Source organism: Necropsobacter massiliensis (assembly GCF_000827595.2).
GTDB lineage: Bacteria > Pseudomonadota > Gammaproteobacteria > Enterobacterales > Pasteurellaceae > Necropsobacter > Necropsobacter massiliensis.
On record NZ_LN776178.1, the window covers coordinates 173,015 to 288,357 of the forward strand.

At 47.6% G+C, this 115,343-nt stretch carries 114 protein-coding genes, 2 tRNA genes, 2 pseudogenes and 1 other annotated feature (2 of these 119 running past the window's edge); of the genes and pseudogenes, 70 read left to right on the forward strand and 48 right to left on the reverse strand.

Annotation, left to right across the window (positions count from 1 at the left end):
• The 5 genes in view from BN3349_RS00865 to nanA are tightly spaced (at most 30 nt apart) and all read left to right on the forward strand, a layout consistent with a single transcriptional unit that may run on beyond the window.
• Positions 1–456, forward strand: the 3' portion of a protein-coding gene (locus BN3349_RS00865) for an N-acetylmannosamine-6-phosphate 2-epimerase (protein ID WP_040975419.1). The gene continues 234 nt to the left of window position 1, outside the view; only the last 456 of its 690 coding nucleotides appear in the window; its start codon lies off the left edge, out of view; its stop codon occupies positions 454–456.
• A 12-nt stretch (positions 457–468) separates the two neighbouring features.
• Positions 469–1,356 (forward strand): N-acetylmannosamine kinase, encoded by an 888-nt coding sequence (locus tag BN3349_RS00870; protein WP_040975420.1) that lies wholly within the window; start codon positions 469–471, stop codon positions 1,354–1,356.
• 18 nt (positions 1,357–1,374) lie between these two features.
• Positions 1,375–1,848 (forward strand): N-acetylneuraminate anomerase, encoded by a 474-nt coding sequence (gene nanQ / locus BN3349_RS00875; RefSeq protein WP_032108396.1) that lies wholly within the window; start codon positions 1,375–1,377, stop codon positions 1,846–1,848.
• A gap of 30 nt (positions 1,849–1,878) precedes the next feature.
• Positions 1,879–2,748, forward strand: a complete 870-nt coding sequence (locus BN3349_RS00880; RefSeq protein WP_032108397.1) for a MurR/RpiR family transcriptional regulator — start codon at positions 1,879–1,881, stop codon at positions 2,746–2,748.
• Positions 2,749–2,771: 23 nt separating this feature from the next.
• The gene (gene nanA / locus BN3349_RS00885; protein WP_040975421.1) at positions 2,772–3,650 is read left to right on the forward strand and encodes an N-acetylneuraminate lyase; all 879 of its coding nucleotides are present in this window, start codon (positions 2,772–2,774) and stop codon (positions 3,648–3,650) included.
• A gap of 88 nt (positions 3,651–3,738) precedes the next feature.
• Here the strand turns inward: nanA and gdhA are convergent, their stop codons facing one another.
• The 5 genes from gdhA to BN3349_RS00910 form a co-directional block, all read right to left on the reverse strand.
• Positions 3,739–5,088: an NADP-specific glutamate dehydrogenase gene (gene gdhA / locus BN3349_RS00890; RefSeq protein ID WP_040975422.1), complete on the reverse strand. Its 1,350-nt coding sequence runs from the start codon at positions 5,086–5,088 to the stop codon at positions 3,739–3,741.
• A 317-nt stretch (positions 5,089–5,405) separates the two neighbouring features.
• Positions 5,406–6,032, reverse strand: a complete 627-nt coding sequence (locus tag BN3349_RS00895; RefSeq protein ID WP_040975423.1) for a YchE family NAAT transporter — start codon at positions 6,030–6,032, stop codon at positions 5,406–5,408.
• A gap of 169 nt (positions 6,033–6,201) precedes the next feature.
• Positions 6,202–7,848: a chaperonin GroEL gene (groL, locus tag BN3349_RS00900; protein WP_032108401.1), complete on the reverse strand. Its 1,647-nt coding sequence runs from the start codon at positions 7,846–7,848 to the stop codon at positions 6,202–6,204.
• 38 nt (positions 7,849–7,886) lie between these two features.
• Positions 7,887–8,177 carry a co-chaperone GroES gene (locus BN3349_RS00905; protein WP_032092371.1) on the reverse strand — a complete coding sequence of 97 codons (291 nt, stop codon included), beginning with the start codon at positions 8,175–8,177 and terminating at the stop codon, positions 7,887–7,889.
• Positions 8,178–8,261: 84 nt separating this feature from the next.
• The gene (locus tag BN3349_RS00910; RefSeq protein ID WP_040975424.1) at positions 8,262–8,732 is read right to left on the reverse strand and encodes an FxsA family protein; all 471 of its coding nucleotides are present in this window, start codon (positions 8,730–8,732) and stop codon (positions 8,262–8,264) included.
• Positions 8,733–8,987: 255 nt separating this feature from the next.
• On the opposite strand from BN3349_RS00910, the gene aspA reads away from it, so the two are divergent.
• The 13 genes from aspA to purL all read left to right on the forward strand — a co-directional run bounded on the left by aspA (position 8,988) and on the right by purL (position 23,814).
• Positions 8,988–10,403 (forward strand): aspartate ammonia-lyase, encoded by a 1,416-nt coding sequence (gene aspA, locus BN3349_RS00915; RefSeq protein ID WP_040975425.1) that lies wholly within the window; start codon positions 8,988–8,990, stop codon positions 10,401–10,403.
• Positions 10,404–10,555: 152 nt separating this feature from the next.
• Entirely contained in the window at positions 10,556–11,413 is an 858-nt protein-coding gene (menB, locus tag BN3349_RS00920; RefSeq protein ID WP_040975426.1) for a 1,4-dihydroxy-2-naphthoyl-CoA synthase, read from the forward strand.
• 68 nt (positions 11,414–11,481) lie between these two features.
• On the forward strand, positions 11,482–12,486 hold the full coding sequence (gene menC / locus BN3349_RS00925; RefSeq protein ID WP_040975427.1) for an o-succinylbenzoate synthase: 1,005 nt from the start codon (positions 11,482–11,484) through the stop codon (positions 12,484–12,486).
• A 121-nt stretch (positions 12,487–12,607) separates the two neighbouring features.
• Entirely contained in the window at positions 12,608–13,069 is a 462-nt protein-coding gene (aroQ, locus tag BN3349_RS00930) for a type II 3-dehydroquinate dehydratase (protein WP_040975428.1), read from the forward strand.
• Between the two features lie 152 nt (positions 13,070–13,221).
• Entirely contained in the window at positions 13,222–13,680 is a 459-nt protein-coding gene (gene accB / locus BN3349_RS00935) for an acetyl-CoA carboxylase biotin carboxyl carrier protein (protein ID WP_040975429.1), read from the forward strand.
• 57 nt (positions 13,681–13,737) lie between these two features.
• Complete coding sequence (gene accC / locus BN3349_RS00940) at positions 13,738–15,084, forward strand: acetyl-CoA carboxylase biotin carboxylase subunit (RefSeq protein WP_040975430.1); 1,347 nt, start codon at positions 13,738–13,740, stop codon at positions 15,082–15,084.
• A 43-nt stretch (positions 15,085–15,127) separates the two neighbouring features.
• A complete protein-coding gene (locus BN3349_RS00945) occupies positions 15,128–15,424 on the forward strand; it encodes a YhdT family protein (RefSeq protein ID WP_306456827.1) in 297 nt (98 codons plus the stop codon).
• Positions 15,421–16,863, forward strand: coding sequence for a sodium/pantothenate symporter (gene panF / locus BN3349_RS00950; protein ID WP_040975431.1), 1,443 nt, complete (start codon positions 15,421–15,423; stop codon positions 16,861–16,863). Before BN3349_RS00945 ends, panF begins: the two co-directional genes overlap by 4 nt.
• A complete protein-coding gene (locus BN3349_RS00955; RefSeq protein WP_040975432.1) occupies positions 16,860–17,405 on the forward strand; it encodes an RBBP9/YdeN family alpha/beta hydrolase in 546 nt (181 codons plus the stop codon). Before panF ends, BN3349_RS00955 begins: the two co-directional genes overlap by 4 nt.
• Before the next feature lie 8 nt (positions 17,406–17,413).
• Entirely contained in the window at positions 17,414–18,295 is an 882-nt protein-coding gene (gene prmA, locus BN3349_RS00960) for a 50S ribosomal protein L11 methyltransferase (RefSeq protein WP_040975433.1), read from the forward strand.
• A 207-nt stretch (positions 18,296–18,502) separates the two neighbouring features.
• Positions 18,503–19,486, forward strand: a complete 984-nt coding sequence (gene dusB / locus BN3349_RS00965) for a tRNA dihydrouridine synthase DusB (protein WP_040975625.1) — start codon at positions 18,503–18,505, stop codon at positions 19,484–19,486.
• Positions 19,480–19,779 carry a DNA-binding transcriptional regulator Fis gene (gene fis, locus BN3349_RS00970; protein WP_032092358.1) on the forward strand — a complete coding sequence of 100 codons (300 nt, stop codon included), beginning with the start codon at positions 19,480–19,482 and terminating at the stop codon, positions 19,777–19,779. The genes dusB and fis overlap by 7 nt, the downstream gene beginning before the upstream one ends.
• A gap of 141 nt (positions 19,780–19,920) precedes the next feature.
• Entirely contained in the window at positions 19,921–23,814 is a 3,894-nt protein-coding gene (purL, locus tag BN3349_RS00975; protein WP_040975434.1) for a phosphoribosylformylglycinamidine synthase, read from the forward strand.
• 473 nt (positions 23,815–24,287) lie between these two features.
• Here the strand turns inward: purL and BN3349_RS00980 are convergent, their stop codons facing one another.
• Both BN3349_RS00980 and ppa read right to left on the reverse strand, forming a co-directional pair.
• On the reverse strand, positions 24,288–25,055 hold the full coding sequence (locus BN3349_RS00980) for a M48 family metallopeptidase (RefSeq protein WP_040975435.1): 768 nt from the start codon (positions 25,053–25,055) through the stop codon (positions 24,288–24,290).
• An 80-nt stretch (positions 25,056–25,135) separates the two neighbouring features.
• Positions 25,136–25,663, reverse strand: coding sequence for an inorganic diphosphatase (gene ppa, locus BN3349_RS00985; RefSeq protein WP_032108453.1), 528 nt, complete (start codon positions 25,661–25,663; stop codon positions 25,136–25,138).
• A gap of 191 nt (positions 25,664–25,854) precedes the next feature.
• Here ppa and mtr point away from each other — a divergent pair, with 191 nt between their 5' ends.
• The 15 genes from mtr to hda all read left to right on the forward strand — a co-directional run bounded on the left by mtr (position 25,855) and on the right by hda (position 40,227).
• The gene (gene mtr / locus BN3349_RS00990; RefSeq protein ID WP_040975436.1) at positions 25,855–27,111 is read left to right on the forward strand and encodes a tryptophan permease; all 1,257 of its coding nucleotides are present in this window, start codon (positions 25,855–25,857) and stop codon (positions 27,109–27,111) included.
• A gap of 1 nt (position 27,112) precedes the next feature.
• Positions 27,113–27,868 (forward strand): class I SAM-dependent methyltransferase, encoded by a 756-nt coding sequence (locus BN3349_RS00995; RefSeq protein ID WP_040975437.1) that lies wholly within the window; start codon positions 27,113–27,115, stop codon positions 27,866–27,868.
• Between the two features lie 88 nt (positions 27,869–27,956).
• Positions 27,957–28,081, forward strand: a sequence feature (His leader region).
• Positions 28,082–28,110: 29 nt separating this feature from the next.
• Positions 28,111–29,010, forward strand: a complete 900-nt coding sequence (gene hisG / locus BN3349_RS01000; RefSeq protein WP_040975438.1) for an ATP phosphoribosyltransferase — start codon at positions 28,111–28,113, stop codon at positions 29,008–29,010.
• 27 nt (positions 29,011–29,037) lie between these two features.
• Entirely contained in the window at positions 29,038–30,324 is a 1,287-nt protein-coding gene (gene hisD / locus BN3349_RS01005; protein WP_040975439.1) for a histidinol dehydrogenase, read from the forward strand.
• 298 nt (positions 30,325–30,622) lie between these two features.
• Positions 30,623–31,678, forward strand: a complete 1,056-nt coding sequence (gene hisC / locus BN3349_RS01015) for a histidinol-phosphate transaminase (protein ID WP_040975440.1) — start codon at positions 30,623–30,625, stop codon at positions 31,676–31,678.
• Between the two features lie 38 nt (positions 31,679–31,716).
• A complete protein-coding gene (gene hisB / locus BN3349_RS01020; RefSeq protein ID WP_040975441.1) occupies positions 31,717–32,811 on the forward strand; it encodes a bifunctional histidinol-phosphatase/imidazoleglycerol-phosphate dehydratase HisB in 1,095 nt (364 codons plus the stop codon).
• A 239-nt stretch (positions 32,812–33,050) separates the two neighbouring features.
• Positions 33,051–33,644 carry an imidazole glycerol phosphate synthase subunit HisH gene (gene hisH / locus BN3349_RS01025; RefSeq protein ID WP_040975442.1) on the forward strand — a complete coding sequence of 198 codons (594 nt, stop codon included), beginning with the start codon at positions 33,051–33,053 and terminating at the stop codon, positions 33,642–33,644.
• Between the two features lie 148 nt (positions 33,645–33,792).
• On the forward strand, positions 33,793–34,494 hold the full coding sequence (locus tag BN3349_RS01030; RefSeq protein ID WP_040975443.1) for an MOSC domain-containing protein: 702 nt from the start codon (positions 33,793–33,795) through the stop codon (positions 34,492–34,494).
• A gap of 125 nt (positions 34,495–34,619) precedes the next feature.
• Positions 34,620–35,372 (forward strand): 1-(5-phosphoribosyl)-5-[(5-phosphoribosylamino)methylideneamino]imidazole-4-carboxamide isomerase, encoded by a 753-nt coding sequence (gene hisA / locus BN3349_RS01035; protein WP_040975444.1) that lies wholly within the window; start codon positions 34,620–34,622, stop codon positions 35,370–35,372.
• Positions 35,354–36,127: an imidazole glycerol phosphate synthase subunit HisF gene (hisF, locus tag BN3349_RS01040; protein WP_040975445.1), complete on the forward strand. Its 774-nt coding sequence runs from the start codon at positions 35,354–35,356 to the stop codon at positions 36,125–36,127. Before hisA ends, hisF begins: the two co-directional genes overlap by 19 nt.
• Before the next feature lie 37 nt (positions 36,128–36,164).
• Positions 36,165–36,815, forward strand: coding sequence for a bifunctional phosphoribosyl-AMP cyclohydrolase/phosphoribosyl-ATP diphosphatase HisIE (gene hisIE / locus BN3349_RS01045; RefSeq protein ID WP_040975446.1), 651 nt, complete (start codon positions 36,165–36,167; stop codon positions 36,813–36,815).
• Positions 36,816–36,818: 3 nt separating this feature from the next.
• A complete protein-coding gene (locus tag BN3349_RS01050) occupies positions 36,819–37,346 on the forward strand; it encodes a chorismate--pyruvate lyase family protein (protein ID WP_052461922.1) in 528 nt (175 codons plus the stop codon).
• Between the two features lie 116 nt (positions 37,347–37,462).
• A complete protein-coding gene (upp, locus tag BN3349_RS01055; protein ID WP_032108465.1) occupies positions 37,463–38,089 on the forward strand; it encodes a uracil phosphoribosyltransferase in 627 nt (208 codons plus the stop codon).
• A gap of 100 nt (positions 38,090–38,189) precedes the next feature.
• Positions 38,190–39,437 (forward strand): nucleobase:cation symporter-2 family protein, encoded by a 1,248-nt coding sequence (locus BN3349_RS01060; protein WP_040975447.1) that lies wholly within the window; start codon positions 38,190–38,192, stop codon positions 39,435–39,437.
• Between the two features lie 91 nt (positions 39,438–39,528).
• Positions 39,529–40,227 (forward strand): DnaA inactivator Hda, encoded by a 699-nt coding sequence (hda, locus tag BN3349_RS01065; protein WP_040975448.1) that lies wholly within the window; start codon positions 39,529–39,531, stop codon positions 40,225–40,227.
• A 48-nt stretch (positions 40,228–40,275) separates the two neighbouring features.
• On the opposite strand, the gene BN3349_RS01070 is transcribed toward hda, so the two are convergent.
• From BN3349_RS01070 to ccmA, 12 genes are all read right to left on the reverse strand, one after another.
• Positions 40,276–40,578: a hypothetical protein gene (locus BN3349_RS01070; protein ID WP_048736621.1), complete on the reverse strand. Its 303-nt coding sequence runs from the start codon at positions 40,576–40,578 to the stop codon at positions 40,276–40,278.
• Positions 40,579–40,589: 11 nt separating this feature from the next.
• Entirely contained in the window at positions 40,590–41,126 is a 537-nt protein-coding gene (locus BN3349_RS01075; RefSeq protein ID WP_245853697.1) for a DUF8095 domain-containing protein, read from the reverse strand.
• Positions 41,127–41,220: 94 nt separating this feature from the next.
• Positions 41,221–41,616: an SMU1112c/YaeR family gloxylase I-like metalloprotein gene (gene gloA2 / locus BN3349_RS01080; protein ID WP_040975451.1), complete on the reverse strand. Its 396-nt coding sequence runs from the start codon at positions 41,614–41,616 to the stop codon at positions 41,221–41,223.
• A gap of 143 nt (positions 41,617–41,759) precedes the next feature.
• Positions 41,760–42,659 carry a c-type cytochrome biogenesis protein CcmI gene (gene ccmI, locus BN3349_RS01085; RefSeq protein WP_040975452.1) on the reverse strand — a complete coding sequence of 300 codons (900 nt, stop codon included), beginning with the start codon at positions 42,657–42,659 and terminating at the stop codon, positions 41,760–41,762.
• Positions 42,660–43,145 carry a cytochrome c-type biogenesis protein gene (locus tag BN3349_RS01090; RefSeq protein ID WP_040975453.1) on the reverse strand — a complete coding sequence of 162 codons (486 nt, stop codon included), beginning with the start codon at positions 43,143–43,145 and terminating at the stop codon, positions 42,660–42,662.
• Entirely contained in the window at positions 43,142–43,690 is a 549-nt protein-coding gene (locus tag BN3349_RS01095; protein ID WP_040975454.1) for a DsbE family thiol:disulfide interchange protein, read from the reverse strand. Before BN3349_RS01095 ends, BN3349_RS01090 begins: the two co-directional genes overlap by 4 nt.
• Positions 43,683–45,668, reverse strand: a complete 1,986-nt coding sequence (locus tag BN3349_RS01100; protein WP_048736623.1) for a heme lyase CcmF/NrfE family subunit — start codon at positions 45,666–45,668, stop codon at positions 43,683–43,685. Before BN3349_RS01100 ends, BN3349_RS01095 begins: the two co-directional genes overlap by 8 nt.
• Entirely contained in the window at positions 45,665–46,189 is a 525-nt protein-coding gene (ccmE, locus tag BN3349_RS01105) for a cytochrome c maturation protein CcmE (RefSeq protein WP_040975455.1), read from the reverse strand. The genes BN3349_RS01100 and ccmE overlap by 4 nt, the downstream gene beginning before the upstream one ends.
• On the reverse strand, positions 46,186–46,389 hold the full coding sequence (gene ccmD / locus BN3349_RS01110; RefSeq protein WP_040975456.1) for a heme exporter protein CcmD: 204 nt from the start codon (positions 46,387–46,389) through the stop codon (positions 46,186–46,188). Before ccmD ends, ccmE begins: the two co-directional genes overlap by 4 nt.
• A gap of 96 nt (positions 46,390–46,485) precedes the next feature.
• Positions 46,486–47,217, reverse strand: a complete 732-nt coding sequence (locus BN3349_RS01115; RefSeq protein ID WP_040975457.1) for a heme ABC transporter permease — start codon at positions 47,215–47,217, stop codon at positions 46,486–46,488.
• 116 nt (positions 47,218–47,333) lie between these two features.
• A complete protein-coding gene (gene ccmB, locus BN3349_RS01120; RefSeq protein WP_040975458.1) occupies positions 47,334–47,999 on the reverse strand; it encodes a heme exporter protein CcmB in 666 nt (221 codons plus the stop codon).
• Complete coding sequence (gene ccmA / locus BN3349_RS01125; RefSeq protein ID WP_040975459.1) at positions 47,996–48,646, reverse strand: cytochrome c biogenesis heme-transporting ATPase CcmA; 651 nt, start codon at positions 48,644–48,646, stop codon at positions 47,996–47,998. The genes ccmB and ccmA overlap by 4 nt, the downstream gene beginning before the upstream one ends.
• Before the next feature lie 575 nt (positions 48,647–49,221).
• On the opposite strand from ccmA, the gene leuA reads away from it, so the two are divergent.
• From leuA to leuD, 4 genes are all read left to right on the forward strand, one after another.
• Positions 49,222–50,772, forward strand: coding sequence for a 2-isopropylmalate synthase (gene leuA, locus BN3349_RS01130; RefSeq protein ID WP_040975460.1), 1,551 nt, complete (start codon positions 49,222–49,224; stop codon positions 50,770–50,772).
• 18 nt (positions 50,773–50,790) lie between these two features.
• The gene (gene leuB / locus BN3349_RS01135; protein ID WP_040975461.1) at positions 50,791–51,867 is read left to right on the forward strand and encodes a 3-isopropylmalate dehydrogenase; all 1,077 of its coding nucleotides are present in this window, start codon (positions 50,791–50,793) and stop codon (positions 51,865–51,867) included.
• Positions 51,868–51,957: 90 nt separating this feature from the next.
• Complete coding sequence (gene leuC / locus BN3349_RS01140; RefSeq protein WP_040975462.1) at positions 51,958–53,367, forward strand: 3-isopropylmalate dehydratase large subunit; 1,410 nt, start codon at positions 51,958–51,960, stop codon at positions 53,365–53,367.
• 10 nt (positions 53,368–53,377) lie between these two features.
• Positions 53,378–53,980 carry a 3-isopropylmalate dehydratase small subunit gene (leuD, locus tag BN3349_RS01145; protein WP_040975463.1) on the forward strand — a complete coding sequence of 201 codons (603 nt, stop codon included), beginning with the start codon at positions 53,378–53,380 and terminating at the stop codon, positions 53,978–53,980.
• Positions 53,981–54,019: 39 nt separating this feature from the next.
• Here leuD and mreD read toward each other — a convergent pair whose 3' ends face one another.
• The 4 genes from mreD to uvrA all read right to left on the reverse strand — a co-directional run bounded on the left by mreD (position 54,020) and on the right by uvrA (position 59,704).
• Entirely contained in the window at positions 54,020–54,508 is a 489-nt protein-coding gene (mreD, locus tag BN3349_RS01150; RefSeq protein ID WP_040975464.1) for a rod shape-determining protein MreD, read from the reverse strand.
• Positions 54,508–55,560, reverse strand: a complete 1,053-nt coding sequence (gene mreC, locus BN3349_RS01155; protein WP_040975465.1) for a rod shape-determining protein MreC — start codon at positions 55,558–55,560, stop codon at positions 54,508–54,510. The genes mreD and mreC overlap by 1 nt, the downstream gene beginning before the upstream one ends.
• Before the next feature lie 62 nt (positions 55,561–55,622).
• A complete protein-coding gene (locus BN3349_RS01160) occupies positions 55,623–56,678 on the reverse strand; it encodes a rod shape-determining protein (protein WP_032108488.1) in 1,056 nt (351 codons plus the stop codon).
• Positions 56,679–56,872: 194 nt separating this feature from the next.
• Positions 56,873–59,704, reverse strand: a complete 2,832-nt coding sequence (gene uvrA / locus BN3349_RS01165; RefSeq protein ID WP_040975466.1) for an excinuclease ABC subunit UvrA — start codon at positions 59,702–59,704, stop codon at positions 56,873–56,875.
• Between the two features lie 178 nt (positions 59,705–59,882).
• Between uvrA and ssb the strand changes: the two are divergent.
• Positions 59,883–60,292, forward strand: a pseudogene (gene ssb, locus BN3349_RS01170) (single-stranded DNA-binding protein).
• Positions 60,293–60,590: 298 nt separating this feature from the next.
• Here ssb and BN3349_RS01175 read toward each other — a convergent pair.
• Positions 60,591–61,739, reverse strand: a complete 1,149-nt coding sequence (locus BN3349_RS01175; protein WP_040975467.1) for an iron-containing alcohol dehydrogenase — start codon at positions 61,737–61,739, stop codon at positions 60,591–60,593.
• 27 nt (positions 61,740–61,766) lie between these two features.
• Positions 61,767–62,723 (reverse strand): carboxymuconolactone decarboxylase family protein, encoded by a 957-nt coding sequence (locus BN3349_RS01180; RefSeq protein WP_040975468.1) that lies wholly within the window; start codon positions 62,721–62,723, stop codon positions 61,767–61,769.
• A 208-nt stretch (positions 62,724–62,931) separates the two neighbouring features.
• Here BN3349_RS01180 and BN3349_RS01185 point away from each other — a divergent pair, with 208 nt between their 5' ends.
• From BN3349_RS01185 to BN3349_RS01215, 7 genes are all read left to right on the forward strand, one after another.
• Complete coding sequence (locus tag BN3349_RS01185) at positions 62,932–63,828, forward strand: LysR family transcriptional regulator (RefSeq protein WP_040975469.1); 897 nt, start codon at positions 62,932–62,934, stop codon at positions 63,826–63,828.
• Positions 63,829–63,937: 109 nt separating this feature from the next.
• Positions 63,938–64,258: a DUF1328 domain-containing protein gene (locus BN3349_RS12340; protein WP_442412727.1), complete on the forward strand. Its 321-nt coding sequence runs from the start codon at positions 63,938–63,940 to the stop codon at positions 64,256–64,258.
• 290 nt (positions 64,259–64,548) lie between these two features.
• Positions 64,549–65,589, forward strand: coding sequence for an ABC transporter substrate-binding protein (locus BN3349_RS01195; protein WP_040975470.1), 1,041 nt, complete (start codon positions 64,549–64,551; stop codon positions 65,587–65,589).
• A 10-nt stretch (positions 65,590–65,599) separates the two neighbouring features.
• On the forward strand, positions 65,600–66,607 hold the full coding sequence (locus BN3349_RS01200) for a FecCD family ABC transporter permease (protein ID WP_040975471.1): 1,008 nt from the start codon (positions 65,600–65,602) through the stop codon (positions 66,605–66,607).
• On the forward strand, positions 66,600–67,388 hold the full coding sequence (locus BN3349_RS01205) for an ABC transporter ATP-binding protein (RefSeq protein ID WP_040975472.1): 789 nt from the start codon (positions 66,600–66,602) through the stop codon (positions 67,386–67,388). Before BN3349_RS01200 ends, BN3349_RS01205 begins: the two co-directional genes overlap by 8 nt.
• A gap of 220 nt (positions 67,389–67,608) precedes the next feature.
• Complete coding sequence (locus BN3349_RS01210; RefSeq protein WP_040975473.1) at positions 67,609–68,778, forward strand: MFS transporter; 1,170 nt, start codon at positions 67,609–67,611, stop codon at positions 68,776–68,778.
• Between the two features lie 161 nt (positions 68,779–68,939).
• Positions 68,940–69,827, forward strand: a complete 888-nt coding sequence (locus BN3349_RS01215; protein WP_040975474.1) for a LysR family transcriptional regulator — start codon at positions 68,940–68,942, stop codon at positions 69,825–69,827.
• Between the two features lie 122 nt (positions 69,828–69,949).
• Here the strand turns inward: BN3349_RS01215 and BN3349_RS01220 are convergent, their stop codons facing one another.
• A complete protein-coding gene (locus BN3349_RS01220) occupies positions 69,950–70,801 on the reverse strand; it encodes an MBL fold metallo-hydrolase (protein ID WP_040975475.1) in 852 nt (283 codons plus the stop codon).
• Positions 70,802–70,948: 147 nt separating this feature from the next.
• Here BN3349_RS01220 and BN3349_RS01225 point away from each other — a divergent pair, with 147 nt between their 5' ends.
• From BN3349_RS01225 to modD, 5 genes are all read left to right on the forward strand, one after another.
• Positions 70,949–71,905, forward strand: a complete 957-nt coding sequence (locus tag BN3349_RS01225; protein ID WP_040975476.1) for a GlxA family transcriptional regulator — start codon at positions 70,949–70,951, stop codon at positions 71,903–71,905.
• Positions 71,906–72,151: 246 nt separating this feature from the next.
• On the forward strand, positions 72,152–72,889 hold the full coding sequence (modA, locus tag BN3349_RS01230) for a molybdate ABC transporter substrate-binding protein (RefSeq protein ID WP_040975477.1): 738 nt from the start codon (positions 72,152–72,154) through the stop codon (positions 72,887–72,889).
• Positions 72,864–73,661: an ABC transporter permease gene (locus BN3349_RS01235; RefSeq protein WP_040975478.1), complete on the forward strand. Its 798-nt coding sequence runs from the start codon at positions 72,864–72,866 to the stop codon at positions 73,659–73,661. The genes modA and BN3349_RS01235 overlap by 26 nt, the downstream gene beginning before the upstream one ends.
• Entirely contained in the window at positions 73,662–74,282 is a 621-nt protein-coding gene (locus tag BN3349_RS01240; RefSeq protein WP_040975479.1) for an ATP-binding cassette domain-containing protein, read from the forward strand. It begins immediately after the preceding gene.
• A complete protein-coding gene (gene modD, locus BN3349_RS01245; RefSeq protein ID WP_040975480.1) occupies positions 74,279–75,127 on the forward strand; it encodes a ModD protein in 849 nt (282 codons plus the stop codon). Before BN3349_RS01240 ends, modD begins: the two co-directional genes overlap by 4 nt.
• A gap of 103 nt (positions 75,128–75,230) precedes the next feature.
• Here the strand turns inward: modD and BN3349_RS01250 are convergent, their stop codons facing one another.
• On the reverse strand, positions 75,231–76,202 hold the full coding sequence (locus tag BN3349_RS01250; RefSeq protein ID WP_040975481.1) for a Gfo/Idh/MocA family protein: 972 nt from the start codon (positions 76,200–76,202) through the stop codon (positions 75,231–75,233).
• 190 nt (positions 76,203–76,392) lie between these two features.
• Positions 76,393–77,046 (reverse strand): cation diffusion facilitator family transporter, encoded by a 654-nt coding sequence (locus tag BN3349_RS01255; RefSeq protein WP_040975482.1) that lies wholly within the window; start codon positions 77,044–77,046, stop codon positions 76,393–76,395.
• A 135-nt stretch (positions 77,047–77,181) separates the two neighbouring features.
• Between BN3349_RS01255 and BN3349_RS01260 the strand changes: the two genes are divergently transcribed.
• Complete coding sequence (locus BN3349_RS01260) at positions 77,182–77,592, forward strand: MerR family transcriptional regulator (protein WP_040975483.1); 411 nt, start codon at positions 77,182–77,184, stop codon at positions 77,590–77,592.
• A gap of 29 nt (positions 77,593–77,621) precedes the next feature.
• Here the strand turns inward: BN3349_RS01260 and BN3349_RS01265 are convergent, their stop codons facing one another.
• The 4 genes from BN3349_RS01265 to folD all read right to left on the reverse strand — a co-directional run bounded on the left by BN3349_RS01265 (position 77,622) and on the right by folD (position 84,207).
• Positions 77,622–80,279: a TonB-dependent receptor domain-containing protein gene (locus tag BN3349_RS01265; protein ID WP_040975484.1), complete on the reverse strand. Its 2,658-nt coding sequence runs from the start codon at positions 80,277–80,279 to the stop codon at positions 77,622–77,624.
• 311 nt (positions 80,280–80,590) lie between these two features.
• Positions 80,591–81,862: a M20 family metallo-hydrolase gene (locus BN3349_RS01270; protein ID WP_040975485.1), complete on the reverse strand. Its 1,272-nt coding sequence runs from the start codon at positions 81,860–81,862 to the stop codon at positions 80,591–80,593.
• A 99-nt stretch (positions 81,863–81,961) separates the two neighbouring features.
• On the reverse strand, positions 81,962–83,257 hold the full coding sequence (gene dcuC, locus BN3349_RS01275; RefSeq protein ID WP_040975486.1) for a C4-dicarboxylate transporter DcuC: 1,296 nt from the start codon (positions 83,255–83,257) through the stop codon (positions 81,962–81,964).
• An 80-nt stretch (positions 83,258–83,337) separates the two neighbouring features.
• Positions 83,338–84,207 carry a bifunctional methylenetetrahydrofolate dehydrogenase/methenyltetrahydrofolate cyclohydrolase FolD gene (folD, locus tag BN3349_RS01280; protein WP_040975487.1) on the reverse strand — a complete coding sequence of 290 codons (870 nt, stop codon included), beginning with the start codon at positions 84,205–84,207 and terminating at the stop codon, positions 83,338–83,340.
• A gap of 158 nt (positions 84,208–84,365) precedes the next feature.
• Between folD and BN3349_RS01285 the strand changes: the two genes are divergently transcribed.
• A tRNA-Pro gene (locus tag BN3349_RS01285) sits at positions 84,366–84,442 on the forward strand.
• A 31-nt stretch (positions 84,443–84,473) separates the two neighbouring features.
• A tRNA-Arg gene (locus BN3349_RS01290) sits at positions 84,474–84,550 on the forward strand.
• A gap of 90 nt (positions 84,551–84,640) precedes the next feature.
• Here BN3349_RS01290 and ypfJ read toward each other — a convergent pair.
• Positions 84,641–85,477 (reverse strand): KPN_02809 family neutral zinc metallopeptidase, encoded by an 837-nt coding sequence (gene ypfJ, locus BN3349_RS01295; RefSeq protein ID WP_040975488.1) that lies wholly within the window; start codon positions 85,475–85,477, stop codon positions 84,641–84,643.
• A gap of 191 nt (positions 85,478–85,668) precedes the next feature.
• Between ypfJ and lysM the strand changes: the two genes are divergently transcribed.
• The 4 genes from lysM to clpX all read left to right on the forward strand — a co-directional run bounded on the left by lysM (position 85,669) and on the right by clpX (position 89,575).
• Entirely contained in the window at positions 85,669–86,112 is a 444-nt protein-coding gene (gene lysM, locus BN3349_RS01300; RefSeq protein WP_040975489.1) for a peptidoglycan-binding protein LysM, read from the forward strand.
• 207 nt (positions 86,113–86,319) lie between these two features.
• The gene (gene tig, locus BN3349_RS01305) at positions 86,320–87,618 is read left to right on the forward strand and encodes a trigger factor (RefSeq protein WP_040975490.1); all 1,299 of its coding nucleotides are present in this window, start codon (positions 86,320–86,322) and stop codon (positions 87,616–87,618) included.
• 127 nt (positions 87,619–87,745) lie between these two features.
• The gene (gene clpP, locus BN3349_RS01310) at positions 87,746–88,327 is read left to right on the forward strand and encodes an ATP-dependent Clp endopeptidase proteolytic subunit ClpP (RefSeq protein ID WP_040975491.1); all 582 of its coding nucleotides are present in this window, start codon (positions 87,746–87,748) and stop codon (positions 88,325–88,327) included.
• Positions 88,328–88,339: 12 nt separating this feature from the next.
• Positions 88,340–89,575, forward strand: coding sequence for an ATP-dependent protease ATP-binding subunit ClpX (gene clpX / locus BN3349_RS01315; protein WP_040975492.1), 1,236 nt, complete (start codon positions 88,340–88,342; stop codon positions 89,573–89,575).
• Positions 89,576–90,353: 778 nt separating this feature from the next.
• Here clpX and BN3349_RS01320 read toward each other — a convergent pair.
• The 3 genes and pseudogenes from BN3349_RS01320 to arsC form a co-directional block, all read right to left on the reverse strand.
• Entirely contained in the window at positions 90,354–90,641 is a 288-nt protein-coding gene (locus BN3349_RS01320; protein WP_040975493.1) for a DUF5377 domain-containing protein, read from the reverse strand.
• A pseudogene (locus BN3349_RS01325) lies at positions 90,631–90,929 on the reverse strand (alternative ribosome-rescue factor A). Before BN3349_RS01325 ends, BN3349_RS01320 begins: the two are co-directional and overlap by 11 nt.
• 57 nt (positions 90,930–90,986) lie before the next feature.
• Positions 90,987–91,337, reverse strand: a complete 351-nt coding sequence (arsC, locus tag BN3349_RS01330; RefSeq protein WP_040975494.1) for an arsenate reductase (glutaredoxin) — start codon at positions 91,335–91,337, stop codon at positions 90,987–90,989.
• Positions 91,338–91,415: 78 nt separating this feature from the next.
• Between arsC and BN3349_RS01335 the strand changes: the two genes are divergently transcribed.
• Genes BN3349_RS01335 through BN3349_RS12345 form a run of 3 tightly spaced genes read left to right on the forward strand, consistent with a single transcriptional unit; the run spans position 91,416 to position 94,190 of the window.
• Positions 91,416–92,471 carry an AI-2E family transporter gene (locus BN3349_RS01335; RefSeq protein ID WP_032108517.1) on the forward strand — a complete coding sequence of 352 codons (1,056 nt, stop codon included), beginning with the start codon at positions 91,416–91,418 and terminating at the stop codon, positions 92,469–92,471.
• 46 nt (positions 92,472–92,517) lie between these two features.
• The gene (mltF, locus tag BN3349_RS01340; protein WP_040975495.1) at positions 92,518–94,017 is read left to right on the forward strand and encodes a membrane-bound lytic murein transglycosylase MltF; all 1,500 of its coding nucleotides are present in this window, start codon (positions 92,518–92,520) and stop codon (positions 94,015–94,017) included.
• 14 nt (positions 94,018–94,031) lie between these two features.
• On the forward strand, positions 94,032–94,190 hold the full coding sequence (locus tag BN3349_RS12345; RefSeq protein WP_503102582.1) for a hypothetical protein: 159 nt from the start codon (positions 94,032–94,034) through the stop codon (positions 94,188–94,190).
• A gap of 71 nt (positions 94,191–94,261) precedes the next feature.
• Here BN3349_RS12345 and dsbB read toward each other — a convergent pair whose 3' ends face one another.
• Together dsbB and nhaB are read right to left on the reverse strand one after the other, a co-directional pair.
• On the reverse strand, positions 94,262–94,795 hold the full coding sequence (gene dsbB / locus BN3349_RS01345) for a disulfide bond formation protein DsbB (protein WP_040975496.1): 534 nt from the start codon (positions 94,793–94,795) through the stop codon (positions 94,262–94,264).
• Positions 94,796–94,816: 21 nt separating this feature from the next.
• Entirely contained in the window at positions 94,817–96,358 is a 1,542-nt protein-coding gene (nhaB, locus tag BN3349_RS01350) for a Na(+)/H(+) antiporter NhaB (protein ID WP_040975629.1), read from the reverse strand.
• A gap of 139 nt (positions 96,359–96,497) precedes the next feature.
• Here nhaB and fadR point away from each other — a divergent pair, with 139 nt between their 5' ends.
• The gene (fadR, locus tag BN3349_RS01355; protein ID WP_040975497.1) at positions 96,498–97,223 is read left to right on the forward strand and encodes a fatty acid metabolism transcriptional regulator FadR; all 726 of its coding nucleotides are present in this window, start codon (positions 96,498–96,500) and stop codon (positions 97,221–97,223) included.
• A gap of 54 nt (positions 97,224–97,277) precedes the next feature.
• Here the strand turns inward: fadR and BN3349_RS01360 are convergent, their stop codons facing one another.
• Positions 97,278–98,492, reverse strand: a complete 1,215-nt coding sequence (locus tag BN3349_RS01360) for a pyridoxal phosphate-dependent aminotransferase (protein WP_040975498.1) — start codon at positions 98,490–98,492, stop codon at positions 97,278–97,280.
• Between the two features lie 235 nt (positions 98,493–98,727).
• Between BN3349_RS01360 and BN3349_RS01365 the strand changes: the two genes are divergently transcribed.
• From BN3349_RS01365 to menH, 3 genes are read left to right on the forward strand one after another with little or no spacing between them, the layout of a single operon-like run.
• Positions 98,728–100,002: an isochorismate synthase gene (locus BN3349_RS01365; protein ID WP_040975499.1), complete on the forward strand. Its 1,275-nt coding sequence runs from the start codon at positions 98,728–98,730 to the stop codon at positions 100,000–100,002.
• A gap of 16 nt (positions 100,003–100,018) precedes the next feature.
• Positions 100,019–101,725, forward strand: a complete 1,707-nt coding sequence (gene menD / locus BN3349_RS01370; protein ID WP_040975500.1) for a 2-succinyl-5-enolpyruvyl-6-hydroxy-3-cyclohexene-1-carboxylic-acid synthase — start codon at positions 100,019–100,021, stop codon at positions 101,723–101,725.
• Position 101,726: 1 nt separating this feature from the next.
• Complete coding sequence (gene menH, locus BN3349_RS01375) at positions 101,727–102,467, forward strand: 2-succinyl-6-hydroxy-2,4-cyclohexadiene-1-carboxylate synthase (RefSeq protein WP_040975501.1); 741 nt, start codon at positions 101,727–101,729, stop codon at positions 102,465–102,467.
• A 40-nt stretch (positions 102,468–102,507) separates the two neighbouring features.
• On the opposite strand, the gene era is transcribed toward menH, so the two are convergent.
• The 5 genes from era to grcA form a co-directional block, all read right to left on the reverse strand.
• Positions 102,508–103,428, reverse strand: coding sequence for a GTPase Era (gene era / locus BN3349_RS01380; protein ID WP_040975630.1), 921 nt, complete (start codon positions 103,426–103,428; stop codon positions 102,508–102,510).
• Positions 103,429–103,433: 5 nt separating this feature from the next.
• Positions 103,434–104,108 carry a ribonuclease III gene (gene rnc / locus BN3349_RS01385; protein ID WP_040975502.1) on the reverse strand — a complete coding sequence of 225 codons (675 nt, stop codon included), beginning with the start codon at positions 104,106–104,108 and terminating at the stop codon, positions 103,434–103,436.
• Between the two features lie 5 nt (positions 104,109–104,113).
• On the reverse strand, positions 104,114–105,145 hold the full coding sequence (gene lepB / locus BN3349_RS01390; RefSeq protein ID WP_040975503.1) for a signal peptidase I: 1,032 nt from the start codon (positions 105,143–105,145) through the stop codon (positions 104,114–104,116).
• A gap of 9 nt (positions 105,146–105,154) precedes the next feature.
• Positions 105,155–106,951, reverse strand: coding sequence for a translation elongation factor 4 (gene lepA / locus BN3349_RS01395; RefSeq protein ID WP_040975504.1), 1,797 nt, complete (start codon positions 106,949–106,951; stop codon positions 105,155–105,157).
• 191 nt (positions 106,952–107,142) lie between these two features.
• On the reverse strand, positions 107,143–107,526 hold the full coding sequence (grcA, locus tag BN3349_RS01400; RefSeq protein WP_032092547.1) for an autonomous glycyl radical cofactor GrcA: 384 nt from the start codon (positions 107,524–107,526) through the stop codon (positions 107,143–107,145).
• Between the two features lie 283 nt (positions 107,527–107,809).
• Here grcA and ung point away from each other — a divergent pair, with 283 nt between their 5' ends.
• The 5 genes from ung to pfkA all read left to right on the forward strand — a co-directional run bounded on the left by ung (position 107,810) and on the right by pfkA (position 111,885).
• Complete coding sequence (gene ung / locus BN3349_RS01405) at positions 107,810–108,484, forward strand: uracil-DNA glycosylase (protein WP_040975505.1); 675 nt, start codon at positions 107,810–107,812, stop codon at positions 108,482–108,484.
• 20 nt (positions 108,485–108,504) lie between these two features.
• On the forward strand, positions 108,505–109,281 hold the full coding sequence (gene yaaA / locus BN3349_RS01410) for a peroxide stress protein YaaA (RefSeq protein ID WP_040975506.1): 777 nt from the start codon (positions 108,505–108,507) through the stop codon (positions 109,279–109,281).
• Between the two features lies 1 nt (position 109,282).
• Positions 109,283–109,891 carry an HI_0983 family protein gene (locus tag BN3349_RS01415; protein ID WP_048736630.1) on the forward strand — a complete coding sequence of 203 codons (609 nt, stop codon included), beginning with the start codon at positions 109,283–109,285 and terminating at the stop codon, positions 109,889–109,891.
• Complete coding sequence (locus tag BN3349_RS01420; RefSeq protein WP_040975507.1) at positions 109,888–110,805, forward strand: cation diffusion facilitator family transporter; 918 nt, start codon at positions 109,888–109,890, stop codon at positions 110,803–110,805. The genes BN3349_RS01415 and BN3349_RS01420 overlap by 4 nt, the downstream gene beginning before the upstream one ends.
• Before the next feature lie 114 nt (positions 110,806–110,919).
• Positions 110,920–111,885, forward strand: a complete 966-nt coding sequence (gene pfkA / locus BN3349_RS01425) for a 6-phosphofructokinase (protein ID WP_032108532.1) — start codon at positions 110,920–110,922, stop codon at positions 111,883–111,885.
• A gap of 61 nt (positions 111,886–111,946) precedes the next feature.
• Here pfkA and rlmC read toward each other — a convergent pair whose 3' ends face one another.
• From rlmC to hinT, 4 genes are read right to left on the reverse strand one after another with little or no spacing between them, the layout of a single operon-like run.
• Positions 111,947–113,119, reverse strand: a complete 1,173-nt coding sequence (gene rlmC / locus BN3349_RS01430; RefSeq protein WP_040975508.1) for a 23S rRNA (uracil(747)-C(5))-methyltransferase RlmC — start codon at positions 113,117–113,119, stop codon at positions 111,947–111,949.
• Between the two features lie 2 nt (positions 113,120–113,121).
• Entirely contained in the window at positions 113,122–114,165 is a 1,044-nt protein-coding gene (gene nagZ / locus BN3349_RS01435; RefSeq protein WP_040975509.1) for a beta-N-acetylhexosaminidase, read from the reverse strand.
• A gap of 8 nt (positions 114,166–114,173) precedes the next feature.
• Positions 114,174–114,533: a YcfL family putative periplasmic lipoprotein gene (locus BN3349_RS01440; protein ID WP_040975510.1), complete on the reverse strand. Its 360-nt coding sequence runs from the start codon at positions 114,531–114,533 to the stop codon at positions 114,174–114,176.
• Entirely contained in the window at positions 114,533–114,883 is a 351-nt protein-coding gene (gene hinT, locus BN3349_RS01445; protein WP_040975511.1) for a purine nucleoside phosphoramidase, read from the reverse strand. The genes BN3349_RS01440 and hinT overlap by 1 nt, the downstream gene beginning before the upstream one ends.
• Positions 114,884–115,130: 247 nt before the next feature.
• Between hinT and focA the strand changes: the two genes are divergently transcribed.
• Positions 115,131–115,343: the beginning of a formate transporter FocA gene (gene focA, locus BN3349_RS01450; RefSeq protein ID WP_040975512.1), read on the forward strand. The gene runs 642 nt beyond the window's last position; only the first 213 of its 855 coding nucleotides appear in the window; the start codon lies at positions 115,131–115,133; its stop codon lies off the right edge, out of view.

Here is a 115,343-nt window from a genome sequence, read left to right on the forward strand (position 1 = left end):
GACAGTCCGGTGCGGATTACCCCGTTTTTGCAGGATATTGAAGACCTTGCTGCGGCAGGTGCCGACATTATTGCGGTTGACGGTACGGCTCGTCCGCGCCCGGTGGATATTGAAAGCGCGCTGAAAAAAATCAAACAGGTCGGCTGTCTTGCCATGGCGGATTGTTCTAATTTACAAGAAGGGTTGTATTGTCATCAACTCGGTTTCGATATTGTCGGTAGTACGATGTCGGGGTATACCGGTGGCGACATTCCGCTGGAACCGGATTATCAGCTGGTAAAAGATCTGAAAGCCGCCGGTTGTTATGTGATGGCGGAAGGGCGTTATAACACGCCGGAATTAGCTAAAACAGCTATTGAAAACGGTGCCGATGCGGTTACGGTAGGATCTGCGCTGACCCGTTTGGAACATATCGTCAGCTGGTTTGCGGATGCCGTTAAATCGGCGAAATCATAGGGTGGCGGCAATATGCGTTGTTTAGCTCTTGATCTCGGCGGCACAAAACTCGCCTCGGCGTTAGTGATGGACGGACAGATTACGCAGCGTTGCCAAATAGCCACGCCGCAACAGGAACCGGCCGACGGCTTGCAGCGTGCGCTGGCTGACATTATCCACACTTATCAAGGACAATTTGATGCGGTGGCAGTAGCTTCGACGGGCATTATCAATAACGGTGTATTGACCGCATTGAACCCTAAGAACTTAGGCGGGTTGGCAGATTTTCCGCTGCAAGCCGCCATTGCTCGGCATACGGACAAACCTATCGGTTTATTAAATGACGTGCAGGCGGCGGTGTGTGCGGAATACCGGGAACAGGATAAAAGTGCGGTTCGAAATTTCGTATTTATTACTGTTTCTACTGGTGTCGGCGGTGGTATTATTTTGGACGGACAGCTTTCCACCGGACCAAACGGCGTTAGCGGGCATATCGGGCATACGCTGGCGGATCCGAACGGTCCGCTGTGCGGTTGCGGTCGCCGGGGCTGTATTGAAGCCGTTGCCGCTGGGCGTGCGATTGAAGCTGCCGCCTCGCGTTGGGAAACACCATGTACGCCGAAACAAGTGTTTGAGCTGTTTCGTAAAAATGATGAAAAAGCGACCGCACTTGTGCGCCGTTCAGCCTCCGCCATTGCGAATTTAGTGGCGGATATGGTAATCGGTCTGGATATTCAGAAAACCGTTATCGGCGGCAGCGTTGGTTTGGCAGAGGGCTATTTGCCTTTGGTTCGGCAGTATTTAAGTGAACTGCCGCAATTTTATCAATGTCCGCTGGAAGCCGCTAAATACGCTGGCGATGCGGGATTGATCGGTGCGGCATACTGGATGGAAAACCGTCTGAAGGATAATTTATTCTAGACTAAAGAGGACGATACGATGATTTTCGGGGATTTAACCAGAGCGGATTTTAAACGCGGATTGCCACCGCTCATAGCGGATATTTGTGAATACCTGAAGGGTTTGGATCTGGCGGCGCTGGAAAACGGACGACACGATATTCGCGACGAAATTTATATGAACGTGATGACACCCGCCACCGCCGACCCACACACTAAGCAGGCCGAACTGCACCGTAAATACGTGGATGTGCAGCTATTGATTTGCGGCGCGGAGCGAATTGAATACGGCGTAAATTATCCTGATCTTTGCGCTTATAGTGATTATAATGAACAGGACGATTATCAGCTGACGCCGGATATTCCGAATAAAAGCAGCGTATTGCTGAAATCGAAGATGTTCGCCGTCTTTTTCCCTTATGAACCGCATAAACCTTGCTGTAACGTGGAAGGCGACGGCGTAAACATTAAAAAACTGGTGGTTAAGATTCCTGTGGCGTTGATTGACCAATAAAACATAAATTGATAGTAAAGAGGGCATATTATGGCAGCGGCGAGCGGAAATATTTTAGACACAATTGGTGCTTTATATAATAGCCTGACGAAAACGGAGAAAAAAATTGCGACGACGATTCTCTCTTCGCCGCATTCATTAAGTCAGTGTTCTTTGGCCGAAATAGCCGAACAGTTTGATGTTGGGGAGGCGACCTTTATTCGGTTTTGCCGCACCTTGGGATTTAAAGGGTTTACCGATTTCAAATTACAGCTTTCCATTGAGTTGGCGACCAGAGAAAAACAGCCGAATTCCTTGCTGGAAAGCGATATCACGAAAGCTGACGATGCGCAAAGTATCGCAGAGAAACTGCACAATTCGATTAATAACGTGATTACCGAGACCATTAATCTGTTGGATTTCAATCAGCTGGAAGAAGTGGTAATCGCATTACGGCGCGCTAAGCGAATTTTCATTTTCGGTGCGGGCTCTTCCGGCATTACCGCAGAAGATACCAAACACAAACTCATGCGAATCGGCTTGCAGGTCGATGCTACCAGCAACAATCATTTTATGTATATGCAGGCGGCATTAATGGATCCGGATGATGTGGTTATCGGTGTCAGTCATTCGGGATATTCGAAAGAAACTACGCAGGCGTTAAGCATCGCCAGAAAAAACGGCGCAGTTACCGTGGCGTTAACGCATAATCTGCGTTCGCCGATAACACAGGTAGCGGATTATGTGCTGATTAACGGACATCGTCAGGGACGTCTGCAAGGGGATTCCATCGGTACTAAAATCGCGCAGCTTTTTGTGCTGGATTTGATTTACGCTCTGCTGGTGCAGGCGGAAGAAGAAAATGCGGTCGAAATGAAACAAAAAACGGTAAATGTTATTTTGGAACAACGGGTTAAATAACCCTATCTTGTCAGGAGCAAACAATGAAAGATTTAACAGGCATTTTCAGTGCCTTGCTAATATCCTATAACGAAGACGGATCTATCAACGAAAAAGGTGTTCGTCAAATTATTCGTCATAATATTGATAAAATGAAAGTGGACGGTTTGTATGTCGGTGGCAGTACCGGCGAAAACTTTATGCTTTCCACTGCAGAGAAGAAAGAAATTTTCCGCATTGCAAAAGACGAAGCCAAAGATGAAGTGGCATTAATTGCACAAGTGGGGAGTGTAAATCTGCACGAAGCGGTTGAACTGGGCAAATATGCCACCGAACTGGGATATGATTGTTTGTCTGCGGTAACACCGTTTTACTACAAATTCAGTTTTGTGGAAATCAAACGGTATTACGATACCATTATTGCCGAAACCGGCAGCAACATGATCGTTTATTCCATTCCGTTTTTAACCGGCGTGAACATTGGCGTTGAGCAGTTTGGCGAGCTGTATGAAAATCCGAAAATCTTAGGGGTTAAATTCACCGCCGGTGATTTCTATTTGCTGGAGCGCCTGAAAAAAGCCTATCCGAATCACTTGATTTGGGCTGGTTTCGACGAAATGATGTTACCGGCGGCAGCCTTGGGAGTTGACGGCGCAATCGGCAGTACATTTAATGTCAACGGTATCCGCGCAAGACAGATTTTTGAGCTGACCAAAGCCGGTAAACTGGCAGAAGCGTTAGCGGTTCAGCACGTCACTAACGATCTTATTGAAGGTATTTTGGCCAACGGCTTATATTTAACTATTAAAGAATTATTAAAGCTTGAAGGCGTTGATGCCGGCTATTGCCGCGAACCGATGACCGCCAAAGCCACCGAACAGCAATTAGCAGTGGCAAAAGCATTAAAGGCGAAATTTCTTTAATTATCGTTATTGATATGTAGTGCAAATAAAAGGCATAACGGACCGTTTCGTTATGCCTTTGTTGTTTTATGCCCTGTGGCGGTGCGCTTTAATACACACCCTGTGCCAACATCGCATCGGCCACTTTCACGAAGCCCGCAACGTTTGCGCCAACAACATAGTTAATATTCGCCTGACCTTCGACAGTACCGTATTTTTTACAGTTGGCGTGGATATCCAGCATGATCTGATGTAATTTTTTATCCACTTCTTCTGATGTCCAATATAAGCGCTGTGAGCTTTGTGCCATTTCCAGACCGGATGTCGCTACGCCGCCAGCGTTAGCCGCTTTACCCGGACCGAATAACACACCAGCCTCTAAGAATGCGTCGGTCGCGTCAATAGTTGTCGGCATGTTAGCGCCTTCTGCCACCAATTGAACACCGTTGGCGATGAGTTTTTTCGCATCGGTCAGTTCCAGTTCATTCTGTGTTGCACAAGGCAAGGCGATGTCCGCTTTTACGCCCCAAGGACGTTCGCCTGCGACATAGCGTAAACCGAACTGTTCGGCATAATCTTTCACCCGACCGCGTTTTACATTTTTGATTTCCATTAACGCCGCTAATTTTTCTGTGGTGAAACCCGCTTCATCATATACATAGCCGGCGCTGTCGGAACAGGTAACGACTTTGGCACCTAATTGCAGCGCTTTTTCAATGGCATATTGGGCGACGTTGCCGGAACCGGAAACGACCACCGTTTTGCCGGCAAAAGATTGTGCTTTTTCGCCCAGCATGGCTTGTGCGAAATAAACCAAACCGTAGCCTGTGGCTTCTGGTCGAATCAGACTGCCGCCGAAGGATAGACCGCGTCCGGTAAATACGCAGGCCGCCTGATTGGAGAGTTTTTTCATCATCCCTGCTAAATAGCCTACTTCGCGACCGCCGACGCCGATATCGCCGGCCGGCACGTCGGTATCCGGACCGACATAGCGATATAATTCGATCATTAAGGCTTGACAGAAACGCATCACTTCCGCATCGGATTTACCTTTCGGATCAAAATCGGAACCGCCTTTGCCGCCGCCCATCGGTAAAGTAGTCAGGGCGTTTTTGAAAGTTTGTTCAAATCCTAAAAATTTTAAAATAGACAGATTGACCGACGGATGAAAACGCATGCCGCCTTTAAACGGTCCGATCGCGCTGTTGTATTGTACGCGGAAAGCTCGGTTTACCTGCACCTGACCGTTGTCGTCAAGCCATGCGACACGGAACTGGATCGCGCGTTCAGGTTCGACTAAACGTTCGAGTAATGCTTCGGAACGGTATTGCGGATTTTTTTCCAGAAACGGCCACAGCGAGGTTAAGACTTCGCGCACTGCTTGCAGAAATTCAGGTTGATTCGGATCACGCTGCTGGACTTTAGCTAAAAACGCTTCTAAAGATGCGACTGTTGACATATAAACTTCCTTCTTGGCTGGATATTGAGAGTTTGCAATTGTTATAAAAATATGTACCGATGACCGGCTCGTCATTAATATGCAATAAAATATCCTCAAAAGGCAAATTTTTTAAGGTTAAATTTTATGAAAATGAAATTTCATTAAAAATTATTTAAAAAAATAGGCTTTTATTGAATTTTATTTAGTTTTGATTGGGCGCCAAGCGAACAGGATGGTTATTTTTATGATAATGGCTAAGAATGTAATAAAAATGCGGCTATTTTCAAAATTCTTTAAAAAATTACCGCACTTTAACAGTTACTATTAGATGACGTTTAAAACACGCCTAGGTTTTTCAGCCCGGTGGTAATGATCTCCACACCCAGCGACATGAGCAGCAGCCCCATGATACGGGTGATGACATTCGAACCGGTTTTGCCTAATTTCTGAATTACCGGTTCGGAATAACGAAATAGCATAAAACAGCCTAAACCGAACAGCATAATAGTAACGGAAGAATAGAGATATTCTATGGCGCTATGTTGGGTGGAACCGAACACGATGGTCGCACTGATGGAACCGGGCCCCGCCATAATCGGCATTGCCAGCGGTACGACCGCGATATTGTTGTAATCTTCGATATTTTCGTTTTTTTCCTCTTTATTGATTTTATGCTCGCCGATTTTGCCGTTAATCATGGTCAGTGCGATCATCACTACCACGGTACCACCGGCAATGCGGAAAGAATCAATGGAAATATTGAAGGAATTTAAAATAAAGTTACCGAAGTAGAAACTCACCAGTAAGATCGCCGCAATGGAGAAACTGGTGACTAATCCGGTTCTGTTTTGCTGCGCCTTGGTAAGATCCGAGGTCATTGAATAAAAAATCGGAACGACACCGATCGGATTCACCAATGCAATAAGCCCGATAAAAAATTGAAGATAAACGGCAAAATCCATACTGTCCTCTGCTGGCTGATTAAGTCCGCGTATTATATTCGGCTTTATGAATAATTCCTATCCCTCCGCTTCTCACAAGCACAAAAAAGTGCGGTGGTTTTTTGAAACGTTTTTAAAAACCACCGCACTTATTGTTACTTATCAAGCGTTTTGGGTACGCTTAGGGGCATTACATCATGCCGCCCATGCCTCCCATACCGCCCATTCCGGCGCCGCCTAAATCAGCTTTTTCTTCTTTCGGCAGCTCAGTTACCATGGCTTCGGTAGTGATCATCAATCCGGCGATAGACGCGGCGAATTGTAATGCGCTACGAGTCACTTTAGTCGGATCCAAAATACCCATTTCGATCATATCGCCATATTGTTCAGTACCGGCGTTATAACCGTAGTTGCCGTCGCCTGCTTTCACCGCACTGGCCACGACAGAGGCTTCTTCGCCTGCGTTGGCGACGATTTGGCGCAATGGCGCTTCCATCGCGCGTAAGGCAAGTTTGATACCTACATTTTGCTCTTCGTTATCGCCTTTAACGCTGGTCGCCACTTTTGTTGCAGCACGGATTAATGCTACACCGCCGCCGGCTACTACGCCTTCTTCCACTGCGGCACGGGTTGCGTGCAGTGCGTCTTCCACGCGGTCTTTTTTCTCTTTCATTTCAACTTCGGTTGCCGCACCCACTTTGATCACGGCGACACCGCCAGCAAGTTTGGCTACGCGTTCCTGTAGTTTTTCTTTGTCATAATCTGAAGTGGATTCTTCAATTTGCTGACGAATTTGTGCCACACGACCTTTGATTTGCGCTTCATCGCCCACACCGTCGATAATCGTTGTATTATCTTTATTGATCACCACACGTTTAGCCTGACCAAGATCTTCCAGTGTAGCTTTTTCCAGTTCCATGCCGATTTCTTCGGAAATCACGGTACCGGCGGTCAGAATGGCGATATCCTGCAACATTGCTTTACGGCGATCACCGAAGCCCGGCGCTTTCACCGCAGCGACTTTCACGATACCGCGCATAGTGTTCACTACCAATGTCGCCAGTGCTTCGCCTTCCACATCTTCGGCAATAATCAGCAACGGTTTGCCGGCTTTTGCTACAGCTTCCAATACCGGTAACAGTTCGCGGATGTTGGAGATTTTTTTATCGACCAATAACAGATAAGGATTATCCAGTTCAACGGTCGCGGTTTCCGGTTTGTTGATAAAATACGGAGATAAATAACCGCGGTCGAACTGCATACCTTCAACCACATCCAATTCGTCTTCCAGACCAGTGCCGTCTTCAACGGTGATCACGCCTTCTTTGCCCACTTTTTCCATCGCTTGCGCAATCAGCTGACCAACTACGTTATCGGCGTTAGCGGAAATGGTACCCACTTGTTCGATTTCTTTGGATGTTTCGCACGGTTTGGACAATACTTTTAACTCGGCGACAACCGCGTTAACCGCTTTATCGATACCGCGTTTTAAATCCATTGGATTCATACCCGCGGCGACGGCTTTCAGACCTTCATTGACGATAGCTTGAGCCAACACGGTTGCGGTTGTGGTACCGTCGCCTGCGGCATCATTGGCTTTAGACGCGACTTCTTTCACCATTTGCGCGCCCATATTTTCAAATTTATCTTCCAGTTCAATTTCGCGTGCAACGGATACGCCGTCTTTTGTGATAGTCGGTGCGCCGAACGCTTTATCTAAGATGACATTACGGCCTTTTGGTCCTAAGGTGACTTTTACTGCATCGGCTAGTACGTTTACGCCCGCTAACATTTTGACCCGTGCGTCGTTACCAAATTTTACGTCTTTTGCTGCCATGTTATGTATTCCTTCTGTAATTCACTGATTAAAAAAGATTATTCAACGATTGCTAAAATATCGTTTTCAGAGACGATCAACACTTCTTCGCCGTCGATTTTTTCCGCTTTGACGCCGTAACCGTCATTAAAGATAACGGTATCGCCGACTTTCACATCCAACGGCTGAACGGTGCCGTTTTCCAGAATGCGACCTTTGCCCACCGCCAGCACTTTGGCACGAGTGGATTTGGTTGCTGCCGAACCGGTTAACACGATACCGCCGGCGGAAAGGGTTTCGACTTCTTCACGTTTTACGATCACGCGATCATGTAATGGACGAATATTCATTTTCATTTCCTTCTTAGAGTGTTAATTAATTAAACGCAGAAACAATATGGGGAACAATTTTTCCCTTTCAAGAGAAAAATAAAATTATTTTATTCTTTTGTCCTCATCTACTTGTTTTTCATATTCTGCCTCGAAAATATCGCTCTCGGAGGGGCGATGAAAAGTGCGGTAGGTTTTGCGCACAAATCCGCTGCTAAACAGGCTGATTTTATGTTTAACGGCGTTTTCCAGCAAACCGCTGCCCCATGGCGTCAGTAATGCGAGTGCCAGTATATCGCTGACCAATCCCGGCAGCATCAGCAGCAAACCGGCAAAAATCCAAATGCCCGAACGAATCAGCGCGCGGGTCGGAATTTCACCGCGGCTTAGTTGACGTTGTACACTGGTCAGGCTGTACCAGCCACGCATTCTGATTATCAACATTCCCGCCAGAAAGGCAAGTACCAACAAAAGCAGAACGCCGATAATGCCGATATGCGTGCCGAGCCAGATTAACACGGATAATTCCGCATAAATAAACAGCAATATGCTCAAGATAAATAAAACAGCCGGCATGATGATTCTCCGTAACACTAACTATGCTCTGTATAAGGGCGTAACGGCAAATTTCAAGCTGAATTTGCAATAAGAAAACTAATCAATTTAATTAGTTATATGAGTGTGAACAAAATGTAAAGAATGATCTGGATCACATTTTTTCCCGATTATCTTTCCTATAATACTAACGATTACGGGAATCTTCGGGCGCGGGCGAAGGCTGTGCAGGAACGGTTTCTTATCTGTTGTTAATGAAAAAGCGAGGATATAACAATGAATACAAGAAAAGAAGTTGATTTACTGGGCGAACGTGATGTGCCGGCGGATGCCTATTGGGGGATTCACACCTTAAGAGCGGTGGAAAATTTTAACATTTCTAACATGAAGATTTCCGATATACCGGAATTTGTGCGCGGTATGGTGATGGTGAAAAAAGCCACCGCACTGGCTAATGGTGAATTGGGCGCGATTCCGGAAAAGATCGCCAAAGCCATTGTCAATGCCTGCGATGCGATTTTAGTTGATGGCAGATGTATGGATCAGTTCCCGTCTGATGTGTATCAGGGCGGGGCGGGAACTTCAGTGAATATGAACACCAATGAAGTGGTCGCCAACTTGGCGCTGGAAATTTTAGGGCATAAAAAAGGCGAATATCAGTATCTGAATCCGATGGATCATGTTAATGCCAGCCAATCCACCAATGATGCCTATCCGACCGGTTTCCGTATTGCGGTGTACAACAGCATCATGAATCTGGTTAGCGAAGTGTTGTATTTGCAGCAAAGTTTTGAAAATAAAGCGAAAGAGTTCGCCAATGTACTAAAAATGGGACGTACGCAGCTACAGGATGCAGTGCCGATGACGGTGGGGCAAGAATTTCAAGCCTTTTCCGTGTTGCTGGACGAAGAAGTGCGCAATTTAAAACGTACCGCCGAATTGTTGCTGGAAGTAAATCTGGGCGCAACCGCCATCGGTACCGGATTAAATACCCCGCAAGGCTATTCCGAACTGGTGGTTAAACGTTTGTCGGAAGTCACCGGTCTGCCTTGTGTGAACGCCAGTAACCTAATCGAAGCCACCTCCGACTGCGGCGCTTATGTTATGGTGCATGGCGCGCTGAAACGTACCGCAGTGAAATTGTCTAAAGTCTGTAACGACTTGCGCTTATTGTCTTCCGGACCGCGCGCCGGGCTGAACGAAATCAATCTGCCGGAATTGCAGGCAGGTTCTTCTATTATGCCAGCGAAAGTCAATCCGGTTATTCCGGAAGTGGTTAATCAGGTTTGCTTTAAAGTGATCGGTAACGACACCACCGTCACCTTTGCGGCGGAAGCGGGACAATTGCAGTTAAATGTAATGGAACCGGTGATCGGGCAGGCAATGTTTGAAAGTATCAGTATTTTAACCAATGCCTGTGTGAACCTGCGGGAAAAATGTATCGACGGCATTACCGTCAACAAAGAAGTGTGCGAAAACTATGTGTTTAATTCCATTGGTATCGTCACTTATCTGAATCCGTTTATCGGTCACCATAACGGCGATATTGTTGGTAAAACCTGTGCCAAAACCGGTCGCAGCGTGCGTGAAGTGGTGCTGGAAATGGGGCTGTTAACCGAAGCGGAATTGGATGATATCCTTTCGGTAGAAAACCTGATGAACCCGACTTATAAGGCGAAACTGGCGAAATAAGTCTATTGAATACTAAATTAACGGGAATCGGCGCGGGTCGGTTCCCGTTTTGTTTGCTTGAAACGGTGAAAAAATCGACCGCACTTTTAGTCGTGCACAGATTGGGATATAATGAGCCGTTTTCAGCAACCGATTAAAACAAAGGAATTATTATGCAAAATCCAAAAGACGACGTGCTTTATGCACCGATTGAGTGGGTGGATTGCAGCCACGGCTATACAGATATTTTTTATCACAAATCTGCCGATGGCATTGCCAAAATCACGATTAACCGCCCGCAGGTGCGCAATGCGTTTCGTCCGCAGACTGTGAAAGAAATGATTCGGGCGTTTGCTGATGCGCGCTTTGATGAAAAAATCGGTGTGATCGTGTTAACCGGAGAAGGGGAAAAAGCCTTCTGTTCCGGCGGGGATCAGAAAGTACGCGGCGATTACGGCGGTTATAAAGACGAAAGCGGCGTACATCACCTGAATGTGCTGGATTTTCAGCGAGATATTCGCAGCTGTCCGAAGCCGGTGGTGGCGATGGTCGCAGGCTATGCGATCGGCGGCGGGCATGTGCTGCATATGTTGTGTGATTTGACGATTGCCGCGGATAACGCCGTTTTCGGGCAGACCGGACCGAAAGTGGGCTCTTTCGACGGCGGTTGGGGGGCCAGCTATATGGCGCGCATTGTCGGACAGAAAAAAGCGCGCGAAATCTGGTTTTTATGCCGTCAGTATAATGCGCAGGAAGCACTGGATATGGGTTTGGTCAATACCGTTGTGCCTTATGCGCAACTGGAAAAGGAAACCGTACGCTGGTGTCGCGAAATGCTACGCAACAGCCCGATTGCCTTGCGTTGCCTGAAAGCTGCATTGAATGCCGATTGCGACGGTCAGGCCGGTTTGCAGGAACTGGCGGGCAACGCGACAATGTTGTTTTATATGACCGAAGAAGGTCAGGAAGGACGCAATGCTTTCAATGAAAAACGGGCGCCGGATTTCAGCAAGTTTAAACGTAATCCGTAGTGGATTAATCATATAACGGGGTGGAAGTGTCCACCCTTTATTTCAGTACGGCCAAGATAAGTAAGACAATGACAGTGCGTGAATATCATCTTTATCAATACTCAATTCCGGTGGACAGCCAACTCATTTTGCGTAACCGTTTTTTAAAACGGCGCGAGGGGTTGTTGGTGCAGGTGAAATGCGGTGAGAATGAAGGTTGGGGCGAAATTGCGCCGTTGCCGGAGTTTAGCCAAGAAACGCTGGAAATGGCACGAAAACAGACCGCACTTTGGTTAACAAACTGGGATGCAGCGCGCAGCAAAAATGAAAAGCTCTCTTTAGACGGATTGTATCCTTCCGTGGCATTCGGTTTAAGTTGCGCCTTTGCCGAGCTGAAAGGCACCTTAATGCGCGAGGGTAATTATCAGGTCGCACCGTTATGTTACGGCGATCCCGATGAACTGTATGAACCGCTTAACCGAATGCAGGGCGAAAAAGTGGCGAAAATTAAAGTCGGCATGTATGAAGCCAATCGTGACGGCATGATTACGGATATGCTGCTGGAGGCGATTCCCGATTTGTGTTTGCGTCTGGATGCCAATCGCAGCTGGACGCCAGCAAAAGCGCTGTTATTTGCCAAATATGTGAAACCGGAACATCGCAGCCGGATTCAGTTTTTGGAAGAACCTTGCAAAACCCGTGAAGAAAGTCGTCAATTCGCCCGCGAAAGCGGTATTGCTATTGCGTGGGACGAATCTGTGCGCGAACCGGATTTTTGCGTAGCAGCGGAACCGAATGTGGCGGCGATTATTATTAAACCTACGTTAGTCGGTTCGCTGCAACGTTGTGTCGCGTTAATTGAACAGGCACAGCGCCAAGGGCTGAAAGCGGTGATCAGCTCATCAATTGAAAGCAGTCTGGGGCTAACGCAATTGGCTCGCATCGCGCAGCAATATACACCGCATGTGACACCGGGGCTGGATACGTTAAGTTTAATGGATTATCAGGTAATGCGCGAATGGCAAGGATCGAATTTGCCGTTGGTGGGGCTTGAATCGACGTTTATTACTGAGGTTGAAATTCCGCGCGGGTAATTGCGCTGCGTTTTTGGCACAAGCCAACAGCAAAGCGAATTGGTTTGACCACAGGTTATTGTACTGCGGTTTTTTTAAAAACCGCTATAATGCAGGCTATTGAAAGAAAAAGGATAGAATTATGGCGCAATCTGCACGGATTTTGTTATTAAACGGTCCGAATTTGAATATGTTGGGCAAACGCGAACCCCATCATTACGGCAGCATGAGTTTAGCGGCAATTGAACGCCGTATGCAGGAAATTGCCACGCATAATCAGGTGGAATTGCAGTGTTTTCAGGCAAATAGTGAAGAAAAACTGATTGAGCGTATTCACCGCAGTTTTGGTCAAATTGATTTTATTCTTATTAACCCGGCGGCTTATACGCACACCAGCGTGGCATTGCGCGATGCGTTGCTGGCAGTTGCGATTCCGTTTGTTGAGATTCATTTATCCAATATTCATAAGCGCGAACCGTTTCGCCATCATTCCTATTTCAGTGATGTTGCCGAAGGGGTAATTTGCGGGCTGGGCGCGCTGGGTTATGAATTTGCACTGCATTATGCGCTGGATTATTTGGCAAAAAAGCCGAAATTAGCCTGAATTTTAACGCATTTAACAGAATTTTGTCGCCAACAGCGTGATTTTCAGGTAATCTCTCGGGCGGAATTACATTTTAACCCTCCGCACTTTTATCAATTTGCCTATGTGAGCAAAAAGTGCGGTCGAATTTTTTAGTATTTCAGGAAATCGTTATGGACATTCGTAAAATTAAAAAACTGATTGAATTGGTGGAAGAATCGGGCATTATGGAGCTTGAAATTTCCGAAGGTGAAGAATCCGTTCGTATTAATCGCGGGGCGCCAGCGGCAACTGCGCTGCAATATACCGTTCCTGCGGCACCGGTTGCAGCGCCGTCAGCACCTGCGGTTACCGCGCCGAGCGCACCAACGCCTGCACCGGCTGCGGATGAATTATCTGGGCATATCGTGCGCTCACCGATGGTGGGCACTTTCTATCGCAGTCCTAGCCCGGACGCCAAAGTGTTTGTTGAGCTTGGTCAAACCGTCAAAATTGGTGATGCGCTGTGTATCGTTGAAGCGATGAAAATGATGAACCGTATTGAAGCCGACAAAGCGGGTGTGGTGAAAGCCATTTTAGTCAATGACGGCGAACCGGTCGAATTTGACGAACCGTTAATCGTAATCGAATAATCCTGTCTTGTGTGGGGCGCTTGGCGCCCCGCAATAATATGCTAAGAGTACATTCTTATGTTAGAAAAAGTTGTTATTGCCAACCGCGGCGAAATCGCATTACGTATTCTGCGCGCCTGCAAAGAGCTTGGCATTAAAACCGTCGCGGTACATTCTACCGCAGACCGTGAGCTGAAACACGTTTTACTTGCGGATGAAACGGTTTGTATCGGGCCTGCACCTTCTGCAAAAAGTTACCTGAATATTCCGGCGATTATCGCCGCCGCCGAAGTGACCGGTGCCGATGCCATTCATCCGGGCTATGGTTTTTTATCGGAAAACGCCGATTTTGCCGAGCAGGTGGAACGTTCCGGTTTTATTTTTATCGGTCCGACCGCTGATGTGATCCGCCTAATGGGCGATAAAGTGTCTGCCATTCATGCCATGAAAAAAGCCGGTGTGCCTTGCGTGCCGGGGTCTGACGGTCCGGTGGGAACCGATATGGCGAAAAATAAAGAAATTGCCAAACGTATCGGTTATCCGGTTATTATTAAAGCTTCCGGCGGCGGCGGTGGACGCGGCATGCGCGTGGTACGCAGCGAAAGTGCGCTGGAAGAATCCATTGCGATGACCAAAGCGGAAGCCAAAGCGGCATTTAATAATGATATGGTGTATATGGAAAAATATCTGGAAAATCCGCGTCATGTGGAAATTCAGATATTGGCGGATACCCACGGCAATGCGGTGTATCTGGCCGAACGCGACTGTTCCATGCAACGCCGTCATCAGAAAGTGGTGGAAGAAGCGCCGGCGCCGGGTATTTCCGAACAAGTACGGCGCGACATCGGTTCCCGCTGTGCCAAAGCTTGTGTAGAGATCGGCTATCGCGGGGCGGGTACCTTTGAGTTCCTGTATGAAAACGGTGAGTTCTATTTTATCGAAATGAATACTCGTATTCAGGTGGAACATCCAGTGACCGAAATGATCACCGGTGTGGATTTAGTTAAAGAACAGCTGCGTATTGCCGCCGGTTTGCCGATTTCCTTTAAGCAGGAAGATATTAAAGTAAAAGGTCATGCGATCGAGTGTCGAATTAACGCCGAAGATCCGAACACTTTCCTGCCGTCGCCGGGTAAAGTGACGCATCTGCATTCACCGGGCGGTTTAGGCGTACGTTGGGATTCCCATGTGTATGCCGGTTATACTGTCCCACCGCATTATGATTCTATGATTGCGAAACTGATCACTTACGGCGATACCCGTGAAGTGGCGATTCGTCGCATGCAAAATGCGTTGGCAGAAACGATTATCAGCGGAATCAAAACCAATATCCCGCTGCATGAATTGATTCTGGACGATGAAAATTTCCAACGTGGCGGCACGAATATTCATTACCTTGAAAAGAAATTAGGTATGCGCGATTAATGACTGATTTCCCTTCTTCCGGCGACGGAGGAAGGGATTTTTTATGGATAAAAAAGTATCAATCATGCAAAACGAGAAAATAAACCGCGATCCGCGTTATCGGCAGGCCAGTAAAGAAGCCCGCTGGGCGTTGGGTTTAACCATTCTGTATGTGATCGGCTGGTGTTTGTGTGCTTATTTGCCGCAAGAAACACGAGGTCCGCTCGGATTCCCGCTCTGGTTTGAATTATCCTGTTTTTATTTACCCGTATTATTTATTGTAGTCGCCTATTGGGTGATTAAAATTGTATATCAGGATATTAGCCTTGAAAGCGATATTCAAAATCGGGAGGACAAATGAATTTAGGTATTGTACTTCCGCTGATCATCTATCTTACCTTTATTTTCGGTGCAGCGGTGTATGCTTATGTAAAGCGTACGAAAGGCGATTTTTTGACTGAATACTATGTGGGTAACCGTTCGATGACCGGCTTTGTGCTGGCGATGACTACTGCGTCCACTTATGCCAGTGCCAGTTCCTTTATCGGCGGACCGGGGGCGGCGTATAAATTCGGGCTTGGCTGGGTTTTGCTGGCGATGATTCAGGTACCGGCAGTCTGGCTTGCACTTGGGGCGTTGGGGAAAAAATTCGCGCTGCTTTCGCGCGAAACCAATGCGTTAACCATTAACGACTTATTATTGTATCGCTATAAAAATCAATATCTGGTCTGGATTGCCGGATTGGCATTGCTGATCGCTTTTTTTGCCGCGATGACAGTACAGTTTATCGGCGGTGCACGCTTGCTGGAAACCGCGATCGGCATTCCTTACACGCAATCGTTGCTGATTTTCGCTTTAACCGTCGGATTATATACTTTTATCGGCGGATTTCGTGCCGTGGTGCTGACCGATACGATTCAGGGCACGGTGATGATTCTGGGTACAATTATTTTGCTGGTCGGCACGATTTATGCTGCTGGCGGAGTGGAAAGTGCGGTGCAAAAATTAACCGAAATTGATCCCGCGCTGGTCAGTCCTTATGGACCGAACGATATGCTGGATTTTCAGTTTATGGCATCGTTTTGGGTTTTAGTTTGTTTCGGCGTGGTCGGTTTGCCACACACGGCAGTGCGCTGTATGGCGTTTAAAAACAGTCGGGCACTGCATCGCGGCATGTTGATCGGCACGCTGGTGTTATCGGTGATTATGTTGGGTATGCATTTGGCGGGCGCGTTGGGGCGAGCGATCATTCCTGAGCTGAACGTGCCGGATCAGGTTATTCCGACATTAATGCTACAAGTGTTGCCGCCAATTGTCGCCGGGATTTTTCTGGCAGCACCGATGTCGGCGATCATGTCCACCATTGATGCTCAGCTGATTCAATCCTCATCGATTTTCGTCAAAGACCTCTATTTATCCGCCAAACCGGAAATGGCACATAATCAGAAAAAAATCGGTCGCTTTTCTTCATTGATTACACTGGGTTTGACCGCGTTGCTGATTCTGGCGGCGCTGAATCCGCCGGATATGATAATCTGGCTGAATCTGTTCGCTTTCGGCGGCTTGGAGGCGGCGTTTTTATGGGTGATTATCTTAGGGTTGTACTGGGATAAAGCCAATGCCTACGGCGCCATCGGCTCTATGCTGGTTGGGCTCAGCAGTTATATTGCCTTAACCGCCGCGGGTGTCAAATTGTTTGATTTTCATGCTATCGTGCCGTCCTTGGTATTCGGTTTGCTGGCTTTTCTGGCGACGAATAAAATCGGTGAAAAAATCATAACTGTAAGAGAGAAATCATGAACAGAGTTTATATTGTGCACGGTTATCTGGCCGCTCCCGAAAAACATTGGTTTCCATGGCTGGGGCAACAGCTGAGTGACATCGGGATTGAATGTCATATTCTGGCTATGCCGAATGCGCAAACGCCGAACGCACAGGAATGGTTAGACTATTTAAAGCATCATGTAGTGATTGATGAGAAGACGATTATTATCGGGCATAGTTTGGGGTCAATCGCAACGCTGAATTTGCTAGCTTTTGAATATGCCCGACCGCTGGCAGCGATTTTCGTATCCGGTTTTTATCAACCGGTTGAGGGATTGGAAGAATTAATGCCGTTTTCCAATCTGTATGCCATCGCCCCGCCTTGTATGCCGTTTCCGTGTTATGTGATCAGCGCGCTGGATGATCCTATCGTGCCGCATCGTTATAGCGACGAACTGGCAAAACATTTGCAGGCAGTGTATATTCGTCTGCCGCGCGGCGGGCATTTTTTGGATCGAGAAGGTTGCACGGAATTTCCGCCGGTATTGAAATTAATCAAAGAATTGGTAAATAAATAGGATAAACAATGGCTTGGGTACAAATCCGGTTAAACAGCACGGATCGAATGGCAGAACGCATTAGTGATTATTTACAGGAAATCGGGGCAGTGTCCGTGACCTTTATGGACAGTCAGGATACGCCGATTTTCGAACCGTTGCCGGGCGAAACCCGATTATGGGGCAATACGGATATTATGGCGCTGTTTGATGCCGAAACTGATATGCAACAAATTCTGACCGCACTTGAGCATAGCGCACTGCTGGAAGAAAACTTCGTTTATAAGATTGAGCAAATTGAAGATAAAGACTGGGAACGTGCCTGGATGGATAATTTCCATCCGATGCGTTTCGGCGAACGCCTGTGGATTTGCCCGAGCTGGCGTGAGGTGCCGGATGAAACAGCGGTCAATGTAATGTTGGATCCCGGTCTGGCATTCGGCACGGGTACACATCCGACCACTGCGTTGTGTCTGGAATGGCTGGACGGTTTGGATTTAAGCGGCAAAACAGTGATCGATTTCGGTTGTGGTTCCGGCATTCTGGCAATTGCGGCACTGAAATTGGGCGCAAAAAGTGCGGTCGGTATTGACATTGATCCGCAGGCGATTTTAGCCAGCGGCAATAATGCGCAACATAACGGCGTGGCGGCGCGTTTGCAGTTGTTTTTATCCGCCGATAAACCGGCGGATTTAAAAGCGGATGTGGTGGTCGCCAATATTCTGGCGGGACCGCTGAAAGAGCTGTATCCGCTGATCAGCCAATTGGTGAAGCCGAACGGATTGCTTTGTTTATCCGGCATTTTGCAGACACAGGCGCCGTCGGTTTGTGAGGCGTATGCTGAACGTTTTATGCTCGCACCTGTCGAAGTAAGGGAAGAATGGTGCCGGATTACGGGAAAATTAAGCTAACCTTGTCAAGGCTTAAGTATATTTTTTAGCAATTAATTTATCGAAATTTAGACATCGGTTAAACAATTGAAAAAAATTTATAATTTGTATAAAAAATATGCTTTTCAAATGGGGTAAAAGTGCGTATGATAGCACGCCTTGTCGATTGATAGGCGACTGACGGCATGTTTGGCTTTGATTGGATTAATGTGTGACGGGGAAGTGAAAATGCGGATTGGGTCTTATCAACTGAAAAACCGTATTCTTCTTGCTCCGATGGCAGGCATTACCGACCAACCGTTTCGGCGGATTTGCGCTCATTACGGCGCGGGTTTAACCTATTCCGAAATGATGTCGGCCAATCCACAAGTTTGGCATACCGAAAAGTCGAAACTGCGTCTGTCTCATCATCAGGACGCAGGGATAAACGCCGTACAGATAGCGGGTTCCGATCCTGCTGAAATGGCACAGGCGGCACAAGTCAACGTAGAATACGGGGCACAGATTATTGATATTAATATGGGCTGCCCCGCCAAGAAGGTAAACCGCAGGATGGCCGGTTCGGCGCTTTTGCAGTATCCCGATTTGGTTCGACGGATTCTTGAGGCGGTAGTCAATGCCGTGGATGTGCCTGTAACACTAAAAATTAGAACAGGCTGGGATCGGAAAAATAGAAATTGCGTGGAAATCGCGAAAATAGCGGAGCAATCCGGTATTCAGGCTTTGACTGTTCACGGGCGTACCCGCGAATGTTTATTTGAAGGGGAAGCCGAATACGATAATATCAGCGCGGTGAAGCAACAGGTTTCTATTCCGGTTATCGCAAACGGCGATATTACATCTGCCCGTAAAGCACTTGATGTGCTGAATTATACCGAGGCGGATGCAATAATGATCGGGCGTGGCGCACTGGGCAAACCATGGATTTTTCAATCGGTGGCGGCTTTAGTCGAAGCGAATTCGGTCATTTCAGCGCCTAACTTAGCGGAAAAGTGCGGTGTAATTTTGCGTCATATCCGTGAGCTGCATCGTTTTTACGGTGAGGAAAAAGGATATCGCATAGCGCGCAAGCATGTAGCTTGGTATTTACAGGGAATTCAACCTAATTCCGGTTTTAAACAGACTTTTAATGCGATTACGACCGCCGCAGGGCAGCTCGCCGCATTGGAAGATTATTTTAATTTGATTCAATTGGATAGAGAGACATGTTAGAACAACAACGTAATCCGGCTGAGGCCTTAACGGTTTCAGTTTTAAATTCACAATCTCAGGTCACCAACAAACCGCTTCGTGATTCGGTGAAACAGGCATTAAGAAACTATTTATCACAGTTAGACGGTCAGGACGTGAACGATCTTTATGAATTGGTTTTAGCCGAAGTTGAACATCCTATGCTGGATATGGTTATGCAATATACTCGCGGCAATCAAACCCGTGCTGCGACCATGTTGGGTATTAACCGCGGTACCTTACGCAAAAAATTAAAAAAATATGGTATGGGTTAATTGCTGACCGATACGCTGAAACGCCCTTGTTGAGTAATGAGGGCGTTTTTTATTTTATCCGGCGCAAACGTTTTCGTTTCCGTCTAAATTCCTTTATAATATGCCCGTTTTTTGTTAACTCTAACCCATGGTAAAAAGTTTATGTTACAGGTCTTCCGCGGTTCGCCCGCTTTGTCTTCATTCCGTTTAAATCACTTGGCACAACGTTTTCAGAAAGCCGATTTGCCGGTTAAATCCTGCTATGCGGAATATCTGCACTTTGCCGAACTTGCTGGCGCACTGAATGCCGATGAAACGCAGAAATTAGAACAATTGTTACACTACGGTCCGACATTGGCACAACACGAGCCGGCGGGCGAGTGTTTTATCGTGATCCCGCGTGTGGGCACGATTTCTTCTTGGTCATCGAAAGCGACGGATATTGCGCATAACTGCGGTTTAGATAAAGTGCTGCGGCTGGAACGCGGTTTGGCGTTTTATTTTGAAACGACGCGTGCATTAAGTGACAGCGAAGAACAGCGACTGGTTGCGCATATTTATGATCGCATGATGGAAACCGTGATCCGCACGCCACAACAGGCGCAGGTATTATTCCGTCATCAGGAACTGAAACCGTTTACCTCGGTGGATATTTTAAACGGCGGGCGACAGGCGCTGGAGGCGGCGAATGTGGATTTAGGGCTGGCATTGGCAGCGGATGAAATAGATTATTTAGTGGAAAATTTCACCGCACTTGGGCGCAATCCGCACGATATTGAACTGTACATGTTCGCGCAAGCCAATTCGGAACATTGCCGGCATAAGATTTTTAACGCCGATTGGGTGATTGACGGCGAGAAACAGGAAAAATCCCTGTTTAAGATGATTAAAAATACCTTTGAAAAGACTCCGGATTATGTACTTTCCGCCTATAAAGACAATGCGGCGGTGATGGAAGGCTCGAAAGTCGGTCGTTTTTTCCCGGATCAAGACGGTCAGTATCGCTACCATAATGAAGACGCGCATATTTTGATGAAAGTGGAAACCCATAATCACCCGACCGCTATTTCTCCGTTTCCGGGCGCGGCGACCGGTTCCGGTGGTGAAATTCGTGATGAAGGCGCCACCGGTCGCGGTGCCAAACCGAAAGCGGGACTGGTCGGCTTTTCGGTGTCCAACCTGTTGATTCCGGGGTTCGAGCAGCCTTGGGAAGCGCCGTTATGCAAACCGAATCGCATTGCATCCGCGCTGGATATTATGCTTGAAGGTCCGTTGGGCGGCGCCGCATTTAACAACGAATTCGGTCGACCGGCATTGTTGGGTTATTTCCGCACCTACGAAGAAAAAGTGAACAGCTTCAACGGGGAAGAAGTGCGCGGCTACCATAAACCGATTATGCTGGCGGGCGGCATCGGTAACATTCGCGCCGAACACGTACAAAAAGGTGAGATTCCGGTCGGTGCAAAACTTATCGTACTCGGCGGTCCGGCGATGAATATTGGTCTGGGCGGCGGTGCGGCATCGTCCATGGCTTCCGGCAAATCGAAAGAGGATTTGGATTTTGCCTCCGTGCAGCGCGATAACCCGGAAATGGAACGTCGCTGCCAAGAAGTGATCGACCGTTGCTGGCAGCTGGGTGAGGATAATCCTATCGCGTTTATTCATGATGTGGGGGCGGGCGGTTTGTCCAACGCCATGCCTGAACTGGTGCACGACGGAGGACGCGGCGGCAAGTTTGAATTACGCAATATTTTATGTGATGAGCGCGGTATGTCGCCGCTGGAAATTTGGTGTAATGAATCGCAGGAGCGTTATGTATTGGCGGTTGCCGCTGATAAGTTAGCCTTATTTGAACAGCTGTGTCGTCGCGAGCGAGCGCCTTATGCCATCATCGGCGAAGCTACGGCAGAGGCGCATTTGACTTTACATGATAACCATTTCGACAATAATCCGATTGATTTACCGATGGGCGTATTATTAGGCAAAACGCCGAAAATGACCCGCGATGTGCGCTCAAGTGCGGTGGAAAATTCGCCGATTTCGCAGGATGACATCAGCTTAAAAGACGCGTTATATCGCGTATTGCGCCTGCCGGTGGTGGCGGAAAAAACCTTCCTGATTACGATCGGTGACCGTTCAGTGACCGGCATGGTAGCGCGCGATCAAATGATCGGTCCGTGGCAAATTCCGGTGGCAGATTGTGCGGTAACAACCGCCAGTCTGGACAGCTATTACGGCGAAGCAATGTCGATGGGCGAACGTGCTCCTGTAGCGCTGCTGGATTTCGCCGCCTCTGCCCGGTTAGCTGTCGCCGAAAGCATTACCAATATTGCGGCAACGGATATCGGCGATATTAAACGAATTAAATTATCCGCGAACTGGATGTCGGCGGCCGGTCATGCCGGTGAGGACGCCGGGCTGTATGCCGCAGTGAAAGCGGTGGGGGAAGAACTGTGCCCGCAGCTTGGCTTAACCGTGCCGGTAGGCAAAGACTCTATGTCCATGAAAACCACATGGCAGGCAAACGGTGAGCAGAAATCCGTTACCGCGCCATTGTCTTTAATCATCAGTGCCTTTGCCCGCGTGGAAGATGTACGTAAAACCGTCACTGCGCAATTACGCACTGATAAAGGCAGCAGCCGTCTATTACTCATCGATCTGGGTGAGGGCAAAAATCGTTTGGGCGCAACCGCACTTGCGCAGGTATATAAACAACTGGGCGACAAACCGGCGGATGTGGTCAGTGCCGCCAGCTTGAAAGGCTTTTTCGCTGCCATGCAAACGCTGGTAGAGCAGGAAAAACTGTTGGCCTATCATGACCGTTCCGACGGCGGACTGGTAGTGACGCTGGCGGAAATGGCATTTGCCGGTCATTGCGGGGTTTCTGTGGATATCAGTGCGCTGGGTGACAACGATTTAAGCGTGTTATTTAGCGAAGAACTCGGCGCCGTGATTCAGGTGCGAGAAACCGATTTGGCAGCAGTGCGTGAAGTGTTGGCTCAGCATGGTTTGATTCATTTAACCAAAGAGCTGGGCGATGTAACTGAAAATGATGAATTTGAAATTAGCCGCGGTAATAAAGTATTAATCAGCGAAAAACGTTCCGAATTGCGTGGCGTATGGGCGGAACTTACCCATCAAATGCAGCGTCTGCGCGATAATCCGGAATGTGCCGATCAGGAGTTTGCCGCCAAGAAAGATGCGTCCGATAAGGGCTTTTCTGCACATCTGAGTTACGATGTGAACGAAGATATTGCCGCCCCTTATATCGCCGGTGGAGCCAGACCGCGTATCGCTATTTTGCGCGAGCAAGGGGTTAACAGCCATGTGGAAATGGCGGCGGCATTTGACCGCGCCGGTTTTGAAGCCGTTGACGTCCATATGAGCGATTTACATGCCGCCCGTCGCAATTTGAACGAGTTTAATGCACTTGTTGCTTGCGGCGGTTTCTCTTACGGTGATGTTCTTGGTGCCGGCGGTGGATGGGCAAAATCTATCCTATTTAATACCGCACTTCGCGACCAGTTCGCCGCCTTTTTCGAGAATCAAGATACGCTAGCGCTGGGCGTGTGCAACGGTTGCCAAATGCTTTCCAACCTCACTGATATCATCCCTGGCACACAAGCTTGGCCGCGTTTCGTGCGTAATCAGTCCGAACGCTTTGAGGCCCGTGCCGCGCTAGTGCGCATTAATGACAGCAATTCCCTGTGGTTTAACGGAATGGCGGGTTCCCACATGCCGATTGCGGTATCGCACGGTGAAGGTCGGGTAGAGTTCAAAAACGCGCAACAGTTACAACAATTGCGCGAGCAGAAACTGATTGTCGCGCAATATATCGACAACAACCTGCAGCCGACGGAAGTCTACCCAGCCAATCCGAACGGTTCCGTAGAAGGAATTACCGCCTTGTCTAATGTTGACGGCCGCATCGCTATCATGATGCCGCATCCGGAACGCGTATTCCGCACCGTCAGCAATTCATGGCATCCGGAAGATTGGGGCGAAGACGGTGCTTGGATGCGCTTGTTTAGAAATGCAAGAGTTGCTTTTAAATAAGGAAAAGCATAGCAAGCCGCACGTAAAACGTGCGGTTTTTTATGTGTAGGTTTTGATTAAGACTTAATACGCATAAATATAATTTTATTTATGTCGAGGGGGCGACTAATAATATCCGAGAGGGAATACGTTCGGCTGACTTTTGGTAGTGTTTGATATATGGGGGAATCTCAATATAGAAAGAAATACCAAAAGGCGGTGGTTTATGTCTAATCAAATCTTAACCTAAACAATCTCATTCAATAATCATTAATCACTATTGAACAAAATGGCAGTCAGTGTGTGGCTATGAAAAATGTATGGAAAGATAAGGCTTGCATAGAAAACACTGGTTCATTAATGCTTCAACCTAAACCATATCGTAGAAATACTATACATGGGGCGTTGGTCGGTCATTGTTGACGATCATTAGCCACACCGAAATGTTATCAAAACCGACCGCACTTTTTATCTGATTTATTTTATTATTTGACTTATTTTCGGGCACGGTAAATTGCCGTGGCTTGCGGCATTAAGCGCAGCAAATTGGCTTGTCGCTCGGCATCGCTCGGATGGGTTGAAGATAAGGCGGCCAGTACGCTTTTTGAACCGGAGGAGGCTTTTTGCATTTTGTCCCATAATCCCGGCGCCGCTTGAGGATTATAGCCGGCTTCTGCCATTAGAAATAAGCCCACTTCATCGGCTTCGGTTTCTGCGCTGCGCGAATAAGGCTTGTCCAGCGCCCAGTCTTTAGTGAGTCCGACTACCATGGCGCTGCCATCGGAGCCGATTTGAGTTGATAACGCAACATGAGCAACCTGCGCCAGTATATTGGTAAATTGCCCCATATTCGCCTGTTTTCTGCCATGTTCTTTTAGCGAGTGCGCCATTTCATGCGCCATAACCGTGGCAATTTCATCATCATTTAGCTTCAGGCTGTCCACCAGACCGGTATAAAACGCCATTTTGCCGCCCGGCATCGCCCAAGCATTAAGCTCTTTCGATTTGATGACCGTTAACTGCCAGTTGAATACTTGTCCGGTTTGATTTTCTTTGTCGGCGTAAGGGCGTATGGTATTGAAGACGTTACGGATACGTTTGGCGGTTGCTGAGGTGGTATCCACGATGCCTTGCGTTTTGGCTTGATTGACGGTTTGGGTATAACTTAATGCCGCTTGTTGATTGATGCTGGCGGAATCGACGCAGGCAGCCAGCAACGCAAGCACTGAGACGAAAGTCAATGTTGTTACCGTATTGCGCATGATGGTGTTCCTATTCGTTTCTTTTGCTGATTCAGACAAAAAAATACCGTCCCATACAGAACGGTATGTTAACAATGTGATTATTTTTTGGCGCGTTCAAAAGAATCCACAATTTCTTTACGGGCTTCGTTCACATCGCCCCAACCTTCGACTTTTACCCATTTGCCTGCTTCAAGCGCTTTATAGTTTTCAAAGAAATGCTGAATCTGTGCTTTCAATAATGCTGGTAAATCATTCACATCTTTGATGTGATCATATTCTTTGCTTAATTTGCTGTGTGGTACCGCCACAACTTTGGCATCGCCGCCGGATTCGTCGGTCATTTTCAATACGCCTACCGGACGGCAGCGAATCACCGAACCCGGCTGTAACGGATACGGTGTCGGCACCAGTACATCGACCGGATCACCGTCGGAAGAAAGCGTATGATTGACATAACCGTAGTTTGCTGGGTAAAACATCGCCGTTGCCATAAAACGGTCAACAAATAAGGTGCCAGTTTCTTTATCGACTTCATATTTAATCGGATCCGAGTTCGCTGGAATCTCAATTACGACATAAATATCATCCGGCAATGCTTTGCCCGCCGGTACGTTTTCTAAACCCATTGTGTGTTCCTTCTTAAAAAGTTAAGTGTGAATAAAACGGCTCAATTATAGCTTTATTCGCCAGCCGTTGTCGAGTTGTGCTGGCTCGCGCAGGCAAAAAGTCTGCCCGATATTTTCCGTTGCACGCCATTGTTCTTTTGATTTTGTACTATTATAATAGTTCAACTTTTAATTTGTAACGGAAATAAAATATGATTCATAACAAAATACCGTCGCTGTTCGGCGGTGCCATGATTATCGCCGGCGGCACGATTGGTGCAGGCATGTTGGCTAATCCGACTTCCACTGCCGGCGTTTGGTTTATCGGCTCGATAATGGTGTTGATTTATACTTGGTTTTGCATGACCACATCAGGGCTGATGCTGCTGGAAGCCAATCTGCATTATCCCTCCGGCGCCAGTTTTGATACCATTGTGAAAGACCTGCTCGGTAAAGGCTGGAATCTGATCAACGGGTTATCGGTGGCGTTTGTGTTGTATATTCTGACCTATGCCTATATCACCTCAGGCGGCGGGATTACAGAAAGTTTTCTCAATCAATTGCTCAGTTCCGAACAAAGTGCGGTAGAAATCGGGCGTACTTTCGGCTCGCTGATTTTCTGTATTATTCTGGCGGCGTTTGTGTGGCTGTCCACTAAAGCGGTGGATCGAGTAAGCACATTACTGATTGCCGGCATGGTGATTTCTTTCGTGCTGTCTATTACCGGTCTGGTGTCTTCGGTAAAACCTGAGGTGCTGTTCGACAGCATCGCGCAGGGCGAGCCGCATTATCTGTCTTATGTGTGGGTTGCATTACCGGTATGTCTGGTGTCTTTCGGGTTTCATCAGAATGTTCCGAGCCTGGTGAAATATTATCATCGCGACGGTAATCGGGTGATGAAGTCGGTGTTTGTCGGCACGCTGATTGCATTAATTATCTATATCATATGGCAGTTGGCAGTTCAGGGGAATCTGCCGCGAGCCGAATTCGCACCGGTGATTGAAAAAGGCGGTGACATTGCGGTATTGCTGGATGCGCTGAGCAGTTACGTACAAACGGATTATATCGGTTTGATATTACGCTTTTTTGCTTATATGGCGATTGCCAGTTCGTTTCTCGGCGTAACGCTCGGGTTGTTTGATTATATTGCCGATTTGTTCAAACTGGACGACAGTGCCGCAGGCAGAACGAAAACCGCGTTGTTGACTTTTTTACCGCCGTTAATTCTCAGTTTGCTGTTCCCTTTCGGTTTTGTGATCGCGATCGGTTATGCCGGTCTGGCGGCGACCATTTGGGCGGCGATTGTGCCGGCGTTGTTGGCGAAAGCCTGCCGGCGCAAATTTCCGCACCGCAGTTATACGGTGTATGGTGGTAATGTGATGATTTATTTCATTATTTTATTCGGCCTGTTGAATATTTTTGCACAGTTGGCGATGCAATTCGGCTGGTTGCCGGTGTTTAAAGGATAAGATGTTGCAGCAATCCGTTTATGATCACGCGGAGTTTTTCGCGTTATATCAAAAATTACGCAGCAATCCGCACAGTGTAAATGAAATCGTCGAGAAACCGACCATGTTGGCGTTACTGCCCGATTTAAACGGCAAAAAAGTGTTGGACATGGGCTGTGGCACGGGCGAGCATTTGTGTCTTTATCTACAGCGCGGCGCCGCTTTTGTGGTCGGCATGGATTTATCACAAACCATGCTCAAACAGGCGCAAGTCGAATTGGAAAAACTGGCGAAAAATCGACCGCACTTTGCGCTTTATCATTTACCGATGGAAAATCTTTCGGCACTGCCGCAAGCGGAGTTTGATGTGATCACCAGCTCATTTGCCTTTCATTATGTTGAGGATTTTTCTGCGCTGTTAGCTCAAATCTACGCCAAGCTCAAGGCGGGCGGCGAGCTGGTGTTTTCTCAGGAACATCCTATTGTCACCTGTTATCGCGACGGTGAGCGCTGGGAAAAGGATGAAAACAAACGTCAGATTGCCTATCGCCTGAATTATTATCGCGAAGAAGGCGAGCGCACCCGGCGCTGGTTTCGCCAACCTTTTAACACCTATCACCGTACCGTGGCGACCATTATGAATAATTTGATTGCCGCCGGTTTTCGGATTGAACATATCGCCGAACCGATGCTAACGCAGCAGCCGCAATGGCAGGCGGAGTTCAAGGATTTACAGCATCGCCCGCTATTATTTTTTGTCAAGGCAAAAAAAGAGTAAAAAAGTCTTGCTTGGCGACAATTTTCCGAGTAGATTAAATGTCAAGCAATTTTGGAGCAAACAACATGAATTTCAACCGCACTTCTCATCATCACCATCATTCCCCTGATTAATCTTTCAGGCGTGTCGTGGTGCTTGGAAGATAACCTTCCGAGCCAGTGCAGTAGAAACCCATTCAAACCTCTCGGAAGACAACTTTCGAGAGGTTTTTTTATCATTAAATTTGCAGATAAGGAAAAAATATGGCAGACAACAAACGCTTAAGAATCGCACTACAGAAAAAAGGTCGTTTAAGTAAAGACTGCGCCGAACTGCTTAGTCAGTGCGGGGTAAAAATCAACTGGAACGAACAGCGCCTAATTGCCTATTCGGAAAATATGCCGATTGAAATTCTGCGCGTGCGCGATGATGATATTCCGGGCTTGGTGTTCGACGGCGTGGTGGATCTCGGTATCATCGGCGAAAACGTGCTGGAAGAGGAAGAACTGGGACGCCTTGCCGCGGGCGAATGTGTCACCTATAAAAAATTGCGCCAACTGGATTTCGGCGGCTGCCGTTTGTCGCTGGCGGTGGATCGCGATCATCAATATCACAATGTGCAGGATTTCGCCGATGCGCGCATTGCCACCTCTTACCCGAATTTGCTCAAACGTTATATGAAGGCGCAACAGGTTCCGTTTAAAAGCACCTTACTGAACGGTTCGGTGGAAGTGGCACCGAGCGCTGGACTTGCTGATGCGATTTGCGATTTGGTGTCGTCGGGAGCGACGCTGGAAGCGAACGGCTTGAAAGAAGTGGAGGTGATTTATCGGTCCAAGGCTTGTTTGATTCAGCGTGCAGAACCGTTAAGCGCAGATAAACAGCTGCTGGTAAACCGTCTGTTGACTCGCATTCAAGGCGTTTCGCAGGCGCGCGAATCCAAATATATTATGCTGCATGCTCCGAAAGATAAGCTGGAACAGATTACCGCACTATTGCCGGGGGTGGAAAATCCGACCATTCTGCCGCTGGCGCATGATAATGCCAGAGTCGCTATGCACGTAGTCAGTCAGGAAAACCTGTTTTGGGAAACCATGGAACGTTTAAAAGAAGCCGGCGCCAGCTCGATTCTGGTGTTGCCGATTGAAAAAATGATGGCGTAATCCGCCCGCAACATAAGAGATAATAAGATGCAAACCTTAATCTGGAACAACCTTACCGAAACCGAAAAACAACAAGCGCTGACTCGCCCGGCAATTTCCGCCTCCGACGATATAAAAAGTGCGGTGGAAAATATTATAAATTTAGTTAATGCTGAGGGAGATCGCGCGCTGTTTGAGTTAACCGAAAAGTTCGATAACACCAAGCTCGACAGCTTGCTCGTGTCGGAACAGCAAATTGCACAGGCAAGCGCGCGCATTCCCGAGGCGTTGAAACAGGCGATTCAAAATGCGAAACGTAATATCACCGCTTTTCACCAAGCGCAAAAATCGCAAGCCGTTGATGTGGAAACGCAACCGGGCGTACGCTGTCAGGTAGTTACCCGCCCGATAAATCGGGTCGGACTGTATATTCCAGGCGGTTCGGCGCCGCTGTTTTCCACCGTGTTAATGTTGTCGATTCCGGCAAATATCGCCGGCTGTAAAACAGTCGTACTTTGTTCCCCGCCACCGATTGCCGATGAAATTCTTTATACTGCTAAGCTGTGCGGCGTGGGAACCATTTATGCGATTGGCGGTGCGCAGGCGATTGCGGCAATGGCGTTCGGTACCAAAACTGTGGTTAAAGTGGATAAAATTTTCGGACCGGGCAACGCCTTTGTCACCGAAGCAAAACGGCAGGTTAGCCAGTTAATTAACGGCGCGAATATCGATATGCCGGCGGGGCCGTCGGAAGTCTTGGTGTTGGCGGACGGCAGTGCCGATCCGGAGTTTGTCGCCAGCGATCTGCTTTCGCAGGCGGAACACGGCGCCGACAGCCAGGTGATGTTAGTTACGCCGAGCCGAGAATTAGCCGCGCAAACCGAACGGGCGATCGAACGCCAGCTAACTTTGCTGCCGCGCGCCGAAACTGCGCGTAAAGCGCTGTCTCACAGCCGCACGTTTATCGCCGAAGATTTGTCGCAATGTGTTGCGATCAGCAACCGATATGCACCCGAACATTTGGTTGTGCAAGTAGAAAATGCTCGTGATTTACTGCCGTCGTTAGATAACGCAGGGTCCATTTTCCTCGGTGCTTATTCGCCGGAAAGCATGGGCGACTACGCCAGCGGCACCAATCATGTGCTGCCGACTTATGGTTACACCCGCACTTATTCCAGCCTCGGTTTGGCGGATTTCAGCAAACGCATGACCGTGCAGGAACTCACCCCGCAAGGCTTTAAAGCGCTGGCTAACACCGTTGAATTAATGGCAAGTGCGGAGCAGTTGGAGGCGCATAAACAGGCAGTAAGCATTCGACTGGCGAAAATCAAATAGCGATTTTGACCGTTTAATTAAGGTGAAAATCATGAATAATCTGATTGAAATTTACCAAATCCAAGACGGGCAAACGCAGGTCGAAGTGCGGTTTGAACAGGAAACTGCGTGGCTGTCACAAGTGCAAATGGCTGCCTTGTTGGGGAAGGATGTTAGAACGATTAATGAACACCTCGGAAAGGTTTTTAGCACAGGCGAATTAGCACCGTGCTCAACTATCCGGAAATTTCGGATAGTTCGGCGGAAAGACGCTCGTCTTATGAAAAGATACACAAGTCTAATGTAAGGAAAACACAACATGACAATTTCACAACTTTCCAGAAAAAATGTACAGGCGCTGACGCCTTATCAATCCGCGCGTCGTTTGGGCGGTAGCGGCGATGTATGGCTGAATGCCAACGAATACCCGATTTCACCGAATTTTGATTTAACCGACCGCACTTTTAACCGCTATCCGCAAGCCCAGCCCGCGGATGTGATTAACGGTTATGCGGCTTATGCCGGAGTGCGACCGGAAAATGTGATTGTCACCCGCGGTGGTGATGAAAGCATTGAGCTGATTATCCGCGCTTTTTGCGAGACGACGGACAAGGTGCTGTATTGCCCGCCAACTTATGGCATGTATTCGGTCAGCGCCGAAACCTGCGGCATTGCGCTGAAAACCGTGCCGCTTCGCGCAGATTTTCAACTGAATCTGGCTGAAATTGAGAAAAATCTGGACGGTGTGAAAGTGCTGTTCGTGTGTAGCCCGAATAACCCGACGGGCAATCTTGTCAAGCGGTCGGATTTGCTTAAGTTGTTGCAGCTTACCGCCGGTCGTGCGATTGTGGTGGTGGATGAAGCCTATATCGAATTTTGCCCGCAAGCAACAATGGTTAATGAATTGGCGAATTTCCCACATTTAGCCATTATCCGCACTCTGTCCAAAGCTTTTGCGCTGGCGGGATTGCGTTGCGGTTTCACGCTAGCGAATGCTGAACTTATTAACGTGTTGCAAAAAGTGATCGCGCCTTATCCGCTGCCCGTACCCGTTTCCGATATTGCGGCGCAGGCGCTGACCGAACAGGGTATTGTGCAAATGAAAGCGCGCGTGAACAGTGTACTGACTAACCGCGCTTGGTTGATTGATGCCCTTGCTCAACTGGCTTGCGTGGAGACGATTTTTGAGACTGCCTCCAATTATGTGCTGGTACGCTTCCGGGACGGCGAGAAGGTCTTTAACACATTGTGGGAGCAAGGCATTATCCTGCGCGATCAACACAAAGCGCTGGGCTTAGCGAACTGTATTCGAATTACGATCGGCACCGAAAACGAAAACCGCAAAGTGATTGCAGCGCTCCGCGAGCTTGCTTAGTATATGATGTATTGGATTAAACCGTAGGAAATACCGAAATGACAGCACAATCTATCCTATTTATTGACCGCGACGGCACGTTAATTGACGAACCGAAAACCGATTTTCAGATCGATAGTCTGGAAAAGCTGAGCTTTGAACCGAATGTCATTCCCGCCTTGCTTAAACTGAAGCAAAAATATCGTTTCGTGATGGTGAGCAATCAAGACGGTTTGGGCACGGATTCGTTCCCGCAAGAAAATTTTGACAAACCGCATCATGCGATGATGAAACTGTTCCGCTCGCAAGGAATTGAATTTGATGATGTCTTGATCTGCCCGCATAAACCGGAAGAACAGTGCGATTGCCGCAAGCCGAAGGTGAAACTCTTGGAAAAATATATCCGACACGAACTGTTTGATCCGGCGACCAGCTTTGTCATCGGTGATCGTGCAACGGACGTACAGCTGGCGGACAATTTGGGCATTCGCGCCTTACAGTATCACCCTGATAAATTAAACTGGGATTTAATTGCCGAAAAGCTGCTTGGCGAACCTGTCACGAATATCGGCGAGCGCACACCGCGTTATGCCGAAGTAGTGCGCAAAACCAAAGAAACCGACATCAGCGTGCAGGTCTGGTTAGATGAAACCGGTATCAATCAAATTAATACCGGCGTCGGCTTTTTCGACCACATGCTCGACCAAATCGCCACTCATGGCGGATTTCGAATGAACATTCGCTGCAAAGGGGATTTATGGATCGACGAACATCATACCGTGGAAGACACCGCACTTGCGCTCGGTAGTGCACTTAAACAAGCTATCGGCGATAAACGCGGCATTGCTCGCTTTGGCTTCGTGCTGCCGATGGACGAATGCAAAGCCGAATGTGCGATGGATCTTTCCGGTCGTCCGTTTATCAAATTTAAAGCGGATTTTAAACGCGATAAAGTCGGCGATTTCAGCACCGAACTGACCGAGCATTTCTTTCAGTCCATTGCGTTTACTCTGTTTGCAACCTTGCATATCAAAGCCAAGGGTGACAACGACCACCACAAAATCGAAAGTCTGTTTAAAGTGTTCGGCAGAACGCTCAGACAAGCGATTCGGATTGAAGGAAATGAATTGCCGAGCAGCAAAGGCGTGCTATAACCGTAGCAATCAAGGCGATTTGTTCGAAAGTGCGGTCGGTTTCGGCAACATTTTTGTCGCTAAGATTCAATTGTGTTGAACCTTGGCACCGAACTTATCTGGTAAATGTTGCATACCGCAGCATCTTCCCTTGAGCGTTGTTGTGGTGCCTCAATACGCATTAATCATCATCGCGTTAAGGGCGCTTTTAATGATAAAAATGGCTGTTTTCAAATGGACATTGTTAATAGGAATAAATCATGCAAACTATCATCATCATCGACACAGGTTGCGCCAACCTATCTTCCGTCAAATTCGCCTTTGACCGATTGGGTTATCGCGCTGAGATCAGCTGCGATCATCATCGAATCCAAGCGGCCGATAAATTACTGTTGCCCGGCGTGGGTACGGCGATTGCTGCGATGCGGAATCTGGAAGAACGCAAGTTGATCGAGACAATCCAGCACGCTACCCAACCCATGCTCGGCATTTGCTTGGGCATGCAGCTGATGACCGAATATTCCGGCGAAGGCAATGTATCGACCTTAAACTTGATGGACGGACATACGGATTTAATTCCGAATACGGGTTTGCCGTTGCCGCACATGGGCTGGAATAAGGTGCGTTATGCAGCGGATCACCCGCTGTTCGCCGGCATTGAGCAAGACAGCCACTTTTATTTTGTACATAGCTATGCGGTGATGCCGAATGCTAATACCATTGCCACCTGCGATTACGGCGCACCGTTTAGCGCCGCGCTGGCGCGCAAAAACTTCTACGGTGTGCAGTTTCACCCGGAACGCTCAGGCAAAAACGGCGCACAACTGCTGAAAAATTTTGTGCAAAATATATAGCCCTCTCCCTCCGAAAACCCTTAGCGGGTTTTCTCCACCCTCTCCCGCAAGCGGGCGAGGGGAATGAGGGAAAGTAAAGACGGTAGAGGTTTCAATGTTATATGACAAAGGATATATGGGCTGCTGAAAAATTGTGTGGAGAATGTGAATGGGGCAAATTTTAGCTGTTAAAATCTCACAGGTTGAGCGATTAAGCTTAGCAGACGGTTCGGTGGTTGAGACCGCGATCCGCAAAAAGGCCGTGCAGGAAGTGGAGGTCAATCGGCTTGGCGCGATTGGCGATGCTGTGGGTGATAAAAAACATCACGGCGGCGTGGATAAAGCCTTGTTTTTCAATGGGCAAAAAACACTGGAAAAACTGACCGCACTTTTAGCTCTGGATTATGATTATCGACTGGATTCCCGTTTCGGCGAAAATTTTGTGGTATCCGAGTTGGATGAGCAGACAGTTTGTATCGGTGATCAATTTCAAATTGGCAGCATTATCATAGAAGTCTGTCAGCCGCGTAAGCCGTGCAATATGCTATCGAAAAATACTGAATTAGTTCAAACCCGCAAAGTAGTGGTGGAGCAGGGCTTGGTAGGTTGGTATGGGCGCGTGCTGCAAACAGGGCAAGTGAGGCAGGGCGATTTGCTGCGGCTGTTGGTACGACCTTATCCGACAATGACGGTGGCGGTGGTACATCGGCTGCTTTCTCAACCGGCGAAAACGCTGGATAGCTCAGTATTAATGCAGGCGCTGAGTTGCCCTCCGCTGGCGGAAGGTTATAAGAAAACTCTGCGTAAACAGGCGGAAAAAATGGCATTGAATTCTAGTGAGAGTGCGTTTTTTAATACCCCAGAATTTTAGGGAAATACGATGTATCTTCCCCTCTCCCTCCGAAAACCCTTGGCGGGTTTTCTCCCCCCCCTCTCCCGCACGCGGGCGAGGGGAATGGGGTAAATAAAATACGGTAGGTAATACAGGAAAATATTATGAAAAAAACATCAATTATCATTCCTGCGTTGGATTTGATCGACGGGCATGTCGTTCGTCTGTATCAGGGCGATTATGCGCAGAAAACGTTGTACAGCGATAATCCCGTCGCGCAATTTCAACATTATGTGGAACAGGGCGCGCAGCAGCTGCATTTGGTGGATTTGAGCGGGGCAAAAGACCCGACTACGCGCCAAACCAAGCTGATTGGTGAGATTATTGCGCAAGTAAACTGCCCGATTCAGGTGGGCGGCGGTATTCGTAGCGAGCAGGATGTGGCGGATTTGCTGGCAGTTGGGGCGAATCGCGTGGTGATCGGTTCGACGGCGGTAAAAGAGCCTGAGCGGGTGAAAAGCTGGTTTAACTGCTATGGCGCAGAAAAATTTGTGTTGGCGTTAGATGTGAATATCAACCAACAAGGCGAGAAACAAATTGCTGTCAGCGGTTGGCAGGAAAACAGCGGAGTATCGCTGGAGGCGCTGATTCAGGATTTCCGCACAGTTGGTTTGCAGCATGTGCTGTGTACTGATATCTCGCGCGACGGCACATTAGCCGGTTCAAATGTAGATTTATATCAGGAAATATGCGCAGCGTTTCCAGAAGTGAGCTTTATTTCATCAGGCGGTATCGGTTCGCTGGATGATGTAAAAGCCTTAAAAGGAACGGGCGTCGGCGGCGTGATTATCGGACGTGCGTTGTTGGAAGGTAAATTTAATGTGGCGGAGGCAATCAAATGTTGGCAAAACGGATAATTCCTTGTTTAGATGTGCGTGACGGGCAGGTGGTGAAAGGCGTGCAGTTCCGCAATCATGAAATTATTGGCGACATTGTTCCCCTTGCTCAGCGTTATGCGCAGGAAAGTGCCGATGAGCTGGTGTTTTATGATATTACCGCCTCGTCGGACGGTCGCACGGTGAATAAAAGCTGGGTAGAGCGTGTGGCGGAAGTGATTGACATTCCGTTTTGTGTGGCGGGCGGGATTAAAACGGTTGCGGACGCCGAGCAAATTTTTGCGTTCGGGGCGGATAAAATTTCCATTAATTCACCCGCACTTGCGAATCCGGATTTAATTTCGCGGCTTGCGGATCGGTTCGGTGTACAGGCCGTTGTTGTCGGTATCGACAGTTGGTTTGAGCAGGAAACGGGCAAATACTGGGTAAATCAATACACCGGCGATGAAAAACGTACCCGCCAAACCAATTGGCAGCTGCTTGATTGGGTGCGCGAAGTGCAACAACGCGGTGCGGGTGAAATCGTGCTGAATATGATGAACCAAGACGGCGTGCGTCAAGGCTATGATTTAACGCAGTTGAAAATGGTGCGTGAAGTGTGCCATGTGCCGCTTATTGCTTCGGGCGGTGCTGGAGAAATGGTACATTTCCGTGATGCTTTTATTACGGCGAATGTAGACGGCGCGTTGGCGGCAAGTGTGTTTCATAAGCAGCTCATTCATATCGGTGAGCTGAAGGCATATCTTAGCAGCGAAGGTGTGGCAGTTCGTCGGTAAATCATCGATTTCCCCGCAGTAAAAAATGAGGAAAAATATGCAAATCAATATACAAACTATCGACTGGCAAAAAGTTGCTGATCTGCTGCCGGTGATCGTGCAGCATTATCAAACCTGCGAAGTGCTGATGCTCGGTTATATGAACCGAGAGGCGCTGGAAAAAACCTTAGCGCAGCATAAAGTAACCTTTTTTTCCCGCACTAAGCGGCGGTTATGGACCAAAGGCGAAACGTCGGGGCATTTCTTGCATGTGGTGGATATGAGTCTGGATTGTGATAACGATACGTTGCTGATTTTGGTTGATCCAGTCGGTCCAACCTGTCACACCGGCGCAGAAAGCTGCTTTCATCACTTTGAGCGCGATACGCTGCCGGATTGGACGTTTTTCAGTAAGCTGGAAACTCTGATCGCCGCGCGTAAAGGTGCAGATCCGGCAAGTTCCTATACCGCGACTTTATATGCCAAAGGCACCAAGAAAATAGCACAGAAAGTCGGTGAAGAAGGGGTTGAGACCGCACTTGCCGCCTTGAGCGGCGATAAAGATGAAATAGTCAGCGAAGCGGCGGATCTGGCGTATCATTTAACCGTATTGCTGCATAACGCGGGATTATGTTGGGCGGATGTTCAGGCAAAACTCAAAGCACGCCACCGCGGAATCGGCTTACATCCCGAAGGATCGAATAAGTAAAAGATGGGTGTCACTGTTGAACCGGCAACGATTGAGTGTTACCGCGCCATATTATCTGCCAAACAATGGCAGGCGGCGCATGCAATGCCACCGGCGCAAATACGAGCGTGGCTACTGCATCAGGGATCGTTGACGCAAAAATTACGCCAACTCTGCCACTGTTTAACGGTGCAAGTGGTGTACGAAGGCTGGACGACGGCAAAAACATCAGTAAAAAGCACCGCACTTTGTCACCCGGTGTGGCGACGTGAGGTATTATTGCAAGGAGACGGAAACAATTGGATTTTTGCCCGCACTTGTTTGCCGCAACGCACGGTAGAAAATGTGGCGCAGGATGTGATTCATCTTGCCGATCAGCCGATAGGTCCTTGGTTGTTTGCCCAACGACCACAACGGCTTAGCTTGGATTGGCGCTGCGATGGGGCGACAGGATTATATGCGCGGCGTTCTGAATTTTTGCTGGCGGGTTACCCGTTGGAAATTCGGGAATTGTTTTTAGCGGATTTTGATTTTGCTCACATAACCGACTGAATGCCGTTCGATTTTTGTTCCGTATCACAAATTTCGGGTAAATCACTGTCAATTTTACGGATTCTGATTTAAAATTTGCCGATTTATAATTTTTTCTCAAAAATAAGGGGTATAAAATGAAAATTGTCGAAGTCAAACATCCGTTGGTCAAGCATAAATTAGGGCTTATGCGTGCCGCTGATATCAGCACCAAGCATTTTCGTGAATTGGCGACGGAAGTCGGCAGCCTGCTGACTTATGAAGCAACGGAAGATCTGGAAACGGAAAAAGTGATTATTGACGGTTGGTGCGGACCGGTGGAAATCGATCGGATTAAAGGCAAAAAAGTTACAGTGGTGCCGATTTTGCGCGCCGGGCTGGGCATGATGGACGGCGTACTGGAGCATATTCCGAGCGCACGTATCAGCGTGGTGGGCATGTATCGTAATGAAGAAACCCTCGAGCCGGTGCCTTATTTTCAAAAACTGGCGAGCGATTTGGAAGAGCGTCTGGCGATTGTGGTGGATCCGATGTTGGCGACCGGCGGTTCTATGATTGCCACCATTGATTTGTTAAAGCAGAAAGGCTGCCAGCAGATTAAAGTACTGGTATTGGTGGCGGCGCCGGAAGGGATTGCCGCGCTGGAAAAAGCGCACCCCGATATTGAATTATATACTGCGTCTATCGACAGCCATTTAAATGAACACGGCTATATTATCCCGGGGCTGGGCGATGCGGGCGATAAGATTTTCGGGACGAAATAACCCCGATTCAAACGGCATTCGATGCCGTTTTTTTCCGTGCGTTCCATGCTAAAAAGCGACCGCACTTTTAAGTTAATTCAGACAGAGAGTTGAAACTTACATGACAGAAATTCATCAAACTGCGCCCGTTGAGGTGCAAAGTAAAGCCAAGCAGGCCTTTGTCGGTCTGCAAATGTTGTTCGTCGCCTTCGGTGCGTTGGTTTTGGTGCCGTTGATTACCGGGCTGGACGCCAACACCGCCTTATTGACTGCCGGTATTGGCACGCTGTTGTTTCAGCTGTGCACCGGTAAGCAAGTGCCTATTTTTCTTGCCTCTTCCTTTGCTTTTATTGCCCCGATCCAATATGGCGTGGCGACTTGGGGCATTGCCGTTACCATGGGCGGTCTGGCTTGTACCGGTTTGGTATATCTGGCACTGAGCACGCTGGTTAAATTGAAAGGCGCTGGTGCATTGCAACGGATTTTCCCGCCGGTCGTGGTTGGACCGGTGATTATTATTATCGGTATGGGATTGGCGCCGGTTGCGGTGGACATGGCATTAGGCAAAGGCAGCGATTATCAGTATAACGACGCAGTATTGGTTTCCATGGCGACCTTGCTGACCACGCTGGCGGTTGCGGTTTTTTCCAAAGGTATCATGAAGTTAATCCCGATTATGTTCGGCATTGCAGTCGGTTATGTGTTGTGTTTGTTGTTGGGATTAATTGATTTTAAACCGGTACTGGCGGCGCCTTGGTTCAGTCTGCCGCATATTACGACGCCGGAATTTAAACTGGAAGCGATTTTGTATTTACTGCCGATCGCTATTGCACCGGCAGTGGAACATGTGGGCGGTATCATGGCGATCAGTTCGGTGACGGGGAAAGATTTCCTAAAAAAACCGGGGCTGCACCGCACTTTGCTGGGCGACGGTATTGCAACGTCTGCCGCCTCATTGCTGGGTGGTCCACCGAACACGACTTATGCCGAAGTGACCGGCGCGGTGATGCTGACCCGTAACTTTAACCCGACAATCATGACTTGGGCGGCAGTATGGGCGATTGTCATTTCCTTCTGCGGCAAAGTCGGCGCATTTTTATCCACCATTCCGACAATTGTAATGGGCGGTATTATGATGCTGGTATTCGGCTCAATCGCCGTGGTGGGCATGAGCACCTTAATTCGCGGTAAGGTGGATGTTACCGAAGCGCGCAATCTGTGCATTATTTCCGTAGTGATGACTTTTGGCATCGGCGGTATGTTTGTGAATTTCGGCGAAGTGTCTTTAAAAGGCATCAGCCTATGCGCGGTAGTGGCGATTGTACTTAATCTGATTTTGCCGAAAGCGAAAGATCAGATTGAAGATTAATATTTAACCGAAGAACAGGGATAATCTTTATTTATCCCTGTTTTTTTTGTATATTCTTACCGCACTTTTAGCTTTTTCAGGGAAAAATGGGTTGTCAAATTTTCAGCTGCCGTTGCCGATTCATCAGATTGAGGACGATACCTTAGAGAATTTTTATACAGACAATAATTTATTGTTATTGAATTCGTTGTATAAAAATTTCGACTCTCTGCAACAACCGTTTTTTTATCTCTGGGGCGCAAAAAGTAGTGGAAAAAGCCATTTGCTAAAAGCCTGTTCCAATTATTTTCTGCTCAATGAGCGCCCGTCTATTTATGTTCCGCTGAGTAAATCGCAATATTTTTCGCCCGCTGTTTTGGATAATCTTGAGCAGCAAGCGTTGGTCTGTCTGGATGATATTCAGGCGGTGATCGGCGATGCGGAATGGGAGCTGGCGATTTTTGATTTGATTAACCGTATTCGCGAACACGGAAAGTGCCTGTTGCTGATCAGCGCGGATCAATCGCCGAGCGCGCTGGCGGTGAATTTGCCGGATCTTGCTTCCCGCCTGTCATGGGGCGAAATTTATCAGTTGCATCCGCTGGATGATGCGCAGAAAATCAAAGTGTTGCAACAAAATGCCCGTGCACGTGGCATTGAGCTGCCGGAAGAAACGGCGAATTTTTTGTTAAAACGGCTGGATCGCGATATGAAAACCTTGTTCAACGCACTGGCTAAGCTGGACAAGGCGTCTTTGCAGGCACAGCGCAAACTCACCATTCCGTTTGTGAAAGAGATTTTAGCCCTATAAATTGATGAAAAAATACCGCACTTTTGCCAGTGCGGTATGTGATGTCGTTTACCAGTGATGCCAGTGTCGGTAGCCGTGATAGTAGCCGATACTCGGTGCTAGAATCAGGCGCGGCGGCTGGTTGATCACCGCAGTTTTCGGTTGGTAGTCGCTGGCGTTAAGCGGCATATTGGCTTCGACCTGAGGTTGGTTTTTCTGCGCCGCCGTAACCGTGTTGCCGTGATAGACTTTGGCGTTATATTGCGCGACGGTTTGCATATCCAACGGTGCGTTGGACGGTTGCTGTTGTGCGGACTGGCAGGCTGTTAGCGCCAGTACACAGCCGATAATCCAAGAGATTTTATACATCATGCTCTTCTCGCTTATTTACAAATGGTGCTGGAAAGAATATCGGAATTTTTCTGAATATTCTGTGTGGCAATTTTCTTACCGTATTTATGTTCTTCTTCCTGAACCCGTTTAGCTAGTCCAAGATCCTGAATGTTAAATACTGGCGCATACTGAATATTATTCGGTAGTTGCTCCGAATATACCGTGGCACCGGCAATGCTGGCGTAATAATCGTTGTTGCCCTGATTGATATAATAAGTGCGGGAATCGGTAACTTCAACACCGGTATTTGATTTAAAGCCACGGCAGATGCCGGCGCCTGATTCAAACACGGTATGCGCGGTTTGATTTTCACTGAGTTCATAAATTTCAAACTCAATGCTGTTCGCCAGCTTTTTGACATCGCTGACATTGTCCGGATCTAGCTGATGTTTTTCGGCTTTACTGAGATAGGTTTTCGATTGCGGCTTATTGTTTTCGGCAAAGCTGAAAAAGCCGTTAGGGTGGTCTGTTTTGCGTTGTTCGTTATTTTTAATGACCGTACCGGATTCGGAAATATGAATGGACACAGGCGGCTGCGCTATGCAATTGCTCGCTATTAGGGTTGAGGTGATAGCAGTAATTAGATAGTTTCTATTCATTTTGACTCATTTTTCAATAAGATTATTCAAATTCATAAAGCTCTAGAGGCAAATCATCGGGATCGCGGAAAAAAGTAAAGCGCCTTCCTGTCAACTCATCGACTCTAATTGGCTCGCACGAAATACCTTTTGCCTGCAAACGGGCAACGGCATTTTCAATATTATCGGTTTTAAACGCCAGATGGCGTAGCCCGCAAGCCTCCGGTGCAGTCAACCTAGGCGGCGGAGCAGGAAAAGAAAACAGCTCAATCCGGCTGTTATCGGGAAAACGTAAATCAAGTTTATAGCTGTTTCTTGAGACGCGATAAGTTTCTTCGATAACCTTTGCACCTAAGGTTTCGGTATAAAATGCCTTTGACCTTTTATAATCCGAAACGATAATCGCGACATGGTGAAATCCTGAAACGAACGAATCCATTTTTCTACTCCGCTGCGCTGAATATTTGCACTCAATATAGCATCTTTTATTCATTTAGTTGAGTGAAATTTACCCCCTTTTTGATTAAAAAAAGGGCGAATAGGCAATTCGTTTGATCTTGAATAAAGATTATTTTCAATAAGTTAGTTCTGTGTTTTATCCGACTGCTCGGCAATAGCGTCGCGGGCGGCGCGAATGCTTTTTTCGATTAGCGGCACGCGCGGATCATCTTTCGGCATGAGGCGCAGCATCATCGCCCAGGTTACCGCCGCCATTTTATAATCTTCCGTTTCAAAATACTGAAACGCCAGTAGGCTGAGCGCCTGCATATTGGTATGATCCTGTCGTAATACAGCTTTGAGCAGTTCCATGCCTTTCGATTTGTCGGTCTGGTCATCGGAAAACATTAAAACGCGGGCATAAGCCAGTTTATATTCGATGTTATCCGGCGCCAGTTGGTTGGCGCGGGCGTAACTGTCCAAGGCAAGCTGCGCTTTATCGGCCGCCATGGCGGTTTGTCCGAGCAGCCACCAGCTTTCTGCGTCATCGGGTTCTTTCTGTAGCTTTACACGCAAGGCGGTGGCGAATTGCTGCAATTCGCTTTCATTTAAAGGGTTGGTCTGCTCTTCTTTCAGACGCTGATAAAAGTGCGGTAGTTTTTCGTAGGTTTTTTCCAGCATAGTTTCCGCCTGCCAAGCACCGACCTGCATATAGGTCAGTGCGGAGACAATGACAAGTGTCAGGAAGGCGGATACGAACCAGACTTTGCCGTAGCGTTTTTTATCGGCTGCCGTATCTGCGTGTTCGGTCGGAATATCTTCCAGCAACGATTGCTGCAACTCGGTTTTCAGCTGGTCGGCATTGTCCGACAATCCCAGCTGTGCTTCGTTTTCAATTTCATGTAATCTGTTGAAATAAAAGGCTTTATTTAACTCATCTCGTTTGGCTGCGCTGTGTTTTGTGGTGGAACAGCGCAACAGCGGATAAAAGCAGAGCAGCGCAATAAGTAATGTCAGCAATAATGCGATTAACCAGAAATTCATTTATTGTTCCTTGTCGTTAAGTAATGCCTGCAAACGACGCTGTTGTTCGGCGTTCAGTGCCGAATTGTCCGTGTCACATTGAGTGCGGGTTGCTGTCCGTTGCGGCTTGCGTCGCACGATAAAGAAAATACCGAAGATAATCAATGCGGCGGGCGCTGCCCACAAAATCACGGTGGCGACGGTTAGTGGCGGATCATAGGTGACAAAATTACCGTAGCGGGCAACCATGTATTCCACAATATCCTGCTTGCTTTTGCCTTCCTGTAGTAGCTCAAAGACTTTGGCGCGCATGTCCACTGCAATGGTGGCGTTGGAATCGGCAATATTATTGTTCTGACATTGCGGGCAGCGTAATTCCTGCGTTAGAATCTGATAATCTTTTTCCTGCTGGGCAGAGCTGAAATCCAGCGCATCAATTGTTGCCGCAGCGGCAAAGCTGATAGCAAAGGTCAAAAGTGCGGTTAAAAAATAAAAAGTTTTTGTCATTTTTTCTGCTCCGCCAATTTACGGTAAACCGGCTCCAGTTTTTCCTGCCAGACGCGCGGATTGACATCGCCGGCATGGCGGTAATGAATAATGCCGTTGGCATCAATAATAAAGGTTTCCGGCGCGCCATAAACGCCCAAATCAAGCCCGAACGCGCCTTTTTCGTCCTTAACCACGGTTTGGTAAGGATTCCCCAGATCTTTCAGCCATTTGAGCGCTTTTGTGCTGTTGTCTTTATAGTTGATGCCGATAATGTCGATTCCCTGCCGTTTCAGTTCGTTCAGATACTGATGTTCGGCATAGCAAGTTGGGCACCAAGTCGCCCATACGTTAACCAGCAGCGGTTTGCCCTGTTTAAACAGGCTACCGTCATGTTGTTTGTTGTCCAACAGATCCATTAACATTTTATCCGGTACCGGCTTGCCGATTAAGGCGCTTTCCAGTGCTTTCGGATCGTCGCCTTGGGAATTACGTTGCAGCTGCACGAAAAATGCGACGATTAACAGTAAAAAAACAATGAGCGGAAGATAACGTTTTTTATTCATGGGATGTATCCGGTTTATTACGGGCTTTAGAGCCTTTGTTTAACAATGCGGCGAAACGGTAGCGGCGATCAAGCATGCAAAGCAGCCCGCCACATGCCATAAACAGCCCGCCTAGCCAGATCCAGCGGATAAAAGGTTTATAGTATAAACGCAGCGCCCAAGCGCCGTTGCCCAGACTTTCACCCAATGCCACATAGAGATCGCGGCTGAATCCCCAGTCAATTGCCGCTTCCGTCATCGACATTTTGCTGACGGTGTAAAAGCGTTTTTCCGCATAGAGGGTCGTTTCCAGCTTGCCGTTTTTGAATATCTCGACCTGCGCCTTGCCGCCCAGATAATTCGGGCCGTTGGCATCGCTGATGCCTTGGAATTTAAATTCATAATCGGCGATCTGTACGCTGTCGCCTACGTTCATGCGCACATCTCGTTCGATACTGTAATTCTGGCTGAATGCAATGCCCCATACGGTCATCGCCACGCCCAAATGGGCGAGCAACATGCCCCAATGAGAGCGCGACAGCTTGCGCACACCCTTGCAAAAGCTGTTACGGTGAGTGGCGCGCAGATAGGATTCATAGAGCGACAACAACAGAATAAATACCGTCATCATTACGCCGAGTACTGCGCTGAGCGTGATCTTATCCTGCAAAATATAAGGCAGCACGCAGCCGGCAAACAGCATGATAACCAAACTGACGAGCACCGGTTTACGGATTGCTGAGACTTGATCACGCCGCCATTTGACCAGTGGACCGACTCCGAGCAAAAAAGCGAAAGGGATCATAATTAGCATAAACATTTGGTTGAAAAACGGCGCGCCGACAGAAATGGTGCCGAATCCCAATTGTTTGTGTACCAGCGGCAGCAAGGTACCCAGCAAGACCACGGCAAGTGCGGTCATTAATAAGATATTATTTAGCAGCAACAGGCTTTCGCGCGAATAGCGTTGATAATTGTCGTGTGCGCGAATCTGGCTGCCTTTATAAGCGTACAGCGCCAGCGATCCGCCGATAACCACCACCAGATAAGCCAGAATATACAAGCCGCGAGTCGGATCAGAGGCGAACGCATGGACGGAAACCAGAATGCCGGAACGCACCAGAAAGGTACCGAGTAAACACAGTGAAAATGCCAGAATTGCCAGCAATACCGTCCACGCTTTGAATGCTGCACGTTTTTCGGTGGCCGCAAGGGAGTGAAGTAAGGCGGTGCCCGCCAACCACGGCATCAGAGATGCGTTTTCCACCGGATCCCAGAACCACCAGCCGCCCCAGCCCAGTTCATAATAGGCCCACCAAGAACCCAGCACGATACCCAGCGTCAAGAAGATCCACGCCGCCATTGTCCACGGTCGTGACCAGCGCGCCCAGGCGGTGTCCAATTTGCCCGTCATCAGGGTCGCAATGGAAAAGGCAAACGCAACGGAAAAGCCAACATAGCCCATATAAAGTAGCGGCGGGTGAAAGATCAGCCCTACATCCTGCAACAGCGGATTTAATTCCCGTCCGTCCACCGGAAAATCAGGGAATGTCCGCGCAAAAGGATTGGAGGTAAACAAGACAAAAATCAGAAAACCGATGGTAATGATGCCCATGATGCCCAATACCCGCGCTACCGCTTCCTGCGGCAGGCGCTTGCTGAATAACGCAACCGCGGCACTCCACAGCGTGAGCAGCCAAATCCATAACAGCAACGAACCTTCATGAGAGCCCCACACGGCGGACAGTCGATATACTATTGGCAAACTGGTATTGGAGTTATTCACCACATATTGCACGGAAAAATCATTGACGGCAAACAAATAGAACAGTGCCGCAAAGGCAAGGCTTAGGCTGACAAACAGTCCGTAAGTCATCGGACGGGCAAGCGACATTAACTGCGCATTGCCTTTTTCCGCGCCCCATAAGGGCAAAACGGCAAGCAATAATGAAATCGCCAGACTTAAGGCTAAGGCGTAGTTTCCTAGTTCGGCAATCATTGCTGACCTTCTTGTGTATGTATTTGCTGACGATCGCGCTCGCTTTCACCTTTCAGATCGGAAACGCCCATCGGTTTATGCACTTTTTGCATTTGCGCATCCAGCTCCGGCGGTACGTAGTTTTCGTCGTGTTTCGCCAACACTTCGCTGGCCTGTAATAAGGTCGGTTGTACCAACACGCCTTGCGCCACAATGCCTTGTCCTTCACGGAACAAATCAGGCAGAATGCCCTCGTATTCCACACTGACGGACGGTCCGATATCATTGAGATCGAATTTTACTTTTAAACTGTCGGCATCGCGCTGCACGGTGCCTGCCACTACCATACCACCAATGCGGATACGCTGCCCGACCTGCGGTTTGGTTGAGGCGTCGTTATTTTTGCCGTGGATAACTTCCGACGGCGTATAGAATAAATCAATGTTCTGGCGCAGTGCATACAGCACCAGGGTCGCCGCCACGGCAACGCCAAGTAGCACAAAAATAATAATCGATAATCGTGATTTACGTCGCGGATTCATAGTATTCCCCCAGTGTTTGCCGACTGTCGGCGCTGTTCCCGCTGCTGCTGACGTTTAATGTCTTTAAACAGCGCATTTTTTCCCGCGGCGCTTTGTATAATTAGCGCCAGAATAACAAAAAAGGAAATACCGTAAGCCAGCCACACATAGAAGCCGTATCCCCCCATTCGGATAAAGTCGTTAACTGATTGAAAAAACATATATTATCCTTTAAAAGTAAAAATGATAAATTCGTTAGCGGTGATCGCAGACAAAACCGAAAAAAGTGCGGTGCGTTTTTGATCCGTTTTACGTATTTAACCGACTAAATCTCTAACCCATGCCCGTTTCTGATCTTCTTTCAGCAGTTCGGTGCGATAGCGCACCAGTGTCAACCAGATAAACAGCGCCATAAAACCGAAAATGCACAGAATCAGCGGAATCAACATCGGCGTGGCGATGGACGGTTTTTCCAGTTTAGTAATGCTGGCGCCCTGATGCAGCGTGTTCCACCATTCTACGGAAAAATGAATAATCGGTAAATTCACCACGCCCACCAGACACAATATACCCGCGGCTTTGGCGCCGATCGTACGGTCTTGGAAGGCAGAATATAACGCCAGTACGCCCAGATACAGGAAAAACAAAATTAATTCTGCGGTCAATCGGGCATCCCATACCCACCATGTTCCCCACATCGGTTTACCCCAGATCGCACCGGTGACCAGTGCCAAAAAGGTGAATACCGCACCGATCGGTGCCATGGCAATCATCGCCAGATGTGCCTGTTTGATTTGCCATACTAAGGCAATCAGCGCGGCAAGCGCCATCGACCCGTAAGCGCCCATTGACCAGATTGCACTGGGAACATGCACATACATAATACGGAAACTGTTACCCTGCTGATAATCTGCCGGAGCATAGGCCAGCCCCCACACGATGCCGACAATCAGCAATAGCGCGGTCAACAGTGCAAACCAAGGGATAAATTTTCCGCACAGGCGATATTGGGTTTCCGCTTTGGCATAAGGGTGAAGCCATTTCCACATTGTTTATTCCTTCTTTGATGTATTGTCATATGGCGCAGCATAATGTTCCCGGCATTTAGGGTTTGGGAAATATGCCCGCATAACGCTGTTGCCGTCCGTGCGTTGTGGCAAATGCGCTATTGATCCACACTGATTCGCAATGCCGCGGCAATGGCAAACGGCGATAACGTTAATGCGCCCGCCAGCATAGCACCTAAAATGGCAAGCTGTCCGTTATAGGGCAAATTTAATCCGGCGGCATCCAGCACGGAGGCGGCGAAAATTAATACTGGGATAAACAGCGGCAGCACCAATAAACTTAGCAATACGCCGCCTTTGCGCAAGCCTACCGTCAGTGCCACGCCAATCGCTCCGATACAGCTTAAAATCGGCGTGCCGATTAACAAAGTCAGTACCAGCGCCCACCACATATGTATCTCCAGTGATAACAATAATGCCGCAATCGGCGATAATAAAATCAGCGGCAACCCGGTCAGCAGCCAATGCGCAATCACTTTCGCCAGTGCGGTTAACGGCAATGGTTGGGCAGTCAGTATTAACTGTTCCAGCGAGCCGTCGGTAAAATCATCGCGAAACAGACGCTCAAAGGAAAGTAGCGCGGATAACAGGGCTGCCACCCACACAATACAGGGGGCGATTTTCGCCAGCAGTTTCGGTTCCGGCCCGATCACCAAGGGAAACAGCGTCAGCACGATCAAAAAAAACCACAGCGGGTTCAATATTTCTGCCTGTTTGCGCCACGCAATCTGCATTTCTCGTGCAATAATTCGGCTAAAGATCATTCCGTTTCTCCCGCAAACCGATACTGTTCCAACCGCACTTTTTGCAGTAAATCACTCGGTACTTCCTGATGGCTGGTTAAAATCACCATGCCGCCGCGCTGGCTGTGGCGCTCAAATAAACGGGTCAACACCTGTACGCCATGTTTATCAATGGCGGTAAAAGGTTCGTCTAGAATCCACAGCGGTGCCTGTGATAGCCAAAGGCGTGCCAGCGCAATCCGTTTTTGCTGACCGGCGGACAGATGCGCGGCGGCAATATCTTCGCGACCGAGCAACCCGACAGTGTGCAGCACTTCCCATAGGATTTCCTCGCCCTGACGGCAATGTCCGGTGTGCTGATAAAAACGCAGATTTTCCCACGCGGTCAGTTCCGGCTTAATGCCCGCCTGATGTCCTAGATACAACAGATTATACTGATATTCCTCGCGGTTTTTGCAAATTTCATCATTATTCCACCGCACTTTGCCTTGTAACGGCTGAGCCAGCCCCGCCAAAATGCGCAGCAGACTGGTTTTGCCGATGCCGTTGTGCCCTTCAATCTGAACGAAATCTCCGCTTTGCCAGTGCAGATTCAGCGCCGTAAACAGGGTTTTATCGCCGCGTCGGCAGGCAAGTTGCTCCGTTTGTAATTGATTGATTTTCGACATGCCGTCATCGTTGTCCCTGCTGAAATAAACTTATCGAATTCTATCATAAGGTTATGCAATGGCGTAGGCGTGATAGACGGAAATTCCTACCTCTTTAGTTGTAAATCGGCGCCTTATTGATTTAGCGCAAAATTCCCCTTAGGGCGCAGCAGTGCCGTAAATATTTTTATAACGGGTGTTTGCGGAAAAGTGCGGTATAAAAAAATAAAGTTTTTTATTAAATTAGGATTTAATTTTAATTTATGTGCATTTGTTGAAGTATTATTTTGTTTTGTAATTATGTCAATCGTTTGATCTGAGATAAAATGCTGAAAAACTATTTGACAGATAAATTCTAAAGCGTAAGATTAAAAACGTTTTTGACCGACAGGACAGCATGTGATGTTGAATATGATTTTATCCCTCGACCTTCTCCTCCTCTCACAGACGTTGTGCGGATAGGTTGTGGATAAAAGAAATTAACGACAAAACCGGAATACAAACCCGCACTTAAAAAAGAGGCGGGTTTTTTTGTTATAAATCGGGCGAAAAAGTACCGCACTTTAAACCGGCTCAATCTATGTAAGGATAACGATATGACAGACCAGGTAATTATTTTTGATACCACATTGCGTGACGGTGAACAGGCGTTGAAGGCCAGTTTAACCGTAAAAGAAAAACTCCAGATCGCCTTTGCGCTGGAACGTTTGGGAGTGGATGTCATGGAAGTTGGTTTTCCGGTATCTTCCGCCGGCGATTTTGAATCGGTGCAGACTATTGCGCGTAATATTAAAAACAGCCGGGTGTGTGCGTTGTCGCGTGCCATCGAAAAAGATATTGATGTCGCGGCGCAGGCGTTAAATGTAGCGGAGGCATTTCGTATTCATACCTTTATCGCCACCTCGGCGTTGCATGTGGAAGCCAAACTGCGGCGCACCTTTGAAGATGTGATGACAATGGCGGTAAATGCAGTCAAGCGTGCTCGCCGTTACACCGACGATGTCGAGTTTTCCTGTGAAGACGCCGGTCGTACCGGTATCGACAATATCTGTCGAGTGGTAGAAGCGGCGATTAAGGCCGGCGCGACCACAGTGAATATTCCCGATACCGTGGGATATTGCCTGCCGTTGGAATACGGCGAGATTATCGCCAACGTCATGAATCGCGTGCCGAACGTGGATAAAGCGATCATTTCCGTGCATTGTCATAATGATTTAGGCATGGCGACGGCAAACTCTCTAACTGCGGTGCAAAAGGGCGCGCGCCAAATCGAATGTACTGTCAACGGTATCGGCGAACGTGCTGGCAATACGGCGTTGGAAGAAGTGGTGATGGCGCTTAAAACTCGTCAGCCGTTGTTCGGCGCGGACAGCCGCATCAATACGCAGGAAATTCATCGTGTCAGCCAAATGGTGAGCCAGCTTTGCAATATGCCGATTCAGCCGAATAAGGCGATTGTCGGCGCCAATGCCTTCGCCCATTCTTCCGGCATCCATCAGGACGGCATGGTGAAAAACAAAAATACCTATGAAATTATGGCGCCGGAAACGATTGGGCTGAAAAAAGAGAAACTGAATCTTACCGCCCGTTCTGGTCGCGCCGCGGTGAAAAATCACATGGACGCCATGGGCTATCAGGAAAGCGAATACGATTTGGATAAATTATATGACGCCTTCCTGAAACTGGCGGATAAAAAAGGGCAGGTTTTTGATTATGATCTGGAGGCGCTGGCCTTTATCGATATGCAGCAGGGCGATGAAGATCGGTTAACGCTAGATGTGATTACCTCGCAGATGATCAGCCATTTGCCGGCTTCCGCCTTTGTGCAGCTGGAACTGGACGGTCAGCGGATCAGTCAGGTTTCCAGCGGCGGCAATGGACCGGTGGATGCGGTGTTTAACGCGATCTTGAAAATTACCGGCATCGACCTGAAGATGCTGAGCTATAATTTAACCGCCAAAGGTGAAGGCGCCGAAGCGCTGGGGCAGGTGGACATCGTGGTGGAACATGAAGGTCGCCGCTTCCATGGGGTTGGTTTGGCAACAGATATCGTCGAATCTTCGGCACGCGCGTTGATCCACGCGATCAATGCCATTTATCGGGCGCATAAAGTGGCGGATTTAAAATCGCATAAAATTTCACATTAATAATAAGGAATAATGCAAATGCAGAATTATAACGTAGCAGTATTAAGCGGCGACGGTATCGGGCCGGAAATTATGGCGGAAGCCATTAAAGTGCTGGATGCGGTGCAGCAAAAATATCATTTTAAATTACATTACCGCACTTTTGAGGTCGGCGGCATTGCCATTGATCATCAGGGAACGCCGTTGCCGGCGGCAACGGTGCAAGGTTGTGAACAAGCCGATGCGGTTTTATTCGGTTCGGTGGGTGGACCCAAATGGACACACCTACCACCGGAACAGCAGCCGGAGCGCGGAGCGTTGTTGCCATTGCGCAAACATTTCAAATTATTTTGCAATTTACGCCCAGCGACACTTTATACCGGCTTGGAAAAATTTTGCCCGTTGCGTGCCGATATTGCCGCAAAAGGCTTTGATATGGTGACGGTGCGCGAGCTGACCGGCGGGATTTATTTCGGTCAGCCGAAAGGGCGTGAGGGCAGCGGCGCGCAGGAAAAAGCTTATGATACCGAGGTGTATCAGCGCAATGAAATCGAACGAATTGCGAAAGTCGCCTTTGAAACTGCGCTGAAACGCAACAAACATGTCACTTCTGTGGATAAAGCCAATGTGCTGATGAGCTCGGTGTTGTGGCGCGAAACCGTGATTGAGGTGGCGAAACAATATCCGCAGGTGCGGCTGGATCATATTTATATTGATAATGCCACCATGCAGCTGATTAAACAGCCCGACTTTTTTGACGTGCTGCTTTGTTCCAACATGTTCGGCGATATTATTTCCGATGAATGTGCGATGATTACCGGTTCCATGGGGATGTTACCGTCTGCAAGCTTGAATGAAAACGGTTTCGGCTTATACGAACCAGCAGGTGGTAGTGCGCCGGATATCGCCGGCAAAGGTATTGCTAATCCGATTGCGCAGATTTTGTCCGCTGCCATGATGTTGCGTTACAGCTTTAATTTAAACGAAGCGGCGGATGCCATCGAACGGGCGGTGAAAAAAGTGCTTGCTGACGGTTATCGTACCGCGGATCTGGCGGATGAAAGCAAGCCGGTTTCCACTGCCGAAATGGGCACATTGATTGCGCAGGCAATTTAGCGACGACATAAAAGTGCGGTCGATTTTTACCGATTTTTAACCGCACTTTTGAGCGAGATTAAACATCATTGATTACCCTACGAGAACAGCATGAAAAAAACACTCTACCAAAAATTGTTCGACGCACACGTTGTTTATGAAGCGGAAGGCGAAACGCCGATTTTGTATATTAATCGGCATCTGATTCACGAAGTAACCAGCCCGCAAGCCTTTGATGGGTTGCGCACAGCACATCGTCAAGTACGTCAGACCGGTAAAACTTTCGGCACGATGGATCACAGCATTTCAACCCAAATCCGTGATGTGAATAAACTGGAAGGGCAAGCCAAAATTCAGGTACAGGAACTGGAAAAAAACTGTCGGCAAACGGGCATTACTCTGTTCGATATGAACACTAAACAGCAGGGGATCGTGCATGTCGTCGGACCGGAGCAGGGGCTAACGCTGCCGGGCATGACCATTGTATGTGGCGATTCGCATACTGCCACCCATGGCGCGTTCGGGGCATTGGCATTCGGAATCGGCACCTCCGAGGTGGAACATGTGCTGGCAACCCAAACCTTAAAACAGGCGCGGGCAAAAAATATGAAAATCGAAGTGCGCGGTAAAGTGGCGCCGGGCATTACGGCAAAGGATATCGTATTGGCGATTATCGGTAAAACAACCATGGCGGGCGGCACCGGACATGTGGTGGAATTCTGCGGCGAGGCGATTCGCGATTTATCTATGGAAGGACGGATGACGGTGTGCAATATGGCGATTGAGCTGGGCGCAAAAGCCGGTTTAATTGCGCCGGATGAAACGACGTTCGCTTATTTGAAAGAGCGTCCGTATGCGCCGAAAGGCAAAGATTGGGATGATGCGGTGACGTATTGGAAAACGTTGAAATCCGATGAGGATGCGCAATTTGACAGCGTAGTGGTTCTGGATGCCAGTGAAATTGCGCCACAGGTAACCTGGGGAACCAATCCCGGTCAGGTGATCGGCATTGATCGGCATGTGCCGAATCCGGCGGAGATGTCCGATCCGGTGGCGCGCGCCTCGGCAGAAAAAGCGCTGGCTTATATCGGTTTGGCGCCGGATACGGATTTAACCCAAGTGTCGGTGGATCAGGTGTTTATCGGGTCCTGCACTAATTCGCGCATTGAAGATTTACGCGCCGCAGCGGCCGTCATGAAAGGGCGCCAAAAAGCGGATAATGTTAAGCGCGTGTTAGTGGTGCCGGGATCGGGTTTAGTGAAAGAACAGGCGGAAAAAGAAGGGCTGGATAAAATTTTTATTGCTGCCGGTGCCGAGTGGCGTAATCCAGGCTGTTCCATGTGTTTGGGCATGAATGATGATCGTTTGGGCGAATGGGAACGCTGCGCTTCGACCAGTAACCGCAATTTTGAAGGGCGGCAGGGGCGTAATGGACGTACTCATCTGGTTAGCCCGGCAATGGCGGCTGCGGCGGCAGTATTCGGAAAATTTGTCGATATTCGTCATGTGAAATTAAATTAAGGAGCGCGCAATGGCAGGTTTTAAACAACTTACAGGTTTAGTGGTGCCGCTGGATGCGGCGAATGTGGATACCGATGCGATTATCCCGAAACAGTTTTTACAGGCGATTACCCGCCTAGGCTTCGGTAAACATTTATTTCATGAGTGGCGCTATTTGGATGCGGCAGGTACGCAGCCGAATCCCGAATTCGTGCTGAATTATCCGCAGTATCAAGGTGCCAGCATTTTACTGGCGCGTAAAAATCTGGGCTGCGGTTCTTCCCGTGAACATGCGCCTTGGGCGTTGGCGGACTATGGCTTTAAAGTGATGATTGCACCGAGCTTCGCCGATATTTTCTACAACAACAGCTTAAATAATCATATACTGCCGATCCGTTTAAGCGAGGAAGAAGTAGAAGATATTTTCCAGTGGGTATGGGCGCATCAGGGGCAGCCGATTGATGTGGATCTGGAAACCCAAACGGTGACGGTGGGGGATAAAATCTATCATTTTGACATTGATCCGTTTCGGCGCCATTGTTTGCTGAACGGACTGGATAATATTGGGCTGACATTACAGCATGAACAGGATATTGCCGCATACGAAAATACGATCCCAACATTTTTACGTTAATTGCAATAAATAAGGCTAACCATTTGGTTAGCCCGTTTTTCAGCGTAAATTTAGCTGGCGCCGGATTTTACGCAACAGCAAAAATACCCACGGCCACAGAATACCGCTGGCAATGGCGCCGAAAATTTCCTGCGAGTTGAAATTAGCATTGTGCAGTAACAATTCGATGAAAAAAATACCTAATCGCACGGCAAATACAAACAGAATGACCAACAGGCTTTGCATCCATAAGGACAGATTACGCAAAATCAAATAATTCAGCGCGATTAAATAAGCGAATACGGACAGTACCAGCGCATGTACACCCAAAATTGAGCCCAGCACCAAATCCCACACTACACCAAGCAGAAATGCTGAGCCAATGCTGACTTTCGTCGGAATCGCCAGTACCCAATACAACAAGACCAGCACAACCCATGCCGGTTTGAAGCTCTGCATTCCGGCCGGCCAAGGAGCAATTTCCAACACCATTGCCACAATAAAAATGCACACGATAATCAGACATTGCAGTAAAAAATGGCTTCGCATCAGTCTTCCTCCCGGTATAGCTGTAACTCCGGCGTTACCGGTTCCGGCGCAATTTCTGCCGGCGGTTCGGCATGCGGTTCTTCTGCCGGTAGCGGTGTTGTTTGACTGTCCGTTTCTTCCGTTACCGGCGTTTTATTCACTTTGTTGGCTTCCGCACCTTGATTTTCCAACCGTTGCTGCACCGCTTTTCTTACTTCTTCCGGCGTAATGGATTGCGCTTTATGCATATCTTCGTTGGTCGGCCATAGTAGCAGCACATAGCGCAGGCGTTCCATGGAAGCCAGCGGTTTTGCCGTAATCGTGGCGAAATAGTTTTTGCCGTCGCGTGAGACGTTTTCCACCACCGCAACCGGATAGCCTTCTAGAAAGCGTCCACCCAGCCCGGAGGTAACCAGTAAATCGCCTTTTACTATATCTACGGAACGCGGTACGTTGTCCAGCGTCAGCTCGTCGCTGCGTCCTGTGCCGCTGGCGATTACGCGCACGTCATTACGCAATACCTGAACCGGAATCGAATGGGTGACATCGGTTAACAGCAAAACTCTGCTGGTATCACTGCCGACGGAAATAATTTGCCCGACTACGCCTTTTTCGTCAATCACCGGCTGACCGACATAAGCGCCGTCCTTTTCCCCTTGATTGATCACAACCAGTTGGCGGTAAATATCGGTTTCGGCGGTTAATACTTCCGCGATTTTTTTGTATTCATCGGTGCGCAGCGGAGAATTCAGCAGCAGGCGCAACCGCTGGTTTTCCACTTTTAGCTGATCCAACAGCAATAAATCGGCATTTTTTTCTCGCAATTGCTCACGCAACACTTTATTTTCAATTTGCAGTTTATTGGTATCGACCAGATTATCTGAAACGCCGTCGAGTACCGTACGCGGCGTATTGGCGAGATAATACAGCCCACCTACCGCGGTTTCCATTACACTGCGGGCTTTAATCATGGTATTGGTCTGACCGTCGGATAAAATCAGCGCAATGGAGGCGATAACCGCCATAATAAGCCGTAAACCGATGGGGGGCGATTTGCCGAAAATGGGTTTCATATCGTTATCCGGGACAAAAAGTGCGGTGAAAATAACCGCACTTTTTCTATGATGCCACGCAATTAAATTTCGTCGCTGAAAATATCGCCGCCGTGCATATCGATCATTTCCAGCGCTTCGCCACCACCGCGTGCCACGCAGGTTAACGGATCTTCGGCAACGATCACCGGCACGCCAGTTTCCTGCGACAGCAGAATATCAATATTGCGCAATAAGGCGCCGCCGCCAGTCAGCACCATACCGCGTTCAAAAATATCCGCGGCATGTTCTGGCTGGCATTCTTCCAACGCGGTACGTACCGCAGTGACAATGCCGTTGAGCGGTTGCTGAATGGCTTCCAGCACATCGCGCGAGGTTAGTTTGAAGGTCCGCGGCGCGCCTTCGGCGAGATTATGCCCGTGCACTTCCATTTCTTTGATTTCATCACCTTCCTGAATATAGGCGCTGCCGATTTCCTGTTTAATTCGCTCGGCAGTGGGTTCGCCGATAATGGAACCGAATGTGCGACGCACATAAGCGATAATGGCTTCGTCGAAACGGTCGCCACCGATCCGTACGGAGGAGGAATAAACGATACCGTTTAATGAAATCACCGCCACTTCTGTAGTGCCGCCGCCGATATCAATCACCATCGAACCGGTTGCGGTGGACACCGGCAGTTTGGCGCCGATTGCCGCCGCCATAGGTTCTTCAATCAAATACACTTCGCGCGCACCGGCACCGATGGCGGATTCTTTAATGGCGCGGCGTTCCACTTGAGTGGCGCCGGCTGGTACGCACACCAACACGCGCGGACTCGGGCGCATAAAATTGCCGCTGTGCACTTGTTTAATAAAATATTGCAGCATTTTTTCCGTGACGAAAAAGTCGGCGATCACCCCGTCTTTCATGGGACGGATAGCCAGAATGCTTTTGGGGGTTCGACCCAGCATCAGTTTCGCTTCTTTACCGACCGCCGCGATGCTTTTCAGCGACCCGGAACGGTCTTGGCGAATCGCGACCACGGAAGGTTCATCCAATACGATGCCTTGACCTTTAACATAGATAAGAGTGTTTGCTGTACCGAGATCGATGGAGAGATCGTTTGAAAACAGACCGCGAATTTTTTTGAATAACATAAGAATTCCGTAAAATAAATTGTATAAGAAATACTCAATCCAGAGTGTTGAAAAAATTGTGCTAAATGTATCAAAAAATCGGGGGTTAGGACAGAAATTTTTACATAAACTGCGTGAAATCCGACCGCACTTTTGGCGCAACGCGCAGGGCTACTGGGGAAATGAGGCGCAGCCCGAAACTGCGCCGTTGTCGCTTAGCCTTTCGCTAAAATCGGTTTCAGGAAGCGTGCAGTGTGCGAGCCTTTTACGCGACAAACCTGCTCCGGCGTGCCGGTTGCAATAATCCGACCGCCGCCGCTGCCGCCTTCTGGACCGAGGTCCACAATCCAATCGGCGGTTTTGATCACATCCAGATTATGTTCGATGACTACAATGGTATTGCCCTGATCACGCAGGCGGTGCAAGACTTCAAGCAATTGTTTGATATCCGCAAAATGCAGACCGGTGGTGGGTTCGTCCAAGATATACAGGGTTTTGCCGGTATCCCGTTTCGACAGCTCCGTTGCCAGTTTCACCCGTTGCGCCTCACCGCCCGACAGCGTGGTGGAGGATTGACCCAAACGGATATAGGATAAGCCCACATCCATTAGGGTTTGCAGGCGGCGTGCAATCATCGGAATGGCGTCGAAAAATTCGCGCGCTTCTTCCACCGTCATATCCAGCACTTGATGGATGGTTTTGCCTTTGTAGCGGATTTCCAGCGTTTCGCGGTTGTAGCGTTTGCCTTTACATTGGTCACAAGGCACATACACATCGGGCAGGAAGTGCATTTCCACTTTGATCACACCGTCGCCCTGACAGGCTTCACAACGTCCGCCGCGTACATTAAAGCTGAAACGCCCCGGATTATAACCGCGCGCGCGCGATTCCGGCACGCCGGCGAACAGCTCACGGATTGGCGTGAACAACCCGGTATAGGTGGCGGGATTGGAACGCGGTGTACGCCCAATCGGGCTTTGATCGATATCGATCACTTTGTCGAAAAACTCCAGCCCTTCAATAGATTGATACGGCGCAAAATCAATGTTGTCGGCGCGGTTCAACGCATTTTGTGCCAGCGGGAACAGGGTATCGTTGATTAGGGTGGATTTGCCCGAGCCGGACACGCCAGTGATACAGGTAAACAATCCCACCGGAATTTCCAGATTAACTCGTTGCAGATTATTGCCCGCCGCACCGTTTAATTTCAGGATTTTTTGCTTATCAAGTGCGGTGCGTTTTTGCGGAATTTCGATCTTTTCTTTGCCCGACAAAAATCTGCCGGTCAGCGAGTCAGGATTTGCCATAATCTCTTGCGCCGTGCCTTGCGCCACCACATAGCCGCCGTGTACGCCCGCGCCGGGACCGATATCGATAATATGATCGGCCGCCATAATCGCATCTTCGTCATGTTCCACCACAATAACGGTATTACCGAGATTACGCAGGTGAATCAGTGTGTTCAGCAGGCGTTCGTTATCGCGTTGATGCAGACCGATCGAGGGTTCGTCCAGCACATACATCACGCCGACCAACCCGGCGCCGATTTGGCTGGCAAGGCGGATACGTTGCGCTTCGCCGCCGGATAAGGTTTCGGCGGAACGGGAAAGCGACAGATAATTTAGTCCGACATTCACCAAAAATTGCAGACGTTCTTTGATTTCTTTCAGGATTTTATCTGCGATCTGCGCTTTTTGCCCGCTGAGCGTCAGAGTGTCCATAAACTGTAGCGTGTCACCGATACTTTTTTCCGATACTTCCGGCAGATTGGTTTCGCCGATATATACATGGCGTGCTTCCGGACGCAGACGCGAACCACCGCAATCGGCACAGGGACGAGTGCTGATGTTTTTCGCCAGTTCTTCCCGCACGGACAGCGATTCAGTTTCTTTATAACGGCGTGCCATATTATTCAAAATCCCTTCAAACGGATGATGACGCACCACCACATCGCCGCGATCGTTCATATATTGAAATTCAATTTCTTCCTTGCCCGAGCCGTGCAAAATAATATGTTGAATTTTTTTCGGTAAGGCTTCAAACGGGCTTTCAATCTCAAAGCCGTAGTGTTTGGCGAGCGATGTCAGCATTTGGTAATAATAAAAATTACGCCGATCCCAGCCCTTGATTGCGCCGCCGGCAAGAGAAATCGACGGATTCTGTACCACCCGTTTTTCATCAAAATATTGCTGCACACCTAGACCGTCGCAGGTCGGACAGGCACCCGCCGGGTTATTAAAGGAAAATAAGCGCGGTTCCAGTTCTGGTACGGAATAGCCGCAGTGCGGACAGGCAAAATTGGCGGAAAACAGCAGTTCTTCCGCCTGCGGATTTTCCATATCTGCCACAACCGCGGTACCGCCGGAAAGCTCCAACGCGGTTTCAAAGGATTCTGCCAATCGCGTGGCGAGATCCGACCGCACTTTGAAACGGTCCACCACCACCTCAATAGTATGCTTTTTCTGCAATTCCAGCTTTGGCGGATCAGATAAATCGCAGATCTCACCATCAATTCGTGCGCGGATATAACCCTGCGCTGCAATATGCTGCAACATTTTGATATGTTCGCCTTTACGCTCTTTCACCACTGGCGCAAGCAGCATCATTTTGCTGTCTTGCGGCTGCGACAGCACTTTATCTACCATTTGACTGATGGTTTGCGCACTCAGCGGCACATTGTGGTGCGGGCAGCGCGGTTCACCGACTCGCGCGAATAGCAGGCGTAGATAATCGTGAATTTCGGTAATTGTCCCGACGGTGGAACGCGGGTTATGCGAGGTGGATTTCTGCTCAATAGAAATCGCCGGCGACAGCCCTTCAATATGATCCACATCCGGTTTTTCCATTAAAGATAAGAATTGGCGGGCATAAGCGGACAGTGATTCCACATAGCGGCGCTGACCTTCCGCATACAGCGTGTCAAAGGCAAGGGAGGATTTTCCTGAGCCGGATAATCCGGTGATCACAATTAATTTGTCGCGCGGAATAGTGAGGTTGATATTTTTTAAATTATGGGTTCTTGCCCCACGAATGTCGATTTTTTCCATGATAATAGCAGATAGGTGAATTCGGATGAAACCGAGTTAAAATTGCGATCATTATCGCATATTCTTAAATAACTGTGCAAATATCCAGTAAAAATTGTGTTAAGAGATAGATCTTTTTGTCATTTTAAGGCAAAATAAGCGGAATTTTTACATCACACAGTATTGAGCAGAGGACAGTATGGCCGGAGTAAATAAAGTTATTATTGTAGGAAACCTGGGTAACGACCCAGAAGTGCGCACCATGCCAAACGGCGAAGCAGTCGCCAATATCAGCGTAGCGACCAGCGAAAGCTGGCTGGACAAAAACACCAATGAACGCCGTGAAGTGACTGAATGGCACCGTATTGTATTTTATCGCCGTCAGGCGGAAGTGGCAGGCGAGTACCTGCGTAAAGGTTCTAAAGTGTATGTGGAAGGGCGTTTAAGAACCCGTAAATGGCAGGATCAAAACGGTCAGGATCGTTATACCACGGAAATTCAGGGTGACGTCTTGCAAATTCCCGGCCCCCCCCCAAACCCAAAACCCCCCCCCCGACTGCAGAACCGCCGATGGCAAACGACAGCTTTGACGATGATATTCCGTTTTAACTGATTGCAAAACGATAAACCAGAGAATGATTAAGAGAAGCGTTGTTTAGAACGCTTCTCTTTTTTACATTTACTTTAGTGTATTTTTTGTTGAGTCGTATTGATAGCGAAATACCATGCTCCGACAAGCAACTGTGTGATATGAGATTATGAACTCAACTGTGTGTGCAAACACGCGAAATATGTGCTGATGCCGATTGGTTATTGCCTCTCCAATAGCTCAATTTGATACAACAAAAGTGCGGTCAGATTTGCCGATGTTTTGGCAAACCTGACCTTTTTACTTAAAATAAGGCGATTATTTGGCTAAATCAAACACTTCCGTAATAGCCGCTTTGGTATAAATGTCGCTCATTTGCCAATCTTTCGCATTTTGAACCGCATTATCAATTACGGCGCTCAGTTGTTTGTCGTTGACAGCGAGTTGTGCCAGTGTAGTCGGCGTGCCGATTTTGGCGAACCAAGATTTGAGCGCGGCAATGCCTTCTTCGGCAGTTCGCAAGCCGAAAATTTCGCGGGCGAAACGTTCAAACTGTGGTCGGTTTCGTTTTTTCCACCATGTCATCCATGCCGGCATCACCACAGACAGTCCGGCACCGTGCGGTACATCGCAAATGGCACTTAACGCATGTTCAATCATGTGATTCGGATAGCTGAAGCCGGTAGTTCCCACGTAAGTTAAACCGTTCAGTGCCATGGTCGCCGCCCAAGCGAATTCACCGCGGGCATCCAAATCGTTCGGGTCGTTGAGCAGGATTTCCGTAGTGCGGATGACGGTTTTGATATTAGCTTCTACCTGCATGTTGATGAGCTCAGGCTGTACGCTGGCGGTAAAATAGCCCTCAATAGAATGGGCAATAATATCCGCTGCTGAATACACCAAATAATCCCGGCTGACAGTCGCCTGTAATTTAGGATTGATGACCGAGACTTTCGGATACAAATCCTCACCATTAATGGCATATTTTTGCTGAGTTTGTTCGTTCATCACCACGCCGCCGTTATTCATTTCGCTACCTGTTGCCGCAAGGGTCATGATGTCGAAAATCGGCAGGTTTTTCTCAACCACTGCTTTGTCAATAAAGAAATCCCATACATCGCCGGCATACAATGCGCCTGCGGCGATGGCTTTGGCGCTGTCTAAGCAGGAACCGCCACCGACGCTTAAAATACTGTCTATCCCTTGTTGGCGAACAAGTTTAATTCCCTCGTTTACTTTGCTTAAAATCGGATTGCTTTTAATGCCGCCGAATGCAACGAATTCAATACCGTTGGCGTTCAAACTGGCGGCGACATCGTCAAACAAGCCCGATTGTTTAATCCGCTCGCTGCCGTACACCAGCAACGTTTTTTTGACACCGAATTGGTGCATATAAGCGCCAATATTTTTTTCTTTATCGACACCGAATTCAATGCGGGTCGGATTGCGAAAACTGAATGAATACATGGTATGTTCCTCTTTAACAATGAAAAATTATTTTAACTTAGCGTAATCGGCATCAGAAACCGGCTCCAGCCATTCATTACGGGTATTTTCACCCGGTACTTCGATAGCAAGATGCTGAAACCATGCGGTTGACGCCGCACCGTGCCAATGTTTCACACCGGCTGGAATATGCACCACATCACCGGCTTTTAGGGCTTGAGCCGGTTTGCCCCATTCTTGATAATAGCCGCGTCCTGCGGTGACAATCAACATTTGTCCGCCACCTTTGCTGGCGTGATGAATGTGCCAGTTATTCCGCGTGCCCGGTTCAAAAGTGACATTGCCGATAGGCAGTTGTTCCATAGACAGCATATTCAGATAGCTTTTGCCGACAAAATATTGCGCATAAGCGGTATTTTCTTCCCCTAGCGGAAATGGGCTTATCGCCGGTCTTGATATTTGGCGAATCTCTGTGAGTTGTTCATCGCTCAGACCGTTTTGCTGGCTAATGTGAATATGCGCGTGTAATTGATTTTCTGCCCCTTGCATTGTACTTAACGCCGCAACGGTAATGATTTCCCGTTCCTGCCAGTTAAGCAAATCGTTGGCAAAAATATCGCCGAATAAATGCGTTTTCAGATAGCGGTCGATCTCCGGCGAAAGAGCGGAGAGGTCGACGGTTTGTCCGACTAAACGGGTTTGTGTTTGCGTGCCGAGTGCAAGTAAATCGGTATTTCCCGGCAACAGGCGTGCAGAACGCCCTTGTTCGGTTTTCAACCCTTGCGCGCGTCGGGCTGCAACACGTTCTGATAACGCGGATAGGGCGTTTAAACTGCGCGGAAAACCTGCATAAGCATAAAGTTGTACTATCGCAGCCTGAATTTCATTTATGCTTAAATTATTATCCAATGCTTGATCGATGGCGGCATTCAGGCGAGGAATATCCCCCTTTGCGCTAAACGCGCCGATCTGGGCGAGGCTGTATTGTTTATTGGAAAGTGCCATTTGTCTGACTCCTTGTTGATTTTTGAACGGCGTTTGCACGATATTTTGCGCCGCGGTTTCGGATATTGTGCATGTCAAAAGTGCGGTCAAAATCGCCGTTGTTTCTTCATTATGTTAAACACTAATAAGCGAATGGTTGGATTGTAATTCCATTTTAATCTCATTAAAATGAATAAATATAGAAAACACAATTCCGAAAAATGAGATTATGAACCGATTAGATGCGTTAAAATATTTTGTCGTTGCTACTGAAACCTTAAGTTTTCGGGCAACGGCAGAGCGGTTTTCTGTTTCGCCGCAAGTGATTACCCGCGTGATAGGTGAATTGGAAAATGAATTGGGCGAACAATTATTTAAACGCAATACCCGTTCTATTCGCTTATCGGATTTTGGTGCGCAATGGTTGCCCAAAGCGGAACAGTTTTTGCAGCAGGAACACGCCTTATTCGGTTCGCCTAGGGTGAATGATAACGAATTGTCCGGTATCGTGCGGATCACCGCGCCGCCGTCAGCCTACAGTGATTGGGTGCTGAAGCAACTGTTGATTGCCTTAACGCCCTATCCTGATATTCGTATTGATTGGCGCACTGGGTTTGATGTACTAAAAACGGTGGAAGATCAAATAGATATCGGTGTAAGAATTACGCAATCGCCGGAACAAAACTGGATCGCGAAAAAAATCCGCATGCTGAACGAACCAATTGTGGCTTCGCCTAAACTGCTTGAACAGGTTGGGCAGCCTGAAAATATCACTGATTTGGTGGCGCGCTTTCCGCTCGGAAGTCTGCTGAATAACAAAACCAATCGACCTTGGCATTGGTATGTCAATGATGAACTGATCCCCATTTATCAGGCCAATGTAGTGACTGATGATACGAAAGCCTTGTTGCAAGCTGTTCTGGCAGGCAGAATATTTGCCCCGATTCCTTATATGGATTGCCGGCATTACTTCGAAACGGGCGAATTGGTAAAGGTGTTTCCTTACAGCGAGTCACAAAAATGGGCGTATTATTTATATCGTCCCAGACAGACCATTACCGCTAGACGGGTACTGGTGGTGTATGAATTGCTGGAAAAAATTTATTTAAGCCATCGCGCCATATAATCTCACCATATAAAAGTGCGGTGGGTTTTAACGATATTTTTAATACGCTAAAAAACGGATTGAAAATCGACCGCACTTTTAGGCTAGTCTCTCTGTATTTTTATTTATCTTGATAGCTAATACTCTCTTTTGTATGGTGCTTAAGGTTATGCTGGTGATATTTTGTATTGAGTTATTTTGCATGGTAAGCCATTTTTGTGATATGTTTAAAACCGAGCCTGCTCTGGCAGCCGTTCAACCTGATTTAACGATGAAAGCAAAGGAGATTATTATGCTACGTTATTCCGTTATCTTTTTCGTGATTGCCATTATTGCTGCGGCATTGGGCTTTGGTGGCATCGCCGGCAGCGCGGCAGGTATTGCCAAAATCCTGTTTATTGCATTTTTGGTTTTGGCGGTATTGTCTCTACTTTTCGGCCGCAGACTTTAAAACGGCTGGAAAAAGAAGCTGAGGTTTAACCTCATCGCGTTAGAGATGTAATTGAAGGACTGATACCGATATTATGTTGGGCTCAGTTCTTTTTATTTTTGTATTCCTCCTTTAGTAGTGATTCGCAATAGCCGGTTTTGGCAAGTGAATATGATTACATTGCGCATTTCGCCGCCGGCAACGTCTATTGGCGGCTATCATTGAATTTGATCTTTGCAGAATAAATAAACCTCTTTTATAAAAACGTTATGCATATTATTATATAACCAATTTTTAATTGAGGTGATCTTATGAAATTTAAACGTTTTTTGTTGGTGATGTTTACCTGTTGTATCGCATTATCTTCCTTTGCCGAACGTACCGTAACCGATCAGTTAAACCGCGCGGTCGTGATTCCTGATCACGTACAGCGAGCGGTTATTCTGCAACATCAAACACTGAATATTGCAGTGCAGTTGGATGCGCTTAAACAAGTAGTGGGCGTGTTATCCAAATGGAAAAAACAACTGGGAGCGAACTATGTTCGGCTGGCACCAGAGCTGGAAAAGATGGCGACACCCGGTGATCTTAACGAAGTCAATATCGAAAGCCTGTTGCGATTGCAACCGGATGTGGTGTTTGTCACTAATTATGCGCCGCCGCAAATGATTGAACAAATTTCTAATGCGGGTTTGCCGGTTATTGCGATTTCGCTGCGTAGCGGTGATGAACGCGAGCAAGCAAAATTAAATCCCACTTTGGAAAATGAAGATGAAGCCTATAATGACGGGTTAAAACAAGGAATTCGTTTAATTGCCGAAGTGTTTGAAAAACAGGCGCAGGGCGAGGCGTTAATCCGAGCAGCCTTTGCCAACCGTCAGCTGCTGGCGCAGCGGCTGGGCGATATCAAACCTGCCGACAGAATAAAAGTTTATATGGCCAATCCGGATTTAACCACTTACGGCTCAGGCAAATATACCGGCTTAATGATGGAACATGCCGGCGCCTATAATGTGGCTGCTGCAACAATTAAAGGCTATAAACAGGTTTCGCTGGAAAATGTACTAAGTTGGAATCCGCAGGTTATTTTTGTGCAGAACCGGTATCCCGATGTCGTCAACCAAATTCGTACTTCTGCCGAATGGGCAAATATAGCCGCGGTGAAAAACGAACGAGTTTATCTGATGCCGGAATATGCCAAGGCTTGGGGTTATCCGATGCCGGAAGCGCTGGCTTTGGGCGAATTGTGGATGGCGAAGAAACTGTATCCGCAGCGGTTTGGGGATATCGATCTGGATAAACTGGTTGACGATTATTATGTTACATTCTACCGCACTCACTATAAAGACTGACTGAGGCGGTATGTCGCATCATAATAAACGGATATATCCGCTGATCATATTGCTGATTATTACCGTTCTGGTTGCGTTGGGGATCGGGCGGTATTCTCTTTCTGTGCCAGAAGTCATTCATATTCTGTTGGCAAAAGTCAGCGGTCTCCCTTTGGCGCCGATTCAACAGCAGATAATTTTTCAAGTCCGCCTGCCGCGGATTCTGCTTGCTGCACTAGTGGGCGCCGGGCTGGCGTTAAGCGGCTGTGTATTGCAGGGCGTTTTTCGCAACCCGTTGGTCGATTCGCATATTATCGGAGTAACTTCCGGTGCGGCCTTTGGCGGTACATTAGCGATTTTTCTGGGATTCGGTATTCAAGGGTTATTTTTTAATACCGTTATATTCGGGGTAGGCACCTTGCTCGCGGTTTTCTTGCTCAGTTATAAATTGATGAAACAAAGTCTGCTAATGCTTATCCTTACTGGTATGATGTTAAGCGGATTTTTCTCCGCGTTGGTCAGCCTGTTACAGTATATTTCCGACGTTGAAGAAAAACTGCCGAGTATTGTGTTCTGGTTAATGGGCAGTTTCGCCACCGCCAACGACGAAAAACTGTATTTCTTCTTTCTGCCTTTTATCTGTTGCAGCGCTGTGTTGTTAGGGGTGCGCTGGCGCTTGAATTTGTTGTCTTTGGGGGATAAGGAAGCCAAAGCGCTGGGCATCAAAGTGACACCGCTGCGCTGGTGTGTTCTGTTTTGCAGCGGAGTGATTGTTGCCTGTCAGGTTGCGGTCAGCGGCAGTATCGGCTGGGTGGGGTTGATCATTCCGCATATCGGTCGTATGCTGGTTGGTGCTAATCATCAGAGTTTATTACCTTGTTCCATGTTAATCGGCGCGATTTATATGATCGTTGTCGACTGTTTTGCGCGCGCCGCGGCTGATGCGGAAATTCCGATCAGTATTTTAACTTCGCTGATCGGTGCGCCGTTATTCGGCTTTCTACTGTATAAACTGAAACGGGACGGCTGGAATGAATAAAAGTGCGGTGATTTTTTGCCGAGATTTAAGCTTTGCTTATACTGCACAGCCGTGGCTGTTCCGCGCGCTTTCTTTTGCGCTTGCCCAAAGCGATGTTCTAGCGGTTTTAGGGCCGAACGGCTGCGGCAAAAGTACGCTGTTGGATATTCTGCTGAAAATTCGTCAGCCACTAACCGGCGAAGTGGTTGCTGACAAGCCGTGCTGCTTTGTGCCTCAGTTTTTTACACCGCCTTTTGCATATAGTGTGTTGGATATTGTTTTGATGGGGCGTTCGACGCATATCGGAATGTTTTCCACCCCTAAAGCGGCAGATCGGGAAATTGCCCGAGACGCGTTAAACAGTTTGGGATTGCTTGCTGTTGCAGATAAGGATTTCAGATTATTGTCCGGCGGGCAACGGCAGATGGTATTAATTGCCAGAGCACTTGCCAGTGAGGCGCCGATTATGCTATTGGACGAACCCGCATCGGCGCTGGATTTGTATAATCAAAACCAGTTATTATCTTTGCTGCGCCGACTTGCTGAACAAAGAAAATTGACCATTATTTTCACAACCCATCAGCCTAATCATGCCGCGTTACTGGCGAATAAAACCTTACTACTCAAAAAAGACGGTTTTTTATTCGGTGAGACCAGTCAGATTCTGAATAGCGAAAATCTCAGTGAATTGTTTAATATTACGATGTTACAACGGCGGATCGATTACCGCCGGAGCATTTTCCGCCACTTTGTCCCTTTATATGATGTGGCGTTAGCGCGGCATGATGACAAACGATCATAATGACAATAAGAGAATAACGTTATTAGGAATAAAACGGGCGCAACAAAAGTGCGGTGGTTTTTTCTGTGATTTTACCATTCTTGCTATTGAATAAATTTATTCTTCTTTTTCTAATATAAATATATTTATAAGTTAGATAAATTTAATAATTATATTTATTTTAGGCGTTTCTCTATACTTAGGCTCCGTAACACAAAATACAGAATGAAAGGAGTAGAAAATGCCCATTGTTATTTATATTTTTGCAATTAGCGCGTTTGCGCTAGGATTGGCGGAGTTTCTGCCGATTGGTTTATCTGATGTGATTGCGGTTGATTTGGGTGTGAGTGTGGAGCAAGTGGGCAAGAATGTTACAGCGTATGCGCTGGGCGCGACAATTTCGGCACCGATTTTGACCGCTTTAACCACAAACTGGTCGCGTAAAACAGTCATGCTAACTACGGCAGGGCTGTTTAGTGTCGGTAGTCTATTGGCAGTATTGGCTGGGAATTTAGCTGTGATGACGGCCAGTCGTTTTCTAGCGGGGGTGGGACACGGTTTATTTTTAGCGGTCGCATCCAGCACGGCAGCCGATCTGGCGGGCAAAGCAAGGGCTGGACGTGCTGTTGCCGTGGTGTTTAGCGGTTTTACACTGGCTATGGCAGTAGGTGTGCCGCTCAGTACGTGGTTGGGCGGTATAATTTCCTGGCGCTGGGTAATGAGTCTGGTGACATTATTCGGCATTATTGGCGGAGTTGGGTTATTGTGTGGTATGAAAGACTGCTTACCAACCGCTGAGCGGCAATCTGTGGCAGAGAATTTGCATATACTGTTCAGTCCGTTCTTATTGTCAGCAGCGCTGGTGACAGTGTTTGCCTATGCGGGTACCTTCAGCGCCTATACTTATATCGCTCCAATGTTGAACCAAATTACAGGCGTTGCAGTGCAGCACATCGGTATTTTTATGCTGATTTACGGTATATCAGCTGCGATTGGCAATATCTGGGGAGGTCATCTTACTGACCGATTAGGTGAATATAAAGCCAATATTCTGATTATTTCAGGGATTATTCTTACCGCACTTCTAATGTGGTTTGCGCTGTCTTCCATCGTCGCAATGGGTGTGCTGGTGGCGAGCCTGGGTTTTTTCACTTTTGCCGTTGTGCCGTCATTACAGGCCCGTTTACTGAAATTGGCAATCGGTTTTTCTTCCAATGCTCAGGGCATCGCAGCCGGTCTGAATATTGCGGGTTTTAATCTGGGCGTTGCGTTTGGTTCATTTACTGGCGGTGTCGTGATCGCTCACGGTGGTTTTGCTTATACTCATCTTGCCGCCGTTGTGTTATCGCTTATCGGTTTGAGTCTGATGCTTTGGCAAAGCAAAAAATTCGTCAATGCTCAAATGTGTTGAATTCGCGACGATAAAAACTAATTGTTGCGTGTTAATATCGAAATTATAAGCTGCCTGAAAGATTTCGTTGGGCAGTTTTTTATCACTGTTTCTTTTATTTTACGCTACATTCTATTAATATTTCTATATCACTCCGTTAATCCAGTAAAAAATTTATTGCTATGTCTTATCTTTCGCAACTGAAAACTTTTCTTGAAGTTTATCGGGTCAGATCCATGTCGCAGACTGCAGCGAATCTACATATTACTCAGCCTACGGTATCACTGCATATTCAATCGTTGGAAAGCCTGATGGGCAAACCATTATTTGTGCGACAGGCGCGTGGCGTGCTAGCAACTCCGATAGCCGATGAACTGGCGCGTGCCATTGCGCCACATATTGATAGTCTTGAGAATAAGCTGCTCAGCATCAAGCTTGGTTCTCCCAACGGTGGCACGGTGCATATTGCTTGTTCGCCCGATTTTCTACACCATCGGTTGTTGAATATTATCGCACCACTGCTTGATCATCATATTAATTTGCGCTTTCAACTCGGTAATCGGGATTTTGTCTATCAAACGTTGGAAAATGATGGGGTAGATTTGGCGTTTACTGCCAGTGCACCTTCGCCCGAACGTTACAATTTTGCCCATTTTATGCGGGAAAAATTCTATTTAGTCTGTTCGCCACAGCTGATTAAATTACAAGATCGGCTTGATCCAGCATTGCTGGCACAAACGCCGTTGCTTGCCTTTGATGAAAATTTGCCACTGGTACGCAATCTGTGGATAGCATTATTCCGGACTGCACCGACTGTGCAGGCGAACCTTATTGTGCCTGATCTTCGCATCATTAAAGCGCTCGTCATACAAGGTGCCGGCTGGACAGTATTGTCTGATTATCATTGCCGTCAAGAGTTGATTGACGGCAGGTTAGTTAATCTTACGCCGCAGGCGCTTGCCCCAAGTAATGATATTTATCTTGTCTGGAATAAAAATAAACGATTATCGGCATCAGCAAACTATATCAAAGAGTATATTCTGAACCAGAATGGCGATAACGCACATTGAAAACAAAACGCACAACTGTATTGCCTTATACCGGCACGCGGGTAGAATTCTCCACTTTTTTTACCGCACTTTAGAGAACGGTTATACCTTAATGGTATAACCGCCGTGTTGGTAACAGTACGTCAGAATTTCAGAGTTTCACCTTCTTTCGGTACGCTGACCCGATCCGTCATGTTATTTTTTTGCACATATTGGCGCATATCCCGGCTGGAAACAGTCGTGTGGTTTACCGCATCCATATGCACCGTAATAATATTCGCCTGTGGAGCGCGCTGATAGACCCTGCTTACATCGGCGGTGCCCATAATAATACCGCCGTCCATGTTTGCCAGTTTGGCATATCCGGTGTTCATCACGATCACTTTGGGTTGATAATCTGTTAATGCTTGCTCAACTGCCGAATTCCAGATCGTATCGCCGACCACATACAGGATTTGCTCATTCGGCGCTTGGAAAATCACGCCCATGGCATCGCCTAACAGCTCTGCTATTTGTGGATTAGCGTACATTCCATCAGTGCCGTGTTGACCGCCAGTTTTACTGAGTTTTACCGTGCCGAATGCCGTGTTTTTGCCGACTACGCGCACATCCGTGAAGCCTTGTTTGCGCACAATGGCGGCATCACCGGCGTTCTGAACGAAAATCGGCGTGTCTTTGGCGATCAGCTTCTGTGCCGCTTCATCCCAGTGATCGGCGTGAGTATGCGTCAGGATTACCGCATCCACGCCTGAAAGTACGGTTTCGACTGGTTGAGTCATATCAATTAACGGATTGCGCGCAGCGCTGTTTACCGTGCCGGCAAAACCAGCGTAACTACCTTTCGGCGCTAAGTACGGATCGAGCAAAAAAGTTTTATCGCCGTACTGGATTTTGGCGGTGGCATTGCGAATATGCTGATACTGCATTGCTGCCGCGGTGTTGCCGATGATACTTGTACCGAGTAATACGGATAAAGCCAGTTTAGTTAATTTCATTATGTACCTCGTTAAAAATTGTTAAAAAACAGACCGCACTTGTGTCTGTCGATGGGCATATTATGAGCGAAGTATAGTGTTTGTAATATTGACTTTTTTACCAATAAGCGAAAGAATTGGGTCAGTTTTCATTGATGGAATCTTTGTATGTGTAAAGCGAAATTGCCTCAGGTTGCATTGATTTTATATCCTGATTTCCAACCACTGATTTATACCATTCCGCAGGCGGTATTTTCCACGGCGCCGGAGGGGAAGCCGTTGTTCGCTTTACGCCATATTGCGATAGACGGGCAAACTTTTTGTTCCGGTGCAGTTTCGGTGCGACCCGATGGCGGCTTGGAATTATTGCAACAGAGTGATGTGATTATTATTCCTGGCTGGCACGATATTCGCCAGCCGCCTTGCCCGTCGCTGGTGACTGCACTACGGCGAGCGTACGCGCGTGGGGCAACCTTAGTTGGTTTGTGTTACGGCGCGTATGTGCTGGCTTATACCGGTTTGTTAAATGATAAAAAAGCCACAACTCATTGGGCGGGAGCGGAAGATTTCAAGCGACGTTTTCCTGCCGTGCAGCTTGATTCCAATGCCCTTTATGTGGAACAGGCGCAGTTGATTACCTCCGCTGGTGTCGCCGCGGGATTGGATTGTTGTCTGGCGATTGTGCGGGCGCGCTATGGGGTGAAAATCGCCAACCGAATTGCGCGCTTGCTGGTTGTCGCACCTCATCGGGAAGGCGGTCAGGCGCAATTTATCGAACAGCCGGTCGCGCAGATGACATCTCACCGTTCAATTAATCGGCTGCTGGCGGAAATTCAGGAAAATCCGACCGCACTTTATCATATTGATACCCTTGCCAAGCAGCTTGCCATGAGCCGCAGTACTTTTACTCGTCACTTTCGCAAAGCCACCGGCATGGCATTTAACCATTGGTTGACGGAAGTGCGGTTGCAAAAAGGGCGGGATTTACTGGAAAGCAGCGATCTGAGCATTGAACAAATTGCCGAGCGAATTGGTTATCGCAGTGCAACCGCATTTCGTCAACAATTTAAATTAAAACATCAGATTAGCCCGCAGGCATGGCGGAAAGAATTCCAAGGAAACTGAATTAATAAGACCATGTCGACTGTGCGATCTGGTTCTTTTCCGCCAACGTTCGTTATCAAGCCCATATTGGCGGGCTTTTTACGTTGAGTGGATGACGGTTTGATGATGTCCTACGCCAAGGCAATCAAAACAAATCACTGAAAGACGGCGCGGAAAGTGATGATTTGATTTTTTAATTGCAGCTTTTTGGGCTTCATTATATTATTCGTTATATAAGGCATCTTTGAATAACTAAAAGGCTCTATTATGAAAAAAACAATCATATTTTTAACCGCACTTTCCGCCACTTTTTCGCTTTGGGCGGCAGAATTATATCTTTATGCCGGCGCGGGATTGAAATCGCCGGTAAGCAAAATCGTGAAGCAGTTTGAACGGCAAACCGGTAATCAGGTAACGGTGGAATATGGCGGTTCGGGGCAATTATTGGCGCGTTATCAGGCGGTGAAAAAAGGCGATCTGTATTTGCCCGGTTCTGAAGAATATGTGGATAAACTGGTGAAAGCCGGTGAGGTAAAAGAATTTGCGCCTATTGTGCGGCACATCCCGGTGATGGCGATTAGAAAAGAAAAAAGCGCGGGTATTGATTCATTCAAGGCACTTGCACAAAGCGATCTTCGGTTAGGGATCGGGGATAGCAAAGCGATGGCGCTCGGCAAAGGTGCAGAAAAAATGCTGGCATTGTCGGGATACGGTGAGGCCTTAAATGAAAAAATTGTGGTGCGTGCCGGCACTGTCCAGCAGCTGATGTTGTACCTGCTAAACGGCGATGTGGATGCTGCGGTGGTCGGTCGTGCTGGCGCATGGAAACAGCGGGAAAAACTTGTGTTACTGCCAAATCCTGCCGGTACGCCGGAAGAACAGGTCACCATTGCGTTGCTGACGACCTCGGAAAATCCGACTCAAGCTAAAGCTTTATTGGAACTATTTAAATCTGCAGAAGGCATAAAATATTTCACCGATGAAGGATTCTTACCGATTAACTAGCAGTTTTGGACAACGTTTATCTTTGCTTCCGCTGTGCTTGTTTTTGGCGGTGATCGGCGGTGCGGTATTGGCATTAATCAATCAATTGGACGGGCATTTTTTTCGTCAAACGTTTACGAATAAAGAGCTTTATTTTGCGCTGGCGATGTCGCTTGGTACCTCGTTGTTATCTCTGTGCTTTGCAGTACTGATTGCATTGCCGTCCGCTTGGGTAATGAGCCGGATAACACTGCCGTTTCAGCGCGTGATCGATACACTGTTAGATTTACCTATGGTGCTGCCGCCTTTGGTTATCGGGCTGAGTCTGTTGTTGCTGTTCAATGCGCAAGGTTATGTGGGGCAATGGTTTCCTTTTATCCGTGAACTGATTTTTAGTCCGCTCGGTATTATCGTCGCGCAGACCTATATTGCCGCTTCTATTTTGCTACGCAATGCGCGCGGTGCGTTTTCTTCAATTGATCCGGGCTATTGTCTGGCAGCGTATAATTTGGGGCTTTCACCGTTTAACACCTTATGCCGCATTGAATTACCCATGTGTTTGAAACCGTTATTGTGCGGTGCGATTCTGGCCTGGTCGCGAGCGATTGGGGAATTCGGCGCGACGTTAATGCTGGCGGGAGCAACCCGTTTTAAAACCGAAACCTTGCCAATGGCAATTTATTTAAATATTGCTAGTGGTGATTTTGAGTTGGCAATCGGTGCGGCGATCTGGCTTTTGCTGATTTCGGCGCTTTTGCTGTTGTTGTTACGTGTCATTAATCGGAATATTTGAATGTTGGTGATCGAAGCATTGTCTGCGGGCATTTTAAACCGAGTTAATCTGTATCTTCGGCAAGGCGAGTCGGTAGCTGTTCTGGGGTGTTCAGGAAGCGGAAAAACGACACTGCTGAATGCAATCGCCGGCTATATTCCCTATCGGGGAACTATTTTTCTTGCCGGGCAAAATTTAAATGCCGTACCGGCATGGAAACGGTCATGCCGCTATTTGAACCAGCAACTTTATCTTTTTCCACATAAAACGATAGGTGGCAATCTGGCGTTGGCACAGGGAAACTGTGCGGATCGACAAGTTCAGCTGCACTGGCTCGATAAACTGAAAATTGCGCATTTGATTGATCGTTATCCCGCTCAGATTTCCGGAGGAGAGCGACAGCGAGCGGCACTTGCCCGAGCGTTGATTGCTCGTTCTCAACTGCTGCTTTTGGATGAACCTTTTTCTTCTCTGGATTGGGAAATTCGGCGGGCAATATGGGATGTGGTGAAAACGCTGCGTGAAGAATTGCAGCTGACCTTGTTATTCGTTACTCACGAACCAAAGGAAGCGGAATATCTTGCCGATCGCACGGTTCGGCTGCATCAGGGGCGTGTTATTTTACATCGGGAGACAATATGATTTACTTTTCTGACAAAGAACTTGATGATCTGCTGCTGGAAGATATTTACCGCGGTGATTTAACCACTCAGGCATTAAATATTGCTGCGGTGCCTGCCCGCATGATATTTAAGCGTAAAAATGCCGGTGTGGTGGCGGGTATTGATGTAGCGGAGAAGCTGCTGGCGAAACTGGGGATTGCCTATAATGTACATATTCGAGACGGCGCGCAGGCACAAGCGGGTGAAACGCTAATTAGCGCTGAAGCAAGCGCTGATAAATTGCATCAGGCTTGGAAAGTCGTACAGTTGGTGCTGGAATGGTCTTGCGGCGTAGCACAATATACGGCAGAAATGGTTAATCGGGCAAAAGCTGTCAACCCTTGTGCCGTGATCGCTTGCACCCGTAAAAGCATTCCGAATACCCGTAAACTGGCAACCGCAGCCGTGCTGGCGGGAGGTGGCCATATTCATCGTCAAGGCGTGAGCGAAACCCTACTGGTGTTTACCAATCATCGCCGTTTGCTGGCGCAACCGGACGATTACCGTGCCCTTGTACAGCAGCTGCGTTTATCGGCGCCGGAAAATAAAGTGACACTGGAAGCGGATAACCTTGCACAATTTAAAACCATGCTTGCGGCTCAGCCGGATATTATTCAGCTGGATAAATTCAGCGTTACCGATGTACAGGAGGCGGTGCGCGTTGTTAATGCGGCTCAAAGTCCGGTCGTCTTGTCGGTTGCTGGCGGAGTCAACAAACATAATATCGAACACTATGCCGCCTTAGGTATTCATTTATTTATCACATCTGCGCCTTATTATGCGATGCCGGAAGATATTAAAGTGATCATCACACCGAAGGAATGATTGTGATTTTGTTGGATAACATGTAACAAAAAGCCTTGTTAAGATAAGGTTTTTTCTCAAAAAGAATAAAAAAATCACCGCACTTTTCAGCAGTCAGTTAATTTTACTGTTCGCCGGCAAATAAAATGCCTTGTTGTTTGCGTGCCTGTTCCAATAGGCGGCACACGGTGGCGCTGATGTCTAGCATATGTTCGGCGAAAGCGTTGTCTTGCCGGTCGATAATGCGCACAAATTGTTGAAATTCATATAGCATGCGATGCTGTGCCTCAAAGTGATATTCTGTCGTTTCGCCCTGATTATCGCGCAGGCTGAATTGGTTCATGGCATTGGCGGGCATCGGTACACTGATATTGCCTTTGTTGCCCTGAATAGACAGCAAAACCGGCGCGCTGCAGTCTTTAGCGCCAATACATACCGCTTTAAAGGCGCCGTAATCAAGCAGCAGGATACCACTGGTGTCGATACCGCGTTCAATATTCGCCGCATAAATGCAGGATTGCGGCGCACCGAACAAGCCCACCGCGAAATGCAGATTATAGACGTTCAAATCCATTAACGCTCCGCCGGATTTTTGCGGGTCGAAAGCGGGCAGAATCTCGCCGGCTTGAAAACGATCGTAGCGTGAGGAATACTGACTGTAATTTAAACTGACGATTTTCAGCTCGCCGAGAGCGCCGATTTTTTGTTTAATTTCCTGATAAGCGGGCAGATAATGCACCGTCACCGCTTCCAGCAGGATTTTCCGGCGCACCGTCGCCAGTTCGCGTAATTGCTGGAATTGAGCATAATTCGAGGTGATCGGTTTTTCCAAAATCACATGTTTATCCGCTGCTAACGCGCGACGAGCGAATTCAAAATGCAAGTGATTAGGCAGGGCGATATAAATCGTATCCAAATCGCTTGCCAGCATTGCTTGATAATCAAAGAAATACTGTTTAATGCCGTGTTGGCGGGCAAGCGCTTGAGTTTTTGCCTGATCCCGACCGAAAAGAGCGAGGCGTTCAAGTGTGATGGCGGGCATAATCTGCATCAATTCCTGTACGATCATCCCCGTACCGACAATACCGAGTTTCATTATTGTGTTCCTTATAGTTTGCGCTGGAATCGGTATATTGTACGCGGTTATGGCATAAAATGCGCGCAAGATGACAGATATTTTGCTGGTAAAAGTGCGGTGATTTTTTTTGCGTGTTTCACGACATATTATTATAGCGGTCGCATAACTGAAAATCGGTAAAATCCGACCGCACTTTTGCACCATTCGGTTAGTCACAGGAATGGCTATCCGCCTCTATGCGATTTTTATCGCGCAATGCGCTGATGGCTTGCCGTGCGACACTGAATCCGCTTTTCAGTACCAGCAGGCTCAGTAGTGCGCTGGCGATAATATCAACCCACAACCAGTGCAACAGCCACGCGCTTAAGCCGGCGATAATTGCCACGACGGAACCGAATAAGTCCGCTAGCACATGCAGGTAAGCCGCTTTAATGTTGAGATTATGCCGATCACTATGCAGCATAATCCGTGCCACCAATATGTTGACCAACAAGCCGATAAATGCCACGCTCAGCATCGGCAGCACCGCCATTGTCGGCGGGTTTTGCCAGCGTTCGACAGCTTCCAATAAAATGATGACGGCAACTGCGATCAATGATATGCCGTTAAGCAGCGCAAACCATTTTTGCATCGGTGCGCTGAGAAACAGAGCGAGCAACGCCAGAAAAAGCGACAGACTGTCATTTGCCATATGTCCTGCATCGGCTATCAGGACGAGGCTGTTGAAATAATAACCGCCGAGCAGTTCGATCAACATATAACCGCTGATCAATGCCAAACTCAAGGCTAAAACGGTTTTATTATTCGGTATGTGAGTATGATGGTGTTCCTGTTGTCCGCACTGGGATTGGCGATTTGGCATAGTGATTCTCCGTAAATAAGCGTGCGCTGCTGAGCTTGTGTTAGGCTAGGTATCACTATAAACTCTGTAGTTACTACGGGCTCAAGAAAAATTTGTTACAGGTAATTATATGCAGCTATCACTCGGAAGAAAATTATGAAAATCAATCAGTTAAGTAAACAAAGCGGAATTCATCCGGAAACTATTCGCTATTACGAAAAAATCGGTTTATTGCCAGTGCCGCAACGCGCCGCAAACGGTTATCGCGACTATGATGCGCACAGTTTGGCTCGGCTGAATTTCATTAAATCCTGCCGTTCGCTTGGCTTTGCTATTGATGAAATCAAGCAGCTTAACCAATTGAAACAGACGCCGCAGCAACATTGCGTGGCTGATGCGATGATTATTGCCCATTTGCAACGGGTGGATGAAAAAATCGCGCAGCTGATGGAAATCAGATCTTTTCTACAGACGTTGGTAAATCACAAACGGCATCGAGCGGAGGAGTGCAAGGCGATTGCAGGCTTGAGTGCAGTTGATGCAGGCAGAATAAAGGCGACATATTAATGTCGCCTTGGTTACATGTAGCTATTGCCTTAGAATTTGTAGCTTAGACTTAGCACGAATGTACGTCCGCGTGCCCAGTTGTTGAGAACGGATTTATTGCCGTCGCCGTCTTCTGCAAACATGGTGTAGTAGCGTTGGTTGGCAGAGTCGTTGTTAGAGTCCAGTGGATCGATATATTTTCTGTCAAATGCATTTTGTAATTCGACTTTCAGTGTGAGATCTGCGATGGGTTCGTAGGTGATGTAGAAATCCCAGATTAGCGGCTGGCGCTCGATCGTTTCTGTTGCTCGAATTTCCTGTTTTTTCAAATAGTTGTCATAGGTATTTTGTTCACCGATATTGACTTTATTAATGGTGGCGCGTTTGCTTTTGCCGTAGTAACGCATGGTAGTGCCGAGCGTGAGTTTTTGATCAAACCATCTTGTACCAATGTCCACTCGACCGTAATCGCGCGGCAGCATGGTGATTTTGCTTAATCCGTAACCCAGTTCCAGTTTGCCGGAGTTCAGCTTCGGCGTAGCTGCCGGGCTGGCATCGCTGAAATTAGTAGGCTGGTTGGTTTTCTGATAAGCATAGGCAAGGTTGATATAAGCCCGCCCTATGTCGTAGCTAAATTCCAACTCCAGCCCTTTTTTCGTTACTGTTTTAGCATAATTCTGATAGTGGATAATTTTGCTGAAACCGACCATTCTTGCCCAATCAGGATGGTAATTGTGTTGGTTATATATTTTTGAATCGCCCCAGAATCCAAATGTATTATGAATATAATTTTTGATTTTGCTGTGGTAGCCGACGATTTTAAAGCCCAGCAGATCATCATCCCGGAATACCCCCTCTTTGAAGCCGTTGATTCCCAATTGGTAGGTGTTGGCACGTTCCGGTTTCAGATCAGTTTTTACTCCGAGATCACTTAAGTGTGAAAAAAACATTTCCTGAATATTCGGCATACGGTGAGTTCGGGAATAGTTGATAAATGGCATAAACAGCGGGTGAAAATCAGCGCTTAAGGTCACAGAATGATTCAACGCATTTTTCTTACCGCTTTTATGCACCAGCGGTTCATAGTTTTCACATACGTCGACGCCCTCGCTTGGTGTGTAGCAAAGCTGTTTCCAAAGCGAAGAATTTTTATCTAGCGTATCGCGTAAATCTGAACCTAAATAATATTCGGCATGTTCTCCGGTAAATTTATAACGAGTGAAATTGGTATTGTAAGCGAGATTGAAGCGCCCGAAATCCAGGCTGTTGTCAAGGTACCAGCTGTAAAACTGCTGTTTACCGGAAGGCTGCATGGTAATGGATTTTTGTGGCAATAAGGCTTTATTTCCTCGGTTATACATGCCATAAAACAATCCTAATTCATAAGGATAACGGCTTTTACTGTATTTATTTTTCAACACATTGAAACCTATGGTAGTTTTTAACCGCACTTCCTGTGGCAATTCTATATTGAAGCTATTGTTGATATCCAGCAGATCCGCATTATTTTTTGTTTCCAGCGGTGAACGAACGGTTTTACCGGCGAACAGAGAGCCTGCTGCATATTTTTGTATACCAACATTATGGGCGAGCAATAAGTGCAGATCTAAATAATCTCCTTTGTTGATGCCATAATTTAACTGATAGTTTTTGGTATCAATGGTGCGTCCGGCAACATAGTTATGTAGGCTACGAAATTGTAGCGTGAGGGCATGCAGATCGTCCATATATTCCAATTTTGCCAGATGACTGTGTGATTTTTGTCGTAATGAATCGGGATCAATAGGTTTCACATCAAATTGATGCACTAAATCTTCCTGCCAGCTTTTTTCCGTCTCGGCAACTGCTTCTTCGACGGTTAGGCATCTTACCCCTCTTAAACATTTCACTTTTGGTGCATACCAGCCGTTGATATCTTCCCATTTGCCATTGATAAACTCTAATCCGCTTAATTCCCGGAAATAGAATTTTTTTCTATCTTCAAGGAATTTTTCTCCCGCGTTGCGGATTAATTCACCGCCGCCGTAGCGATAATCCTGTGAAATTTTACGATGACTGTAGCCGTACAAGATCCCAAAATAACCGCCGTTATCTAAAGGCTGGCGGAATGCAGCGGTGGCAGCATAATTCGGTTCGGTCGCATTAGTACCGGTCAGACCTTTGAGTAATATACCGAATCGATCGCCGTCTTTAACCACATCATTCACACCCAATGTTCGAAAGTCTGCCGCGCCAAATAAACTATTGATTCCGCTTTTACCGCTGAAACTGCCACGCGACAGTTCCACATCGGCGATAAAATTCGGATCGATATTAGCGCCGAATTGCGAGGTGCCGCCGGCACGTCCTTTGCTGTCTGCCGCAGCGGAATAAAAGGTTTGTGGTACGCCGTCAATAAGCGCATTGGCACGCCCAAAACCTGATTCGCCGCGAATATTGACAGACAGCACGCCGGAACTTTTATCTTGTTGGGTAAAGGCGCCCGGCATGCTGCGTATTACCGTATCGAGTGTTTGCGTGGAATTATACAGATTTTCTTTTACGCTGACGGCTTTTGCCTGTGTAAAGGTTCTCTTTGCCGTTTCCCCGGAAGACGTACCTACCTTGCCTTCTACATTGATTTGTTCTAATTGTTCTGTGTCGGCATAGGCTTGCAGTGAACAGCCCACTGCAAGGGTCGCGATGCCGAGTTTTATCAAATAATTCATGTTGCCTCTTTAAATAAATAAAAAAAACGGTTGATTTTTAATCATTTTTGTTATAAAAATGATAATTATTCTAATTATCATTCAGTTTAAAGACAAGCGTTTTTAAGTCGGATTTATTGAAGTAACAGTTTGAAAATTATTTAAAAAAATTAAAAAAATAACGACCGCACTTTACTGACTGGAAGGAGCGAAAAAGTTACGTGTTTACGGCATTTGGTATGTCTATCGACAATAGAAGGCGGGCGGCGACATGGCAAATTGTCTTGCACAACAAAATCCCCGTACAGGATACGGGGAGCTGTTGGCGACATTTAAGCGGCTAATAAACGTTGGAGAAGCTGGGTATAAATATTCACACCGGTTAAAAGCTGGTTTTCATCGAAATCAAATTCCGCCTGATGATGACCGGCGGTGCGGTCGGCGCCGATAATAAAATAAATGGCTTTGCCGCCTTTTTCCTGTACCCGACGCCCCAAGATCGTGGCGTCTTCACTGGCGTTGAAGGCATAATCGGCATCGGTTGTTTTTACCTGCGGCTGGGCGCGGGCAATTTCTTGCAGTAGCGTTACCAGTTCGGCGTCGTTATTCATATCAACCGCTTCGCCCATGATTTCCGTTTCATAAGCTAGATCAAAACTGATGGCAATCCCTTTGGCGATGTGCATCACTTGATCGACCATATATTGATTAATTGCCTTATTTTCGCCGCGCACTTCCAATTGTATGGTAGCGTTTGACGGGATGACGTTGCGCCCTTCACCAGCTTGTAGCACTCCGACATTAATGCGAGTCATGCCCTCGCCGTGACGGGCGATGCCATGTAATTGGGTGACGGCGTGGGCGGCGGCGAGCAGTGCATTTTTGCCCACGTGCGGTTGTGCGCCGGCGTGTGCCGGTTTGCCGATATAGCGAATATCAATTTTGGTGGTGGAAAGAAAATTTTTCGGATTGCAAATCACGCAGCCGCTGTTGGCGCAAAAACTTAAATGTGAGGCGGCAAAATAATCGACATCGTCGAGCACGCCGCTGGCGGCTATTGCTGCGGCACCGCGAACACCTTCTTCCGCCGGCTGAAACACCAGTTTGATTTTACCGCTCAGCTGTGCTTTATGTCGGCTCAGCCACAATGCCGTGCCCAACCCGATAGCGATATGCCCGTCGTGCCCGCAGGCGTGCATAAAACCGTCGTTGATGGAACGGAAATTCAGTCGGTTCGGGATGTGTTCCGCATTATGGGTTTCGGTTACATTCACGCAATCAATATCAAAGCGTAGCGCGACGGTTTTTCCTGCTTTGCCGGTATCGAGCACACCCACGCAACCGGTATAGCCGTCCATTTTGTCCAACCATTTACGTTCTATATCCTGCGCAAGAGCATTTTTCAACCCTTGTTCGACCACCGCTTTTTGTCGACCGCGGACAAATTGTTGGTTAATAATTTGCTTGCCGAGCAGAACCTCAAATCCTAGATTTTCCAGATAATCGGCGATTTTGGCTGTGGTATAGAATTCCGCCCAGCCGATTTCCGGAAAACGGTGGAATTCTCGTCGCCAATGGATTAATTGTTGCGCTAAGTCGTTCATCATTGCCTCCCATTTATGTGTGAAGAAAGAAGAAAACTCTCGGAAAATACACCGCACTTTTATATCAAGCACGAAAGTGCGGTGCGTTTTTGGCGCGTTTTACAACATAAATAACGCCAAAAATAAGGTTGCCAGTATCATGCCGAGAGCGGTGCGTTTCACCATTTCCACCGGGCTGACCATGGCAAGACCGGCGCACACGATAGTTACGCCCGCAATCGGTGAGGCGGTACGTCCGATAGCGCCGGCAATCGCCGCCGCCATGCCCAAATTCAGATGGGTATAGCCGAGTTCCGTGGCATGCGGAGTGACCGCGGTATTAAAGGCAATCGCGGCGGCGTCGCCGGAACCGGTGATCACGCCCATGAGAAATGGTCCGACAGTTGCGCCCCAACGCACGAATTCATTGGAATGTTTTAGAAAATCAATGGCGCTGTCTATCGCTCCGGTTGATTTTAGCCCGGCGACGAACACGCTGGCGGCGATAATAATCCCTAATACGTTGGCATAGGAATTGCCCATGCCGTTAAAAAATTCGTTGGTGATTTTCGCCGGTGCCGTGCGAGTGACGATAAGTCCGTAAATTGCGCCGATGAGCATCGCCTGTGGCACGCCCATTTGCGTCCATTGCAGCCCCGGCATTTGTTGCAGCGAGGTGCCGCCGATAATTAAAATAATCAATGGAATCAAAGGTGCCAGCGCATAAAATACGTTAACACCTCCGACAGATTGCGCGGCGGAATCGGCTTTTTCCCGTAAATAGCTGTCGCGGTGCGTCTGTCCGTAATCTTTCAGAATAATCGCAATGACAGTGAGCGTGAGTGCGCCGATTAGTCCCGCAATGGTGGTGTACGGCGCGTGCGATAAGTTGACTTCGGTGATGGTTAAGCCCGACATTTCGCTGATCATGGCAGAATGGGATGAGCCCGGACTCATCATCGAACCGAAAGTGCCAGCTAAGATCGAGGCGCCCGCCATAGCAGGATGAACACCCGCCGAACGCAATACCGGAATCAACGTGGCGCCAACCGCCGCCGCACAACCTGCTGCCGAAGGAATCGCGATATTAATAAAAAAGGTCAGCATCGTGGCGATAGGAATCAGCAGAAATTTCAGCCCGCTGAGCGGTTTGGTCAACAGATTCACCAGATGAGTGTCGCATTCGGTGAATTTCATCACATAGGCAAACCCCATGCTGGAACAGATCGCCATAATCAGTCCGCCGGAGGTCATGGACTTGGCAAAGGCGTTCAGCGCTTCCATGGGATTTAGCGTTACAATTGCCATGACCAGCCCGACACCGATGAGCACGGTACGGGTTTCATATTTTTTGATTAATAGATAAATGGTTGCAATAATTCCGATAATTGCAATTAATGCTTTAATTTCAGCCATATAACCCCCAATAGATAATCAGTTAAAAATGCGGAAGCCTACATCGTTACGGCATTGTTGCGGTATCCGCAGGAATATTGTTATTGATTTTGTGCCACATCGGCTTGGTGACGCTCATAAGCGAACAACGTATTGTACATCAGCATTGCCACGGTCATCGGACCGACGCCACCGGGTACCGGTGTAATAAATGCAGCTTTTTGGCTTGCGGCATCATATTGCACATCGCCCAACAGTTTGCCGTTTACTCGGTTAATGCCGACATCGATCACAACGGCGCCTTGTTTGATCCAATCGCCGGGAATAAATTGCGCCTTACCGACCGCGACCACCAGAATATCCGCTTGTCTCACGTGGCTTTCCAGATCTTTGGTAAAACGGTGGGTGACGGTTACGGTGCAGCCACCGAGCAACAATTCCAGCGCCATCGGACGCCCGACGATATTCGATGCGCCGACGACAACGGCGTGCTGACCGTATAAATCTATGTCGGTGGTTTCTAGCAGTTTCATAATGCCGTATGGCGTACAGGCGCGTAGTGTCGGAATGCGCTGGCACAGGCGTCCGACATTATATGGATGAAAACCGTCCACATCTTTTTCCGGCGCAATACGTTCAATCACCGAGGTACTGTCGATATGTTGCGGCAGCGGTAATTGCACCAAAATGCCGTCGATTTTCGGATTATGATTCAAGCGCTCGATCAACTCAAGCAGTTCCCGCTGTGAAGTGTTTTCCGGCAGATCATAGGATTCGGAATAAATACCGATTTCTTCACAGCTTTTACGTTTACTTCCGACATACACCTGAGAGGCGGGATCGGCGCCAACCAGAATCACCGCCAACCCGGGCGCGCGTTTACCTTGATTGTGATATTGCTGAATATGTTGTGCGACCTCGGATTTTATTTTTTTAGCTAATTCGGTACCGGAAATGACTTGTGCGACCATGGATTGTTCCTTGTGAAAGATAAAACGTAAACGGTTGCTATTTTGGCAGAAAACCCTTTGTAATGTAAGTCCGATTGAGATAAATTTGAGCGATTGGCTGAAAAATAGAAAAAATTCATTGACTGCAAACAAAAGAAAACTATAATGCTCACATTCGTCGGCGAGTAGCGCAGCTTGGTAGCGCAACTGGTTTGGGACCAGTGGGTCGTAGGTTCAAATCCTATCTCGCCGACCACTTCATTTTGTCTTATATATCCATTTGAAATGCGCCCTTAGCTCAGCTGGATAGAGCAACGGCCTTCTAAGCCGTAGGTCATTGGTTCGAATCCAATAGGGCGTGCCATTTTATCCCGTTTGTCATCACAATAAGTTGTTTTGGTTTTATTCTTTTTAATATAAAAAATGCGATTATAACTAACCGCACTTTTCCGATTTAATTGGCGTTAAACGTATCGCACCGGCTTGGATCGCCACTTTGCAGCCCGCGTTTAAACCAGGTCAAACGCTGTGCTGAGGTGCCGTGCGTGAAGCTGTCAGGAACGGCGTAACCTTGACTGCGTTTTTGCAGGCGATCGTCGCCGACCGCTTCTGCGGCATTGAAGGCTTTTTCGATGTCACCGCTTTCAAATAACCCGCTTTTGGAGGCTTGATAGCCCCACACGCCGGCAAAACAGTCCGCCTGTAGCTCCAGTTTGACGGATAACTGATTGGCTTGCGTACTGTTGAGCTTTTGTCGAGCCTGATTGACTTTCGGCAGAATGCCGAGCAGATTTTGCACATGATGTCCCACTTCGTGAGCGATGACATAGGCAAAGGCGGATTCACCATCGGCACCCAGCTGATTTTTCATGTCGCTGTAGAAAGACAAATCCAGATAAACCCGTTGATCATTCGGGCAGTAAAACGGTCCCATCGCCGATTGTCCGGTTCCGCATGCAGTCGAAGTCGCACCGCTGTAAAGCACCATCACCGGCGCGTTGTAAGTGCGGTTGTGTTGCGCAAAATAATTGCCCCAAACCGTTTCCGTATCGGCTAACACCACGCGCGATAAGCTGTTGAGCTCCTGTTCTTCCTGTGTATTAAGTGAGGTGCCGCCTTGCTCGCTGAAATCTGGCGTGCCTACCAGACCGGAAAGGTCCACGCCGTAATAGGCGCCGATTAATAGAATAATGATACCGAAAATTCCGGTGCTTTTACCGCCTTTAAACGCACCGCCCGACGAACGACGGTCTTCCACATTAGTGCTTTCTCTGCGACCCTGCCAGCGCATAATCTGTATCCTTTTGTTTTATTAAAGCGCCTATTTTAGTATAAAACAGGAGAAAAGTGCGGTGATTTTTCGCAGAGTTTTTTCAATTAATGTAAAGATTGTGCTGATCTGTTAACTTGATATAGACTTATGAGGACGAATTGGTTAATGTTACAGCCGAACTCAACGGGTATTGATATAAGGAGCATCATATGGGTTTATTTGATTTTGTCGGCGAGATCGGTAAAAAGATTTTCTCTAAAAAAGAAGACGCCTCACAGGCGGTTACCGCACATATCGCGGAAGATAATCCGGGCGTGGAAGATGTGGCGGTCACAGTGGAAGACGGCGTGGCGAAACTGGAAGGTAAAGCGGTTTCGGCGGAAGCGCTGGAAAAAGCCATTTTGATGGCGGGCAATGTGGTCGGCATTAATAGCGTAAACGCAGATAATGTCGCTATTCAAAACGGTGAAAGTTTAGCTGGTGACGATGAGTTTTACATTATCCAAAAAGGCGACACTTTGTGGAAAATTGCAGAGAAAGCCTACGGCAACGGCGCGAAATATACCGCTATTGTGGCGGCGAACAAAGAAGTCATCAAAGACGCGGATAAAATTTTCCCGGGACAAAAAATTCGTTTACCGAAATCGCTGTAATCAGTGAATACCGCAAAAGCCTTGTTGATATAAAATAAGGCTTTTGTTTTATTTAGGCTAAAAAATAATCAAATGCGGTTTTTTATACGCCATTTTCTCGACTGACGGCATTTGTACCGCTATAATTCATCGTCTTTTTAATTAAATTTTGATTAACGTGTTCGGTGCGGGTATTCGCCGAGTGCAAATTCATTTTGAGGTAACATAATGTCATTTAATATTGAAACAACTCAAGGTCTTGAGCGTCGTGTCAGCATCACCGTTCCGTCCGAAACCGTCGAACAGGCTGTGCGTGAAGAATTAAAACGCGTATCAAAAAATGCACGCGTGGACGGTTTCCGTAAAGGTAAAGTGCCGGCACAAATTATTGAAAAACGGTTTGGCGCGTCTGTTCGTCAGGATGTATTAGGCGATTTACTACAAAAACATTTCTTCAATGTGATGTTTGAAAATAAAGTTAATCTGGCAGGTCGCCCGACATTTAATGTTGAGCAGTTTGAAGCCGGTAAAGAGTTGAAATTTAACGCTACGTTTGAAGTATATCCGGAAGTGCAACTGCAAGGATTGGATCAAATCAAAGTGGAAAAACCGGTAGTTGACATTGCCGAAAGCGATATTGATAAAATGGTTGATGTATTGCGCAAGCAACAGGCGACTTGGACGGAATCGCAGGATGCGGCAAAAGCTGATGATCGCGTCGTGATTGATTTTATCGGTTCGGTTGACGGTGAAGAATTTGAAGGCGGCAAAGCCAATGATTTCGTGCTGGCGATGGGACAAGGTCGCATGATTCCGGGATTTGAAGACGGCATCGTCGGGCATAAAGCGGGCGAAACCTTTGATATTGACGTTACTTTCCCGCAAGAATATCACGCAGAAAATCTGAGAGGCAAAGCAGCAAAATTCAGCATTACGCTGAAAAAAGTCGAAGTTATGGTGTTGCCTGAATTAACTGACGAATTTGTCGCGAAGTTCGGTCCGAATACTAAAACCGTTGCGGATTTACGTGCTGAGATCGCAAAAAATATGCAGCGTGAATTAAAAAATGCGTTGACTGCACGGATCAAAAATCAAGTGATTGACGGCTTAATCGCGCAGAATCCGATTGATGTACCGGCAGCGGCGGTCGAGCAGGAAATTGAAGTATTACGCGGTCAAGCGGCACAACGTTTCGGCGGTAACACGCAGCAAGCGGCACAGTTACCACGTGAATTGTTTGAAGAACAGGCGAAACGCCGTGTTCAAGTGGGCTTATTGTTAGCGGAAGTGATTGCCTCCAACCAACTGAAAGCGGATGAAGAACGTGCTAAAGCAATGATTCAGGATATTGCCTCAGCCTATGAACAGCCGGCGGAAGTTATCGAATATTACAGCAAAAACAAAGAGTTAATGAATAATATTCGTAACGTAGTATTGGAAGAACAAGCCGTTGACGCGGTTTTGGCAAAAGCGCAGGTAACGGAAAAAGCGGCTTCATTTGATGACATCATGAATCCGCAAGCGTAGTTTCGTTCGCTTGAATTTACTTTAAAGTGCGGTCGTTTTTATTAAAAAAATGACCGCACTTTTGTTATATAATATCGCTTACAACTAAATCGTAAGCAAAATCGCTTACCTAACGAACGAGGTGGATATGAGTTTAATTCCTATGGTGGTGGAGCAAACCGCACGCGGCGAGCGTTCTTATGATATTTATTCGCGCCTATTGAAAGAACGCGTAATTTTTCTCAGCGGCGAAGTGGAAGATAATATGGCGAATCTGATTGTCGCGCAGCTGCTTTTTTTAGAATCGGAAAATCCGGAAAAAGACATTAATATTTATATTAATTCGCCGGGTGGTTCGGTAACGGCGGGCATGGCGATTTACGATACCATGCAGTTTATTAAACCGGATGTGCGCACATTGTGTATCGGTCAGGCTTGTTCCATGGGCGCGTTTTTGCTGGCGGGCGGTGCTGCCGGTAAACGGGCGGCATTGCCACATGCACGTGTGATGATTCACCAGCCGTTAGGCGGTTTCCGCGGACAAGCGTCCGATATTCAGATCCATGCGCAGGAAATTTTGAAAATTCGTCATACTTTAAATCAACGTCTGGCATTGCACACCGGGCAGCCGCTTGAAAAAATTGAGCATGATACCGATCGCGATAATTTTATGTCTGCCGAAGAAGCCAAGGCTTATGGCTTGATCGATGATGTTTTGCTACAACGATAACTGGACGAAGAAATGACAAAAGATACCGAATTACATTGTTCTTTTTGCGGCAAAGAGCAAAAAGAAGTGGAAAAATTAATTGCCGGCACATCGGGATATATTTGCAATGAATGTATTGAATTGTGCCACGATATGCTACATGAGACGCCGCAGCCCGATGATGAGCGGCAAAATGACGATGAGATGAAATTGCCGACGCCGCACGAAATCCGTGCCCACTTAGACGATTATGTCATCGGGCAGGATTATGCCAAAAAAGTGCTGGCGGTAGCGGTGTATAATCATTACAAACGTCAGCGCAGCCAGCAGCAGAATAACGATGTGGAACTGGGTAAAAGCAATATTTTGCTCATTGGTCCGACCGGCAGCGGTAAAACTCTGCTGGCGGAAACCCTTGCCCGTATGCTGAATGTGCCCTTTGCCATGGCGGATGCCACAACTCTGACCGAAGCCGGTTATGTAGGCGAAGATGTGGAAAACGTGTTGCAGAAGCTACTACAGAATTGTGATTATGATCTTGAGCGCGCTGAGCAGGGCATTATCTATATTGACGAAATCGACAAAATTACGCGCAAATCGGAAAATCCGTCGATTACCCGTGATGTGTCTGGTGAAGGCGTGCAGCAGGCATTGTTGAAGCTGGTGGAAGGCACAATCGCATCAATTCCGCCGCAGGGCGGGCGTAAACATCCACAACAGGAAATGCTGCGTTTGGATACCTCAAAAATTCTGTTTATTTGCGGCGGCGCCTTTGCCGGTTTGGATAAAATCGTGGAGAAACGTACCCATATCGGTAGCGGAATCGGTTTCGGCGCGGAAGTGAAAGGCGAATCGGATAAGGCGAGCTTAACTGAATTATTCAGTCAGGTCGAACCGGACGATTTAATGAAGTTCGGTTTAATTCCCGAATTTATCGGCCGTTTACCGGTGATCGCACCGTTAAGCGAACTGGACGAAGAAGCGCTGGTTAAAATTCTGACCGAACCGAAAAATGCGCTGACCAAGCAATATCAAGTGCTTTTTGGCTTGGAAAATGTAGCGCTGGAATTTACCCTGCAGTCGCTACGCGCAATGGCGAAAAAAGCCCTTGAACGCAAAACCGGCGCGCGCGGATTACGCTCTATTGTAGAAGGTTTGTTACTGGATACCATGTATGATCTGCCGTCGTTAGAGCAGCTGCATAAAGTTGTGGTAGAAGAACAAACCGTAACCGAAAACACCCCGCCAAAACTGGAATTTAATCATTAATTTCAATAGGATAGTAAAAGTGCGGTAATTTTTACCGCATTTTTTGAAATAATGGAATTTTTCTTCCATTGTTCAATTCTGAGCGCGTTATTGGCTTGTGAGGCATCCACATTGTTTCAACACATGGCTACGCGTAGGTAGCCGGCAAGTCCGAACGTGATGCGGAGCGCACATAATGCGGTTCCAACACGCGGCTACGCATAGGTAGCCGGGTCCTATTCGCCGTATTTTATGACGCTTGATAATGGTTTCAACACGCGGCTACGCGTAGGTAGCCGGAAGCGGATTTTGACTACATCACGCAAACTGAAAAGTTTCAACACGCGGCTACGCATAGGTAGCCGGGTTCTCCGACGACAAGATCGTTTATGGTGTATTGGTTTCAATACACGGCTACGCGTAGGTAGCCGGTAAAGGCTACGACGGCATAGGTTTTGTTTTAACTGTTTCAACACACGGCTACGCGTAGGTAGCCGGAAGAACAAAGTGAGGATAAAGTCACTAAAGAAATTGTTTCAACACACGGCTACGCGTAGGTAGCCGGAGCCTTGTTGGCAAAAGGCGAGGGTTCTGGCTTGAAATGCAAGAATTCGCTGATCTGCAACAAAAAGGCAGATAGCAAGTATAACATAGTTGTATTTATGTTATATCAATAAGTTAAGTATCTGATTTGTTAAAGAAACATAGAATTCGCTAAGCTAGAAGGATTTTATGTGAACCAACGGTTAGCGATTAGATAATGAATATATCTTTAAAAATATTCGGAGCAGATTGCGCCCTAACGCCGTAGTTTCCCGATTTTTACCCCTAAAAAACCGAGAGAGACCGGGTCCAGATAATCGCCTAAAAATTTAAATAATTCATGCAAATCGGTGAAAGTGCGGTTGATTTTTACTTGATCTTCCACTTTGCGGGTGAACTCGTAAGTAATCGCGTTGCCGTCGATATGAGCTTCTAAGGTCAGATAAATTTTTTCAAAAAAGTGGCTGCGTGCGCCTTCTTCGCCTGGATCACTGATACGTACATTCCAGTTGTTGCTGAATAAGACTTCCGTTTTAATCGACATAATAATGACCTCTGTTGTTTGCATAATGAAAAAAAAGCCCGATTATAAAATCTTTGTTGCCAAAAATCTGATAATCGGGCTTTCGATAAATTTCCCGGCGTGTTTTGCTTTACGCTGATAGCTACCTTTTCCTTTGCGTTTTTTCTCAATGCGTTGGCGGAACAGGCGATCATGCAGCAACGCCTGAATGGCGTTATCGCGAATCGTGCCTTTGTGATGCTGATAGGCAGCGGGCTGATGTTCGGCTTCGGCACAAACCGATAAAACCAGCTGTTTTTGCTTATTCATGGGCTTCTCCTGATAAAATAAACGCCCGGTTTTGGGCGGGCGCTATTATAAACGAAATTATAAAATTGCTAAAACACTTTCTGGCGGGCGACCGATTTTTGCTTTATCGCCATTGACTACAATGGGGCGTTCCAATAACGCTGGGTGTTCTGCGATGGCAGCCAGCAGTTGAGATTCGCTGAGCGCCGGATTATCCAGCGCCAGTGTGCGGTACAGTTCATCTTTGGTTCGCATCATTTCGCGTACACTGCCAACCTGTAGTTTGTCCGCGAGAGTCTGTAACTCTTCCACGCTGTAGTGTTCCTGCAAGTAGAGTTCTACTTCCGGTTTAACATGATGCTGTTCCAGCAAGGCTAAGGTCTGACGGCTTTTTGAACAGCGGGGATTATGATAGATTTTAACACTCATAGAAAAATTCCTTTGCAGATACAAATCCTGGGAATTTTACCTTATAATCAGCAGAAATGCTTGTAATAAGGATATTTTATGCTGGAAATGTTAAGAAATTGGTATAACCGCCGCTTTAGTGATCCGCAGGCAATGGCGCTGCTTGCCATCCTGTTGTTCGGATTTGTGGCGATTTATTTTTTCAGTGATTTGCTGGCGCCGTTGCTGATTGCGATTGTGTTGGCTTATTTACTGGAATGGCCGATTCGCATTTTTAATGAAAAGCTGAAATGTCCACGGCTGCTGGCGACGATTATGGTATTGGGCAGCTTTACCGGGTTGGTGCTGGTGACCAGTCTGGTATTAATTCCGACGCTGGTGAATCAAACGGTGAATTTATTCAGCGATTTACCGCATATGTTTAATCGTCTGAACGAATGGCTACTTTCCTTGCCGGAAGATTATCCCGAAGTGGTGGATTATCAAATGGTCGATGCGATTTTCAGCAGTATTAAAAGTAAAATTCTGGGTTTTGGTGAGTCCGCGTTGAAATTTTCCGTCACCTCTATTTTGAGTTTGGTGACACTCGGCATTTATGCGTTTTTAGTGCCGCTCATGGTGTTTTTTCTGTTAAAAGACAAGCAGGAACTGATGACTTATATCAGCGGTTTTTTACCGCGCAACCGCACGCTGGCATATAAAGTGTGGCAGGAAATGCAGCTGCAAATTGCCAATTATATTCGTGGTAAAATTGTCGAAATTCTGATTGTGGCGGTCATCACTTATGTGATCTTCCTGTTTTTCGGGTTAAATTATCCGTTGTTGCTGGCGGTGGCAGTCGGGCTTTCGGTGTTGATTCCTTATATCGGTGCGGTGCTGGTGACCATCCCGGTGGTGTTGGTGGCGATATTTCAGTTCGGCGCGACGCCGACATTTTGGTGGCTGATGGCGGCCTATTTGGTCACTCAAATACTGGACGGTAATTTGTTGGTACCGTTTTTGTTTTCCGAAGCGGTGAATTTACATCCTTTGACGATTATCGTTGCGGTGCTGATTTTCGGCGGGTTATGGGGTTTCTGGGGGGTGTTTTTTGCCATTCCGTTAGCGACGCTGGTGAAAGCTGTGGTGCACGCCTGGCCATCTGAAGACGCATAAAAAGTGCGGTGAAATTTTTAACGATTTTTAATCTGGCAGGTGTCATGTGAAAGGATTATTTCTACGCATTATCGGTGCCGTTGCGCTGTTGTTATGGGCGATCGACATGGTATTTCCGTGGCAGAAAATTATGCTGTCGGAAGAAAACCGCTATGGCGCGATTCAGTCACGTGGCAAGCTGATTGTCGGCACGATCAATAACCCGATTTCGTATTTTATTGGGATCGAAGGACAATCTGGGCTGGAATACGAATTAAGCAAGGCGTTCGCTGATTATTTAAATGTGGAATTGGAAGTGCGCCCGATGGCGACCGGCGAAGAATTATTTTCCGCCTTAGCCAAACATCAGATCGACATTGCCGCGGCGAATTTACTGTATCAGCCGAGCCGATTGGAAAATTTTCAAATCGGTCCTGCTTATTATTCTGCTTCTTGGCAGCTGGCTTATCGTAAAGGCGAGAACCGCCCGCTTTCGCTCCAGCAGCTGAATGGCAAACTGGTGATTGCCGCCGGTTCGGAGCTTGACGCGCTGTTAACTGCATTTAAGGAACAATATCCGCAGCTGAGCTGGACGGTGGCGGATAACACACAGGAAGAATTATTATTGCAAGTTGCGGAAGGCAAAATTGATTATACGGTAGCCAATTCCATTGATGTCTCCATTACTCAGCAGATTAAACCGCAGCTTGCGGTGGCCTTTGATGTTACCGATGAATCCACCGTACACTGGTATTTGCCGAATAATTCCTACAGCGAATTACAGGCGGCGCTGTTGGATTTTATGAATGGTGCGATTGAAACCGGTTTAATTGCGCGCATTGAAGAAAAATATTTCAACCATTTAGGGCAATTTGATTATGTGGATACCCGTTCATATTTGGCGGCGATAGAAACCACATTGCCCAAATTTGCGCCGCTGTTTGAAAAATATAAAGGCGAGCTGGATTGGCGCTTGCTGGCGGCAGTGGCGTATCAGGAGTCTCACTGGAATCCTGATGCCACCTCGCCTACCGGAGTGCGCGGCATGATGATGCTGACTAAAGCGACCGCCGACCGAATGAAAATCGGCAACCGGCGCGATCCGGAACAGAGTATTAAAGCCGGTTCCGAATATTTGCATTTGCTGTTGGGGCAAATGCCGGACAGTATTTTGCCGGAAGATCTCATTTGGTTCGCCTTGGCGGCCTATAATATGGGATTGGGGCATTTGCTGGATGCCCGCCGACTGACTAAAAATCTGGGCGGTGATCCGGATAATTGGCTGGATGTGAAAAAAAATCTCCCGCTATTGGCGGAAAAGCGGCATTATACTCAGCTGAAATATGGCTATGCGCGGGGATACGAAGCCTTTCAATATGTGGAAAATATACGCCGCTATATGAACAGTATCGTTAATTATCATCGTGTCCGACAGAATCAGAGCGAGCAAAATGATACGCAGCCGACAGTGCAACATGAGTCCACAGATATGCGAACGTCGCTGTCGGCGGCAGAAGCCGGGATCAGCAATAAACAGGTAGAACATAACCAGATAGAAAATAAATGACAGAAGAGGTTGTTATGGCAGTAAAAAGAAAAACGTTTTTAAAAAAGAATAATCGTAAATTGTTCAGTCTATCGCAGGGACGCGCGCTGCGCTTGAAACGTCTGAAACAGCGGAAGGCACGATTATGGGCAAGACATTCCTTACAATTTGTGGTGCAGGATATTTGTTGCTGATTCTCCTAAATAGAGAAAAAGTGCGGTGCGTTTTTATAAAATTTTTATAAACACACCGCACTTTTTTGCGGTTATTTAAAAAGCAGGCGACGTTTTTTTGTCGTCTTCAGCTGGCTGATAAGCAACAGCACAAAGAGTAGACTATAAAAGGCAAAGATAACCGCAATCCATTGCGCCATTGACAGCCCCCAGAGTTCCCAGACCACATCCGAGCAGGAACCGTAAGGGCTAAACACGGCGGGAAACCACTTATCCAACGGCAGCGTTTGTGGAAACTCCACCATATAGGAGCATTGATTCCAAGGGGCGGGATGCAGCTGATAATCCACATGTTTAAGCGCCAACAGCAGCCCTTTCAGCGCGCTGCACAAGCCGACTAATAACGCGAGCAGGCGCAAAATGAGCAAGCGGGGCGCGATAAGCCCGATTAGACCTGCAATGGCGATACCGAATAATGCCACACGTTCGTAAATACACATGACGCAGGGCGCCAACCCCATACCGTGCTGAAAGTAAAGCGCACTGCCTTCCAGCGCCAGTGCGGACAGCAACAGCAGCAGCCAGCCGGCGCGGTGTATTGATAAGTCTTTTAAGTAGTTGAGCATTATTTTTCCTTTATATGTTTATTATACCGGCATAATAAGCCCCAACTGAGTGAATACTTGGGTTGCCGCCGGCAGCACATATTCTACCGCAAGTAAACCGATTAAAGACAGCACAATAGTATATGGTAGCGCCATGTAAACCATTTTGCCGTACGACAAACGGATAAGCGGTGCCAGTGATGAGGTGAGCAAGAACAAAAATGCGGCTTGTCCGTTCGGGGTGGCAACAGACGGCAGATTTGTGCCGGTATTGATTGCCACGGCGATCAGTTCGAACTGTCCGAGAGAAATCACGCCCTGTTCCAGCGCGGCTTTCGCTTCGTTGATGTAAACCGTTGCGACGAACACGTTATCAGAAATCGCAGAAAGGACACCATTGAAAATATAGAACAGAATTAGTTGTGCGCTTTCGCTGGCGGATAAGACGAAATGGATGATCGGCGCGAATAATTGCTGATCGATAATGACCGCCACTACAGAGAAAAAAACCACCAACAGCGCGGTAAACGGCAGCGATTCTTGAAATGCTTTACCTAAGGCATGTTCGCTGGTTACGCCGCACAGCGAGGTGCACAAAATGATAATGCTTAAACCGATAAGACCGACTGCGGCTAAATGAAACGCCAGACCGATAACCAACCAAATACCGACGAGCGCCTGAATAACCAGTTTGATCCGTTCCTGTTTGTTCATTTTGAGTTCGCGATTGCGATCGAATTTGGCTAAAACGCCCCAGACTTTACGCGGCAGTTTGGCACCGTAGCCGAAGAGACGCAGTTTTTCTACCAATGCGCAGGTCAGCACGCCGCATACCAGCACCGGTACGGTAACCGGGCTCATACGCAGGAAAAATTCACCGAATGCCCATTTTGCCTGTTCCGCAATAATCAGATTTTGTGGTTCGCCTACCATGGTCATTACGCCGCCGAGCGCAGTACCGACCGCTGCGTGCATCATTAAGCTGCGCAGAAATGCTCGGAATTGCTCCAGCGTTTCTTTTCGGTTACCGATATGTTTATCGTCGTTAATATCATCGGAATCATCGAAATTTTTTCCTGACGCCACTTTATGATACACCCCGTAAAAGCCCATGCCGACGCTGATAATGACTGCAACGACGGTTAACGCATCAAGAAAGGCGGAGAGAAAAGCGGCGCTGAGACAGAAAGAAAGTGAGAGAACCAGTTTGGAACGAATGCTGAGCAACAGTTTGGTGAAGACGAATAACAGCAATTGTTTCATAAAGTAGATACCGGCGACCATAAACATCAGCAACAGGATCACTTCAAAATTAGCCATAATTTCGGCTTTCACGTGCTCCGGTTTGGTCATGCCGATGATTACGGCTTCCAGTGCCAGCAACCCGCCCGGTTGCAACGGATAACATTTTAATGCCATAGCGAGGGTAAAAATGAATTCCGCTACCAGTACCCAGCCGGCGAGAAAGGGACTGACGAAAAAAAATAACAACGGATTTAAAATAAGAAACCCCACAATAGATAATTTATACCAATCAGGGCTGGGACCTAAAAAATTTTTAAAAAATGCTTGTGTATAACTCATAATATTTACAACCTTAATATAAAAAAATGCATCCATATAATTGTAATATATACTGCTTTCAAGGATAATAAGAAATCTTTATTTTGTTATCTATATCACAATTTTTTCAATATTATACAGAATTATACAGAAGAAACGCATGAATAATAATCAACCGCTGCTCAAAGCGCAGAGTCCGGCCGGTTTGGCGGAAGAATATATTGTTAAAAGTATTTGGAATAATCATTTTCCGCCGGGTTCGGATTTGCCGGCGGAGCGGGAACTGGCGGATAAAATCGGCGTGACCAGAACGACGTTGCGCGAAGTTTTGCAACGTTTGGCGCGTGACGGTTGGCTGTTGATTCAGCACGGCAAACCGACCCGGGTTAATAATGTGTGGGAAACCGCCGGGCCGAATATTATCCACACCCTGATCCAACTGGACAAATCTGTGATTCCGGTGATTATTACCAACGTCGTGTCATTACGCACCCGTATGGGCGAACATTATATTCCGGAAGCCATTCAGCTGGATGCGGCAGCATCATTGAAACTGTTTGAAAATCTACCGCACTTGGCAGATACGCCACAGGCTTATGCCGAATTCGATTATAATCTGTACCGCAGTTTCACCTTTGTGGCAAATAAACCGGTGTACGGATTGATTCTAAACAGCTTTAAAGCGTTATATCACCAAGTTGCCTCGTTATTTTTCTCCGACGCACAATCCAGAGCGTTTACATTAAGTTTTTATCAGGAATTGCAGGAAAGCTGCCGCCTCGGCGATATTGAGCGGGCAGCGGTGTGCTTAATGGAAAACCGCGAGCGCAGCAGCGGGATTTGGAAATCCATGCTCCATCATTTACCGCCAGATTTCGGTGAATAAAAAACCGCCGGTTTTATTTTTAACGCGGCGGTTAGCACAAAGAAGACCGCCCGTTTATTGATGATAATGTTGTAAAAAACGGGCAAATTTGGTTAATGCGGCGTCGATCTGATGCACATAAGGCAACGTGACGATACGGAAGTGATCGGGTTCGTGCCAGTTAAAACCGCGTCCGTGTACCAGTAGCACTTTCTCCTGACGCAGCAAATCCAGCACCATTTTTTCATCATCGTAAATATTGAACTTTTTCGTGTCGATTTTCGGGAACATATACAACGCGCCCATCGGTTTTACACAGCTAACACCCGGAATTTGATTAATCAGTTCAAATGCCTTGTTGCGCTGTTCCAGCAAACGCCCGCCGGGTAAAATAAATTCGTTAATACTTTGATAGCCGCCCAGCGCAGTTTGAATGGCATGCTGCATCGGATGGTTGGCACACAAACGCATGGACGCCAGCATATCCAGCCCTTCAATATAACCTTTAGCCTGTTTTTTCGGTCCGTTGAGAATCATCCAACCCTGTCGGAAACCGGCGACCCGATAAGCTTTTGACAGACCGTTTAAGGTAATGGTGAGCAAATCCGGTGCCAGTGCCGCGATATGATGATGTTGCGCATCGTCATAGAGAATTTTGTCGTAAATTTCATCGGCGAAAATAATCAGATTATGCCGGCGCGCGGTGGCGACAATCTGTTCTAATAGCGCTTTGCTGTACACCGCACCGGTCGGATTATTCGGATTAATAATCACAATGGCTTTCGTGCGAGCGGTGATTTTAGCGTTTATGTCGTCAATATCCGGGAACCAATCCGCCTGTTCGTCACACAGATAATGCACCGCCTTACCGCCCGCCAAGGTTGCCGCCGCAGTCCATAAAGGATAATCGGGCATCGGAATCAACACCTCATCGCCATTGTTCAACAAGGCCTGCATAGCCATCATAATCAGTTCGGAAACGCCATTGCCGATATACACATCGTTGACGGTGGCGCCGTGAATGCCTTTGGACTGATAATATTGCACGATAGCTTTACGCGCCGAATACAGCCCTTTGGAATCGCAATATCCCTGTGCGGCGGGCAGATTGCGTAAAATATCCACCAGAATTTCATCAGGCGCTTCAAAACCGAAAGGTGCGGGGTTACCGATATTCAGTTTTAAAATTTTATTTCCTTCCTCTTCCAGCCGCAGCGCTTCTTTGTGTACCGGTCCGCGGATGTCATAACAGACATGTTCCAATTTATCTGATTTAGGAAATATATTCATGGTGATAATCCTTATTATCTTGTTGTGATTGAGAAAACGAAAACTGCATTTACGGTCATCGATGATGTGTTATACAACGGCTGATGCGCTTCGCATGCTGAAACGGCGCTTTTGTCACCGCACTTTACGCTTATTTTTTGAAGATGAAAAGATTTTGTAAAAAATTCCGATAAAGTGCGGTAGAATTAACGCTTATTTTTAACTTATTTTATCGCTAAAAACAACGCTTTTCTCAATGGATAATTTGCAATCAATCAAAAATCGGTTAATTGAACGGATTCGCTTTCATCAGCCGCAAACGCAGGAAATCAGCGAGTTTCGCATAGAAAGCGTAATGACGGTGACAATGCTGAGTTGGTTGAAAGCACAGCAGAGTTATCCCCAATTCTATTTTAATTTTCGCGACAGTCGATGCCAGCTTGCGGCGTTAGGCAAAGTGCGGTCATTTTCCGCACCGAATCAGGCGCAGGATTTTGTCCGTCGTTTGTCGCTGCCGTTGCTCGGCGGGCTAAAATTTTATGATGAGGGTGAGTTTTTTCTGCCGCGGCTGCTACTGCGCCGGCATGCAACGCATTTGACCGTCAGCCTGTTTATTGATAATCGCAAACCGCTGCGGCAGGAATGTGATGCGGCGTTAAGTTGTTTGGAAACTTTTGCGAACACGACCGCACTTTGTTCCGTTCACCGGGCAATCCGTTTATACGGACAAAAGGCGACGCAGACTGAGTGGTGTCAATGGGTGGAGCAGGCGCTGGCGGCGATTCGCCGCGGCGAGCTGCGTAAAAGCGTATTGGCTAACGAAACCTGTTTTCAAACCGAAAGTGCGCTGAACGCCAAGGATTTTCTGGCGGAAAGCGAACGCCGGAATTTAGGTTGTTACCATTTTTTATGGGCGCAGGATGCCGAACATGCGTTTGTCGGTTCGCCGCCGGAACGCCTCTATCGGCGTGAGGGTACGCAGTTACAGACCGAAGCACTGGCGGGAACGGCGCTGATGACGGAAGATGCGCAGTTTAATCGTCAGCAGGCGCAATGGCTATTGCAGGATCAAAAAAATATTTATGAAAATCAGTTAGTGGCGGATGATATTCGGCACAAACTGCAACCCTATGTCCGACAGCTGACGGTGTCCGAGCTGGGTTTAAAACAATTGCGTCAGGTGCAGCATTTAAGACGCCATATATTTGCCGAGTTACATTGCGGTTATGGCGATGAGACTTGCCTACAGGCAATGCATCCAACCGCTGCGGTCGCCGGTTTGCCGCAGCGGGCGGCGCTGGATTTTTTACGCCGCACGGAATGTTTTAACCGCGAATGGTACGCCGGTACTTTGGGGATCATGGAAACGGCGCAAGCGGAGTTTTGTGTTGCAATTCGCTCCGCTTTTGTGGAAGGGGATAAAATTCGTGTATTTGCCGGTGCGGGTATTGTTGAGGGTTCGGTTCCCTTGCTAGAATGGCAGGAGATCGAACGTAAAGCGTTAGGATTAGTCTCATTATTACAAGAATGAAAAACGGAGAACAACTATGTCTGTGAGTGTATTTAATCGTTGTTGGTCAAAAGTGATTTTAGAAACGCTTGTACGACAAGGCGTTACCCACTTCTGTATCGCACCGGGTTCCCGTTCCACCCCGTTAACGCTAGAGGCAGCCCGTTTGCAGGACGGGCGCCGTGCAGTTTGCCACACACATTTTGATGAACGCGGACTCGGTTTTTTCGCGCTGGGACTGGCTAAAGCCGTCAACGCGCCGGTCGCGGTGATTGTCACCTCCGGTACCGCCGCGGCGAATTTGTATCCCGCTATTGTGGAGGCGCGCCAAAGTGCGGTGAATTTAATCGTGCTGACCGCCGATCGCCCGCCGGAATTGTTGGAATGCGGTGCGAATCAGGCGATCGTTCAGCAACGTCTGTTTGCCGATTATCCGGTTTCCACGCTGGATTTGCCGCGACCGAGTGAGGATTATGCGGCGGATTGGCTGATTTCCGTATTGGAACAGGCATGTTACCGGCAACAACGACAGCCGGGCGTGGTGCATATCAATGTGCCGTTTGCCGAACCGTTGTATGCCGCGCAAACCGATGAGATTGATACTCACCCTTGGTTGGCTAAGGTGCAGCGCTGGCTGGCTCAGCATAAGGCGCGCACCGTGTATTCGCCTTTGCAACAGGAAGTCTTGATGCACGAACACTGGGATCACTGGCGCACTAAACGCGGCGTGATCGTGGCGGGTAAAATGCCCTTAGCACAATCCATGGGGATCAGCGCTTGGGCGAATACGATGGGGTGGATTTTGCTGACGGATGTTCAGTCCGGAGTGGAACCGAGCCTGCCTTATGCGGATATTTGGCTTGCCAATCAAACGGTGAGAAAAAAATTGCTGGAAGCGGATATTGTGATCCAACTGGGTTCGCGCTTTATCAGTAAACGAATTAACCAATTTTTAAGCGAGTTCCACGGTGAATACTGGATTGTTGAAGACAGCCACAATGCGGTTGATCCTTATCATCATGCTCACACCCGCTTTAATGCCAAAATTCACCATTGGTTGCGCGCGCATCCGCCACTGCGGCAAAAACCTTGGCTGCTTGAGCCGTTGGCGTTGGCGAAATTCTGCGCCACCTTTGTGGAACAGCAGGTAGGCGGTAATTTGAATGAAGCCTCTCTGGCCCACCATATTGAGCGCATATTGCCAAATAACGGCATTTTGTTTTTGGGTAATAGTTTATTTGTGCGTCTGGTTGATGCGTTGACCAAGCTGCCGGAGGGCTATCCTGTCTACACTAATCGCGGCGCCAGCGGTATTGACGGCTTGCTGGCTACCGCCGCCGGAATTGGTGTTGGCGCCAATCAGCCGTTAGTGGCGATGATCGGCGACACCTCTGCGCTGTATGATTTGAATTCGCTGGCATTGTTTAAAAACGTTAATCAACCGACGATTATTTTTATTATTAATAATAACGGCGGGGCGATTTTCGATATGTTACCGGTGGACACCGAAGTCAAAGACCGCTTTTACCGCATGCCGCACAATCTTGAGTTTTCACAGGCGGCGTCGATGTTTGATCTGAAATATGCCCGTCCTTATACTTGGGCAGATTTAAGTTCAGTGCTGAAACATGCCTATTCGCGCCGTGAAACCACCTTAATTGAAATCAAAGTGGCTTCCAGCGATGGCAGTAATATTTATAAACGCTTGATTGAACAGATCAGTTACGCCGTTATCGGAGCCTGATATGCCTTGTTTGGTCTTTCTGCACGGCTTGCTCGGCAGCGGTGCCGACTGGCAAAAACTGATTGAAAAACTACCGCACTTTGACTGTTTTGCGCCCGATTTGCCTTATCACGGCAGGGAGAAAAATACTGGCGTCGCCGATTTTGAGCAAACTGCGGGCTTTGTGGCGGATTACATTCGACGGTCAATCGGGCCGCGTCCTTATTTTTTGATAGGCTATTCACTGGGCGGGCGAATAGCCCTTTATTATGCGTTACAGGCGCAATGTGAAAAAGGCAATTTACAAGGGCTGATTTTAGAGGGGGCAAATTTGGGATTGCAATCGGCAGCGGAAAAGCGGGCGCGCTGGCAGCATGATTGTCGCTGGGCACAGCGCTTTGCTACACAAGCGCCGCAGCAGGTGCTGCAAGATTGGTATCGGCAAGGCGTGTTTGCGCATTTGGATGAAAAACAACGCGCCGCATTAATTGCTGAACGGACGCCGCATTGTGGCGCCAATATCGGTCATATGCTGCGCGTTACTTCGCTGGCTAAACAGCCGGATTTTCGCCCTAAAGTGCGGTCGAATTTATTGCCGTTTTTTTATTTTTGCGGCGAAAAGGATCAGAAATTCCGTCAAATAGCGGAAGACAGCGGTTTACCGCTAACGCTGATTGCGAACGCTGGACATAATGCGCATAAAGAAAACCCGCCAGCATTTGCTGCTGAATTAACTGCCGTGTTGCGCGCGGTTGCCGATTAAAAAGGCGGGAAATTCCCGCCGCTGAAAATCGAAAAACCGTTTATTCATCCATATAACCCAGACTGCGTAACGCACGTTCATCGTCCGCCCAGCCGGATTTGACTTTCACCCACAGCTCCAGATGCACTTTGTTGTCAAACAAACGTTCCATGTCTGCGCGCGCTTCGGTGCCGATCAGTTTGATTTTCTGCCCTTTATTGCCGATAACCATTTTTTTCTGTCCTTCACGCTCAACTAAAATTAGACCGTTGATCTCATAAGTGCCGCGTTCGTTGGTTTTAAACTGCTCGATTTCCACGGTGACGGCATAAGGCAATTCCTCGCCCATAAAACGCATCAGCTTTTCGCGGATAATTTCCGATGCCATAAAGCGCTGCGAACGGTCGGTCACGTAATCTTGCGGAAAATGATGTGCGCCTTTGCGCAGGGAGTTACGCACGATTTGTTGCAGATTTTGCACGTTGTTGCCACGCTGGGCTGAAATCGGCACGATATCCTTAAAGTCAAATTTTGCGCTGATTTGAGTAATAAACGGCAGCAATTCGTCTTTATTTTTAATATTGTCAATTTTATTGATCGCCAATACTACCGGGGCTTTTGCCTGACGCAGTTTGTTGAGCACCATTTCATCGTCGTCGTTCCAGTGCGTACCGTCCACCACAAAAATGATCAGATCCACATCGCCGATAGCGCTACTTGCCGCACGGTTCATCAGGCGGTTAATAGCGCGTTTTTCTTCAATATGCAGCCCCGGCGTATCCACGTAAACCGCCTGATAGACGCCCTCGGTATGAATGCCGACAATGCGGTGACGAGTAGTTTGAGCCTTGCGTGAGGTAATCGAGATTTTTTGTCCCAGAATTTTGTTTAATAATGTGGATTTGCCCACATTCGGGCGCCCGACAATGGCGATAAAACCGCAGTAGGTATCAAGCGCCGGCGCTGTGTCAGTTGGGTTCATGTATGTCATTTGATGTCCAGTTGTTTCAGTATTTGTTCTGCCACGGCTTGCTCCGCTTTACGTCGGCTTGAACCGGTTGCGCTGAAAGTGCGGTCAATATTTTGCACGTTACATTGCACGGTAAAAGTTTGGCAGTGCGCTTCGCCCTGAATATTGACTACGTTATAGTTCGGCAGCGGTAGGCGGTTGCCCTGTAAATATTCTTGCAAACGAGTTTTGGCGTCTTTCTGGTTATCGCCCGGTTTGATTTCCCGCAGCAGTAATTGGAACCAGCCGCGCACCGTTGCCGTAGCGGTATTAAGATCGCTGTCTTGCGAAACGGCGCCGATAATTGCCTCCACACAGTCGGCAAGAATGGATTCGCGGCGAAAGCCACCGCTTTTCAGCTCGCCGGGTCCAAGCAGCATGTAATTGCCCAGTTCGAATTCTCGCGCCAGTTCGGCAAGAGTCGGTTCGCGCACTAAGGTGGCGCGCATACGGCTGAGTTCGCCTTCATTGCAGTGCGGAAATTGGTGATATAAGGCATCGGCGATGGTGTAATTGAGAATGGCGTCACCCAAAAATTCCAGCCGTTCATTGTGATTTTTCGCCGCACTGCGGTGCGTCAGTGCCTGTTTTAACAGTGCGGCACGGTTAAATTGGTAACCGATTTTACGTTGTAGTGATTCTAAATTTTTCATAAATATTAGCGAATTTTGCTGAACATACGTTCAGTTCGAATGCCGGTCGGCCATTCGTTCTGCTTTTTGTCCAGACTTAACCAAATATATGAGGCTTTACCGACGATGTTTTTTTCCGGTACGAAGCCCCAGAAACGGCTGTCTGCACTGTGATTACGGTTGTCGCCCATCACGAAATATTGTCCTTCCGGCACTACCCATTCGGTAATGTAATTTTGTTGCGTATCGTAATCGCGGTACATATAGGTCGCGTTCGGCGGCTGCGGATCCCAATGAATCTGATGTTCCACATCACCGCTTTCGGTCAATTTCAATGGGTGCAGATTGCTGTAAATCGGCAGCCCGGTACTATCTTGCCCGACAATAATATTGAAATCCGGATCTTCTTGTGCGGTGCTGTAATCAAATTCTTTGGTAGTGCAGTCGGCGGTGCATTCTTTACCGTCTTTTCCGTAGGTCAGTGTGATATGGCGATCCACTTCGTTGTATTGAATGCGGTCGCCGGGAATGCCGACGATGCGTTTAATATAATCTACATTCGGTTCCGGCGGCGCTTTGAATACGATAATATCACCGCGTTGCGGTTTGCCAGTTTCAATGATGGTATTTTGGAATACCGGATCTTTGATCCCGTAAGCATATTTTTCCACCAGCAGGAAATCGCCGACACGTAAGGTCGGTTCCATGGAACCGGAAGGAATTTGGAACGGTTCAAACAAAAAGGAGCGCAGAATCAGTACGAATGCCAGCACCGGGAACAGCGACGCTAAAAACTCTGCGCCTTCGGAAATAGGTTCGATTTGATTTTTTTCTTCGTCCGTTAAGGGTTTTCCGCCACGCTGTTCTGCTCGTGCGATTTGTCGGGCGCGTTTTGGCAAGACGGCAAAGCGGTGATAACACCATAATATGCCGCAAAGTGCGGTCAATAAAATCAATAAAATGGTGAAAGTGTTCGGTAACGCCAGATGCTCAAGCAGTTTCCAAACAGCGTAACCGACTGCAATCAAAATGATAAAAGCGAGATTTGATTTAGACATTGTTGTTCCTTACTTATCCTTGCCCACATGTAAGATAGCCAGAAACGCTTCCTGTGGCACTTCCACATTGCCGAGGGATTTCATGCGTTTTTTGCCTTCTTTTTGTTTTTGCAGCAGCTTTTTCTTACGGCTGACATCGCCGCCGTAACATTTTGCTAAGACGTTTTTGCGCAGCTGTTTGACGGTTGAACGGGCGATAATATGGTTGCCGATTGCTGCCTGAATGGCAATATCAAATTGCTGGCGGGGGATCAGCTCGCGCATTTTTTCCACCAACTCACGACCGCGGTATGGCGCATTGTCTTTATGTACGATAAGCGCCAGCGCATCCACCCGTTCGCCGTTAATCATAATATCCACGCGCACCATGTCCGCCGCCTGAAAACGTTTAAAGCCGTAATCCAGCGAGGCGTAACCGCGTGATGTGGATTTCAGTCGATCAAAGAAATCCAGTACCACCTCGCCCATTGGAATTTCATATGTGAGCGCTACCTGATTGCCGTGATACACCATGTTGGTCTGCACGCCGCGTTTTTCCACGCAAAGCGTGATGACGTTGCCGAGGTAGTTCTGTGGCAGCAGCATATTACATTCGGCAATCGGTTCACGGATTTGCGCAATATTGTTGAGTGGTGGCAGTTTTGCTGGGCTGTCCACATAAACCACATCGCCGTTGGTCAGCTCCACTTCATAAACGACGGTCGGCGCCGTGGTGATCAGATCCAGATTGTATTCGCGCTCTAGACGTTCCTGAATGATTTCCATATGCAGTAAGCCGAGGAAACCGCAGCGGAAACCAAAGCCGAGCGCACTGGAATTTTCCGGTTCATAGAATAACGAGGCGTCATTCAGGCTTAATTTACCCAGCGCATCACGGAAGGCTTCGTAATCATCGGAGCTGATCGGGAATAAACCAGCATACACCTGCGGTTTAACTTTTTTAAAGCCCGGTAAAACCGAGTTTGCCGGGGTGTTGTGTAAGGTCAGCGTATCGCCCACCGGCGCGCCTAAAATATCTTTAATCGCGCATACCACCCAGCCGACTTCGCCACAGTTTAATCGGTCGGTATCCACTTGTTTCGGCGTGAAAATACCGAGGCGATCCACATTATAGGATTGACCGGTGGACATCACTTTGATCTTGTCGCCTTTGCGTAACGTGCCGTTTTTGATCCGCACTAATGAGACCACGCCGAGATAATTGTCGAACCAAGAGTCGATAATCAGTGCTTGCAGCGGTGCGGCGGGATCGCCTTGCGGGGCAGGAATTTTGCGCACGATTTCTTCCAGCACATCTTCAATCCCGACACCGGTTTTGGCGGAGCAACGCACCGCATCCAGCGCATCGATCCCTACAATATCTTCAATTTCTTCCGCCACCCGTTCCGGATCGGCGGCAGGCAGGTCGATTTTATTTAAAATTGGCACCACTTCCAGATCCATCTCAATGGCGGTATAGCAGTTTGCCAGCGTTTGTGCCTCCACTCCCTGACCAGCGTCAACCACCAGTAGCGCACCTTCACAGGCTGCCAGTGAACGGGAAACTTCATAGGAAAAGTCAACGTGCCCGGGCGTATCGATAAAATTCAGTTGATAAGTTTCCCCATCGTGCGCCCGATAATTTAAAGTGACGCTTTGGGCTTTAATGGTAATCCCGCGTTCGCGTTCCAAATCCATGGAATCCAGCACCTGTTCTGCCATTTCGCGATCGGACAGCCCGCCGCAGGTTTGAATCAGGCGATCCGACAAAGTGGATTTACCGTGGTCAATATGTGCAATAATAGAAAAATTACGTATGTTCTTCATATTTCAGTTAGAATGATTTCACTAAAGTTTAACTGGTGGATTGTACCTGAATATGTACGGATATGCTATATCAGGCAATAAAATTGCAAAAAGTGCGGTACGAAAATCACGCGTTTTTAAGCGCACAAAAAACACCCTAAAGTAAATACTTTAGGGTGTCATTTCAATCTAAAAAAGTGAAGTCGATAAAATTACAAACTTTCAGTGAAAGTACGGGTAATTACATCGCGTTGTTGTTCCGGAGTTAATGAGTTGAAACGTACGGCATAACCGGAAACGCGGATGGTGAGCTGCGGATATTTTTCCGGGTGTTTCACGGCGTCTTCTAAGGTTTCGCGGCGTAATACGTTAACATTTAAGTGCTGACCACCTTCAACTTTAACGGTCGGTGCGACATCAACCGGTAATTCGCGATATTCGATCTGACCTAACTCGCTGACTGCGACGACTTGGTCTTCGGCATATTGTGCTTTTGCTGCCAGACAACGGGCTTCACCTTTTTCGCTGTCCAGTAACCAGAATGAATTTAATAAGTTGTCGTTAGCGGCTTGAGTAATTTGAATACCTTTAATCATAAAGTGCCTCCTGATTGGCTGTGTGTTAATTAAGCTAAGTTGGGATAAATTTTATCAAGAAATTTTATCTTTTCAATTGTTTTGATATAAATCAGGTTGACTTAATGAAAGAAAAATGACTATTTTGATTTGCATCAATTGTTGTGCGTGATGGGCTTGGTTTGTTCTTGTTTTGTTAACTTTTATTTAACTTTGAATTAACAATTTAGTCCGAATTCAACCTGTTAATTTAAGCTCAGGTTATTTATAATCTTCCCACGATTATAAATGGATAAGACACAATATGAAAACCTGGAAAGACGTTATCGGCAAAGAAAAAGAACAACCCTATTTTCAGCATATTTTACAGCAGGTGCATCGTGAAAGAGCCATGGGCAAGATGATTTATCCGCCTGCTGCCGATGTGTTTAATGCGTTTAAACTGACTGAATTCGAGCAGGTTAAAGTGGTCATTTTAGGGCAAGATCCGTACCATGGACCGAATCAGGCGCACGGGCTGGCGTTTTCGGTAAAACCGGGTATTGTACCGCCGCCTTCGCTGCTGAACATGTATAAAGAGCTTGTCGCCGACATCGCGAATTTTCAGATTCCGCAGCACGGCTATTTGACGGCGTGGGCGCAGCAGGGCGTGTTATTGCTTAATACCGTATTAACGGTGGAACGCGGACGGGCGCATTCCCATGCCAATTTCGGCTGGGAAACCTTCACGGATCAGGTGATTAGCGTGCTAAATGCGCAGCGGGAACATTTGGTTTTTCTGTTATGGGGCAGTCATGCGCAGCGCAAAGGGCAGTTTATTGATCGCGCGAAACATTGCGTCTTGTCGGCGCCGCACCCATCACCGCTGTCTGCGCATCGCGGTTTTTTAGGCTGTCGGCATTTTTCAAAAACCAATCAGTATTTGCAACAACATAATTTACCGGTGATAAACTGGCAGTTGCCGTTAACTGTCGAATAACACATATAAAAGGAAGATGTATGCTCGCGATAATTTCTCCGGCGAAAACCCTTGATTTTAAAAGTGCGGTGCCGAAATTTGAATTTTCTCAACCGCACTTAACCGATTACAGTACTCAACTGATTGCTATTTGTCGCCGGCTTTCTCCCGCACAGCTCGCCTCTTTGATGTCGATCAGTGATAAACTGGCCGGACTGAATGCCGCCCGTTTCGCTGAGTGGCAGCCACTGCATGATGAACAGAATGCCCGCGCGGCGATTTATGCCTTTAAGGGTGATGTCTATACTGGGCTGGATGTGGACAGCCTAACGCGGGAAGAGGTGCTGTTTGCACAACGACATTTACGCATTTTATCCGGTCTGTATGGACTGTTGCGTCCGCTGGATTTGATGCAACCTTATCGTTTGGAAATGGGCACGCGGCTTGCGAATAAGCAAGGCAAGGATTTGTATGCGTTCTGGGGCGATACAATTACCCGCAGCGTGCAGACCGCATTAGATGAGCAGGGCGACAATATTCTGCTTAATTTGGCCTCCGATGAATATTATAAATCCGTGCAAGCAAGCGGGTTGAAAGCCAGAATCCTAAAACCGATTTTTCTGGATAATAAAGGCGGGAAATATAAAGTGATCAGCTTTTATGCGAAAAAAGCTCGTGGTTTAATGTGCCGTTACATCATTCAAAATCGGTTGACGGAAATTGAGCAGCTGAAAGCGTTTGATTTGGGCGGCTATTGGTTTGACAGCGCCGCATCGAGCGATAATGAACTGGTATTTAAACGGGATTTGAGAGAATAACATGATCGATCTATTCAAGAACGGCGGATTGCCGCATTTGACGGTGCGGTTAAAAAAAATAGCGCTTTTTAGCACTGCACTTTTCCTTGCCGCCTGTGCCTCGCAGCCCGAGTTATCGGCGCCGCAGTTTGTCAGTCATAACAAGCATACTTACTACCTTGCCGCGCAGCAGGATTTAGGCAGTATGGCGCGTTATTTTTATGTGATGAAAGAGGATTCGCCGCAAGAGTGGAAAAGTGCGGTGGAATTATTATTAGATCGCAACCGCCAGCAGCGTACTCTGGATGACCGTATCCAATTGCGCCGGCGAGTATATAAAAATACGGCTGTGCCGCGCTTTGATATTTATCGCCAGGATGATGTGCTGTATTCTTTTGTGATTTATCAGCCGAGTGCGCAGAATAAGGACTGGCGGGTCGATGTATCGAAAGGAAAAGATATTCCGTTGTGCGGTTTTGTGCAGTATCAATATTCCGTAAAAATTGCGAAGAATAAAAAATTGATGAATATGAATAAAAGTAAAATCATCAATTATTTGAAAAAATATGTCGCCGATAAAGAAATGACGCAGCTGAAGCAGGCAAACTGGCCGTGGAGTTGTGAAAAATAGTGCGTGATTATTCATTACAGGTAAAAAAAGCTGCCAATCTGGCGGTGTTTACTGCGTTGGTGCTGATGTTGAGCAAAGGCGCGGCGTGGTGGCGGACCGGTTCGGTCAGTATGTTGGCATCTATTACGGATTCTATGCTGGATTTATTAGCTTCTTTTATGAATATGCTGATTCTGCGCTTCGCATTAATGCCCGCCGACCACAATCACTCATTTGGACACGGTAAAGCGGAATCTCTGGCGGCGTTGGCGCAAAGTGCGTTTATCTCCGGTTCCGCCATTTTTTTATTATTGCAGGGCATTCACCGTCTGAACGCGCCCCAGCCTTTAACCGATACCTCACTGGGCATTGCGGTGACGCTCTTTTCCATTGCCGCGACATTTGGGTTGGTTTTTTATCAAAGCCGGGTTATTCGGCAGACTGACAGCCCGGCAATTAAAGCGGATCGCTTGCATTATCAGACCGACTTGCTAATGAATGTCGCGATTCTTATTTCTCTCGGGCTGACAGCATACGGCTTTATCGCAGCAGATGCGTTGTTTGCCATTCTCATCGCCGTTTATATTTTGTTTAACGCTGGCAAAATGTTATTTGATGCGGCGCAGTTACTGCTTGATCAGGCATTACCGGAGGCGGAAATCAAGCGCATTGAAGCGGTGATTTTATCTACACCGCAAATCCTCGGTTTTCATGATTTGCGCACGCGACGTTCTGGAGTAGTGCGTTTTATCCAGTTTCATTTGGAATTGGATGATCATCTTTCTTTTGTGCAGGCGCATGCCATTACCGATCACCTTGAAAGCCGTTTAAGGGAATTATTCCCGCAGGTGGATATTGTGATCCATCACGAACCGACCAGCGTAGTACAAACGGAGCAGCGGCAAACCCAAGGTGTCGAACCGCATATGGAATAATTAGACTTAAATCAAAATATGTGATAATTCACCAAAATTTTGCTAGAGACGGTTTGGTGAATAGTGTAATCTTAGCGACAGTTTTTATATTGCAACTTTAAATAAGGTATATTTATGATTAAAAAAATTGCTGTATTGACAAGCGGCGGCGATGCCCCCGGCATGAATGCCGCCATTCGTGGGGTGGTCCGTTCTGCCTTAGCGGAAGGGCTGGAAGTATATGGAATTTATGACGGCTATCATGGTTTATATCACAATAAAATCAAACAATTGAGCCGTTATAGCGTGTCCGATGTAATTAATCGCGGCGGCACCTTCTTAGGTTCGGCGCGTTTTCCGGAATTTAAAGATCCCGCAGTACGTGCCAAATGTGCGGAAGTGTTGCGTTCACACGGTATTGACGCGTTAGTGGTGATCGGCGGTGACGGTTCTTATATGGGCGCCAAATTATTAACCGAAGAACACGGTTTTCCTTGTGTGGGTATTCCGGGCACCATTGATAACGATGTTGCGGGGACGGATTATACTATCGGTTATCAAACGGCATTACAGACCGCAGTGGAAGCAATCGACCGTTTGCGCGATACCTCAAGTTCCCACCAGCGTATTTCCATTGTAGAAATCATGGGCAGACATTGCAGCGATTTAACCATTTCCGCTGGCATTGCCGGAGGCTGTGAATATATTGTCGCCTCTGAAGTGGAATTTAATCGCGAAGAATTGATCCAACAGATTGAACGTAGCATTGCAAACGGCAAACGTCACGCTTTAATTGTAATTACCGAATTAATTTGCGATGTGAATGCGCTGGCGAAAGAAATTGAATCGCGTGTACATCATGAAACCCGTGCCACTGTGCTGGGACACATTCAGCGTGGCGGTACGCCTTGTGCTTTCGACCGTATTCTGGCTTCCCGTATGGGCGTGTATGCAGTGGATTTACTGTTACAGGGCAAAGGCGGTTATTGTGTCGGCATCCAAAATGAACAGCTGGTTCACCATGATATTATTGACGCCATTAATAACATGCGCCGCGAATTTAAAGCGGATTTAATGGCGATGTCAAAACGCTTATTCTGATTTGTTTCATCTGTATTATCAAGGCATCCGAGTGGGATGCCTTATTTGTTTCTGCCACTTACTATTTGCGTGTTAACAACGTCAACACTTCATAATGCGCCGTATGTGGGAACATGTCGAAGAGCTGTATTTTCTGCATGCGGTATGCTTGCAAGTGGGCAAGATCTTTTGCCATTGAAACCGCGTTACAGCTGGAATAAAGAATAAAGTGCGGTTGTAATTGATTAAGAAATTGTGCTAATTGTGTGCCGAGACCGCGTCTGGGCGGGTTGACGATAAGTAGATCCGGGGTTTGTTTTTGGGCGAGGGCGAACTGTGCCGCATCCAATGACTGAAAGCTGACGTTTTTCAGGTTCAACTGGCGAGCGGATAAACCGGCAGCAAAAATTGCGGAAGGCGCGATTTCAATACCTACCAGTTCGACCTCTTTACCTTGCCGTTGCAATATATGAGCGCAATGCAGCCCAAAGCCGCCAGCGCCGCAAAACAAATCCCAAATCGAACGAATGGGCAAATCTTTGACCCACTGCTGTGCGCTGCCGTATAATCCCTGGGCTACGCTCGGATTGGTCTGGAAAAACCCTTGCGGGCGCATAAATAGCGGAATATGGTTAAAACACTCGGGCAGGTTTTGTTTTTCGGTGAGAAAAATTTCCGTTTCGCCTTCCAAAATGGCGGCATGCTGAGATTGAATATTCACGCTGATCACTGTCAGTTGCGGCAGTTTTGTCTGCAAAGCGGGCAGTTCTCGTCGGATTAATGGTAGTTTGCCTTGCGAACGCAGGACAAAGCGTAGCATCAGATCACCGTTACTTTTGCTTTCGCTGAGCAGTATATATTTCAGCTCACCCTTTTGTTTCGCCGTATTGTAAGGAACCAGCCCGGCACGGGCGATAAAATCCTTTAAAACTGGAAAAACCGCATCGAAAGCGGCAGGGTAAAGCGGGCAATCGCATAAATCTACCGCACTGTGTGGATGTGTCGGATCCGGTAAGATGCCCAGCACAGGGCGTTCGACCGTGCCGCTCACTACCATTTTGGCTTTGTTGCGAAATCGGCTTAGCGGCGATGAGTAAGGTGTATGCCAAATCAGCGCGGATTGATCCAGTGTGGCGAGCTGCTGTTGTAGGTGGACGGTTTTGTCTGCCAACTGTTGTGCATAGGGTTTTTCCAACCATTGACAGGAGCGGCAGTCCTGTTGCCGGTAATGACGGCAGGGAATTGTAAGCGGCATTATTATTCCTTTGTTGCCAGCCAGTTTTGCTGAAGTGCGGTCAATTTTTTATGATTTTCTCGCCAACGGGCAGAATGTTGCAGGTCATTCCAACGATATGTTTTTTGTTTAAATAACGCTTGTCGGCGCGCATGGCGTAATGCCGCTTGTTCTGTCGATTCCTGCACGTTGAAGTGATCCAACACCTGAATTACGCCTTCCCGTTCATTGCACAGCAACAGTAAATCGCAGCCGGCGTGCAACGCTTGTTCGCAGCGGCTGACAAAATCGCCCATAAAACCAGCACCTTGCATGCCCAAATCATCGGAGAAAATTGCGCCGCGGAAATCCAGTTGTTCGCGCAGCACCTGTTTCAGCCAGTAACGCGATCCGCTGGCAGGTTGAGTATCGCATTGCGTGTAGATCACATGCGCCGGCATTATCGCATCTAAACAACCGTTTGCAATCAATTGGCGGAACGGTTGTATATCGCGGTTAAAAATTGTCTCCCGAGTGCGATTGTCATAAGGGGTTTCCAGATGAGAGTCCGCCGATACATGACCGTGCCCGGGAAAATGTTTGCCGGTCGCCGCCATACCCGCTTGATGCATTCCGGCGATAAACTGGGTGGCAAGGCGAATTGTCGGTTCACATTCGGTATGAAAGCTGCGATCGCCGATGGCTTTGCATTGATGGCCGAGATCCAATACCGGCGCAAAACTTAAATCAATGCCAAGTGCGGTTATTTCGGTCGCCATTTGCCAACCCGCCTGTAACGCCGCGTCATTTTGTGCTGCCGGATCGTCAAGCAGTGCTGCGAATGCTTGCATGGCGGGCAGTTGGGTGAAACCGTGACGAAAACGTTGAACACGTCCGCCTTCCTGATCGACGGTGATAAGCAGATCTTGTTTAACGCGGCGAATTGAATCGACCAGCGCTTGAATTTGCGTGCGATCATGAAAATTACGGCTGAATAAAATAACCCCGGCAACCAGCGGGTGCGATAATAATTCCGCGTCTTCCCGGGTCAATTCCTGACCTGTTAAGTCGATAAGCAGTGTGGACATGATAATCCTTATTTTAAGCGTAAATACAGACGATAGTTGACACTTTCAGTGGTCGGGCGGAGCAATTCCAGTTCCGTCCGTTGCTTTTGTTGCAGTGTGACGGACGGTGAGGATGCCGCAGTGTCGTCCGCATTTTGTGTGACTCCGTTTTTGTCATACCAGAAAAAAGTGTAAGAGACGGTAACCGGCTGAGCGGATTTGTTTTTTATCCAAGCGGAATCCGGCTCGGCGGCAGCGTCGATTAACGCCGCCAGCTCGGATTCCATATTCAGAATCGGTTTTGTACTATGTACCAGATTGGGCGCCGGGGTCGAACCGCAAGCGGTCAGCAGTAAACCGAGTGCTATACAGGAAAGTGATTTAATCATTATTTTGCCAGCATTTTGCCTAGGGGTTCACCGCCGACCAAGTGCATATGCAGATGGAATACTTCTTGTCCGCCGTGTTCGTTGCAGTTAACGATTAAGCGATAGCCGTCTTGGGCAATGCCTTCCCGTTTCGCCAATTGGGCGGCAACGGTAAACAGTCGTCCCAAGCTGATTTCATCCTGTGCGGTAACATCGTTAACTGTCGCAATCGGTTTGTTCGGGATAATCAGTATATGCGTTTTGGCTTGTGGCGATATATCTCGAAAAGCGGTGACCAGCTCGTCTTGATAGACGATATCGGCGGGGATTTCTTTACGGATGATTTTACTGAAAATCGTTTCTTCTGCCATGGTAATATCCTTTGTTTATAGCGGGAGCTGCGAAGAATATTTTTAACAGAAAATCAGTAAAATAGCAATTTGAGAAAAATATTCGTTAACGTAATGTTAACCAAAAGATCGGACTCGATCTTTAATGTTAAGTGAATGTTAAATAAGGCTGTTTCTAAAAAAATTTATAAAAAATAAAAAATTTTTTAGTTTAAAGTTTTGTCCGAATGCCTTAAAATGGACGCAGTGAATTCTTGTGGGATATATAATGAAAACGGAAAACTCAATTAGCCTAATGGCGACCCCGACAGAAATGGCTCAAATCGGCGAAGATGTCGGTGTTTATAAAGCCAGTAAAAACCAATTCTACTCTTTCTTATCTGCCATTTCAGCTGGCGCCTTTATCGCCCTCGCATTTATCTTCTACACTACAACTCAAACCGGCAGTGCCGGCGCACCTTGGGGATTAACTAAACTGGTT

Excerpts from the sequence above, each read along its gene's own strand:
- modA (WP_040975477.1), top strand. The coding sequence starts at position 72,152 with ATGAAAAAAACAATCATATTTTTAACCGCACTTTCCGCCACTTTTTCG.
- ung (WP_040975505.1), top strand. The coding sequence starts at position 107,810 with ATGAAAACCTGGAAAGACGTTATCGGCAAAGAAAAAGAACAACCCTAT.
- menC (WP_040975427.1), top strand. The coding sequence starts at position 11,482 with ATGACAGTGCGTGAATATCATCTTTATCAATACTCAATTCCGGTGGAC.
- groL (WP_032108401.1), bottom strand. The coding sequence starts at position 7,848 with ATGGCAGCAAAAGACGTAAAATTTGGTAACGACGCACGGGTCAAAATG.
- uvrA (WP_040975466.1), bottom strand. The coding sequence starts at position 59,704 with ATGGAAAAAATCGACATTCGTGGGGCAAGAACCCATAATTTAAAAAAT.
- BN3349_RS01070 (WP_048736621.1), bottom strand. The coding sequence starts at position 40,578 with ATGATGTATAAAATCTCTTGGATTATCGGCTGTGTACTGGCGCTAACA.
- nanA (WP_040975421.1), top strand. The coding sequence starts at position 2,772 with ATGAAAGATTTAACAGGCATTTTCAGTGCCTTGCTAATATCCTATAAC.
- era (WP_040975630.1), bottom strand. The coding sequence starts at position 103,428 with ATGAACCCAACTGACACAGCGCCGGCGCTTGATACCTACTGCGGTTTT.
- lepA (WP_040975504.1), bottom strand. The coding sequence starts at position 106,951 with ATGAAGAACATACGTAATTTTTCTATTATTGCACATATTGACCACGGT.
- BN3349_RS01090 (WP_040975453.1), bottom strand. The coding sequence starts at position 43,145 with ATGACAAAAACTTTTTATTTTTTAACCGCACTTTTGACCTTTGCTATC.
- ypfJ (WP_040975488.1), bottom strand. The coding sequence starts at position 85,477 with ATGCGCTGGCAGGGTCGCAGAGAAAGCACTAATGTGGAAGACCGTCGT.
- clpX (WP_040975492.1), top strand. The coding sequence starts at position 88,340 with ATGACAAAAGATACCGAATTACATTGTTCTTTTTGCGGCAAAGAGCAA.
- arsC (WP_040975494.1), bottom strand. The coding sequence starts at position 91,337 with ATGAGTGTTAAAATCTATCATAATCCCCGCTGTTCAAAAAGCCGTCAG.
- ccmA (WP_040975459.1), bottom strand. The coding sequence starts at position 48,646 with ATGTCGAAAATCAATCAATTACAAACGGAGCAACTTGCCTGCCGACGC.
- BN3349_RS01175 (WP_040975467.1), bottom strand. The coding sequence starts at position 61,739 with ATGTATTCATTCAGTTTTCGCAATCCGACCCGCATTGAATTCGGTGTC.
- fis (WP_032092358.1), top strand. The coding sequence starts at position 19,480 with ATGTTAGAACAACAACGTAATCCGGCTGAGGCCTTAACGGTTTCAGTT.
- fadR (WP_040975497.1), top strand. The coding sequence starts at position 96,498 with ATGAATAATAATCAACCGCTGCTCAAAGCGCAGAGTCCGGCCGGTTTG.
- BN3349_RS00980 (WP_040975435.1), bottom strand. The coding sequence starts at position 25,055 with ATGCGCAATACGGTAACAACATTGACTTTCGTCTCAGTGCTTGCGTTG.
- aroQ (WP_040975428.1), top strand. The coding sequence starts at position 12,608 with ATGGCGCAATCTGCACGGATTTTGTTATTAAACGGTCCGAATTTGAAT.
- BN3349_RS01030 (WP_040975443.1), top strand. The coding sequence starts at position 33,793 with ATGGGGCAAATTTTAGCTGTTAAAATCTCACAGGTTGAGCGATTAAGC.
- mtr (WP_040975436.1), top strand. The coding sequence starts at position 25,855 with ATGATTCATAACAAAATACCGTCGCTGTTCGGCGGTGCCATGATTATC.
- BN3349_RS01270 (WP_040975485.1), bottom strand. The coding sequence starts at position 81,862 with ATGAACGACTTAGCGCAACAATTAATCCATTGGCGACGAGAATTCCAC.
- BN3349_RS01095 (WP_040975454.1), bottom strand. The coding sequence starts at position 43,690 with ATGAATAAAAAACGTTATCTTCCGCTCATTGTTTTTTTACTGTTAATC.
- BN3349_RS01195 (WP_040975470.1), top strand. The coding sequence starts at position 64,549 with ATGAAATTTAAACGTTTTTTGTTGGTGATGTTTACCTGTTGTATCGCA.
- ccmD (WP_040975456.1), bottom strand. The coding sequence starts at position 46,389 with ATGTTTTTTCAATCAGTTAACGACTTTATCCGAATGGGGGGATACGGC.
- hisB (WP_040975441.1), top strand. The coding sequence starts at position 31,717 with ATGACAGCACAATCTATCCTATTTATTGACCGCGACGGCACGTTAATT.
- lysM (WP_040975489.1), top strand. The coding sequence starts at position 85,669 with ATGGGTTTATTTGATTTTGTCGGCGAGATCGGTAAAAAGATTTTCTCT.
- BN3349_RS01235 (WP_040975478.1), top strand. The coding sequence starts at position 72,864 with ATGAAGGATTCTTACCGATTAACTAGCAGTTTTGGACAACGTTTATCT.
- ccmE (WP_040975455.1), bottom strand. The coding sequence starts at position 46,189 with ATGAATCCGCGACGTAAATCACGATTATCGATTATTATTTTTGTGCTA.
- folD (WP_040975487.1), bottom strand. The coding sequence starts at position 84,207 with ATGGTCGCACAAGTCATTTCCGGTACCGAATTAGCTAAAAAAATAAAA.
- BN3349_RS01360 (WP_040975498.1), bottom strand. The coding sequence starts at position 98,492 with ATGAATATATTTCCTAAATCAGATAAATTGGAACATGTCTGTTATGAC.
- menB (WP_040975426.1), top strand. The coding sequence starts at position 10,556 with ATGCAAAATCCAAAAGACGACGTGCTTTATGCACCGATTGAGTGGGTG.
- pfkA (WP_032108532.1), top strand. The coding sequence starts at position 110,920 with ATGATTAAAAAAATTGCTGTATTGACAAGCGGCGGCGATGCCCCCGGC.
- leuD (WP_040975463.1), top strand. The coding sequence starts at position 53,378 with ATGGCAGGTTTTAAACAACTTACAGGTTTAGTGGTGCCGCTGGATGCG.
- nanQ (WP_032108396.1), top strand. The coding sequence starts at position 1,375 with ATGATTTTCGGGGATTTAACCAGAGCGGATTTTAAACGCGGATTGCCA.
- BN3349_RS01255 (WP_040975482.1), bottom strand. The coding sequence starts at position 77,046 with ATGCCAAATCGCCAATCCCAGTGCGGACAACAGGAACACCATCATACT.
- hisA (WP_040975444.1), top strand. The coding sequence starts at position 34,620 with ATGAAAAAAACATCAATTATCATTCCTGCGTTGGATTTGATCGACGGG.
- ccmB (WP_040975458.1), bottom strand. The coding sequence starts at position 47,999 with ATGATCTTTAGCCGAATTATTGCACGAGAAATGCAGATTGCGTGGCGC.
- BN3349_RS01185 (WP_040975469.1), top strand. The coding sequence starts at position 62,932 with ATGAACCGATTAGATGCGTTAAAATATTTTGTCGTTGCTACTGAAACC.
- upp (WP_032108465.1), top strand. The coding sequence starts at position 37,463 with ATGAAAATTGTCGAAGTCAAACATCCGTTGGTCAAGCATAAATTAGGG.
- BN3349_RS01335 (WP_032108517.1), top strand. The coding sequence starts at position 91,416 with ATGCTGGAAATGTTAAGAAATTGGTATAACCGCCGCTTTAGTGATCCG.
- BN3349_RS01265 (WP_040975484.1), bottom strand. The coding sequence starts at position 80,279 with ATGAATTATTTGATAAAACTCGGCATCGCGACCCTTGCAGTGGGCTGT.
- BN3349_RS01440 (WP_040975510.1), bottom strand. The coding sequence starts at position 114,533 with ATGATTAAATCACTTTCCTGTATAGCACTCGGTTTACTGCTGACCGCT.
- BN3349_RS01180 (WP_040975468.1), bottom strand. The coding sequence starts at position 62,723 with ATGGCACTTTCCAATAAACAATACAGCCTCGCCCAGATCGGCGCGTTT.
- lepB (WP_040975503.1), bottom strand. The coding sequence starts at position 105,145 with ATGTCTAAATCAAATCTCGCTTTTATCATTTTGATTGCAGTCGGTTAC.
- menH (WP_040975501.1), top strand. The coding sequence starts at position 101,727 with ATGCCTTGTTTGGTCTTTCTGCACGGCTTGCTCGGCAGCGGTGCCGAC.
- leuC (WP_040975462.1), top strand. The coding sequence starts at position 51,958 with ATGAAAAAAACACTCTACCAAAAATTGTTCGACGCACACGTTGTTTAT.
- dsbB (WP_040975496.1), bottom strand. The coding sequence starts at position 94,795 with ATGCTCAACTACTTAAAAGACTTATCAATACACCGCGCCGGCTGGCTG.
- BN3349_RS01205 (WP_040975472.1), top strand. The coding sequence starts at position 66,600 with ATGAATAAAAGTGCGGTGATTTTTTGCCGAGATTTAAGCTTTGCTTAT.
- grcA (WP_032092547.1), bottom strand. The coding sequence starts at position 107,526 with ATGATTAAAGGTATTCAAATTACTCAAGCCGCTAACGACAACTTATTA.
- yaaA (WP_040975506.1), top strand. The coding sequence starts at position 108,505 with ATGCTCGCGATAATTTCTCCGGCGAAAACCCTTGATTTTAAAAGTGCG.
- hisIE (WP_040975446.1), top strand. The coding sequence starts at position 36,165 with ATGCAAATCAATATACAAACTATCGACTGGCAAAAAGTTGCTGATCTG.
- dusB (WP_040975625.1), top strand. The coding sequence starts at position 18,503 with ATGCGGATTGGGTCTTATCAACTGAAAAACCGTATTCTTCTTGCTCCG.
- BN3349_RS01260 (WP_040975483.1), top strand. The coding sequence starts at position 77,182 with ATGAAAATCAATCAGTTAAGTAAACAAAGCGGAATTCATCCGGAAACT.
- hisD (WP_040975439.1), top strand. The coding sequence starts at position 29,038 with ATGCAAACCTTAATCTGGAACAACCTTACCGAAACCGAAAAACAACAA.
- BN3349_RS01200 (WP_040975471.1), top strand. The coding sequence starts at position 65,600 with ATGTCGCATCATAATAAACGGATATATCCGCTGATCATATTGCTGATT.
- accC (WP_040975430.1), top strand. The coding sequence starts at position 13,738 with ATGTTAGAAAAAGTTGTTATTGCCAACCGCGGCGAAATCGCATTACGT.
- prmA (WP_040975433.1), top strand. The coding sequence starts at position 17,414 with ATGGCTTGGGTACAAATCCGGTTAAACAGCACGGATCGAATGGCAGAA.
- BN3349_RS01365 (WP_040975499.1), top strand. The coding sequence starts at position 98,728 with ATGGATAATTTGCAATCAATCAAAAATCGGTTAATTGAACGGATTCGC.
- BN3349_RS00955 (WP_040975432.1), top strand. The coding sequence starts at position 16,860 with ATGAACAGAGTTTATATTGTGCACGGTTATCTGGCCGCTCCCGAAAAA.
- BN3349_RS01250 (WP_040975481.1), bottom strand. The coding sequence starts at position 76,202 with ATGAAACTCGGTATTGTCGGTACGGGGATGATCGTACAGGAATTGATG.
- BN3349_RS00910 (WP_040975424.1), bottom strand. The coding sequence starts at position 8,732 with ATGCCGGCTGTTTTATTTATCTTGAGCATATTGCTGTTTATTTATGCG.
- BN3349_RS01415 (WP_048736630.1), top strand. The coding sequence starts at position 109,283 with ATGATCGATCTATTCAAGAACGGCGGATTGCCGCATTTGACGGTGCGG.
- hisG (WP_040975438.1), top strand. The coding sequence starts at position 28,111 with ATGGCAGACAACAAACGCTTAAGAATCGCACTACAGAAAAAAGGTCGT.
- BN3349_RS01215 (WP_040975474.1), top strand. The coding sequence starts at position 68,940 with ATGTCTTATCTTTCGCAACTGAAAACTTTTCTTGAAGTTTATCGGGTC.
- BN3349_RS00905 (WP_032092371.1), bottom strand. The coding sequence starts at position 8,177 with ATGAATATTCGTCCATTACATGATCGCGTGATCGTAAAACGTGAAGAA.
- gdhA (WP_040975422.1), bottom strand. The coding sequence starts at position 5,088 with ATGTCAACAGTCGCATCTTTAGAAGCGTTTTTAGCTAAAGTCCAGCAG.
- panF (WP_040975431.1), top strand. The coding sequence starts at position 15,421 with ATGAATTTAGGTATTGTACTTCCGCTGATCATCTATCTTACCTTTATT.
- aspA (WP_040975425.1), top strand. The coding sequence starts at position 8,988 with ATGAATACAAGAAAAGAAGTTGATTTACTGGGCGAACGTGATGTGCCG.
- BN3349_RS00870 (WP_040975420.1), top strand. The coding sequence starts at position 469 with ATGCGTTGTTTAGCTCTTGATCTCGGCGGCACAAAACTCGCCTCGGCG.
- BN3349_RS00895 (WP_040975423.1), bottom strand. The coding sequence starts at position 6,032 with ATGGATTTTGCCGTTTATCTTCAATTTTTTATCGGGCTTATTGCATTG.
- BN3349_RS01220 (WP_040975475.1), bottom strand. The coding sequence starts at position 70,801 with ATGAAATTAACTAAACTGGCTTTATCCGTATTACTCGGTACAAGTATC.
- purL (WP_040975434.1), top strand. The coding sequence starts at position 19,921 with ATGTTACAGGTCTTCCGCGGTTCGCCCGCTTTGTCTTCATTCCGTTTA.
- BN3349_RS01225 (WP_040975476.1), top strand. The coding sequence starts at position 70,949 with ATGTGTAAAGCGAAATTGCCTCAGGTTGCATTGATTTTATATCCTGAT.
- modD (WP_040975480.1), top strand. The coding sequence starts at position 74,279 with ATGATTTACTTTTCTGACAAAGAACTTGATGATCTGCTGCTGGAAGAT.
- BN3349_RS01160 (WP_032108488.1), bottom strand. The coding sequence starts at position 56,678 with ATGTTATTCAAAAAAATTCGCGGTCTGTTTTCAAACGATCTCTCCATC.
- hisH (WP_040975442.1), top strand. The coding sequence starts at position 33,051 with ATGCAAACTATCATCATCATCGACACAGGTTGCGCCAACCTATCTTCC.
- mreC (WP_040975465.1), bottom strand. The coding sequence starts at position 55,560 with ATGAAACCCATTTTCGGCAAATCGCCCCCCATCGGTTTACGGCTTATT.
- ccmI (WP_040975452.1), bottom strand. The coding sequence starts at position 42,659 with ATGAATTTCTGGTTAATCGCATTATTGCTGACATTACTTATTGCGCTG.
- clpP (WP_040975491.1), top strand. The coding sequence starts at position 87,746 with ATGAGTTTAATTCCTATGGTGGTGGAGCAAACCGCACGCGGCGAGCGT.
- BN3349_RS01050 (WP_052461922.1), top strand. The coding sequence starts at position 36,819 with ATGGGTGTCACTGTTGAACCGGCAACGATTGAGTGTTACCGCGCCATA.
- hisC (WP_040975440.1), top strand. The coding sequence starts at position 30,623 with ATGACAATTTCACAACTTTCCAGAAAAAATGTACAGGCGCTGACGCCT.
- leuA (WP_040975460.1), top strand. The coding sequence starts at position 49,222 with ATGACAGACCAGGTAATTATTTTTGATACCACATTGCGTGACGGTGAA.
- hisF (WP_040975445.1), top strand. The coding sequence starts at position 35,354 with ATGTTGGCAAAACGGATAATTCCTTGTTTAGATGTGCGTGACGGGCAG.
- nhaB (WP_040975629.1), bottom strand. The coding sequence starts at position 96,358 with ATGAGTTATACACAAGCATTTTTTAAAAATTTTTTAGGTCCCAGCCCT.
- menD (WP_040975500.1), top strand. The coding sequence starts at position 100,019 with ATGTCTGTGAGTGTATTTAATCGTTGTTGGTCAAAAGTGATTTTAGAA.
- BN3349_RS01100 (WP_048736623.1), bottom strand. The coding sequence starts at position 45,668 with ATGATTGCCGAACTAGGAAACTACGCCTTAGCCTTAAGTCTGGCGATT.
- hinT (WP_040975511.1), bottom strand. The coding sequence starts at position 114,883 with ATGGCAGAAGAAACGATTTTCAGTAAAATCATCCGTAAAGAAATCCCC.
- ppa (WP_032108453.1), bottom strand. The coding sequence starts at position 25,663 with ATGGGTTTAGAAAACGTACCGGCGGGCAAAGCATTGCCGGATGATATT.
- leuB (WP_040975461.1), top strand. The coding sequence starts at position 50,791 with ATGCAGAATTATAACGTAGCAGTATTAAGCGGCGACGGTATCGGGCCG.
- BN3349_RS01210 (WP_040975473.1), top strand. The coding sequence starts at position 67,609 with ATGCCCATTGTTATTTATATTTTTGCAATTAGCGCGTTTGCGCTAGGA.
- BN3349_RS00995 (WP_040975437.1), top strand. The coding sequence starts at position 27,113 with ATGTTGCAGCAATCCGTTTATGATCACGCGGAGTTTTTCGCGTTATAT.
- gloA2 (WP_040975451.1), bottom strand. The coding sequence starts at position 41,616 with ATGGATTCGTTCGTTTCAGGATTTCACCATGTCGCGATTATCGTTTCG.
- rlmC (WP_040975508.1), bottom strand. The coding sequence starts at position 113,119 with ATGCCGCTTACAATTCCCTGCCGTCATTACCGGCAACAGGACTGCCGC.
- BN3349_RS00945 (WP_306456827.1), top strand. The coding sequence starts at position 15,128 with ATGGATAAAAAAGTATCAATCATGCAAAACGAGAAAATAAACCGCGAT.
- BN3349_RS01060 (WP_040975447.1), top strand. The coding sequence starts at position 38,190 with ATGACAGAAATTCATCAAACTGCGCCCGTTGAGGTGCAAAGTAAAGCC.
- mreD (WP_040975464.1), bottom strand. The coding sequence starts at position 54,508 with ATGCGAAGCCATTTTTTACTGCAATGTCTGATTATCGTGTGCATTTTT.
- nagZ (WP_040975509.1), bottom strand. The coding sequence starts at position 114,165 with ATGTCCACACTGCTTATCGACTTAACAGGTCAGGAATTGACCCGGGAA.
- BN3349_RS00880 (WP_032108397.1), top strand. The coding sequence starts at position 1,879 with ATGGCAGCGGCGAGCGGAAATATTTTAGACACAATTGGTGCTTTATAT.
- dcuC (WP_040975486.1), bottom strand. The coding sequence starts at position 83,257 with ATGGCTGAAATTAAAGCATTAATTGCAATTATCGGAATTATTGCAACC.
- rnc (WP_040975502.1), bottom strand. The coding sequence starts at position 104,108 with ATGAAAAATTTAGAATCACTACAACGTAAAATCGGTTACCAATTTAAC.
- BN3349_RS12345 (WP_503102582.1), top strand. The coding sequence starts at position 94,032 with ATGGCAGTAAAAAGAAAAACGTTTTTAAAAAAGAATAATCGTAAATTG.
- accB (WP_040975429.1), top strand. The coding sequence starts at position 13,222 with ATGGACATTCGTAAAATTAAAAAACTGATTGAATTGGTGGAAGAATCG.
- tig (WP_040975490.1), top strand. The coding sequence starts at position 86,320 with ATGTCATTTAATATTGAAACAACTCAAGGTCTTGAGCGTCGTGTCAGC.
- BN3349_RS01320 (WP_040975493.1), bottom strand. The coding sequence starts at position 90,641 with ATGTCGATTAAAACGGAAGTCTTATTCAGCAACAACTGGAATGTACGT.
- BN3349_RS01115 (WP_040975457.1), bottom strand. The coding sequence starts at position 47,217 with ATGTGGAAATGGCTTCACCCTTATGCCAAAGCGGAAACCCAATATCGC.
- BN3349_RS01240 (WP_040975479.1), top strand. The coding sequence starts at position 73,662 with ATGTTGGTGATCGAAGCATTGTCTGCGGGCATTTTAAACCGAGTTAAT.